The sequence below is a fragment of the Dyella japonica DSM 16301 genome (assembly GCF_001010355.1).
GTDB classification, from domain to species: Bacteria; Pseudomonadota; Gammaproteobacteria; order Xanthomonadales; family Rhodanobacteraceae; genus Dyella; species Dyella japonica.
Window position 1 is genome coordinate 1 of the sequence record NZ_JPLA01000026.1, and the last position, 112472, is coordinate 112472.

At 64.9% G+C, this 112472-nt stretch carries 110 protein-coding genes and 2 tRNA genes (1 of these 112 running past the window's edge); 44 read left to right on the forward strand and 68 right to left on the reverse strand.

From position 1 onward, the window contains the following. Nucleotides 1-52: 52 nt before the first annotated feature. The 3 genes from ileS to murJ form a co-directional block, all read right to left on the reverse strand. Entirely contained in the window at nt 53-2917 is a 2865-nt protein-coding gene (gene ileS / locus Y882_RS10210) for an isoleucine--tRNA ligase (RefSeq protein WP_046971814.1), read from the reverse strand. Nucleotides 2918-3036: 119 nt separating this feature from the next. Further along, a complete protein-coding gene (locus Y882_RS10215; RefSeq protein WP_046971815.1) occupies nt 3037-3990 on the reverse strand; it encodes a bifunctional riboflavin kinase/FAD synthetase in 954 nt (317 codons plus the stop codon). A gap of 48 nt (nt 3991-4038) precedes the next feature. Beyond that, the gene (murJ, locus tag Y882_RS10220) at nt 4039-5646 is read right to left on the reverse strand and encodes a murein biosynthesis integral membrane protein MurJ (protein ID WP_046971816.1); all 1608 of its coding nucleotides are present in this window, start codon (nt 5644-5646) and stop codon (nt 4039-4041) included. Between the two features lie 272 nt (nt 5647-5918). Between murJ and rpsT the strand changes: the two genes are divergently transcribed. After that, nucleotides 5919-6182 carry a 30S ribosomal protein S20 gene (gene rpsT, locus Y882_RS10225; protein ID WP_008213299.1) on the forward strand — a complete coding sequence of 88 codons (264 nt, stop codon included), beginning with the start codon at nt 5919-5921 and terminating at the stop codon, nt 6180-6182. Between the two features lie 449 nt (nt 6183-6631). Here rpsT and cgtA read toward each other — a convergent pair whose 3' ends face one another. From cgtA to Y882_RS19320, 4 genes are all read right to left on the reverse strand, one after another. After that, nucleotides 6632-7699: an Obg family GTPase CgtA gene (gene cgtA, locus Y882_RS10230; protein ID WP_046971817.1), complete on the reverse strand. Its 1068-nt coding sequence runs from the start codon at nt 7697-7699 to the stop codon at nt 6632-6634. A gap of 174 nt (nt 7700-7873) precedes the next feature. Further along, entirely contained in the window at nt 7874-8131 is a 258-nt protein-coding gene (gene rpmA / locus Y882_RS10235) for a 50S ribosomal protein L27 (protein ID WP_046971818.1), read from the reverse strand. 19 nt (nt 8132-8150) lie between these two features. After that, nucleotides 8151-8465 (reverse strand): 50S ribosomal protein L21, encoded by a 315-nt coding sequence (gene rplU, locus Y882_RS10240; protein WP_038616498.1) that lies wholly within the window; start codon nt 8463-8465, stop codon nt 8151-8153. Between the two features lie 96 nt (nt 8466-8561). Further along, entirely contained in the window at nt 8562-9320 is a 759-nt protein-coding gene (locus tag Y882_RS19320; RefSeq protein WP_244466316.1) for a DUF2059 domain-containing protein, read from the reverse strand. Nucleotides 9321-9517: 197 nt separating this feature from the next. Between Y882_RS19320 and uvrA the strand changes: the two genes are divergently transcribed. From uvrA to Y882_RS10265, 4 genes are all read left to right on the forward strand, one after another. After that, nucleotides 9518-12415 (forward strand): excinuclease ABC subunit UvrA, encoded by a 2898-nt coding sequence (uvrA, locus tag Y882_RS10250; RefSeq protein ID WP_046971819.1) that lies wholly within the window; start codon nt 9518-9520, stop codon nt 12413-12415. After that, entirely contained in the window at nt 12412-12909 is a 498-nt protein-coding gene (locus tag Y882_RS10255; protein WP_082121062.1) for an acyl-CoA thioesterase, read from the forward strand. Before uvrA ends, Y882_RS10255 begins: the two co-directional genes overlap by 4 nt. A gap of 104 nt (nt 12910-13013) precedes the next feature. After that, nucleotides 13014-14480, forward strand: a complete 1467-nt coding sequence (locus Y882_RS10260; RefSeq protein ID WP_046971820.1) for a DUF4139 domain-containing protein — start codon at nt 13014-13016, stop codon at nt 14478-14480. A gap of 125 nt (nt 14481-14605) precedes the next feature. Next, on the forward strand, nt 14606-15361 hold the full coding sequence (locus tag Y882_RS10265; protein ID WP_046971821.1) for an enoyl-CoA hydratase/isomerase family protein: 756 nt from the start codon (nt 14606-14608) through the stop codon (nt 15359-15361). Nucleotides 15362-15446: 85 nt separating this feature from the next. Here the strand turns inward: Y882_RS10265 and Y882_RS10270 are convergent, their stop codons facing one another. The 4 genes from Y882_RS10270 to Y882_RS10280 all read right to left on the reverse strand — a co-directional run bounded on the left by Y882_RS10270 (nt 15447) and on the right by Y882_RS10280 (nt 17955). Next, nucleotides 15447-16328, reverse strand: coding sequence for a sulfurtransferase (locus Y882_RS10270; protein ID WP_046971822.1), 882 nt, complete (start codon nt 16326-16328; stop codon nt 15447-15449). Further along, nucleotides 16325-16843 carry a CoA pyrophosphatase gene (locus tag Y882_RS20800; RefSeq protein ID WP_244466317.1) on the reverse strand — a complete coding sequence of 173 codons (519 nt, stop codon included), beginning with the start codon at nt 16841-16843 and terminating at the stop codon, nt 16325-16327. Before Y882_RS20800 ends, Y882_RS10270 begins: the two co-directional genes overlap by 4 nt. Nucleotides 16844-16926: 83 nt before the next feature. Further along, nucleotides 16927-17124 carry a DUF1289 domain-containing protein gene (locus Y882_RS20805; protein ID WP_156171402.1) on the reverse strand — a complete coding sequence of 66 codons (198 nt, stop codon included), beginning with the start codon at nt 17122-17124 and terminating at the stop codon, nt 16927-16929. Between the two features lie 117 nt (nt 17125-17241). Then, nucleotides 17242-17955 (reverse strand): FKBP-type peptidyl-prolyl cis-trans isomerase, encoded by a 714-nt coding sequence (locus tag Y882_RS10280; RefSeq protein WP_046971925.1) that lies wholly within the window; start codon nt 17953-17955, stop codon nt 17242-17244. 153 nt (nt 17956-18108) lie between these two features. On the opposite strand from Y882_RS10280, the gene Y882_RS10285 reads away from it, so the two are divergent. Then, nucleotides 18109-18891 carry an enoyl-CoA hydratase-related protein gene (locus tag Y882_RS10285; RefSeq protein ID WP_046971824.1) on the forward strand — a complete coding sequence of 261 codons (783 nt, stop codon included), beginning with the start codon at nt 18109-18111 and terminating at the stop codon, nt 18889-18891. Between the two features lie 194 nt (nt 18892-19085). On the opposite strand, the gene Y882_RS10290 is transcribed toward Y882_RS10285, so the two are convergent. The 5 genes from Y882_RS10290 to Y882_RS10310 form a co-directional block, all read right to left on the reverse strand. Beyond that, on the reverse strand, nt 19086-19997 hold the full coding sequence (locus Y882_RS10290; RefSeq protein ID WP_046971825.1) for a DUF1684 domain-containing protein: 912 nt from the start codon (nt 19995-19997) through the stop codon (nt 19086-19088). 79 nt (nt 19998-20076) lie between these two features. Then, a complete protein-coding gene (gene mutL, locus Y882_RS10295; protein WP_046971826.1) occupies nt 20077-21921 on the reverse strand; it encodes a DNA mismatch repair endonuclease MutL in 1845 nt (614 codons plus the stop codon). 86 nt (nt 21922-22007) lie between these two features. Then, a complete protein-coding gene (locus Y882_RS10300; RefSeq protein WP_046971827.1) occupies nt 22008-23651 on the reverse strand; it encodes an N-acetylmuramoyl-L-alanine amidase in 1644 nt (547 codons plus the stop codon). Nucleotides 23652-23841: 190 nt separating this feature from the next. Next, nucleotides 23842-24300, reverse strand: coding sequence for a tRNA (adenosine(37)-N6)-threonylcarbamoyltransferase complex ATPase subunit type 1 TsaE (tsaE, locus tag Y882_RS10305; protein ID WP_046971828.1), 459 nt, complete (start codon nt 24298-24300; stop codon nt 23842-23844). Further along, on the reverse strand, nt 24297-25781 hold the full coding sequence (locus tag Y882_RS10310; RefSeq protein WP_046971829.1) for an NAD(P)H-hydrate dehydratase: 1485 nt from the start codon (nt 25779-25781) through the stop codon (nt 24297-24299). The genes tsaE and Y882_RS10310 overlap by 4 nt, the downstream gene beginning before the upstream one ends. 59 nt (nt 25782-25840) lie before the next feature. On the opposite strand from Y882_RS10310, the gene queG reads away from it, so the two are divergent. Further along, the gene (gene queG, locus Y882_RS10315) at nt 25841-26911 is read left to right on the forward strand and encodes a tRNA epoxyqueuosine(34) reductase QueG (protein ID WP_046971830.1); all 1071 of its coding nucleotides are present in this window, start codon (nt 25841-25843) and stop codon (nt 26909-26911) included. 101 nt (nt 26912-27012) lie between these two features. Here the strand turns inward: queG and pgi are convergent, their stop codons facing one another. From pgi to pcnB, 6 genes are all read right to left on the reverse strand, one after another. Then, nucleotides 27013-28653, reverse strand: coding sequence for a glucose-6-phosphate isomerase (gene pgi / locus Y882_RS10320; protein WP_046971831.1), 1641 nt, complete (start codon nt 28651-28653; stop codon nt 27013-27015). A gap of 110 nt (nt 28654-28763) precedes the next feature. Continuing rightward, the gene (gene panD, locus Y882_RS10325; RefSeq protein ID WP_046971832.1) at nt 28764-29150 is read right to left on the reverse strand and encodes an aspartate 1-decarboxylase; all 387 of its coding nucleotides are present in this window, start codon (nt 29148-29150) and stop codon (nt 28764-28766) included. 102 nt (nt 29151-29252) lie between these two features. Next, entirely contained in the window at nt 29253-30098 is an 846-nt protein-coding gene (panC, locus tag Y882_RS10330; RefSeq protein WP_046971833.1) for a pantoate--beta-alanine ligase, read from the reverse strand. A 19-nt stretch (nt 30099-30117) separates the two neighbouring features. Further along, complete coding sequence (panB, locus tag Y882_RS10335) at nt 30118-30948, reverse strand: 3-methyl-2-oxobutanoate hydroxymethyltransferase (protein WP_046971834.1); 831 nt, start codon at nt 30946-30948, stop codon at nt 30118-30120. Nucleotides 30949-31004: 56 nt separating this feature from the next. Further along, complete coding sequence (gene folK, locus Y882_RS10340) at nt 31005-31487, reverse strand: 2-amino-4-hydroxy-6-hydroxymethyldihydropteridine diphosphokinase (protein ID WP_046971835.1); 483 nt, start codon at nt 31485-31487, stop codon at nt 31005-31007. Beyond that, a complete protein-coding gene (pcnB, locus tag Y882_RS10345; RefSeq protein ID WP_046971926.1) occupies nt 31484-32842 on the reverse strand; it encodes a polynucleotide adenylyltransferase PcnB in 1359 nt (452 codons plus the stop codon). Before pcnB ends, folK begins: the two co-directional genes overlap by 4 nt. 185 nt (nt 32843-33027) lie before the next feature. Here pcnB and Y882_RS10350 point away from each other — a divergent pair. Both Y882_RS10350 and fdxA read left to right on the forward strand, forming a co-directional pair. Then, nucleotides 33028-33103: transfer RNA gene (locus Y882_RS10350), tRNA-Glu, on the forward strand. 50 nt (nt 33104-33153) lie between these two features. After that, nucleotides 33154-33477 carry a ferredoxin FdxA gene (gene fdxA, locus Y882_RS10355; protein WP_046971836.1) on the forward strand — a complete coding sequence of 108 codons (324 nt, stop codon included), beginning with the start codon at nt 33154-33156 and terminating at the stop codon, nt 33475-33477. A 102-nt stretch (nt 33478-33579) separates the two neighbouring features. Here the strand turns inward: fdxA and Y882_RS10360 are convergent, their stop codons facing one another. From Y882_RS10360 to Y882_RS10370, 3 genes are all read right to left on the reverse strand, one after another. Further along, nucleotides 33580-34173, reverse strand: a complete 594-nt coding sequence (locus Y882_RS10360) for a hypothetical protein (protein ID WP_046971837.1) — start codon at nt 34171-34173, stop codon at nt 33580-33582. 38 nt (nt 34174-34211) lie between these two features. After that, complete coding sequence (dapA, locus tag Y882_RS10365; RefSeq protein ID WP_046971838.1) at nt 34212-35105, reverse strand: 4-hydroxy-tetrahydrodipicolinate synthase; 894 nt, start codon at nt 35103-35105, stop codon at nt 34212-34214. 148 nt (nt 35106-35253) lie between these two features. Continuing rightward, entirely contained in the window at nt 35254-35760 is a 507-nt protein-coding gene (locus tag Y882_RS10370) for a hypothetical protein (RefSeq protein ID WP_156171404.1), read from the reverse strand. Nucleotides 35761-35867: 107 nt separating this feature from the next. Here Y882_RS10370 and Y882_RS10375 point away from each other — a divergent pair, with 107 nt between their 5' ends. The 7 genes from Y882_RS10375 (at nt 35868) to Y882_RS10405 (ending at nt 42242) form a co-directional block, all read left to right on the forward strand. Beyond that, entirely contained in the window at nt 35868-36497 is a 630-nt protein-coding gene (locus tag Y882_RS10375; protein ID WP_425479443.1) for a glycine cleavage system transcriptional repressor, read from the forward strand. 278 nt (nt 36498-36775) lie between these two features. Beyond that, nucleotides 36776-37237: a peroxiredoxin gene (locus Y882_RS10380; protein WP_046971841.1), complete on the forward strand. Its 462-nt coding sequence runs from the start codon at nt 36776-36778 to the stop codon at nt 37235-37237. A 148-nt stretch (nt 37238-37385) separates the two neighbouring features. Next, nucleotides 37386-38765 (forward strand): PhoH family protein, encoded by a 1380-nt coding sequence (locus tag Y882_RS10385; RefSeq protein WP_046971842.1) that lies wholly within the window; start codon nt 37386-37388, stop codon nt 38763-38765. Nucleotides 38766-38960: 195 nt separating this feature from the next. Then, nucleotides 38961-39746, forward strand: coding sequence for a bifunctional hydroxymethylpyrimidine kinase/phosphomethylpyrimidine kinase (gene thiD / locus Y882_RS10390; protein ID WP_046971843.1), 786 nt, complete (start codon nt 38961-38963; stop codon nt 39744-39746). 94 nt (nt 39747-39840) lie between these two features. Continuing rightward, nucleotides 39841-40785 carry an aspartyl/asparaginyl beta-hydroxylase domain-containing protein gene (locus tag Y882_RS10395; protein WP_046971844.1) on the forward strand — a complete coding sequence of 315 codons (945 nt, stop codon included), beginning with the start codon at nt 39841-39843 and terminating at the stop codon, nt 40783-40785. A gap of 58 nt (nt 40786-40843) precedes the next feature. Then, nucleotides 40844-41743 carry an RNA polymerase sigma factor SigJ gene (sigJ, locus tag Y882_RS10400; protein ID WP_046971845.1) on the forward strand — a complete coding sequence of 300 codons (900 nt, stop codon included), beginning with the start codon at nt 40844-40846 and terminating at the stop codon, nt 41741-41743. 34 nt (nt 41744-41777) lie between these two features. Further along, nucleotides 41778-42242, forward strand: a complete 465-nt coding sequence (locus Y882_RS10405) for a carboxymuconolactone decarboxylase family protein (protein WP_046971846.1) — start codon at nt 41778-41780, stop codon at nt 42240-42242. Nucleotides 42243-42298: 56 nt separating this feature from the next. Here Y882_RS10405 and Y882_RS10410 read toward each other — a convergent pair whose 3' ends face one another. From Y882_RS10410 to grxC, 4 genes are all read right to left on the reverse strand, one after another. Further along, nucleotides 42299-43390 carry an acyltransferase family protein gene (locus Y882_RS10410; protein ID WP_046971847.1) on the reverse strand — a complete coding sequence of 364 codons (1092 nt, stop codon included), beginning with the start codon at nt 43388-43390 and terminating at the stop codon, nt 42299-42301. Between the two features lie 114 nt (nt 43391-43504). Further along, complete coding sequence (locus Y882_RS10415) at nt 43505-44518, reverse strand: isocitrate dehydrogenase (protein ID WP_046971848.1); 1014 nt, start codon at nt 44516-44518, stop codon at nt 43505-43507. A gap of 199 nt (nt 44519-44717) precedes the next feature. Next, nucleotides 44718-45122: a carboxymuconolactone decarboxylase family protein gene (locus Y882_RS10420; RefSeq protein WP_046971849.1), complete on the reverse strand. Its 405-nt coding sequence runs from the start codon at nt 45120-45122 to the stop codon at nt 44718-44720. Continuing rightward, a complete protein-coding gene (grxC, locus tag Y882_RS10425; protein WP_046971850.1) occupies nt 45119-45382 on the reverse strand; it encodes a glutaredoxin 3 in 264 nt (87 codons plus the stop codon). The genes Y882_RS10420 and grxC overlap by 4 nt, the downstream gene beginning before the upstream one ends. 242 nt (nt 45383-45624) lie before the next feature. Here grxC and Y882_RS10430 point away from each other — a divergent pair, with 242 nt between their 5' ends. The 7 genes from Y882_RS10430 to lpxH all read left to right on the forward strand — a co-directional run bounded on the left by Y882_RS10430 (nt 45625) and on the right by lpxH (nt 54772). Then, nucleotides 45625-47307 (forward strand): M48 family metalloprotease, encoded by a 1683-nt coding sequence (locus Y882_RS10430; protein WP_046971851.1) that lies wholly within the window; start codon nt 45625-45627, stop codon nt 47305-47307. Nucleotides 47308-47429: 122 nt separating this feature from the next. Next, nucleotides 47430-48119: a phosphate regulon transcriptional regulator PhoB gene (gene phoB / locus Y882_RS10435; RefSeq protein WP_046971852.1), complete on the forward strand. Its 690-nt coding sequence runs from the start codon at nt 47430-47432 to the stop codon at nt 48117-48119. A 75-nt stretch (nt 48120-48194) separates the two neighbouring features. Next, nucleotides 48195-49463, forward strand: coding sequence for a phosphate regulon sensor histidine kinase PhoR (gene phoR / locus Y882_RS10440; RefSeq protein WP_046971853.1), 1269 nt, complete (start codon nt 48195-48197; stop codon nt 49461-49463). 98 nt (nt 49464-49561) lie between these two features. After that, nucleotides 49562-51664 (forward strand): polyphosphate kinase 1, encoded by a 2103-nt coding sequence (ppk1, locus tag Y882_RS10445; protein WP_046971854.1) that lies wholly within the window; start codon nt 49562-49564, stop codon nt 51662-51664. Between the two features lie 77 nt (nt 51665-51741). Continuing rightward, nucleotides 51742-53259, forward strand: a complete 1518-nt coding sequence (locus Y882_RS10450; protein WP_046971855.1) for a Ppx/GppA phosphatase family protein — start codon at nt 51742-51744, stop codon at nt 53257-53259. Nucleotides 53260-53347: 88 nt separating this feature from the next. Continuing rightward, complete coding sequence (locus Y882_RS10455; RefSeq protein WP_046971856.1) at nt 53348-54037, forward strand: peptidylprolyl isomerase; 690 nt, start codon at nt 53348-53350, stop codon at nt 54035-54037. 6 nt (nt 54038-54043) lie between these two features. After that, nucleotides 54044-54772, forward strand: coding sequence for a UDP-2,3-diacylglucosamine diphosphatase (lpxH, locus tag Y882_RS10460; protein WP_046971857.1), 729 nt, complete (start codon nt 54044-54046; stop codon nt 54770-54772). A gap of 51 nt (nt 54773-54823) precedes the next feature. Here lpxH and Y882_RS10465 read toward each other — a convergent pair whose 3' ends face one another. From Y882_RS10465 to Y882_RS10510, 10 genes are all read right to left on the reverse strand, one after another. Beyond that, a complete protein-coding gene (locus tag Y882_RS10465) occupies nt 54824-55411 on the reverse strand; it encodes a hypothetical protein (protein WP_046971858.1) in 588 nt (195 codons plus the stop codon). Between the two features lie 178 nt (nt 55412-55589). After that, entirely contained in the window at nt 55590-56681 is a 1092-nt protein-coding gene (locus tag Y882_RS18905) for a YXWGXW repeat-containing protein (protein WP_052949894.1), read from the reverse strand. Nucleotides 56682-57144: 463 nt separating this feature from the next. Next, nucleotides 57145-57237, reverse strand: a tRNA-Ser gene (locus tag Y882_RS10475). 74 nt (nt 57238-57311) lie between these two features. After that, nucleotides 57312-57518 (reverse strand): carbon storage regulator CsrA, encoded by a 207-nt coding sequence (csrA, locus tag Y882_RS10480; protein ID WP_046971859.1) that lies wholly within the window; start codon nt 57516-57518, stop codon nt 57312-57314. Nucleotides 57519-57778: 260 nt separating this feature from the next. Continuing rightward, nucleotides 57779-60415 (reverse strand): alanine--tRNA ligase, encoded by a 2637-nt coding sequence (alaS, locus tag Y882_RS10485; RefSeq protein ID WP_046971860.1) that lies wholly within the window; start codon nt 60413-60415, stop codon nt 57779-57781. Nucleotides 60416-60496: 81 nt separating this feature from the next. After that, entirely contained in the window at nt 60497-60982 is a 486-nt protein-coding gene (locus Y882_RS10490) for a regulatory protein RecX (protein WP_046971861.1), read from the reverse strand. A gap of 107 nt (nt 60983-61089) precedes the next feature. Continuing rightward, on the reverse strand, nt 61090-62121 hold the full coding sequence (gene recA, locus Y882_RS10495) for a recombinase RecA (RefSeq protein WP_046971862.1): 1032 nt from the start codon (nt 62119-62121) through the stop codon (nt 61090-61092). A 122-nt stretch (nt 62122-62243) separates the two neighbouring features. Further along, nucleotides 62244-62750 (reverse strand): CinA family protein, encoded by a 507-nt coding sequence (locus tag Y882_RS10500; RefSeq protein WP_046971863.1) that lies wholly within the window; start codon nt 62748-62750, stop codon nt 62244-62246. Between the two features lie 108 nt (nt 62751-62858). Then, nucleotides 62859-64001, reverse strand: a complete 1143-nt coding sequence (locus Y882_RS10505) for a dipeptidase (RefSeq protein WP_211259162.1) — start codon at nt 63999-64001, stop codon at nt 62859-62861. Continuing rightward, entirely contained in the window at nt 63988-65385 is a 1398-nt protein-coding gene (locus Y882_RS10510; RefSeq protein ID WP_046971864.1) for an amidohydrolase family protein, read from the reverse strand. Before Y882_RS10510 ends, Y882_RS10505 begins: the two co-directional genes overlap by 14 nt. A 193-nt stretch (nt 65386-65578) precedes the next feature. Here Y882_RS10510 and mutS point away from each other — a divergent pair, with 193 nt between their 5' ends. Continuing rightward, nucleotides 65579-68158, forward strand: coding sequence for a DNA mismatch repair protein MutS (gene mutS / locus Y882_RS10515; RefSeq protein ID WP_046971865.1), 2580 nt, complete (start codon nt 65579-65581; stop codon nt 68156-68158). 53 nt (nt 68159-68211) lie between these two features. Here the strand turns inward: mutS and Y882_RS10520 are convergent, their stop codons facing one another. Next, complete coding sequence (locus tag Y882_RS10520) at nt 68212-68463, reverse strand: hypothetical protein (RefSeq protein ID WP_052949896.1); 252 nt, start codon at nt 68461-68463, stop codon at nt 68212-68214. Nucleotides 68464-68717: 254 nt separating this feature from the next. On the opposite strand from Y882_RS10520, the gene Y882_RS10525 reads away from it, so the two are divergent. Further along, a complete protein-coding gene (locus Y882_RS10525) occupies nt 68718-70160 on the forward strand; it encodes a catalase (RefSeq protein ID WP_046971866.1) in 1443 nt (480 codons plus the stop codon). A gap of 69 nt (nt 70161-70229) precedes the next feature. Here Y882_RS10525 and Y882_RS10530 read toward each other — a convergent pair whose 3' ends face one another. From Y882_RS10530 to htpX, 6 genes are all read right to left on the reverse strand, one after another. Then, nucleotides 70230-70802, reverse strand: a complete 573-nt coding sequence (locus tag Y882_RS10530) for a response regulator (protein WP_425479444.1) — start codon at nt 70800-70802, stop codon at nt 70230-70232. Nucleotides 70803-70915: 113 nt separating this feature from the next. After that, a complete protein-coding gene (locus tag Y882_RS10535) occupies nt 70916-71314 on the reverse strand; it encodes an RNA-binding S4 domain-containing protein (protein WP_046971868.1) in 399 nt (132 codons plus the stop codon). A 372-nt stretch (nt 71315-71686) separates the two neighbouring features. Further along, complete coding sequence (locus tag Y882_RS10540) at nt 71687-72043, reverse strand: nuclear transport factor 2 family protein (protein WP_046971869.1); 357 nt, start codon at nt 72041-72043, stop codon at nt 71687-71689. A 9-nt stretch (nt 72044-72052) separates the two neighbouring features. After that, nucleotides 72053-72955, reverse strand: coding sequence for an AEC family transporter (locus tag Y882_RS10545; protein ID WP_211259163.1), 903 nt, complete (start codon nt 72953-72955; stop codon nt 72053-72055). Between the two features lie 119 nt (nt 72956-73074). After that, the gene (gene htpG, locus Y882_RS10550; RefSeq protein WP_046971870.1) at nt 73075-74946 is read right to left on the reverse strand and encodes a molecular chaperone HtpG; all 1872 of its coding nucleotides are present in this window, start codon (nt 74944-74946) and stop codon (nt 73075-73077) included. 101 nt (nt 74947-75047) lie between these two features. Next, complete coding sequence (htpX, locus tag Y882_RS10555) at nt 75048-75947, reverse strand: protease HtpX (protein WP_046971871.1); 900 nt, start codon at nt 75945-75947, stop codon at nt 75048-75050. A gap of 195 nt (nt 75948-76142) precedes the next feature. On the opposite strand from htpX, the gene gluQRS reads away from it, so the two are divergent. Continuing rightward, nucleotides 76143-77003, forward strand: coding sequence for a tRNA glutamyl-Q(34) synthetase GluQRS (gene gluQRS / locus Y882_RS10560; protein ID WP_046971872.1), 861 nt, complete (start codon nt 76143-76145; stop codon nt 77001-77003). A 154-nt stretch (nt 77004-77157) separates the two neighbouring features. Then, the gene (gene phbB / locus Y882_RS10565; RefSeq protein ID WP_046971873.1) at nt 77158-77898 is read left to right on the forward strand and encodes an acetoacetyl-CoA reductase; all 741 of its coding nucleotides are present in this window, start codon (nt 77158-77160) and stop codon (nt 77896-77898) included. Between the two features lie 94 nt (nt 77899-77992). Here phbB and Y882_RS10570 read toward each other — a convergent pair whose 3' ends face one another. Continuing rightward, a complete protein-coding gene (locus Y882_RS10570) occupies nt 77993-78841 on the reverse strand; it encodes a tRNA threonylcarbamoyladenosine dehydratase (protein ID WP_046971874.1) in 849 nt (282 codons plus the stop codon). 104 nt (nt 78842-78945) lie between these two features. Between Y882_RS10570 and Y882_RS10575 the strand changes: the two genes are divergently transcribed. Continuing rightward, the gene (locus tag Y882_RS10575) at nt 78946-79335 is read left to right on the forward strand and encodes a cytochrome c (RefSeq protein ID WP_046971875.1); all 390 of its coding nucleotides are present in this window, start codon (nt 78946-78948) and stop codon (nt 79333-79335) included. Nucleotides 79336-79447: 112 nt separating this feature from the next. Here Y882_RS10575 and Y882_RS10580 read toward each other — a convergent pair whose 3' ends face one another. The 6 genes from Y882_RS10580 to Y882_RS10605 all read right to left on the reverse strand — a co-directional run bounded on the left by Y882_RS10580 (nt 79448) and on the right by Y882_RS10605 (nt 83552). After that, nucleotides 79448-79750, reverse strand: a complete 303-nt coding sequence (locus Y882_RS10580) for an Mpo1-like protein (protein WP_046971876.1) — start codon at nt 79748-79750, stop codon at nt 79448-79450. 79 nt (nt 79751-79829) lie between these two features. Next, complete coding sequence (locus Y882_RS10585) at nt 79830-80702, reverse strand: pirin family protein (protein ID WP_046971877.1); 873 nt, start codon at nt 80700-80702, stop codon at nt 79830-79832. A 12-nt stretch (nt 80703-80714) separates the two neighbouring features. Further along, nucleotides 80715-81773 carry an NADH:flavin oxidoreductase/NADH oxidase gene (locus tag Y882_RS10590; protein WP_046971878.1) on the reverse strand — a complete coding sequence of 353 codons (1059 nt, stop codon included), beginning with the start codon at nt 81771-81773 and terminating at the stop codon, nt 80715-80717. A gap of 53 nt (nt 81774-81826) precedes the next feature. Beyond that, complete coding sequence (locus Y882_RS10595) at nt 81827-82711, reverse strand: alpha/beta hydrolase family protein (protein ID WP_046971879.1); 885 nt, start codon at nt 82709-82711, stop codon at nt 81827-81829. Nucleotides 82712-82832: 121 nt separating this feature from the next. Further along, nucleotides 82833-83042, reverse strand: a complete 210-nt coding sequence (locus tag Y882_RS10600; protein ID WP_019465668.1) for a cold-shock protein — start codon at nt 83040-83042, stop codon at nt 82833-82835. Nucleotides 83043-83342: 300 nt separating this feature from the next. Continuing rightward, nucleotides 83343-83552, reverse strand: coding sequence for a cold-shock protein (locus tag Y882_RS10605; RefSeq protein WP_038616297.1), 210 nt, complete (start codon nt 83550-83552; stop codon nt 83343-83345). 343 nt (nt 83553-83895) lie between these two features. Here Y882_RS10605 and Y882_RS10610 point away from each other — a divergent pair, with 343 nt between their 5' ends. Further along, complete coding sequence (locus tag Y882_RS10610) at nt 83896-84375, forward strand: hypothetical protein (RefSeq protein ID WP_244466319.1); 480 nt, start codon at nt 83896-83898, stop codon at nt 84373-84375. Nucleotides 84376-84378: 3 nt separating this feature from the next. Here Y882_RS10610 and Y882_RS10615 read toward each other — a convergent pair whose 3' ends face one another. After that, nucleotides 84379-85653: a winged helix-turn-helix domain-containing protein gene (locus Y882_RS10615; protein WP_280136524.1), complete on the reverse strand. Its 1275-nt coding sequence runs from the start codon at nt 85651-85653 to the stop codon at nt 84379-84381. A 151-nt stretch (nt 85654-85804) separates the two neighbouring features. Here Y882_RS10615 and Y882_RS20030 point away from each other — a divergent pair, with 151 nt between their 5' ends. Together Y882_RS20030 and Y882_RS10625 are read left to right on the forward strand one after the other, a co-directional pair. Next, on the forward strand, nt 85805-86248 hold the full coding sequence (locus Y882_RS20030) for a hypothetical protein (RefSeq protein ID WP_046971880.1): 444 nt from the start codon (nt 85805-85807) through the stop codon (nt 86246-86248). A 135-nt stretch (nt 86249-86383) separates the two neighbouring features. After that, nucleotides 86384-87526, forward strand: coding sequence for a phospholipase A (locus Y882_RS10625; protein ID WP_046971881.1), 1143 nt, complete (start codon nt 86384-86386; stop codon nt 87524-87526). Nucleotides 87527-87529: 3 nt separating this feature from the next. Here the strand turns inward: Y882_RS10625 and Y882_RS10630 are convergent, their stop codons facing one another. Beyond that, on the reverse strand, nt 87530-88708 hold the full coding sequence (locus Y882_RS10630) for an FAD-dependent oxidoreductase (RefSeq protein WP_046971933.1): 1179 nt from the start codon (nt 88706-88708) through the stop codon (nt 87530-87532). A gap of 103 nt (nt 88709-88811) precedes the next feature. Further along, the gene (locus tag Y882_RS10635) at nt 88812-89294 is read right to left on the reverse strand and encodes an FKBP-type peptidyl-prolyl cis-trans isomerase (protein WP_046971882.1); all 483 of its coding nucleotides are present in this window, start codon (nt 89292-89294) and stop codon (nt 88812-88814) included. Between the two features lie 118 nt (nt 89295-89412). On the opposite strand from Y882_RS10635, the gene dacB reads away from it, so the two are divergent. Further along, nucleotides 89413-91026 (forward strand): D-alanyl-D-alanine carboxypeptidase/D-alanyl-D-alanine endopeptidase, encoded by a 1614-nt coding sequence (gene dacB, locus Y882_RS10640; RefSeq protein WP_046971883.1) that lies wholly within the window; start codon nt 89413-89415, stop codon nt 91024-91026. Here dacB and Y882_RS10645 read toward each other — a convergent pair. Next, the gene (locus tag Y882_RS10645) at nt 91011-91496 is read right to left on the reverse strand and encodes a glutathione peroxidase (protein ID WP_046971884.1); all 486 of its coding nucleotides are present in this window, start codon (nt 91494-91496) and stop codon (nt 91011-91013) included. The genes dacB and Y882_RS10645 overlap by 16 nt on opposite strands. A 131-nt stretch (nt 91497-91627) precedes the next feature. Here Y882_RS10645 and Y882_RS10650 point away from each other — a divergent pair, with 131 nt between their 5' ends. From Y882_RS10650 to Y882_RS10660, 3 genes are all read left to right on the forward strand, one after another. Next, complete coding sequence (locus Y882_RS10650) at nt 91628-92656, forward strand: methionine ABC transporter ATP-binding protein (protein WP_046971885.1); 1029 nt, start codon at nt 91628-91630, stop codon at nt 92654-92656. Beyond that, nucleotides 92653-93333, forward strand: coding sequence for a methionine ABC transporter permease (locus Y882_RS10655; RefSeq protein WP_046971886.1), 681 nt, complete (start codon nt 92653-92655; stop codon nt 93331-93333). The genes Y882_RS10650 and Y882_RS10655 overlap by 4 nt, the downstream gene beginning before the upstream one ends. Nucleotides 93334-93409: 76 nt before the next feature. Then, nucleotides 93410-94210, forward strand: coding sequence for a MetQ/NlpA family ABC transporter substrate-binding protein (locus tag Y882_RS10660; protein WP_046971934.1), 801 nt, complete (start codon nt 93410-93412; stop codon nt 94208-94210). 100 nt (nt 94211-94310) lie between these two features. Here the strand turns inward: Y882_RS10660 and pncB are convergent, their stop codons facing one another. Continuing rightward, nucleotides 94311-95507 (reverse strand): nicotinate phosphoribosyltransferase, encoded by a 1197-nt coding sequence (pncB, locus tag Y882_RS10665; RefSeq protein ID WP_046971887.1) that lies wholly within the window; start codon nt 95505-95507, stop codon nt 94311-94313. A gap of 334 nt (nt 95508-95841) precedes the next feature. On the opposite strand from pncB, the gene Y882_RS10670 reads away from it, so the two are divergent. Further along, the gene (locus tag Y882_RS10670; RefSeq protein WP_046971888.1) at nt 95842-96657 is read left to right on the forward strand and encodes a cytochrome c; all 816 of its coding nucleotides are present in this window, start codon (nt 95842-95844) and stop codon (nt 96655-96657) included. Here Y882_RS10670 and Y882_RS10675 read toward each other — a convergent pair. From Y882_RS10675 to Y882_RS10690, 4 genes are all read right to left on the reverse strand, one after another. Continuing rightward, entirely contained in the window at nt 96654-97757 is a 1104-nt protein-coding gene (locus Y882_RS10675; RefSeq protein ID WP_425479445.1) for an aminopeptidase, read from the reverse strand. The genes Y882_RS10670 and Y882_RS10675 overlap by 4 nt on opposite strands. A 20-nt stretch (nt 97758-97777) precedes the next feature. After that, nucleotides 97778-98182, reverse strand: a complete 405-nt coding sequence (locus tag Y882_RS10680) for a hypothetical protein (protein ID WP_046971889.1) — start codon at nt 98180-98182, stop codon at nt 97778-97780. 131 nt (nt 98183-98313) lie between these two features. Next, entirely contained in the window at nt 98314-99087 is a 774-nt protein-coding gene (locus Y882_RS20035) for a histone H1-like repetitive region-containing protein (protein ID WP_156171408.1), read from the reverse strand. Nucleotides 99088-99209: 122 nt separating this feature from the next. Beyond that, complete coding sequence (locus tag Y882_RS10690; RefSeq protein ID WP_046971890.1) at nt 99210-99812, reverse strand: rhomboid family intramembrane serine protease; 603 nt, start codon at nt 99810-99812, stop codon at nt 99210-99212. Between the two features lie 163 nt (nt 99813-99975). On the opposite strand from Y882_RS10690, the gene Y882_RS10695 reads away from it, so the two are divergent. Then, nucleotides 99976-100857 carry a PhzF family phenazine biosynthesis protein gene (locus Y882_RS10695; RefSeq protein WP_046971891.1) on the forward strand — a complete coding sequence of 294 codons (882 nt, stop codon included), beginning with the start codon at nt 99976-99978 and terminating at the stop codon, nt 100855-100857. Then, nucleotides 100854-101321 carry a YaiI/YqxD family protein gene (locus Y882_RS10700; RefSeq protein WP_046971892.1) on the forward strand — a complete coding sequence of 156 codons (468 nt, stop codon included), beginning with the start codon at nt 100854-100856 and terminating at the stop codon, nt 101319-101321. The genes Y882_RS10695 and Y882_RS10700 overlap by 4 nt, the downstream gene beginning before the upstream one ends. A 104-nt stretch (nt 101322-101425) precedes the next feature. Here Y882_RS10700 and Y882_RS10705 read toward each other — a convergent pair whose 3' ends face one another. Then, on the reverse strand, nt 101426-102313 hold the full coding sequence (locus Y882_RS10705; protein WP_046971893.1) for an NAD(P)-dependent oxidoreductase: 888 nt from the start codon (nt 102311-102313) through the stop codon (nt 101426-101428). 64 nt (nt 102314-102377) lie between these two features. Beyond that, nucleotides 102378-103556 (reverse strand): BaiN/RdsA family NAD(P)/FAD-dependent oxidoreductase, encoded by a 1179-nt coding sequence (locus Y882_RS10710; protein ID WP_046971894.1) that lies wholly within the window; start codon nt 103554-103556, stop codon nt 102378-102380. A 102-nt stretch (nt 103557-103658) separates the two neighbouring features. On the opposite strand from Y882_RS10710, the gene Y882_RS10715 reads away from it, so the two are divergent. Beyond that, nucleotides 103659-104141 carry a YajQ family cyclic di-GMP-binding protein gene (locus tag Y882_RS10715; RefSeq protein WP_046971895.1) on the forward strand — a complete coding sequence of 161 codons (483 nt, stop codon included), beginning with the start codon at nt 103659-103661 and terminating at the stop codon, nt 104139-104141. A gap of 96 nt (nt 104142-104237) precedes the next feature. Here the strand turns inward: Y882_RS10715 and Y882_RS10720 are convergent, their stop codons facing one another. Together Y882_RS10720 and Y882_RS10725 are read right to left on the reverse strand one after the other, a co-directional pair. Further along, nucleotides 104238-104927: a DUF1345 domain-containing protein gene (locus tag Y882_RS10720; protein ID WP_046971896.1), complete on the reverse strand. Its 690-nt coding sequence runs from the start codon at nt 104925-104927 to the stop codon at nt 104238-104240. 116 nt (nt 104928-105043) lie between these two features. Then, nucleotides 105044-105319: a GNAT family N-acetyltransferase gene (locus Y882_RS10725; protein WP_046971937.1), complete on the reverse strand. Its 276-nt coding sequence runs from the start codon at nt 105317-105319 to the stop codon at nt 105044-105046. A gap of 151 nt (nt 105320-105470) precedes the next feature. On the opposite strand from Y882_RS10725, the gene Y882_RS10730 reads away from it, so the two are divergent. Further along, a complete protein-coding gene (locus Y882_RS10730) occupies nt 105471-105896 on the forward strand; it encodes an OsmC family protein (RefSeq protein ID WP_046971897.1) in 426 nt (141 codons plus the stop codon). 16 nt (nt 105897-105912) lie between these two features. Here the strand turns inward: Y882_RS10730 and Y882_RS10735 are convergent, their stop codons facing one another. After that, nucleotides 105913-107010: a 3-deoxy-7-phosphoheptulonate synthase gene (locus tag Y882_RS10735; RefSeq protein ID WP_046971898.1), complete on the reverse strand. Its 1098-nt coding sequence runs from the start codon at nt 107008-107010 to the stop codon at nt 105913-105915. A gap of 243 nt (nt 107011-107253) precedes the next feature. Here Y882_RS10735 and Y882_RS10740 point away from each other — a divergent pair, with 243 nt between their 5' ends. Further along, on the forward strand, nt 107254-108177 hold the full coding sequence (locus tag Y882_RS10740) for an oxygenase MpaB family protein (protein WP_046971899.1): 924 nt from the start codon (nt 107254-107256) through the stop codon (nt 108175-108177). A gap of 1 nt (nt 108178) precedes the next feature. On the opposite strand, the gene Y882_RS10745 is transcribed toward Y882_RS10740, so the two are convergent. Next, a complete protein-coding gene (locus Y882_RS10745; RefSeq protein WP_046971900.1) occupies nt 108179-108643 on the reverse strand; it encodes a VOC family protein in 465 nt (154 codons plus the stop codon). 227 nt (nt 108644-108870) lie between these two features. Here Y882_RS10745 and Y882_RS10750 point away from each other — a divergent pair, with 227 nt between their 5' ends. The 3 genes from Y882_RS10750 to Y882_RS10760 all read left to right on the forward strand — a co-directional run. Next, the gene (locus tag Y882_RS10750) at nt 108871-110691 is read left to right on the forward strand and encodes a DEAD/DEAH box helicase (RefSeq protein WP_046971938.1); all 1821 of its coding nucleotides are present in this window, start codon (nt 108871-108873) and stop codon (nt 110689-110691) included. A gap of 43 nt (nt 110692-110734) precedes the next feature. After that, nucleotides 110735-111850: an aromatic ring-hydroxylating oxygenase subunit alpha gene (locus Y882_RS10755; protein WP_244466320.1), complete on the forward strand. Its 1116-nt coding sequence runs from the start codon at nt 110735-110737 to the stop codon at nt 111848-111850. 122 nt (nt 111851-111972) lie between these two features. Then, a protein-coding gene (locus tag Y882_RS10760; RefSeq protein ID WP_046971901.1) for an SH3 domain-containing protein crosses the window boundary here: on the forward strand, nt 111973-112472 show its 5' portion. 301 nt of this gene lie beyond the right edge of the window; only the first 500 of its 801 coding nucleotides appear in the window; the start codon lies at nt 111973-111975; the stop codon falls past the right edge of the window.

Consider the following 112472-nt stretch of genomic DNA (forward strand, 5'->3'; position numbering starts at 1 on the left):
AGCACCCGCCCCTCACCTCGATCCTCTCCCGGAGGGGAGAGGATGAAAAACTTTAGAACCAGCGACGATGCTCGCCCGGCCCTTCCACATTGCTGATGCAGCGATCGCACAGCTCCGGATGCGCCGCATGCGTGCCGACATCATCGCGACGCTGCCAGCAGCGTACGCACTTGGCCGCATCGCTTACCGTCGCCGACACCCACACGTCCGCGCCTTCCAGTTCAGTCAGCACCGCGTCCGCCGGCTGGCCACCGGCCAGATCCAGGCGCACATCGGAGCTGATGAAGAAGAAGCGCAGCTCAGACGCCGCCGGCTGGTAACGCGCAACGACAGCGGCATCGGCATGGATGGCCACCTTGGCCTCCAGCGATGCGCCGATCTGTTCGGCCTTGCGCATGCCCTCGAGCACGCGCGACGCGGTATCGCGGATCGCCAGCAGATCGGACCAATAACGGCGCTGCTCCGGCGAACCCTGCGTAGCGGCCAAACCGTCATACCAGGTTTCGAACAGCACGCTCTCGCTGCGCTGGCCCGGCATGTGCTGCCAGATCTCCTCCGCCGTGAAGGTGAGCACCGGCGCCAGCCAGCGCACCAGCGCCTCGGCGATGCGGTACATCGCGCTCTGCGCGCTGCGGCGACCGTGGCTTTCGGTCGGCATCGTGTAGAGACGATCCTTGGTGATATCCAGGTACAGCGCGCCCAGCTCGTTGGTGCAGAAGTTCTGCACACGCTGGACGATCTCCGGGAAATCATAACGGTCGTACGCCGCCGTCACCGCCTGTTGCACGTCGTACGCCTGCTGCACCACCCACTGGTCGAGCAGCGTGCTCTCTTCCACCGGCACCAGGTGCTTGGCGGGATCGAAGCCGTCGAGGTTGCCGAGCAGGAAGCGCGCGGTGTTGCGGATGCGGCGATACGTATCAGATACGCGCTTCAGGATTTCGTCCGACAGCGACATCTCGTTGCGGTAATCGGTCGAGCAGATCCACAGGCGCAGGATGTCCGCGCCCAGGTTCTTCATGATGTCCTGCGGCTCGATGCCGTTGCCCAGCGACTTGGACATCTTGCGGCCCTGCGCATCCACGGTGAAGCCGTGGGTGAGCACGTCGTTGTACGGCGCCTTGGCGAACATCGCCGACGAGGTCAGCAAGGAGGACTGGAACCAGCCGCGATGCTGGTCCGAGCCTTCCAGGTACATCACCTTGTAGCTCGATGCGTTGCCCTGCTGCAGCTCCGGACGCTGACCTACCACGGTGAAGTGGCTGGCGCCGGAATCGAACCACACGTCGAGCACGTCGAGGACTTTTTCATAGTCCTTCGCCTGATCGCCGAGCAGCTCGGCTGCGTCGAGCGCGTACCACGCGTCGATGCCGCCCTGTTCGATGCGCTTGGCCACCTGTTCCAGCAGCGCGACGGAATCGGGATGCGGTTCCTGCGTGCTCTTGTTGATGAACAACGCAATCGGCACGCCCCACGTACGCTGACGCGAGATACACCAGTCGGGACGATCGCCGACCATGCCGGCGATGCGCTCTTCGCCCCAGCCCGGCACCCAGCGCACCTGCTTGACCGCATCGAGGGCGGTCTTGCGCAGGCCTTCCTTCTCCATGCTGATGAACCACTGCGGCGTGGTGCGGAAGATCACCGGCGACTTGTGGCGCCAGCAATGCGGATAGCTGTGTTCGATCTTGGCAAACGCGAGCAGCACGCCGCGGCGACGCAGCAGCTCGACGATTTCGTCGTTGGCCTTCCACAGATGCTTGCCCGCGATCACCGTGCCATCGAGCGCAGCCGGCGTATCGGCGCGGTACGTGCCACGTGCCTCGGTGTAATTCAGGGTTTCGATGCCGTACTTGCGCGAGACGACGAAGTCTTCCACGCCGTGGTCGGGCGAGGTGTGCACGGCGCCGGTACCGTCTTCAGCGGACACGTGGTCACCGATCAGCACCGGCACTTCGCGCGCATAGAACGGATGCTTGAGCAGCACGCCTTCCAGCGCCTGGCCATCAACATTGCCAAGCACGTTGGGCTCTTCGATGCCGTAGCGATGCGCGGCCTTTTCGACCAGCGCACTGGCGATCACCAGCAGCACGCGCTGGCCCTCGCGCGCCGGACCTTCGATCAGCGCGTATTCGAGTTCGCCACCCAGCGACACCGCCAGGCTTTCCGGCAGCGTCCACGGCGTGGTGGTCCAGATCGGAATGGCGACGATGGCATCGCCCGCATCGACACCGAACTTCTGCGCGAGCGCCTTCGGATCGACCGCGTCATACGCGACGTCAACGGCCGGCGAGACTTTGTCCGCGTATTCGATTTCCGCTTCAGCCAGTGCCGAACCGCAATCGAAGCACCAGTACACCGGCTTGGCGCCGCGCACCACGTGACCGTTGCCGACGATCTTGGCCAGCGCACGCACCATGTCTGCTTCGTACTTGAAGTCCATGGTGCGATACGGGTGTTCCCAATCGCCCAGCACGCCCAGGCGCTTGAAGTCGGTACGCTGCAGGTCGATCTGCTGCTGCGCGTATTCGCGGCACTTCTGGCGGAAGGCGGCGGCGTCGAGCTTGTCGCCTACGCGGCCGAATTTCTTTTCCACTGCCACTTCGATCGGCAGACCGTGGCAATCCCAGCCCGGCACGTAGGGCGCGCGGAATCCGGCCAGCAGGCGCGATTTCACCACCACGTCCTTGAGCACCTTGTTCACCGCGTGACCCAGGTGAATCGCACCGTTGGCGTACGGCGGGCCGTCGTGCAGCACAAACACCTTGTCGCGGCCGGCGGCACGCTCCTGGATCTGCTCGTAGCGGCCCACCTGCTGCCAGTCGGCCAGCCACTTGGGCTCGCGCTTGGGGAGGTCGCCGCGCATCGGGAATTCCGTCTGCGGCAGGTTGATGGTGTTCTTGTAATCCTGGGTCATTGCCTGGGGATGCTCTGATCGTCGGGTTGTTCGGGTGTCGCCTCGGCAGCGCCATGGCCCTGGGGGCCGGCGCTTCAACCATCACGGCGAAAGCGCCAACGTTACCGGATTTGAGGCAGTTACGCCTCGCTGAGACGCGGATTCATGCCCAGCAACTCACGGGCCTGGCGCGCGTCTTTGGCCATCTGGACGGTCAACGCGTCCAGGTTGTCGAATTTCTGCTCATCACGCAGCTTGGCGACGAATTCCACCGCCATGCGCTGGCCGTAGAGATCGCCCTCGAAGTCGAACAAATGCACTTCCAGCAGCGGCTCCGGCACCTCGTTCACGGTGGGCCGAACGCCGAGACTGGCCACGCCGGGCCAGCTGCACTCGCTTTCACCCAGGCCCACGCGTACCGCAAAAATGCCGTGCACCGGGCTGCTGCGGTCGCGCAGATGGATATTGGCGGTGGGATAGCCCAACTGGCGACCCAACTGCTTGCCGTATTCCACCTTGCCTTCGATCACGAACGGGCGACCCAGCAGCGGCGCCGCGCCGGAAAACTCGCCGGCCGCCAGCAACATGCGGACCCGCGTGGCCGACACCCGTGCGCCATCCAGCAGCACCGAGGGCATGGTCCGTGCGGTAAAGCCAAGCTCCGGCCCCACCCGCTCCAGCATCGCCACATCACCGCTGCGCTTGTGGCCAAAGCGGAAATCGGCGCCGACCCACACCTCGCGCGCGTTCAACCGGTCCACCAGCACGCGACGGATAAAATCCTCCGCCGACATGGAAGTGAGGGCGCGATTGAAGCGCAGCAAGAGCACCTGCCCCATGCCGGCTTCGTCGAACCCGCGCAGCTTGTCGCGGACGCTGGACAGCCGGGCCACCGGCTCCGGCGAAAAATAAGCGCGCGGCAACGGTTCGAAGCTCACCACGATAGCCGTAAGCCCAAGCTTGGCGGCGCGTTCGTGCACCTGCGCAAGCAGGGCCTGGTGACCGCGATGCAGGCCGTCGAACGCGCCAACGGCTACCACGCTGCCGCCGGGCGCCAGACTGGGGCCGGCGACATCCCTGGAAAGTCTCATCATCGGGCGAGTATAGCGGCTGAAGCGCCCCGTTTCGGCCCAGATAAAGCGTCAGACGCCACGCAATTCGCGCAAGCGGAACCCCGCCGCAAACAGCGTCACGACGTAGGCGCCGCCGCCTGCCGCCACCAGCACGCCCAGGTGCCACGCGCGGGTCCATTTGCCGGCCTCAGTCCAGTCCGGCCAGATCCACATGCCGACCAAGAGCACCACCACCATCACCGCGCAGGCCAGCACCAGTCGCAGCATGTGACGTGCCCAGCCGGGCTGGCGCTGGTACACGCCGGCGCGACGAAGCCAATGCCACAGCAAGCCCAGGTTGATATAGCTGGCCAGCGCGCTCGCCATGCCCAATGCCATATGCAGGCCAGGCACCGCGGCAATGCCGTCTAGCCAGGGCAACTGGCGCTGTGCCGGCGTGGCCCACAGCACGTAGAGCATCGCCACGAAGATCACGTTGAGCACCATGTTCGCCACCAACGAAGCCACGCCGGCGCGCACCGGCGTGCGGGTGTCCTGGCGCGCATAGAACGCCGGCAGCGCCACTTTCACCAGGGCGAACGCCGGCAGGCCGAAGCTGAGCGCGGTGATCGACAGCGTCGCCATGCGCGTGTCGAACGGCGTGAACTGGCCATGCTGGAACAAGGTGGCCACCAGCGGCTTGGCCAGCAGCATCAGCGCGAACATCGCCGGCACGGCAATCAGCAGCGTGATGCGCAGGCCCCAGTCCAGCGCCTTGGAAAAACCGTCCTTGTCGGTGGTCACGTGATGACGCGACAGCGACGGCAGGATCACCGTACCCAGCGCCACGCCGAACAGGCCCAACGGCAATTCCAGGAAGCGATCGGCCTGCGACAGCCAGCTCTGCGAGCCCGTCATCAGGTACGCCGCGATCACCGTGTCCAGCAGCAGATTGATCTGCGCAATCGACGAGCCGAACAGCGTCGGCACCATCAGGGTGAGGATGCGGCGCACATCCGGATGGCTCCAGCCCCAGCGCGGCAGCGTCAGCAGGTCCAGCCCGCGCAGCGAAGGCAGCTGGAACAGCAGCTGCAGCAGGCCCGCGAGCAGGATCGCCCAACCCATCGCCATGATCGGCGGATGCACGAACTTCGACAGCCACAGCGCGCCGCCGATCATGCACAGGTTGAGGATCACCGGGGTGAGCGCCGGCAAGGCGAACTTGTGGAAACTGTTGAGCGCGCCGCCGCACAGCGCAGTCAGCGACACGAACAGCAGGAACGGAAAGGTCAGACGCAGCAGCTGCGCCGTCAGTGCGAATTTTTCCGGCGTATCGGCCGCGCCCTGCGAAAACAACGCAGCGACCTGGGGTGCGAAAATCACGCCCAGCGCGGTGATCACCAGCAGCACCCCGCCCAGCGTGCCGGACACGCGTGACATCAGCTGCTTCAGGTCCTCATGGCTGCGCTTCTCTTTCACTTCCGTGAAAACGGGCACGAAGGCCGTCGAGAACGAGCCCTCGGCAAACAGGCGGCGCATGAAATTGGGAATGCGGAACGCCACCCAGAATGCGTCGGTGGCCGCGTTGGCGCCGAAGGTGGCATTGATCGACATGTCCCGGACCAGCCCGAGCACGCGCGAAATCATGGTCATGCTGCTGAATGACAGCAGCCCGCGGAACATGCTGGGAGACTTCATGCCTTGAGGTCGTACCTATGCTGGTGAGACGCGCTGCACGCCGGAACCCCTCTGCCCCGGCGGCGAAAGGCGCGTAGTTTGACAGCCCCGAATGGAAAGATGACAGCTCAGACGTGGCATAATCAGGGCCGTTCGTTTCCCTTGGCCGCCATCTTGGTGGCGTGGCGCTCCGCCGAGCGCTTTGAAAAACGGCTAAGCTGTTGACGCAACGGCTCATTAGCCGCATACTTGCCGTCTTTTTCCAACCCAGCAATTCATTTCGGAGTTCTACCTTGGCCAACATCAAGTCCGCGAAGAAGCGCGCGCGCCAGTCCGAGCAGCGCCGCCTGCGCAACGTCAGCGCCCGTTCCATGGTGCGCACCGCCCTCAAGAAGGTCGTCAAGGCCATCGAGGCCAAGGACAAGGCTGCCGCCGTTGAAGCCTTTGCCGCTGCCCAGCCGGTCATGGACCGCTACGCTGCCCGCGGCCTGATCCACAAGAACAAGGCTGCTCGCCATAAGAGCCGCCTCAACGCAAAGATCCACGAGCTGGCGTAAGCCAGCTTCGTGAACTGAATCTTGGGTTGGCGAGAAAGCCGGCGGAAGCCGGCTTTTTTGTGTGCCTGGGGGAAAGTGCCGGCGCAAGCCGGTTTTCTTTTGCCCGTCGCTACCATGCCGCCGTGCCGCTCTTTGTTTGTAGGAGCGCACCCTGTGCGCGAGCACCTGACGGAGCGATGCAGCCATGCGCCGCGGTCGCGCACAAGGTGCGCTCCTACAAGGGTGAGGTAGGCCAGTGGCTCTCGGATCAGGCTAGCCCCCCCCTTTATTTTTGTGGGAGCGCACCCTGTGCGCGACGGCCACGCCGCGGCGTACCGCTCCGTAGGTTTGTCGCGCACAGGGTGCGCTCCCACACGCGAGCCGCCAGTCGAAGCCGAATCGCCCAAACCCGTACAAAAAAAGCGGCCCGAAGGCCGCTTTTTTTCTAGTGCGTGGCGAAGACGATCACCTCACTCCCCGCGCAACCTCACATCCCCCGGCAGCATATCGTCGCGCTCCATCCGCGCCATATGCTCCGCCTCAAGGAAATGCCACACCTGCTGACACACCGGCATGGTGTTCTCACGCGAAATGGCCGACACCAGGAACGACGGCTCCTTCCATGCCAACCGCGCAATGACATCAGCCGCGACCGCCTGACGCTCATCCTCAGGCAACACGTCGGCCTTGTTCATCACCAGCCAACGCGGACGCTCGAGCAATTCAGGATCGAACTTCTCCAGCTCCTGCTCGATCGCACGCACCTGCTCCACCGGATCGGACCCGTCGATCGGCGCGATGTCCACTACGTGCAACAGCAGGCGCGTGCGCGACACATGACGCAGGAACTGGATGCCCAGGCCCGCACCATCGGCCGCACCTTCGATCAGGCCCGGGATATCGGCGATCACGAAACTCTGATCCGTACCGAGACTGACCACGCCCAGGTTCGGATGCAGCGTGGTGAACGGATAATCCGCCACGCGCGGCGTCGCCGCCGAAACGGCGCGAATGAAGGTGGACTTGCCCGCATTGGGGAAACCCAACAGGCCGACATCCGCCAGCAGCTTCAGCTCCAGCTTCAGCGCACGCAGATCACCCGGCGTACCCGGCGTGGACTTGCGCGGCGCACGGTTCACCGAGCTCTTGAAATGGATATTGCCCAGGCCGCCCTTGCCGCCCTGCGCCACCAGCAGGCGTTGGCCGTTCACGGTGAGGTCGCCAATGGTTTCGTCGGTGTCGACGTTGATCACCACCGTGCCCACGGGCACACGGATATAGGTGTCTTCGCCGCCCTTGCCGTACATCTGGCTGCCCATGCCGTTCTGACCGCGCTCGGCCTTGAACGAGCGCTGGTGACGGAAGTCGATCAGGGTATTGAGGCCTTCATCGGCCACCAGCCAGATCGAGCCCCCGCTGCCGCCGTCGCCGCCATCGGGACCGCCGAAGGGGATGAATTTTTCGCGACGGAAGCTGATGCACCCGTTGCCGCCGTCACCGGCTTTGACATTGATGATGGCTTCGTCGACGAATTTCATGGGGTGCCTGGGGGAAGCGAATAGGGGATAGAGATTAGTGAAAGCCGGGTTCTCGGGACCGTGATGAATAGCGAAGCGGCCCTGCCGATCCCCTATTCCCTGTTCCCTATGCCCTGCTCTCAAAAAACAAAAGCCCCGCCGAAGCGGGGCCTTCGCTGCAACGTCGCAGGGGAATTAACCCTTGATGACGTTGACGAAACGGCGGTTGTGCTCGCCGCGCACCTTGAATTCGACGGTGCCGTCGACCAGCGCAAACAACGTGTGGTCGCGACCGAGGCCCACGCCGGTGCCGGCATGGAACTTGGTGCCGCGCTGACGCACGATGATGTTGCCGGCTTCAATAGCCTGGCCGCCGTAGATCTTCACGCCGAGATACTTCGGGTTCGAATCGCGACCGTTGCGGCTGGAACCTACGCCTTTTTTATGTGCCATGACTCAATGCTCCAGTTGCTCAGGCGTTGATGCCCGTGATCTCGACTTCGGTGAAATGCTGACGATGTCCCTGCTGCTTCTTGTGGTGCTTGCGGCGGCGGAACTTGATGATGCGGATCTTGTCGGCACGGCCGTGCTTGCGCACGGTGGCGCTGACGGTGGCACCGGCCACGATGGGCGCACCGACGGTGATCGACTCACCGGCGCCGACCAGGAGGACCTGATCGAAGGTGAAGGCAGCGCCTTCTTCGGCGTTCAACAGCTCCACGCGCAGGACGTCGCCCTGCTGAACGCGGTACTGCTTGCCGCCGGTCTTGATGACTGCATAGCTCATGGGATTATCCCTTCTGTCGTTATTCTCTTGGGTTCACCGGACCCATGGGGCACCGGTGAACTCGGGAGTATAACGAAGCCCGGGCGGCCTGGTCAATTACTGACCAGTCGATCCGCCCGTGGCCGCCGCCGGCTTGGTGTCGGTCTTGGCCGGCGCGGGCTTGGTCTCGGCCTTCGCCGGGGTCTTGGCGGCTGGCTTGGCCGACGCCTTGGCTGGCGTGGCCTTCTTCGGCGCCGGCTTGGTGGTCTTCTTGGGGGCGGCCTTCGAGTGTGACGTGGCCTTGGCGGCCGGCTTGGACTCGGACTGCTCGCCGCCCTCGGTTGCCTGCCTCGGCTTGATCTTTTCGCCGTTCTCCGCCGCCTGGATCGCGGCCGCGCCCTCCAGGGCGGTGCCACCCATCGGCGAGGCAGCCACCTTGCCCGGGCAGCGGCCGGAACCGTCCAGCGTGCCCATCTGCTTGAGCTCGTTGACCATCTGGTCGCTGCGCTCATGGCTCCACTGCTGGCCGGCCTGGTTGGCCTCGGCCATGGTGGTGGGCATCTCGTTGATGACCTTCTGGCCCAGCGGCGAGCGGTAGAACTTCAGCAGGCCCGACATCTCGTCCGCCGTGAAGTGCTTCTGGTAAACGGGCACCAGCCGGCCAATGAACAGCTGGGTCTGGTTGGCGTCCATGTAGTTCTGCCAGAACTCCGGCTGCACGCACGGCATCGACTGCTGCAGCGTGGTCACCGCCTGGGTGTTCATCTGCAGCAGCATCTTGCCGACACCGACGACTTCCATCAGCTGCCGAACCTGATCTTCCGTAGCCGGCGCCGACGACGCCATGGCCTGTCCCATGCCCATTGCAAGCGCCATGGCAACACCCCATCTCTTCAGCTTGCCCATCCGCACTCTCTGTTCGCAGGTCGGCCGGAAACCGGCCAAAGATTCCATTAAGCCATACTCGGCCGAATCTTCTCTTAAGAGTTTGTTGGGTGGCATCGGTCAGTAATAAGCGTACTGACAAGTTTGGTATAGTACAGTTTTCCCCTCCCCCAACGACTCCGGGCGATATGGATACGATCCGCATTCGCGGCGCGCGCACGCACAATCTCAAAAACATCGACCTCGATCTGCCGCGTGACAAGCTGATCGTCATCACCGGCCTGTCAGGGTCGGGCAAGTCGTCGCTGGCCTTCGACACCATCTATGCCGAGGGCCAGCGCCGCTACGTTGAATCGCTGTCGGCCTACGCCCGGCAATTTCTGTCGATGATGGAAAAACCGGACGTCGACCACATCGAGGGTCTGTCGCCGGCCATTTCCATCGAGCAGAAGTCCACCTCGCACAATCCGCGCTCCACCGTGGGCACGATTACCGAGGTCTACGACTACCTGCGCCTGCTGTATGCGCGCGTCGGCACGCCGCGCTGCCCGGACCATGGCATTCCGCTCGAGGCGCAGACCGTCAGCCAGATGGTCGACAGCACGCTCGCGCTGGATGGCGAAAAGCGCTTCATGCTGCTGGCGCCGGTGATCCGCGAGCGCAAGGGCGAGCACGTGCAGGTGTTCGATCAGCTGCGTGCGCAGGGTTTCGTGCGCGCGCGCGTCGACGGCACCGTCTACGACCTCGATGCCGTGCCGCCGCTGACGCTGCGCCAGAAGCACACCATCGAAGTGGTGATCGACCGCTTCCGTCCGCGCGACGACATCAAGCAGCGCCTGGCCGAATCGTTCGAAACCGCGCTGCGCCTGGGCGACGGCATCGCCATCGTGGTCGACATGGACGATGCGAAGGCGCCCGAGCAGTTGCTGTCCTCGCGCTACTCCTGCCCGGTGTGCGATTACTCGCTGCCCGAGCTCGAGCCGCGGCTGTTCTCGTTCAACTCGCCGGTCGGCGCCTGCCCGACCTGCGACGGTCTGGGCGTGACCCAGGTGTTCGATCCGGCCCGCGTGGTGGCGCATCCGGAGCTGTCGCTGGCCGGTGGCGCCGTGCGCGGCTGGGATCGCCGCAACGCGCATTATTTCCAGCTGATCCTGTCGCTGGCCGCGCATTACGGCTTCGACGTGGACACGCCGTGGCGCAAGCTGTCAGCGGACGTCCAGAAGGCCATCCTGTACGGCAGTGGCAAGGACAAGATCGCCTTCAAGTACATCACCGAGCGCGGTGGCCGGGTGACGCGCGAGCACGCGTTCGAAGGCATCATCCCGAACATGGATCGCCGCTATAAGGAAACCGAATCGCCGGCGGTGCGCGAGGAACTGGCCAAGTACATCAGCGACCGTCCCTGCCCCGACTGCGAAGGCCAGCGCCTGAATCGTTCGGCGCGCAACGTGTTCGTCGCCGACCACGCGCTGCCCTCGCTCACCTCGCGCTCAATCGACGACACGCTGGCTTTCTTCGAGAAGCTCACGCTCACCGGCTGGCGCGGCGAGATCGCGGTGAAGATCGTCAAGGAGATCCGCGAGCGCCTGACCTTCCTCAATGACGTGGGCCTCAACTACCTCACGCTGGATCGCCAGGCCGATTCGCTGTCGGGTGGCGAAGCGCAGCGTATTCGTCTCGCTTCGCAGATCGGCGCCGGCCTGGTTGGCGTGATGTACGTGCTCGACGAGCCGTCGATCGGCCTGCACCAGCGCGACAACGAACGCCTGCTGGGCACGCTGACGCGCCTGCGCGACCTGGGCAATACGGTGATCGTGGTCGAGCATGACGAAGACGCCATCCGCATGGCCGATCACGTGCTCGATATCGGTCCCGGCGCCGGCGTGCATGGCGGCGAGATCGTGGCGCAGGGATCGTTCAAGGACATGCTCGCGTCGCCGCGCTCGGTCACCGGCCAGTTCCTGTCCGGCAAGCGCGGCATCCGCGTACCCGAGGAACGCCGCCAGCAGTTGGACGCCGATTCGTGGCTGCACCTCAAGGGCGCCAGCGGCAACAATCTGAAGAACGTCGACCTGGCCATTCCCGCGGGCTTGTTTACCTGCGTCACCGGCGTGTCCGGCTCGGGCAAGTCGACCCTGATCAACGACACCTTGTTCCGCCTCGCCGCCAGCGAGCTCAATGGTTCGGGCGAGCAGGCTGCGCCGTACAAGTCGGTCGAAGGCCTGGAGCTGTTCGACAAGGTGGTGGACATCGACCAGTCGCCGATCGGACGCACGCCGCGTTCGAACCCGGCCACCTATACCGGTCTGTTCACCCCGCTGCGCGAGCTGTTTGCGCAGGTGCCCGAAGCGCGCGCGCGCGGCTATACGCCGGGCCGCTTCAGCTTCAACGTGCGCGGCGGCCGCTGCGAAGCCTGCGAAGGCGACGGCATGATCAAGGTGGAGATGCACTTCCTGCCGGATGTGTACGTACCCTGCGACGTCTGCCATGGCAAGCGCTACAACCGCGAAACGCTGGAAGTGCATTACAAGGGCCACACGATTGCCGACGTGCTTGACATGACGGTGGAAGATGCGTTCAAGCTGTTCGAAAACGTGCCGACCATCGCACGCAAGCTCGAAACGCTGCGCGCGGTGGGCCTGGATTACATCAAGCTCGGCCAGAGCGCGACCACGCTCTCGGGCGGCGAAGCGCAGCGCGTGAAGCTGTCCAAGGAATTGTCCAAGCGCGATACCGGCCGCACGCTGTACATCCTGGACGAGCCCACCACCGGCTTGCACTTCCACGACATCGAGCAGCTGCTCGACGTGCTGCACAAGCTGGTGGACCAGGGCAATACGGTGGTGGTGATCGAGCATAATCTCGATGTGATCAAGACCGCCGACTGGCTGGTCGATCTCGGCCCGGAAGGCGGCGCCGGCGGTGGTCGCATCCTGGTCACCGGCACGCCGGAAACCGTGGCTGCCACAGCGGGCTCGCATACCGGACACTTCCTTGCCCCGCACCTGGACATGAAGCCCGCCAAGACGGCCAAGCTCCAGAGCAACGGCAAGAGCAAACCTGCACTACGGAAGAAGACTGCATGAGTTCCACCCACCCCGTGCCTGAGCAGCGCACGTGCGAGACCAAGACGCAGGAAAGCGCCCCAGTCGTGACGAATGCCCAGGCAAGCGAGGCGACGAACACCCCGCTGTTCGTCGCCCCGATCGGCGTACGCTGGCGTGATCTGGACGCGTTCAATCACGTCAACAACGCCAACTACCTCACCTACCTGGAAGAGGCGCGTCTGCAGTGGCTGCAGCACGTGCCGGGCTGGTTCAACGAGCACTCGATGCCGGTGCTGGCAGCCAGTGAAGTCAACTATCGCCGCCCGATCGAATGGCCCGCGCAGTTGAACGTGCAGCTGTTCTGCGAGCGGCTGGGCAACAGCTCGATCACGCTGGCCCACCGCATCGTCGACGCTGGCGACGATGCGCTCTACAGCGACGGCAAGGTCGTGCTGGTGTGGATGGACCCCACCACCGGCAAGCCGGTACCGCTGCCGCCATCGATCCGCGACGCCGCGCAAGCCGGCGCTTGAACGACCCGGCCGGCATTCGGGGTTAAGCCTACCGGCATCACGGATGCCGCAGCTTCATGCGGCATCCGTACTATCAGCGGCGACCACCCGAAAGGAGTTCGACCGTGATCCCTGTTCCGCTTCGCACCCTCGCCCTTGCCATCCTCGCCAGCACCAGCGCAGGCGCCCTCGCCGCGCCGGCGGCTACCTCGCTGACGCTCTACCGCAGCGATGACAATGCGCTGTACAGCGCGGGCGACAACGGCTCCGTGCCATCGGGCCACGCCGTGGCGCGCGAAACGCGCCAGCTTGAGCTCAAGGCCGGCACACAGGACCTCAGTCTCGACGGTCTGCCGCAATACGTCGACCCAGAATCCATTGCACTGAACGTCGACGGCGACGCCGCCAAGGTGCTGTCGCAACGTCTGCGCCTGGGCCAAGGCCAGTACGCCGCATTGGGCAGCCTGATCGGTCAGCCGGTCGATGTGTACGGCACGAATGGCGACATACAGGCCAGCGGCACACTGCTGCGCGCCGACGCCAGCGGCCTGATGGTGCGCGATACCTCCAGCGCCAACGAACGCATTGCGCTGGTCCACGAATACGGTGCGGTCAAGGCGCGCGGCGTCTTCCAGGTGGGCTCGGGCCTGCAACTGCGCGTGGACGCCAGCCGCGCAGCCAAGGCCAATGCGACGCTGAGTTATTCCACCTCCGGTCTGGGCTGGCGCGCCGCCTATGTCGGCACGCTGGCGCCGGGCGATGGCTGCAAGATGCAGTTCGAATCGCGCGCCAGCATCGCCAACCGCAGCGGTCGCGACTGGAACAACGTGCAGCTGATGCTGGTGGCCGGCGAGCCACAGCTGGCCCAGTCCTCGGGACCGCGTCCCATGATGTTCAACGCGCGCGCCAAGACGGCCGATGCCGCGTTGCCCGAACAATCCACGCTGGCCGACTACCGCACGTACAGCTTGCCCGGCACGGTCGACCTGCCCGATGGCAGCGTGAGCCAGGTACCGCTGTACGACACGCGGACCATCGCCTGCGAACGCACCTCGCTGTTTGAAACGGGGACCGGCTGGGTGCCGCCGCAGCCCATGATCGGCCAGGATGCCTTCACCAGCGGCGGCCCTGAAGGCATTTCCAGCACGCTGCAATTTCGCGCGTTCGACAGCATCCCGGCTGGCAACCTGCGCGTGCTTTCGCTGGACCGCAACGGCACGCCGCAACTGATCGGCAGCGGTCGCGTCAACGACACGCCCAAGGGCAGTGACGCGCATATCACGCTGGGTATGGCGTTCGATCTGCGCGCCAGCCGCGAACGCACCGCCTTCACCGTGGACAAGAACGGCCATCGCCTGGACGAGGCCTTCCGCATCACGCTCACCAATGCCAGCGACACGCCGCGCGTGATCACCGTGCGCGAGCATCCCCAGCGCTGGCGCCAGTGGACGCTCGCCTCCTCCAGCATCAAACCGAGTGCGCAGACCACCGACACACTGGAGTTCAAGGTGCCGGTGCCGGCCAACGGCAAGGCCACGCTCGATTACGCGGTGCGCTATCAGTGGACGGCGGACGATCATCCGCAAGGATGAGGAGTGAGTGGAGAGGAGTGAGAGGCGAGGAGTGAGTGGAGAGGAGTGAGCGGCGGGAGAAGGCAGCGGCGCGCTGTCTTTGCTAATCTCGTCTCTCACTCCTGCCAACTCATCCGGCCACTGCCATGCTCAACCTGATCACGCACGACGCCATCATCGAAATCAACCTGGCGCGTCCGCCGGTGAACGCGCTCAATGTGGACTTGCTGCGCGCGTTACGCGATGCGGTGGACAACGCGGTAGCCAGCGGTGCGCGTGGCATCGTGCTGTCCGGCCAGCCCGGCATGTACTCGGCCGGCGTGGATGTACCTTCGCTGCTGGGGCGCGATCGCGACGGCGTGCGTGATTTCTGGCGCGAGTTTTTCCAGACCGCCTCGACCCTGGCGATGTCGCCGATTCCCATCGTGGCGGCCATCACCGGCCACAGTCCGGCCGGTGGCGCCGTGCTGTCGTTGTTCTGCGATTACCGCGTGATGGCCGAAGGCCCGTTCAAGATCGGCCTCAACGAAGTGCAGGTCGGCCTGGTGGTGCCGGAAAGCATCCAGATGGCGCTGCGTCGCATCGTCGGCGCCTATCGTGCCGAACGCCTGATGGTGGCGGGCGCCATGATCGAATCCGGCGAGGCGCTGGCGGTCGGCCTGGTCGACGAACTCACCAACGTCGAACAAGTGGTGACGCGCGCCGTGGTGTGGATGCAGGGCATGCTCGCGCTGCCTTCCAACGCGATGCTCAAGACGCGTGCGATTGCGCGTGCCGACCTGACCGCCATCTGGGCGCATCCGGAAGCGTTGCCGATGGATGGCTTCCTCGATGCGTATTTCCATCCGGAAACGCAGGCGGTGTTGGAAAAGCTGGTCGCGCGACTGAAGAAGAAAGATTGACCTTGTAGGAGCGCACCCTGTGCGCGACCCGGCGCCCTGCGGCGCCGTTCGCGCGCAGGGTGCGCTCCTACAAAAAAAGAGACGCTCAGCCGGGCTCGGCGCCCTTGGCCACCGGCCGACTCGCATCGCTCACCCAGCCGCTCCACGACGGCGCGTAAAGACGCGAACCGGTGAGTCCTGCATGCTCCATCGCAAGCAGGTTGTGGCATGCCGTGACGCCCGAGCCACACATATGCACCACATCGCTGGGCGCATGCGCGCCGAGCAGTGCCTGGAACTCCGCGCGAAGTTCATCGGCCGGCTTGAAGCGGCCATCTTCCCGCAGATTTTCCGAGAAAGGCCGATTGAGCGCGCCGGGCACATGGCCGCCTACCGGATCGATGGGCTCGACTTCGCCGCGATAACGCGCAGCGGCACGCGCATCGATCAGTACCCGCTGCGCATCGTTGCGCAGCGTGGCGTGATCGACGAGGTATTGCTCAGCATCGAAATAAACGCTTGCCGGCCGCGGCTCGCGAACGACATCACCCGATTCGACCGGCAGGCCTGCGGCCACCCAGGCCTGGAAACCGCCATCGAGCACGGCCACATCGCGGATGCCGGACAGACGCAACAGCCACCACAGCCGGGCGGCAGCCAGCGAACCGTTCGCGGCGTCGTAGCACACGATCTGCATGCCCTCGCGCCAGCCCCAGCGCGACAGGGATTCGGAGAACGCGGTATCGAGTGGCAACGGATGCCGCCCCAAACCCAGCGACTTGCGCGAGAGATCGGACAGATCGCTGTCGAGGCTGGCATAAACCGCGCCAGGGATGTGCCCTTCGCGATAGTCACGCTCGCCCTTGCCGACATCGCGTTCGCCGCTGCCGGGCGCCATCAGGTCGAAACGGCAATCGACGATCAGCACATCGGCCGGAGCGAGCGCCGCCAGTTCCTTGACGTCGATCAAGGTGGTCTTGAGCGTCATACGCGTCCCATCCTCTGCAGGAGGTTGAACACCATGGCGGCGGTGGCACCCCAGATGCGGTGGCCGCCATGCACGAATTCCACCATGTCGCGACGATGGCCGCGGAAATCCATGGTGTAGCGCTTGAGATTGCGCGGTTCAAGAAAGAACGACAGCGGCACTTCGAACACCTCAGCCACTTCCGCCGGCGCGGGATAGAGGCGCGCCTCGCCGTCGATGCGCGCGACCACCGGCGTGACGCTGTAACCGCTGATGGTTTCGAAGCGATCGAGAAAGCCCAGCGGTGTCACCAGGCGGCGTTCGAGGCCAATCTCTTCTTCGCTTTCGCGCAAGGCGGTGGCGATCGCGTCCGCATCGCCCGGGTCGGTACGACCGCCGGGAAACGCCACCTGTCCTGCATGGTCCTGCAGATGATCGGTGCGCACCGTCAACACCAGTCGCGGTTGCACACCCTCGCGTACGCCCACCAATACAGCGGCCGGCCGACGCGGCGTATCGCCGATCAACTGGACCATGTCCGAATGATTCCAACCCCGCCCCGTCGGCGGTGACGACAAAGGCAAGACTGCGTGACTCAGGTCGGTCAGCAGCTCACCCATCACGGTCGTTTCCGGGGAGGCAGCACGTCGCGCATGTAGCGCAGCCGTTCCTGGTCATCCATGGCCCGCCATCCGGCGATTTCCGTGCCCGTGCGCAGGCAGCCGATGCAATAGCCGCGCTCGTCCAGCCGGCAGATGCCGATGCAAGGACTGAGGGGATTGCCGGAAGGACCAGGAGAGCCGTCTGCCGCTGTCATGCTGCGAGGAAGTATCGGCGCGGCACGGAGCGTGCCAGCGAAGCGGCCATTCTATCGCATGGGGCGCAAGCCGTCATTCGAACGCTGCCAAGGGCGGCAGCGTTCAAGCCGATGTCATTACTTGATCTCGAGCAGCTCGATTTCGAACACCAGCGCCTCGTTGGGACCGATGCGCGGCGGATCGCCCTTGATGCCGTACGCCATGGCAGGCGGCACGGTGACCTTCCACAGGTCGCCCACGTGCATGCGCTGGATCACTTCCTGCCAACCCGGGATCACCTTGTTGTTCACCACGAAACTCACTGGCGAACCATGTGCCCATGAGCTGTCGAACTCGGTGCCGTCGATCAGCATGGCGCGGAAATTCACCGTGACCACCGAGCCTTCCGGTACCGGCCTGGTGCCGGTGCCCTGTTTGACCACTTCGTACTGGATGCCCGACGGCAGCTGGATCACGCCCGGCTTGCTGCGGTTGCGCTCCATGTAGTCGGCGCTCTTGCGCGCATTGGTTTCGGCCACGCGCTTGAATTGCGCCAGCGCCTGGCTGTGCATCTGCTCGTCGAGTTCGCGCAGCTGGTCGTGCATGTCGCGCATCGACACGGTGGGATGCTTCTTGGCGTAGGCATCCTGGATCGCGCGCAACAGCGTGGGGATATCCACGTCCGGTTCGCCGTTGGCGAACTGGCTGCCGATCTGGAAACCGATGGCGTAGGACAGCTTGGTCTTGTCCAGCTTGACCTGCGACTGATCCTGCGGGGCGCTACTGACCTGGGCATGCGCCAGACCACCCCAACACAGGATGCCCAGAGCTAGCCAACGCAGTTGTGCCATGCCTTCCTCCATTGCGGCTGCAACCTGGCCATCGTAAGCGGTCCGGGCGAATCGTGCAGCGATGCCGGTCGATCCGGCGTCTGTGCCTTCGAACGCCGGGGGCGGCAAAGGTTCCCGCTGCTACCATGGCGCTTTTTCCGCCGGAGTCGAATCATGGCCTATCGCAACCTGGAAATCGCCAACCGCGGCGCGGTGCGCACCATCACCGTCAATCGCCCGGACAAGCTCAATGCGCTCAACCGGGAGACGCTCAACGAGCTGACGCTGGCCTTCACCCAGGCCGCCCAGGACGATGCGGTGCGGGTGATGGTGTTGGCGGGTGCGGGGGAAAAGGCCTTCGTGGCCGGTGCGGACATTGCCGAGATGAATGGCTATACGCCCGTCCAGGCGCAGGGTTTCTCACGCACCGGGCAGCGCCTGATGAGCCTGGTCGAGCGCCTGGGCAAGCCGGTGATCGCACGCATCCAGGGCTTTGCCCTCGGCGGCGGGATGGAACTAGCCATGTGCTGCCACCTGCGCGTGGCCAGCGAGAAGGCAAAGTTTGGCCAGCCCGAGATCAACCTGGGCCTGATCCCCGGCTTTGGCGGCACCCAGCGCCTGCTGCGCCTGGCCGGCCGTGGCGCCGCGCTGGAGCTGTGCCTGCTGGGCGCCACCATCAACGCCCAGCGCGCCTACGAGCTGGGCGTGGTGACCCGCGTGGTCGCACCCGAGGCGCTGGATGAAACCGTCAATGCGATGGCTGACCAACTGGCCGCCGCCGCGCCTCTGGCCGCCGCCGGCATCCTGGACGCCGTGCTGCAGGGTGGCGAAACGAGTATCGATCAGGGCCTGGAGTTTGAAACGCAGGCGTTCGCGCTGGCGTTTGCTACCGAAGACATGCGCGAAGGCACCACGGCGTTTCTGGAAAAGCGTAAAGCGGAGTTCAAAGGGCGGTGAAGGGCAGAAGTGAGTGAAGAGGAGTGAGAAGTGAGAGAAAGCGCGCTCCGCACCCGCTCTCTCTCACTTCTCACTCCTCCATCTTCACTCCTCGCCCTTAGCAGAGGAGGAGTGAGTGAAGGGGAGTGAGAAGTGAGAGAAGGCGGCGTTTCGCTCTCTCTCACTTCTCACTCCTCCATCTTCACTCCTCGCCCTCAATGGTGGCCGCGGTAATTCTTCTCGCCCGCCGTCACTGCCAGATCCAGTCGATTCTCCGGCGGCGCCAACGGACAGGTCGCATACGGCGTAAACGCGCATGGCGGGTTATAGGCGCGATTGAAGTCGAGCACGACCTTGCCGTCCTTCGGCAGATCGGCATACATGAAACGGGCGGCGCCGTAGGTTTCCTTGCCCGAGGTGCGATCGGCGATCACGAAGAACAGCGAGTCGGGTTCTTCCTGGATCGGCATCAGCTCGTAGGTGTGACCATCGCGATGGAACACGGCCTTGCCCGGCACCTTCTCCTTGTTGACCGTACCCAGCACCGAGCCGATCTCCAGCTCATGCGGCGGATTGAACGGCACCCAGTCGGCCACGATGCGCCACGACGGATCGGGCGTGTAGTAATCCAGCCCGAGGAAGTGCGTACGCGTTTCGGCGTTGCTGTCCTTCACGCGCAACGCCTTGCGGCCGTCGCGCTCGATCACCAGGAAGCTGGCCGATCCGAACGCCACCACGGACGGCGCGCCGTCACCGGCGTGCATATCGTCGACCAGAGCTGCTTCGGGCACGGTCTTGCCGTCCACGGTGGCGGCGCTGTGCGGGTCGAACACGATGTGCGTGCTGCCGTCCTTGGCCAGGGTCACCACACCCAGGTGGGCCGGGCCGGCTTTCAACACGATGTCGTTGTCGGCTGCGCTGCCCACGCGATTGGCGCCTTCCTGCAGCCAGTCCAGGCCGATCAGGCTGAGCCAGCCGGTGGGAGCAGTGAGGCCGGCAAGACGCTTGTTCTGCCAGTTGACGTTCTGCTGGGCGAAGTCGGTCGCCGCAGCGGTGGTGGGGGTCTGAGCTTGCACGGTGGCAACTCCAAGGCTCAAGGCAAAGGCGAGAACGGCGGTACGCAACATGGCAGGCCCCGTCGGAATGAAACAGCAGTATGGCCGTCCATTTACAAACCGGGCAAGCGCGCCTCAGTACAGAAACTCATCAGCGCCCGCGCAGGAACAACTTGTCCAGCTCGGGCAGGCTCAACTGCGTCCAGGTCGGGCGTCCGTGATTGCACTGCCCGGAACGCTCGGTCGCTTCCATTTCGCGCAGCAGTGCATTCATTTCAGGAATGGTGAGGCGGCGACCGGCACGCACCGAGCCATGGCAGGCCATGGTGGACAGCAGTTCGTTCTCCAGCTCCTGCAGGCGACGCGAACTGCCGTGCTGGGCGAGCTCGGAAAGCACGTCGCGACACAGCTGCGCCACGTCGGCGCCTTCCAACAAGGCGGGAATGCGCCGCACCACCACGCCGGACGGACCGCTGCGCGAAAGCTCCATGCCCCACTCCGCCAAGGCTTCGGCGTGCTCCTCGGCCGCGGCTGCCTCTTTGGCACTCACCGCCACATTCATCGGCACCAGCAACATCTGCGAACGCAGGTTGCTGCAGACGCGACCGGCCTTGAGCTTCTCGTAGGTGATGCGCTCATGCGCGGCGTGCATGTCCACCAGGATCAGGCCATGCGCATTTTCCGCCAGGATATAGATGCTCTTGAGCTGCGCGATGGCAAAGCCCAGCGGCGGCGCTTCCTCTTCGGAGGCGTCCGGCATCGGCGCGTTGGCGGCGAACGACAACGGCGTGGACACGGTCGCCGGTTCACCCAATAGCGCGGCGTAGCCGGCGAGCGGCTCGTCCCGCACACCCAGGCTCAGGCGGCTCTGGCTCAAGGCATTGGGCCATGCAGGCGCCGAGCTGGCCGATCCCGACGACGAGGCCATGCTGTAGCTGTACGACGGCGCTGCTGCCGCCACCGGCGACTCGACGGAAGGCAGGCCGACGTTGCCTGCACGCGTCTGCGCCAGCGCTTCATGCAAGGTGCGGAACAGGAAATCGTGCACCAGCCGCTGTTCGCGGAAACGCACTTCACTCTTGGCCGGATGGACATTCACATCCACGCCGACCGGATCGAGTTCCAGATACAACACGAACGCCGGATGACGGCCATGGAACAGCACGTCCGCATACGCCTGACGTACCGCATGCGCCACGATGCGATCGCGCACCAGCCGGCCGTTGACGTAGAAATACTGCGAATCGGCCTGCGAACGCGAGGCCGTCGGCAAGCCCACCCAGCCCGACAGATGCAGGCCGGCGGCGGCGTGATCGATGCGCAGGCTTTGCGCGGGAAAATCCTCGCCGAGCACTTCGGCCACGCGCTGCAAGGCGGCGTTCTCGTCGCGCGCGGCTTTGAGCATGCGCACCGGCTTGCCGTTGTGGCTCAGGCGAAATTCCACCGAGCCGCGCGCCAAGGCGAGCGACTTCAGCAGGTCGTCGATATGCGCGAACTCGGTGCGTTCGGCACGCAGAAATTTTCGGCGCGCAGGCACGTTGTAGAACAGGTCGCGCACCTCCACGCTGCTGCCTTGCGGATGCTGCGCGGGACGCGCCGCCTGCAACTTGCCGCCGTCCACTTCGATGCGGAACGCCGTATCCAGTCCCTGCGCGCGCGAAGTCAGCGCGAAACGGGCCACCGAGGACACCGACGCCAGCGCCTCGCCGCGGAAACCCATGCTGGCCACGTGCTCCAGGTCATCGAAGCTGCCGATCTTGCTGGTGGCGTGCGAAGCCACCGCCAGCGCCAGCTCGTCGGGCACGATGCCGCAGCCGTCGTCGCGCACGCGGATCAGGCGCGACCCGCCCTGCTCGATATCCACTTCGATGCGCGTGGCGCCGGCATCGAGGCTGTTTTCGACCAGTTCCTTCACGACGGAGGAAGGCCGTTCGATCACTTCACCGGCAGCGATCTGATTGATGAGTTCGGGAGGCAGGGGACGAATGACTGGCATCGGCGAAGCTTAGAACCTGACGGCCCCCGGCGAAAGCAGAACGCCGCCCGAAGGCGGCGTCGTTGGTCATTCGTTGAGCAGCCGTTTCAGCCGGCCGGTATGGCCAGCATCATGCCCACGCGCACCGAGCTGTCGCTGTCGAGCTTGTTCGCGCTCTTGATCGCGTTGACGCTGACGCCGTACTGCTTGGCGATGCTGCGCAGGCTCTCGCCCCGCTCAACGCGATGCAGGTCCTGCACGCCATCATCGGCGCGGCTGCCGGCGCTCGGCGTGGAAGCCATCGCCTGTGCCACGGCACGGGTGGCCTTGGCGGCAGTCTCATCGTCACCCTGCGAGCTGGCGACATTGGCCATGCCATTGCGACGCGAGGCCTGCGCGGCAAACCAGCTGCCCGGCGGCGGCGTGGCTTCGAAATAGCCGCGCACACCCGTCATCACCGCCGCAGCGAGGCGCGACTGGTGCGATGGATCGCGCAGCTTGCGCTCCTCGTCCGGATTGCTGATGAAGGCGGTCTCGACCAGGATCGAGGGCACGTCCGGCGAGCGCAGCACCACGAAGTTGGCGCGCTCCACGTAACCGCGATGGGTGGGGCCGAGATTTCCCAGCGCCTTCAGCACGTTGCCCGCCACCGACTCGCTCGCCTGCATGGAATAACCCTGCTGCAGGTCGAGCAGCACGGCGGCCAGGCCATCGTTCTTGTCGTCCAGCGTCACGCCGCCGATCAGGTCGGCCCGGTTCTGGCCATCGGCCAGCCAGCGGGCCGCCATGCTGGTCTTGCCGCGCGGCGACAGCACCCATACGGACGAACCCTTGGCATCGCCGTTGATGAAGGCGTCGGCGTGGATCGAAACGAACAGGTCAGCCGAATTGTTGCGCGCGATCTGATAACGCTGCGCCAGCGGGATGAAGAAGTCGGCGTTGCGGGTGAGCACGGCACGCATGCCGGGCTGTTGGTTGATCTGATCGGCCAGCTGACGCGCCACCGCCAGGGTGACGTTCTTCTCCAACGTGCCGCCGGGACCGTGGGCGCCCGGGTCATCGCCGCCGTGGCCGGCATCGATGGCGATCACCACCTTGCGCTCGCCATTGAGCAGGCTGGCCGCCGCACGGGTCGAGGCCATGCCGCTCTGGGTCGGCTTGAGCGAGGAACGGGTCGAGCTGCGCGATTCGGGCATGGGCGCCGGCGGCATGGCGGCCGGCGGCGGTGCCGCTTCGGGCGCTGCGGCAGCCGAGGTGGAGGCGCTGTCGCCGTCGTCATCCGATGGGGCGGCAGCCGGGATGGGAATATTCGGTACAGGCCGTTTTTCCGGCGACGAGGCCTTAGCCACCGAACCGCTGCCCGGGTAAAGGTCGACCACCAGCCGGTAGCCGTACTCCGCCTGCGGCTTGAGCAGGAAGCTTTTGACGCTGCTTGAGGGATCGACCTTCGCGGTCAGGCGGACATTGCTGCCCTGCCTGGCGCCACTCATGCTCTTGTACAGACCGGTGGCAGCCGGGTAGTTGAAGCCACCAACGACCGAACTGCCGTTGATGTCCACCGTCAGCTCGTCGCCGTCCTGGTTGACCTTGTAGGTGACCGGGCCGGAAACATCGAGCACCACGCGGGTGTATTCGGGGCCTGCCCAGACGCGGGCGGACTTCACATCGGCCGCTCGTGCCACGCAAAAAGGCACCACGGCCAGCATGGCCATGGCACTGAGCAGAGCAGGATGCGTCCTATATCCCTTCATGGAGCGGAATTGAAGCCCACCCGCCCGGGGATTGCAATAGGTTTTCCCTTGAATATCCATAACCTGCGTAAGCTTCGTCAGTCAGCATCCAGCTATCGGCCGCAAGCCACGCAAACTGAAGGCGAATTTCGCCATACCTGCCAGACGAAAAATCTCAACAAGTACCGATACTTAGGTGATTTTGGCGGCCTCAGGCCAGGCGCGAGGTGACCGCTGCACCGCGGGGCGTGCGCACTTCCATGCGGGCATGGCGCCCGGTGCCGGCGTAACTGAGGTGGACCACGAGATCAGGGGCGGGCAACGCACCGGCACCACGCTCGGGCCATTCCACCAGCACCAGAGCCGAGGGATCGGACAACGCGTCCAGCCCCAGCCACTCCAGCTCGCCGGGATCGGCGATGCGGTAAAGATCCAGATGCCAGGCCGGCCGGCCGTTGGCGCGATAGGACTCGACCAGACTGTAGGTCGGGCTCTTGATGCGCTCGCCCACGCCCAGGGCACCCAGCAGCGCACGGGCAAAGCTGGTCTTGCCGGCGCCCAGGTCGCCATGCAGGTAAACCACCAGGCCATCATCGAGCGCACCGGCCAGGCGGGTGGCCAGCGCGGCGGTGGTGGCTTCGTCAGGGAGATTCCAGCTCGATTCCGTCATCGGTCGATTCCGTTGAGCAGCCGGCGCAGCGGCTCCAGCAGGTCGGTGGCGATCAGACCACGCTCACCGCCATGTCGCGCCGCCACGTCGCCCGCGCGAGCATGCAGGGCAACACCCAGCGTCGCGGCATGCCAGGCGTCGCAGCCCTGCGCCAGCAACGCAGCGACGATACCGGTCAGCAGATCGCCCATGCCGCCGCTGGCCATGCCCGGATTGCCCCAGGGGCAAACGGCAACGTCTCCCTTGGGATCGGCCACCAGGCTGCCTGCGCCCTTCAGCACGGCCACGACGCGATAGCGCGTGGCCAGTTCGCGAACAGCCGCAAAGCGGTCAGCTGCAATGGCCTGGGTATCGCATCCGAGCAAACGGGCCGCCTCGCCGGGATGCGGCGTCATCACCACCGGACGGGAGAACTCGCGCGGCTCCAGCGCCAGCAGATTCAAGCCATCCGCGTCGAGCACCAACGGCAGATCGGCATCGAGCGCGGTCAACCACAACGCATGCCCCCACGCGCCCTGCCCCAGTCCAGGTCCCACCGCGAGCACGCTGGCGCGCGGCAGCAAAGCCTCCAACGCCTGCGGCCCGTTCACGTCGTGTGCCATCAGCTCCGGCCGGGCGCTGTTGAGTGCGATCAGATGTTCGCCGCGCGTGGCGACGCTGACCAGTCCGGCGCCACCACGCAGCGCCGCCTCGGCGCACAGGCGGATGGCACCGGCCGTGCCGTGATCGCCGCCAATGGCCAGCACGTGCCCGTTGCTGCCCTTGTGCGCTTGCCTTGGACGCGGCGGCAGCGTCCATGGCTGCATCAGTTCGGCATCCGCCTGTGCGTCCTGCCATAGCGTTTCCGGCAAGCCCAAGGACTCCCACTGCACCGTTCCCACATAGCCCGGCGCCAGCCCCGTGTAGAGGCCGCGCTTGGGCGCGATAAACGTTACGGTGACACTGGCCTGCACCGCCTCACTCGGCACATCGCCGGTATCGGCATTGACGCCCGAGGGCACGTCCAGTGCCAATACCGGCGCACCGGTTGCTTTTATGTGCTGGACCAGTGCAGCGGCTTCCGGTGCCAGCGCGCGCTGCAGGCCGGTGCCGTACAAGGCATCGACATGCACATCGACCGCGGGAAGCTCGACGGCGTCGTTCCACGCGTGCACCGTACCGCCGCCGTGCTCGAATTCGTGTCGCGCACGACCAGCGTCGTCGCCACGGCTTTCGCCCAGCACAAAAACCTCGACATGCAGGCCGGCCTCGCGCGCCAATGCCGCCAGCAGGAAGCCGTCGCCACCGTTGTTGCCAGGACCGCAGTACACCGCGATGCGCCGCGCCTGCGGCCAGTGCTGGCGCAGGCACACCAGCGCCGCAGCCGCGGCACGCTGCATCAGTTCAAATCCGGGAATGCCGAGCTCGTCGATGGCGCGGCGATCGAGCGCTCGCACCTGTTCGACGGTATAGAGCTCGTGACGATGGGCGTGTGAAGTCATGCGGGAATTATAGGCATGCCGGCGCAGGCCTTAGCGCACATACCGCCTACAATAGGCACATGTCCTCCGTTGCCGCCCCACCCGCCGACTACGCTGCGCTAGCGCTCGACATCAAGCGCTGGGCGCTGGAACTCGGCTTTGCCGATTGCGGCATCGCCGGCACCGAGCTGGGCGAGGACGAGGTGCACCTCAAACGCTGGTTGGACGATGGCCATCACGGCGAGATGGATTACATGGCGCGCCACGGCGACAAACGCAGCCGCCCGGCGGAACTGGAACCGGGCACGCTGCGCGTCGTTTCCGTGCGCATGGATTACATTCCGCCGGGCACGCGCAATGCGTGGAATGTCCTGCACGATGCCGACGCCGGTTACGTCGCACGCTATGCGCTGGGCCGCGATTACCACAAGCTGATGCGCAACCGCCTGCAGAAACTGGCCGAGCGCATCCATGGCGCGATCGGCGACTTTGGCTATCGCGCCTTCGTCGATTCGGCGCCGGTGCTCGAAAAAGCACTGGCCAGAAACGCGGGACTGGGCTGGATCGGCAAGCACACCGTGCTGATCAATCGCAGCGCCGGCTCGTATTTTTTCCTCGGCGAGCTCTACACCAATCTGCCGCTGCCGGTGGATGCACCCGCCAGCGCGCACTGCGGCAGCTGCCGCCGCTGTATCGATATCTGCCCCACGCAGGCGATCGTCGCGCCGTACAAGCTCGATGCACGACGCTGCATTTCGTATCTCACCATCGAGTTGCGCGGCAGCATTCCCGAAGAACTGCGCGAGCCGATCGGCAACCGCATTTTCGGCTGCGACGATTGCCAGCTGATCTGCCCCTGGAACAAGTTCGCCCAGGATGCGACGGAGCCGGATTTTGCACCACGCCATCGGCTCGATGGCGCGAAGCTGGTGGAGTTGTTCGGCTGGAGCGAGCAGGAATTTCTGCAGCGCACGGAAGGGATGGCGATCCGTCGCACGGGTTACGAAGGTTGGTTGCGCAATATCGCAGTGGCGTTGGGCAATGCGCCGCATTCGGATGAAGTGCGCAAGGCGCTGCTTGCGCGCAGCGATCATCCGTCGGAGATCGTGCGCGAGCATGTGGCGTGGGCGCTGGCCAAACATCCCGCCTGACGTACACAAATTGCTTAACCTGTGGGAGCGCAACCTGTGCGCAACGGACGCCTCGCGAGGCCCGTCGCGCACAGGGTGCGCTCCCACAGTTTGTACTCTTTTTAGACCTTGCGGCGCGCCTGGATTTCTTCAATCAAAGCCTGCGTGGACGCATCCAGGCCAGCGACGCTCTTGGCCCCACTCGCATCCAGCGCCGGCAAAATCTGCCGCGCAATCGACTTGCCCAACTCCACGCCCCACTGGTCGAACGCGTTAACGCCCCACAGGTGCCCAAGCATGAACACCTTGTGTTCGTAGAGCGCGATAAGCGCGCCGAGGCTTTCCGGCGTGAGCGCATCCAGCAGCATCACCGTGCTGGGTCGATCGCCCGGGAAGGTGCGCTGCGCGGCCAGCACGCGGCGCTCTTCGTCGGTGCCCGACTTCGCTTCGGCGAGCGCTTCGTCGAAGGTCTTGCCCAGCGCCAGCGCGGCCGCCTGCGCCAGCAGGTTCGACAACAGCGCTTCGTGGTTGGCGATGAGATCGTGCGCGGGCTTCACCACGCCGATGAATTCCAGCGGCACCACGTCGGTGCCCTGGTGCAACGACTGGAAATACGCGTGTTGCGCATTCGTGCCCACGCTGCCCCATACCACCGCCGAAGTCGGCTGCGCCACCGGCTGGCCTTGCTTGGTGACCTGCTTGCCCAGGCTCTCCATTTCCAGCTGCTGGAGATAGGAGGTGAGATCTGTCAGCAGGTCCGCGTACGGGATGACCGCACGACTGCCGCGGCCTTGAACGTCGCGGTTCCAGTATTCCACCAGGCTCAGCAGCACCGGCAGGTTTTCCGACCAGACCGCGCTGCGGAAATGATCGTCCACCAGCGCCGCGCCCCGGAGCAGCTCATGGAAGTTGTACGAACCGATGGCCAGTGCGAGCGACAGACCGACGGCGGACCACAGCGAGAAACGGCCGCCGACGAAATCCCACATCGGATAAACCTGCGCCGCCGGGATGCCCCACTTTTCCGCCTCGGCGACATTGGCGCTCACGGCCAGGAAGTGGCGCGACACGGCCGCCTGGTCGCCATCGTAGGCGCGGCTGATCCACTCGCGCATCACGTTGCCATTGAGCAGCGTTTCCTGCGTGGTGAAGGTCTTGGACACCACGATCACCAGCGTGCGCTTCGGATCGAGCTGATGCATCAGCTCGTAGGCAGACTGGCCATCCACATTGGTGAGGAAATGGCTGCGCAGCCCCGGCACGTGATACGGTGCGAGCGCGCGGGCAGCCAGGCGCGGCCCGAGGTCCGAGCCGCCGATGCCAATATTGACGATATCGGTGATGCCGGGCGCCACGCCGTAGGCGCTGGCGTCGCCGAGCTCCACGGCCTTGACCAGCGCATCGATGCGCTTGAGGGTGGCGTCGATTTCCTTGAGCGCGTCGCGCGGTGCGGGCGACGGCAATTGCGAGCCGCCAGCGCGCAGCGCGGTATGCAGCACCGCACGGCCTTCGGAGGTATTGATGGGCTGGCCGGAGAACATCGCATCGCGCGCCGCCTGCCAGCCACTGGCTTCGACGTGCGCGCCCAGCGCATCGAGCGCGGCCTGGTCGAGCTTCTGGCGGCTCAGGTCGAGCAGGATCGGCCCGAGGCGATGTCGCAGGCGCTTGCCGCGCGTGGCGTCCTTCAGCAATTCCCGCAGGTGCGTGCCTGCGAGACGGTCAACATGTGCTGCGAGAAAAGACGGACGGCGCTCGGACGACATAGGATCTACGCTCAGCCAACAGAGACGTCGATCTTACGCAGCTTTCCGCCGCCTGCGCCACCAGATTGTTGCAGCGCACCCAGCACCCCGCCCGAGGGCGGGGCAAGGCATCAGGCAGCGGCCATCTGCTTGGGGATCGAGCGATTGGTGTGCGAGATGGCGTTGTTGGCGTCCACGTACACCAGGGTCGGCTGGAACTGCTCGAGCTCGGCTTCGGACAGCTGGCAGAACGCGGCAATGATGACCAGGTCGCCCGGCTGCGCGCGATGAGCGGCGCTGCCGTTCACCGAGATGATGCCGGAGCCTTCTTCCGCACGCAGGGCGTAGGTGACGAAGCGCTTGCCGTTGTTGATGTTCCACGCATGGATCTGCTCGTACTCGCGAATGCCGGAGGCATCGAGCAACAGGCCGTCGATGGCGATGGAGCCTTCGTAATGGAGCTCGGCATGGGTCACCGTCGCACGGTGGATCTTGGCCTTGAGCATGTTCAGGTTCATGACTTCAGTTTCCGGCAGGAATAGCCCGCGTAGCCCACTATTATCCCGCCGAGACGCGCCGCGTCGCAACATGGGGTCCCGGCAGGCCCTTGATGGGGTCGCTCAGTCGAAAGGCAAGTTGTCGATCAGGCGGGTCGAACCCAGGCGGGCGGCGATCAGCGCCACCAGGCCTTCCGTCTCGCCGTCGACCGGCTCGGCCAGGTCCTCGGAACGCCGGATGGCGCAGTAATCAGGCTCAAAGCCCGCCCGGGCAAGCTTGGAGGCCGCCGCCTGCTCCACCACCGACCAGGCATGCCCCTTGGCGATGAGATCGCGCATCTGCTGCAGGGTGGCGTAGATCTGCGGCGCCAGGGCGCGGTCTTGCGCCGAGAGGTACTGGTTGCGCGAGCTCAGGGCAAGGCCGTCGTCGGCGCGCAGCGTCGGCGCCGCCATGATCATCACCGGCAGGGAGAGATCGCGGACCATCCGCTCGATCACCTTGAGCTGCTGGAAATCCTTCTGGCCAAACACTGCCAGGTCCGGCTGCACCAGGTTGAACAGCTTGCACACTACCGTGGCCACGCCATCGAAATGGCCGGGACGATGGGCGCCCTCCAGCGTCTCGGTGAGCTGCGGCACATGAATGCTCACGCTGTTGGCCGCACCGAACGGATAAAGGATGGACACGTCCGGCGCGAACAGCAGGTCGCAGTCCTGTTCGGCCAGCCCTACCTGATCCTGCACCAGGGTGCGTGGATAACGCTCGAAGTCTTCGTTGGGACCGAACTGGGTGGGATTGACGAACACGCTCGCCACCACCCGATCGGCGCGGGCGCGGGCCAGCTTGATCAACGAATGGTGGCCGGCGTGCAGGTTCCCCATGGTGGGCACGAAGCCCACCGTGAGGCCCTGGCCGCGCCAGCCACGGATGGTGGCGCGGAGCGCCGCGGCATCTTGCACAGTCTGCATGTCTTTGAGCTCTGCTGCCTCAGTCGAAGCAATGTTCCGGTGCCGGGAAGGCGCCACTGCGCACATCCTCGGCATAGGCCGCGATCGCCGCAGCCACAGAGTCGCGTCCTGCGAGGAAATCCTTGCTGAACTTGGGTCGCTTGCCGGGCGTCACCGCCAGCATGTCGTGGATCACCAGCACCTGCCCGTCGCAATGCGGACCGGCGCCGATGCCGATGGTGGGAATGGACACGGCCCGCGTGATGCGCTCGCCCAGCACGGTGGGAATGCCTTCCAGCACGACCAGGTCGGCACCGGCCGCTTCCACCGCCTTGGCGTCTTCGACCAGACGGTCGGCGGCGTCCTGCGCACGGCCCTGGATGCGGAAGCCGCCGAACTTGTGCACCGATTGCGGCGTCAGGCCCAGGTGGGCGCACACGGGAATGGCGCGCTCGACCAGGGCAGTGATCACTTCGAGGATATGCGGCGAGGCGCCCTCGATCTTCACCATCGAGGCGCCGCCTTCGCCGACCAGCTGCGCGCCGGCCTCCAAGGCATGGGCGACATCGCGGTCGGCCATGAACGGGAAGTCGGCGATAAGCAGCGTCGCGTTCAGTCCGCGCGACACGATGCTGGTGTGATAGACCATGTGGTCCAGCGTCACCGGCAGCGTGCTCTTGTGTCCCTGGATCACCATGCCCAGCGAGTCGCCCACCAGCGCCACGTCGACGCCGGCCATTTCCAGTTGCGCCGCGAAACTCGCGTCGTAACAGGTGAGCATCACGATGCGTTGGCCTGCTTCCTTCATCGCGCGCAGCGACGGCACGGTGACCGGCTTGCGCGTGGGGGCATTCGCTTTTTGCGAGTACACGACAATTCCCTAGGACAGAGGCAGGCGCGGATTATCCCGCGTGGGGCGTGAAGGGCTCAAGGCAGACGCTCGCAACCGGTGGTATCCATGGCGGCCAGTAGGTCCGCCACCTTGCCCTGGCCCGGCAAGGCCAGCGCCGGCGCCAGGTCGTTCAGCGGCAACAGCACGAAGGCGCGCTCGGCCATGCGCGGATGAGGCAGGGTCAAACGGTCGTCCGACAGCGCGACGCCATCCATATGCAACACATCGAGATCGAGCGTGCGCGGGCCCCAGCGCTCGCCGTCGCGCACCCGACCGGCCGCGCGCTCCACCTTCAGCAAGGCGTCGAGCAGCTCGTGCGGCGTGAGCGCGGTATCGATCTGCGCCACCGCATTGATGAAAGGCGGCTGCTCGAGCACACCCCAGGGCGGCGTCAGATACAGCGGCGAGCGGGCAAGCAAGCGGGTTTGCGGGAGTGCATCCAACGCTGCGAACGCGCCCAGCACCTGTGCCTGCGCGTCGCCGAGATTGCTGCCCAACGCAATGTACGCAAGCGTCACGCGGGATCCGACTTGTTGCCCGCTTTCGAGCTTGGCTTGCGACGGCGGCGCTTGCGTGGCTTCGCGGCCGGTGCAGCACTTTCGCCTGCGGGACCGGATGCGGTGCCCGACAACGCGGCCGCCAGCGTTTCGTGCGGCAGCTGCTGCGCATGCTGCCACCATGCACCGAGCTCACGCACCGCGGGCGATTCCGCTGCACGCAGCAACAGGAAGTCGAACGCGGCACGGAAACGCGGATGCGTCATCAGGCGGAACACGCGCTTGCGCTGCACCTGCTCGAACCGCGGCTGCATGCCCCAGATTTCTTCCATGGTCAGCGTGAAACGGCGCGGTATCGCCACGCGCTGGCACTGCTCGCCGATCACGTGCGTGGCAGCGCGTTCCCATGCGGCCACCGGCTCCATGCCTTTGGTGATCCAGGTATGCGCCAGATCGCGCACTTCGCCCCACAGCAGCACGGCGAACAGGAAGGCCGGCGTCACCGACTTGCCTTCGGCCACGCGCGCATCGGTATTGGCCAGGCCCTGCTCGATCAGCGCACGCAGCGCCTTGTCGCCGCGCTTGAGCGCGCGTGCCGTGGCCGGGAACATGAACTTCAGCAGGCCGGTCTGCTCGAGCATGTGGAAGCTCTTCAGGCCGTGACCGGACAGGAACAGCTTGAGCGACTCGTCGAACAACCGGGCCGGCGCCGCGTCGGCCAGCAGCGGCCCGAGTTCGTCGAACGGCGCTGCGGCCGCCGCATCGATGCGGAAATTGAGCTTGGCCGCGAGACGCACCGCGCGCAGCATGCGCACCGGATCTTCGCGGTAGCGCGTTTCCGGATCGCCGATCAGGTGCAGCACGCGGTCCTGCACGTCCTGCATGCCGCCGACGTAGTCGCGCACGGAGAAATCGCTGATGTCGTAGTAGAGCGCATTGACGCGGAAGTCGCGCCGGATCGCATCCTCTTCGATCGAGCCCCACACGTTGTCGCGCACGATGCGGCCGTCGACGATGTGGCGATCGCCCTCGCCTTCTTCCTCGCCGGTACCACGGAAGGTGGCCACTTCGATGATTTCCGGCCCGTACACCACGTGGGCCAGGCGGAAGCGGCGACCGATCAGGCGCGAATTGCGAAAGAGCTTCTTGACCTCGTCAGGCGTGGCATTGGTGGCCACGTCGAAGTCCTTGGGATGCCCGCCCAGCAGCAGGTCGCGTACGGCGCCTCCCACCAGATAGGCCTGGTAGCCGGCCTCATTGAGGCGATAGAGCACGCGCAGCGCTGCCTTGCTGATGTTCTTGCGCGAAATCACGTGCTGCTCGCGCGGAATGATGCGCAATGCAGGCGTGGCGTTGGTCCTTGCGTCGTGATTCAAGCGGTCTGGATCCTTGCAGGCGTCAAGCGCCATTCAAAGCGATCAATGCGGCACATCGTTCCGCCGCCTCCACATTCCACCATGCCCCATAGGGCCGGTAGCCGTCCGCCCGGTCGGTCCCTGAGCCCCTGAGGGCATTGCCGGGCGAAGCAATTCCGCTATACTAGCGCGCTCCGGTGCATTTCGCTCCCTTCGTCTAGTGGCCTAGGACACCGCCCTCTCAAGGCGGGAACACGAGTTCGAACCTCGTAGGGAGCGCCACTTCCGGCCTGGCACGGGCCCCGGCTCATTCAAGACAGGCACGAGAGCGTATGACTTTTGTCGTCACCGACAACTGCATCAAGTGCAAATACACCGACTGCGTCGAAGTTTGCCCGGTCGACGCCTTCCACGAAGGTCCCAACTTCCTCGTGATCGATCCGGACGAGTGCATCGACTGCACCTTGTGCGAGCCGGAGTGCCCGATCAACGCGATCTATCCCGAAGACGACGTGCCCGCCGGGCAGGAAAGCTTCACCGCGCTGAACGCGGAGCTGGCCAAGAGCTGGCCAGTGATCACCGAGCGCAAGGACGGCCTGGCCGACGCCAAGGACTGGGAAAACAAGCCCAACAAGCTCGACCTGCTCGAACGCTGAGCCCTGCCCCGGAACGCCGCACCAGCCTGCAAGGCGCACCGGTTCAGGCATAAAAAAACGCCGCCCTCGAGGCGGCGTTTTTATGGGCCAGGAGGCAACGGATCAACCGCCGCCCATGCGACCCTTGAGCGTATCGATCACCTTGGCCACGGCCGCGGCATCGCCCTGCGCGCGCACTTCGCTGGCCTTTTCGCCGCTGGTGCTCACGGTCAGCAGCACCTGGCGCGGCTTGGCGCCCGGGGCGTCGGCCGACTGCTTGGACTTGCCGTTGAACATGCTGCTGAAGAAGCCCTTCTTCTGGGTCGGCTCGTCCGACGCCACCACGCTCAGCGTGTAGCTGTGCGTGTCATCGTCGTGGCCCACCACCTGGCCGATATCGCCGTTCTCCAGGGCCTGGCCCACGCGGCGATAGGTGTTGTCGAGGTTGTCGTTCAGCACAAAGCCGTCGGCGATCTGGCCGTTGCTGTTGCCCACGCGCGCGGTCGCGCCGTTGGAGGTCGGGTTGTTGGCGCCCGCTTCCGGAATGACCAGGGCAGCATTGGTGGACGGCGTATCCAGGCCCGGCGGAATCTCCAGCGGCGACTCCTGTTTGGCCGTCTCCCAGGCCTTCTGCGAACGGAACATGCCGCAGCCGGAGAGCAGCAAGGCAGACAGGGCCAGTACCGGCAGGGCCACGACAAGCGGGGATTTCTTCATGTAAGCAGATTCCGTAGGAGTATCAGTTGCCCGAAATGTCAGGCCGCATTCGCCAAGGATGCCAGACCCGCCAGCGCTTCGCGAAGTCGCGCGCGGTCCGGACCATCCTCCAATTCAACCAAAGGCAGGCGTGGCGCCGCCAACCCCAAGCCCAGCGGCGGCAGCCCGGCCTTCACCGCAATCGGGTTCGGCGCGCAATTGAGCGCCGAAACCAGCGGCGCCAGCACCGCGTCGCAACGCTGTGCTTCGGCCCGGTCGCCCGCCGTGGCGGCATCGCACAACATGCGAAACGCACGAGGCACCAGGTTGGCTACCACCGAGATCGTCCCCGCCGCGCCGGCGAGCATCGCCTTGCAGGCCGTGCCGTCGTCACCGGACAGATAGACGAAATCCGGCCGCGCAAGTTCCGCAATGGCGCGAATCCTTTCATCGGTGCCCAGTGCTTCCTTCAGGCCCACGATGGCCGGATGGCCGCGCAGTTCAGCCACCGTGGCCGGCAGCAGGTCGCAACCCGTGCGCGCCGGCACGTTGTACAGCACCACCGGCAGGCCGCCATGCTCCGCCACTTCGAGGAAATGGCGACGCAGGCCTTCCTGGGTGGGGCGCACGTAATACGGCGCCACCACCAGGGCCGCATCGGCACCCAGCGCTTTCGCGCGGCGGGTGAGCGCCACGGTCTTGGCCGTACCCGCCTCGCCGGTACCCGCCAGCACGGCCATGCGGCCCGCCACCCGCTCCACGGCGAACGCGAGCAGGCGCTCGTATTCGTCGTGCTCGAGCATATGGGCCTCGCCGGTGGAGCCGGCCACGACCACGCCTTCGGTCCCGCCGTCGATCTGGTAGTCCAGCAGCCTGCCAAAAGCCGCAAGATCAAGCGCCCCGTCCGCCGCGAACGGCGTGACCAGCGCACAGATGCTTCCGCGAATGTTCAAGACCGGCTCCGGCTGAAACTCAAACCCGGCATGTTACCGGAAAAGCCTGTTCAGCCAATACGCAACCCCGTGCTGGCCTTGCCGCGCCAGCCCGCGCCGGATTTCACCCACGGAAGCCCCGAAACGGACGCCACCGGCCAAATCGTCCTCAATGGGCGTTCGGGCCGATCAGCAGCGGCTTGGGAATGGTGGTATGCAACATCTCGTCCTTCATCTGCATGGTGGCCGCGCGATCGCGCTCCATGTCGCTGTACTTGCGACAGGTGGTCTTGGGCAGATGAGACCCGGTAGGTTGTTCGTGCACGCACACTTCCTTGTCGCCATCGCGGCGGGTAAGGATCGCGTTGACCTCGGACTGGTCGTTGTAAAGCTGGATCTTGGACTTGTCGTCCATGGCATCCACCTTGGTGAACCGGTCAAACAGCGACTGCATGTCGCCAAGATCCTTGGCAACGGTGTCGCGCTCCTGGGCATTGACGAACTCAAACCGCCCGCCTGCCTGCATCTGTTCACGCACGTGGTCGGCCACGGGAGCGAACGATTCCCTCGTATCGGCTTTGACGTCAGGCGGGGGCGGCTGCTTCGCCGACACCGTAGCCATCGGCGCCACGGCCGCCATGACCGCCACCACCAACCACTTTTGCCCCAATTTCATGATGCTCCCCCAGGTTTCGCAGTCCGTAAGAATTGCTGCCAGCGGGCGATGCTACGCGCCGTCTCACGGCCCAGTCAAAGCCGCGCGCCGGCTTTACTTGCGGCGGCTTGGCGGGCGCAAGTAAGCTCGACCAACTTGCTCTTGACCCGCGCCGTGACGGGCCGCCACAGGTGGACTCCTTGAATCGTTCTTCCGCGCGCACCGGCAGCGACAACCAGCTGCTGATCCAGACCCTGACTCCTTCCACAAGCGCGCCCTTGCTGACGCTGGCCAAGCGTATTGCCGAAGCAGGCTGCAACCTGGCCGATGCGCGAGTGTCGGCGATCGGCGCCGATACCTCGCTGACCCTGCTCGCCACCGGCGCGTGGGATGCCGTGGCCAAGCTCGAGACCGCGCTGGCCAAGACGGCCCGCGACGAAGACTTGCGGCTGTCGTTCTATCGCACCGGCCCGCGCGAGCATCACTCGCACCTGCTGCCGTATCTCATCGAGGTGATCTCGGCCGATCGCCCGGGCATCCTGGTCAAGATCATCGATTTCTTCGACCGCCGCGACATCGTCATCGAGCAGCTGAGCTCACTGCGCTACCAGGCAATGCAGACGGGTGCGGACATGTTCCAGGCGCAGATCACCATCGGCATTCCGGCGGCCACGCATATTGCCGCGCTGCGCGATGATTTCCTGGAGTTCTGCGATGGCCTCAATCTGGACGCCATCATGGATCCGGTGAAATTCTGAGCCGCGGATGTCGCGCGGAAAACCGGAATCGGGCGCCCTCGCCGGGTCCTTGAGCATGCTCTTTGAGGCGGCCTGCCGCAAGGACTGTCATTCGTCATACGGCAAGCGCTAGTCTCTGATCCCAAGGGCAGCACCGGAGTGGCATGCATGCAGCAGGCGGGTTCCATCGCACCAATCGCAGGGCGCGCGCTGACCGTCCTGGCACCCTCCTCCGCTGCCCCGTTCCCCATGTTCAAACACACCCAGCCGGAGCCGGCCACGGCTTCGCAGGAGAACCCATGCCCGAAGTTGGCAAGAAAGTCCCCAAACTCAAAGGCCTCACCGGCGATGGCAGCGAACTGAAGCTCGACAGCCTGAAGGGCCAGTGGGTGGTGGTGTACTTCTACCCGAAGGACAGCACGCCCGGTTGCACCAACGAGGCCAAGGACTTCCGCGACCTCTACCCGAAGTTCAAGAAGCGCCACGCGCAGATCATCGGCGTCTCGCGTGATTCGGTGAAATCCCACGCCAATTTCGCCGCCAAGCAGGAGCTGCCGTTTCCGCTGGTTTCCGACCCCGACGAGACCTGGTGCAGCGCCTTCGACGTGATCCACGAGAAGGTGCTGTATGGAAAACGTCACATGGGTGTCGTACGAAGTAGCTTCCTGATCGATCCCGAAGGCAGGCTGGCCCAGGAATGGCGCAACGTGAAAGTCCCAGGGCACGCCCAGGCCGTGCTCGACGCCATTCCCGCCCAGTGACCCGCGATCGCCTCTTTCGCCATGCCGCTGCCCGTCCCGCCGGGACGACTCCTTATCGTGCATGGCATCCCGGCCCCTTGGCCGACTCCCCGCGGCAAGCCGCATGCCGCGGTTCTTCCACCTCGCACGCTCAAGAGGTTTCTTCCGTATGACCGGAAGCAAGCGCATCTACGCTCTCGACACCAATGTGTTGCTGCACGATCCGACGTCGCTGTTCCGCTTCGAAGAGCACGATGTCTTCATCCCCATGACGGTGTTGGAGGAACTGGACGAAAAGAAAAAGGGCGCCTCCGAGGTTTCGCGCAACGGTCGTCAGGTCAGCCGCTTTCTCAATGAACTGATCGTTCGCGGCAACGGCCATGGCATTAGCAACGGCCTGGAGTTGTCCAACCCCGAGGGAGTCAATCTCAAACGCGGCGGCGCGGTGGGCAGGCTGTATTTCCAGCAGCGCACCACCAACGGCCACGGCAAGGCAGACAACCTGATCCTGTCGGCGGTGATCGAACTGCGCGACCAGAATCCCGAGCGTTCGGTGGTGCTGGTCAGCAAGGACATCAACCTGCGCATCAAGGCCAAGATCTACGGCATCGATGCGGAAGACTATGAAAACGACCGCGCGCTGGACGACTTTGCGCTGCTCTATACCGGCTCCACCGAGCTGGGCGAAGACTTCTGGGACAAGCACCCCGAAGTGCAATCGTGGAACGAACGCGGACGCACCTTCTACAAGCTCGACCGCCGCGAGGACGAAGACTGGTATCCCAACCAGTGCCTGTTCCTGCCCGGCGACAACAGCGTGGAACTGCGCGTGCTGCACGTGGACGACGTCAAGGCCACGCTGGTGCTGCTGGATGATCACAGCCACGCCAATCACGCCGTATGGGGCATCGCAGCGCGCAACCGCGAGCAGAATTTCGCGCTCAACGTGCTGATGGATCCGGACGTCGATTTCGTCACCCTGCTCGGCACGGCCGGTACCGGCAAGACCTTGCTCGCGCTTGCCGCCGGCCTGGCGCAGGTGATGGACCAGCAGCGCTATCGCGAGATCATCATGACGCGTGCCACCGTGTCGGTGGGCGAAGACATCGGCTTCCTGCCCGGCACGGAGGAAGAAAAGATGACGCCGTGGATGGGCGCGCTCACCGACAACCTCGAAGTGCTCGCCAATCCGGAGGAAGGCGGCAGCTGGGGACGCCAGGCCACCAACGACCTGCTCGCCTCGCGCATCAAGATCCGCTCGCTCAACTTCATGCGCGGCCGCACCTTCCTCTCGCGTTATCTGATCATCGACGAGGCGCAGAACCTCACGCCCAAGCAGATGAAGACGCTGATCACGCGTGCAGGTCCGGGTACCAAGATCGTCTGCCTGGGCAATGTCGAGCAGATCGACACGCCCTACCTCACGGAGACCACGTCCGGCCTTACGTACGCGGTGGACCGCTTCAAGCACTGGGAGCATTCGGCGCATATCACCTTGCGTCGCGGTGAGCGCTCGAGGCTGGCGGATTTTGCGTCGGAGGCGTTGTAAGAGAACCTGAGTTGCTCCGACGACCATCGGAGCAACTTTCCTGTGGGAGCGCACCCTGTGCGCGACGGCACGCGGGGCGTCACCGCTCCGTAGGTTTGTCGCGCACAGGGTGCGCTCCCACAAATCCTTCGACACGCTCGTCATTGGGCGCGCTCCAGAATTCGAAGACACCACCATTAGCCGCCCGTAGACACCATGCCCCACACCGCCCCACCCATCGCCCTCACCATCGCCGGCTCCGACTCCGGCGGTGGCGCCGGCATTCAGGCCGATCTGAAGACCTTTCATGCTCGTGAGGTCCACGGCCTCTCAGTGATCGCGGCGATCACCTCGCAGAACACGCAGGGCGTGACGGCGGTGCACACGGTTCCGTTGAAACACATCCGCAGCCAGCTCGACGCCGTATTCGACGACTTCCCCATCGCTGCCGTGAAGACCGGCATGCTGGGCAGCGCCTCGGTGACCAGGCTGGTGGCCAAGGAGATGCGTGCACGCAAACCCTCATGGCTGGTGGTCGACCCGGTGATGATTTCCACCAGCGGCGCGAGACTGCTCGACGAGGATGCCGTCGAGGCGATGGTGGAAGAGCTCATTCCGCTGGCCGACGTGCTCACGCCCAACCTGCCCGAGGCAGAAGCCCTGCTCGGGAAAAAATTGCGCAAGGCGCAGGATTTCGATCGCGCCGGCAAGGCCCTGCTCAAGCTCGGCGCACGCGCCGTGCTGCTCAAAGGCGGCCATTCCGACGAACGCCAGGTGATCGACCGTTTCTACGACGACAGCGGCGTGATGGAGCTGCGGCACCGGCGGCTCCCGATCGAAGGCCATGGCACCGGCTGCACGCTGGCCTCGGCCATCGCGGCGGAACTTGCCAAGGGCCACGCGCCGCGCTCAGCCGTGCGCCGCGCCGTGGCGTACGTGCAGCGCGCGCTTGAACGCAGTTATCGCCCGGGCGGCTGCGAGGTTCACGTACTCGGCCATTGACGCGGCCAATCCGCACAGTGGCTGAATCGGCGTCCGGGCGGACCCTCCCTCAGGGAGTAGAATGGCCGCTTCCGCTTGCCGCCATGACTCGTCCATGATCCTTGCCCCGCGCCTTGTGCTGTTGATCCTGTTCGCACTGTTTGCCCTGTGCGTGCTGCTGGTGCATCTGCGCGGCCGCGCCAGGCTGCGTTTCGATCGCCAGTTGGTGGATCACTCAGCGGTGTTCGCGCCCTACAACCTGCTGATGTACGCGTTCTCGGCGGTGCCGGCCACGCCCATCCTCGATCGCCGCGGCTTTCCCCAGCTCGATTTGTTGCAAGCCAATTGGCAGGCCATCCGCGAGGAAGCGCTGCACCTGTTCGACGAGGGCTTTATCCGCGCGGCGGAAAAGAACAACGACGCGAGCTTCAACAGTTTCTTCAAGCAAGGCTGGAAGCGCTTTTACCTGAAGTGGTACGGCGAGCCGCTGGCCTCGGCCGAGACGCTGTGCCCCAAGACAGTGGCCTTGCTCAATGCCATTCCCAGCGTGAAGGCGGCGATGTTTGCCCTGCTTCCGCCCGGCAGCAAGCTCAATCCGCATCGCGATCCGTTTGCCGGCTCGCTGCGCTATCACCTGGGCCTGATCACACCCAATTCGGAAGACTGCCGCATCTTTGTCGATGGCGAGATGCACAGCTGGGGCGACGGCAAGGACGTGGTGTTCGACGAAACCTATGTGCACTGGGCCGAGAACCGCACCGACCAGACGCGCGTGATCCTGTTCGCCGACGTCGAACGTCCGCTGCGTACGCGCTTCATGAATGCCATCAATCATCGCGTGGGTGCCTTCATGGGCAAGATCACCGCGTCCCCCAATACCGAATCGCCGGAAGAAAAAACCGGCTTCGTCAATCGCATGTTCGCGCTCAACCAGCGCAGCCGCGACCGCAACCGTGCCTTCAAGAAGAAGCATCCCAAGCTGTTCCGCACGGCCAAATACATCGGCATGCTGGTGCTGATCTGGATCATCTTCCTGGCGCCGTGGCCGTTCTTCCGCTGAGCGGTCACGCATCGTGAGACCCGCGCGTCCTTGAAGTGTCTTCCTGTTGGAGAACGTCATGGACCTCGCCACCACCACCTTCCAGCACCACCGCCCGCGCCTGCTGGGCCTGGCCTACCGCATGCTCGGCACCCAGGCCGATGCCGAGGACGTGCTGCACGACGCCTGGCTGCGCTGGCACCAGCAGGACACCACCGCCCTGGATGACGCCGAGGCCTGGCTGGTCACCGTGACCACCCGGCTGGCGCTGGACCGCCTGCGCCGCGCCAAGACCGAACGCCAGCACTACACCGGCCCCTGGCTGCCGGAGCCACTGGTGGACCAGACGCAGCAGCCGGAAGCGGAACTGGAGCGTACCGAAAGCCTTAGCCTGTCCTTCCTCGCCCTGCTCGAACGCCTCAGTCCGGAAGAACGCGCCGCCTTCCTGCTGGTCCAGGTGTTCGACTACAGCCACGGCGAGACCGCGCAGATGCTGCAGATCGGCGAAGACGCCTGCCGCCAGCGCGTCCATCGCGCCCGCCAGCGTCTGCGCGAAGGCCGTCCGCGCTTCACTCATGCGCCCGATGTGCAGCGTCGCCTGCTGGAGAAGTTCCGCGACGCGCTGGAAAGCGCCAGCGTCGAATCCCTGCATGCGCTGTTTGCCGAAGATGCCGTCCACCTGGCCGATGGCGGCGGCAAGGCCCGGGCCACGCTGCGGCCGCTGCATGGCGCCGATCGCGTCGTGCGGCTGTACACCATCATCGCCGAGCGCTATCGCGACTATGCGATCGTGCATCGACTGCAGTGGCTCAACGGCGCGCCGGCGTTGCTAACCTGGGTTAACACGAAGCTCTCGACGGTCGCGTGGATCGAAACGGACGGCGAGCGCATCACCAGCATCCACTCGCTGCGCAACCCGGAAAAACTCGCTCGATTGGAAGCTGTCACGAATCCCCTGGCTGGTACGTCTTTGTCATAAGCGGCCACGGTGGCCGCGTGCCAAGGAACCCGTCATGTCCAAGCGTCTTTCGTTTATGAAGTACCCCAAAGCCCTCAAGCCGCTGCTCGACTTCAGTGCCGCGATGCATGAATGCGGCCTGGAAGCCCCGCTGGTGGAGCTGGTGTTGATGCGCGTGTCGCAGATCAACGGCTGCGCCTATTGCATGGATATGCACAGCAAGGACGCGCGCGCCGCCGGCGAGACCGAGCAGCGTCTGTATGTTCTGGCTGGCTGGCGCGAAGCGTCGTTCTACAGCGAGCGCGAATGCGCGGCCTTCGAATGGGCCGAAGCGGTCACTCGCCTGGGCGAGCATGGCGTCTCCGATGCCGTCTACGACCGCGCCCGTGCCTCCTTCAGCGAAGAAGAACTGCTGAGCCTCACCCTGCTGGTGGGCCTGATCAACACCTGGAACCGCATCAACGTGTCGTTCCAGACGCCGGCTGGCAGCTACAAGCCGGCGGCGAAACAGGCAGCCTGATCTCCAGCCCAGGGAGCGGGAAGCCTTCCCGCTCTTTCTGGTGCCAGATCGAACAACTACGCCTGGCGCGCCATCCAACGAAGACGCCAGCGCGCTGGCCACCTCTTCAGCGCCAACGCCGGCTTCTCGATCAGATGCCATGACAGCACGGCCATCGCACAGGCGAGCGGCCAGGCTAGCAAGGCATTCCATGCGAGGCCCCAGCCGGTTGCATGGCTGGCAACCAGCTGCTGCATGGGGAATCCCCAGAGATAAATGCCGTACGAGTAGTCACCAAGACGGTTGAAGCTGCGCCAGGGCGTGAGATAGGCAAAGGCGAAGACGAACGCGCTCAGGGCCAGCCCCATGGCAAACGGATAGAGCATCGTCTGGCGCACTAGGACCGCCAAGATCGCCAGACCGATCACCCACCACCAGCTGATGCGCAACCATTGTCGGTTCACGTAGCAGAAGACGCCGACCGCGAAATAGCCGGCCAGACGCAAGAACGATTCCAGCGGAACCAGCGGCAAACGATCCGGTGCCAGCATGCCGCAGACCAACAAGGCGGCCAGCAGTACGTTGCACCATCGAGGCCGCGCAAGCAAACCCAGCAGACCGGCGATCAACACCCACAAGTACATGCGCACTTCGGCAGGCAGCGTCCAGATCGAGCCATTGACGAATCCGGGCAAGGGATTGTCCTTGAACACTCCTGGCAGATACCACGCCAGCCCTTTGCCAAGGGCCAGATTCTTGGTCACGTAGTGGACGGTGCCGTGGTCGGCCAAATAGCTGGACACGCTCAGCGAGGTCACCAGCGGTCCGAGCACGAATGCCGACGCCAGCAGGCAGAAAACGTAGGCGGGATAAATGCGCAGCACGCGCGCCCACAGGAATTGGAACGGATCGCGGCGGCGCAAATAGCTTCCCGCAATCATGTATCCGCTGGTGACAAAGAACACGTCGACCGCCAGGTCACCGGAGTACGTGCCCCAGCCGAGCCAGAGGAACAGATCGGGCCACCCCAGGCCGCCGCTGATGGCGGGGCCGTGACCGTAGATCACCAGGCTCGCGGCAAGAAAACGCAGCAGCAGGAAGTTGTCCTGCCCCTGCTCCAGCGCTTCCGCCAACGTCCTTGTACGCAGCACGATTTCCCCTTGCGACATCAGCTCGAGCCATCAAGGCGTCCGCCTTCAGACGCACCCCTGGGTGAGATGCGCCTGATGGTACGAAAACGCCGGTGATACGGCGAGCCGCGAGGGCCTTGGCGGCCCCGATGCTTACGCCTTGACGCGCTTGACGATGGCGTCGCCGAAGCTCGACGTGGTGCCCTTGCCGCCGATGTCCGGCGTCACGCTGTCGCGGTCGTTGGTCATGGTGTCGCGGATGGCGTTGCGCACCTTGTCGCCCTTCTCGACCATGCCCAGGTGATCGAGCATGTCGGCCGCGGCGAGCAGCAGCGCGCACGGATTGGCGATGCCCTTGCCGGCGATGTCCGGTGCCGAACCGTGCACGGCTTCGAAAATCGCCGCTTCGGTGCCGATGTTGTCGCCCGGGGCCAGGCCCAGGCCGCCCACCAGGCCGGCGCACAAATCCGAGAGGATGTCGCCGAACAGGTTGGTGGTGACGATCACGTCGAACTGCTCGGGCTTCATCACCAGCTGCATGCAGGCGTTGTCCACGATCATCTCGTTGAACTCGATCTGCGGGTATTCCTTGGCGATTTCGCGCGCCACGTTGAGGAACAGGCCCGAGGCGGTCTTGATGATGTTTGCCTTGTGCACGGCCGTGACCTTCTTGCGGCCCTTCTTCACGGCCAGTTCGAAGGCGTAGCGCACGATGCGGCTGGAGCCCTTGCGCGTGTTGCGGATCATCGAGATGGCGGTTTCGCCGTCTTCGGAAATCGACTGGCCTTCGGACAGGTACGCACCTTCGGTGTTCTCGCGCACCGTGATGATGTCGATGTTGTCGAAGCGCGCCTTGGTGCCCGGGAAGCTGATCGCCGGTCGCACGTTGGCGTACAGGTCGAAATGGCGGCGCAGGGTGACGTTGATCGAGGTGAAGCCGCCGCCCACCGGAGTGGTCAGCGGGCCCTTCAGGGCCACCTTGTGCTTGGCGATGGCGTCGAGCGTCGGCTGCGGCAGCAGGTCGCCGCTCTTTTCCAGCGCGACCATGCCGGCATCGACGAACTCGTAGGACAGGCCGCAGTCCAGGGCGTCGAGCACGCGCAACGTGGCGTTCATGATCTCGGGGCCGATACCGTCGCCCGGAATCACGGCAATGGTCTTGCTCATGGGGACACTCCTTGGGATATGAATCGAGCAACCCTGTGGCGGGGTACGACAGGGCTATAAAACCCGTCGATTATCCCCGATGCGTCGCCAAGCGGCCAGAGCACAAGCCCTGGCCGCCGTTGCAAATCCTCGTACGCAGCATTGAATAAACTCGCATGCGTCAACGGAGCGGCAAGGAGGGAGCCGCCCCGAGGGTCGTTCAGGCGTGGCTGGCGCAATCCGCCGTTGCGGCGCCCTGGTCCGATTCCAGCTGATCCAGGAAATCCACCGCCCGGCGCAGGTGCGGGATCACGATGGAACCGCCCACCACCAGGCCGACGCTGAAGGTTTCGAAGAATTCTTCGCGGGTGACGCCCGCTTCCTTGCACTGGGCCACGTGGTAGCTGATGCAGTCGTCGCAGCGCAGCACCATGGAGGCCACCAGGCCGAGCAGCTCCTTGGTCTTCACGTCCAGCGCGCCGGGCTTATAGGTCTGCGTATCGAGCGCGAAGAAGCGGCGGACGACCTGGTTGTCTTCCGACAGAATGCGTTCGTTCATGCGCTGGCGAAACGCGGTGAATTCGGCAACGCGGTCCTTGCCGGCCTCGTCCTTGGGATGGCTCATGCGTTGATCTCCAGCAGTTCGGCGAGCTTGCCGCTACGGTCGGCGGCGACCAGATCGTCGAAACCGCCCACGTGGTGGTCGTTGATGAAAATCTGCGGCACGGTGCGACGACCGCCGCTGCGGGCCAGCATGGCGTCACGCTGCGCCGGATCGGTATCGATGCGCACTTCGCTCCACTCCAGCCCCTTGGACTTGAGCAGGTTTTTCGCAGACACGCAATACGGACATACCGCCGTGGAATAGACCTCAATCTTGGGCACAACACACCTCGGAAATCAGGGAACCCTACGGCAGCCCTACATGGGGTCCGCCAGGGGTGTAAACAACAGTGAACTGACACCGTAAGCTGGTGTCACTAATGCTATTGTCGCTGACCTATGCGCATGGCACCACGCCCCGCCCCGGAGACAATCCGTTTCCCTGCCAAACGGGGGCGGAATGCCGCAGGGCGGACTAACGAAAACGGAACAATGACCACGCAAAGCCTGCGGGCGGGACGCCCATGAGCCGCTTCACGCCCACCCGCCTGCTGACTGCCCTGCTCTGCGCCGGCCTGACGCTGAGCGCGGCCGCGCAGGACAAGGACGTACGCCTGCCCGACCTGGGCAGCTCCGCTAACGCCCTGATCTCGCCCCAGGAAGCCCAGGACTACGGCGCCGCCATGCTGCGCCAGATGCGCGCGCTCAACATGGTGCTGGACGACCCCATGCTGGACGACTACATCAACGACCTGGGCTACCGGCTGGTCTCGGGCAGCGAGAAGCCAAAGGAACATTTCCAGTTCTTCATCGCCAGCGACAACGTGATCAATGCGTTTGCCGCGCCGGGCGGCTATATCGCGGTGAACTCGGGCCTGATCATCATCACCAACAGCGAAAGCGAATTGGCTGGGGTAATCGCCCACGAAATCGGCCATATCACGCAAAACCACCTGCAGCGCGCGTTCGAGGCCTCCAAGAAGGACACGCCGCTGATGGCGCTGATCCTGCTGGGCGCCATCGCCGCCGGCGCCGGCGCCGGTGCTGGGGATGCGGCGGGCGCGATCATGATGGGCGGCCAGGGCCTGCTGATGCAGCGCCAGATCAATTTCACCCGCAAGGACGAGATCGAAGCGGACCGCGCCGGCATCCAGACGCTGGCCAATGTCGGCTACGACCCCAACGCCATGGCCTCGTTCTTCGGCCGCATGGAAGACACCTTGCGTGTGGGCTCCGGCGGCGACATCGGCGACGTGCCCGCCCTGCTGCAGGACCACCCGGTCAGCATGGATCGCATCAGCGACGCCAAGGCCCGCGCCGGCGCCCTGATCGCCCAGCAAAAACAGCGGCCCAACGGCTCCACGCTGGACAAGGCCCAGTGGGAAAAGAGCACAGCGCCGATCTCTTTTGTGAAAGACCCCACGAAGATCGCCGCCCGCGACAACAAAGGCGGGCTCGACGTGTACCTGCTGATGCGCGAACGCGTCCGCGTGCTGTCTGGCGACGCCGGCCAGCTGGCCACCTACTACGCCACCAATCTGCAAAACGAGCATGGCTTCGATACGCCGTCCAATCGCTACGGCTATGCCCTGGCGCTGATCCGCAGCAACCGCGGCGCCAAGGCGGTGGACGAACTGCAGCCGGTGCTCAGCGCGCATCCCGACAGCCAGGTCGTCCGCCTGGCCATGGCCGATGCCAAGCTGCAGGCGGGCCGCCGCGCGGAGGCCCTTAGCCTGTATGCCGAGCTCAACCAGCAGTCGCCTCGCAATCGCGCCATCGCCATGGCCTACGCCAAGGCCCTGACCGAGGGCGGATCGCAGGACGAAGCCAAGCAGGCCGCCAGCATGGTGCTGCCGATGCTGGACAACAACGACGAGCCCGAGCTCTACCGCACCTATGCCCGTGCGTCGGAAAAGGCCGGCGACAGCGTGCGTTCCGGCGAGGCTTATGCCGATGCCTCCTACCTGTCCGGGCGCCCCTTCGACGCCATGGAGCAGCTCAAGAACCTGCTCAAGCGCCCCGATCTGGACTATTACGCCCGCGCCCGCATCCAGGCCCGCATCAACGATTTGACGCCCCTGGTGATGGAGCTGCGCAAGCGCCGCGTGCAGACCGACGACAACCCCGATGGCCGCAGCCAGCAGCTGCAAAACAACGAGAATTGCCGGGGCCGGCTGTGCTTTAGCGCGACCAATTCGGTGCGCTGATTTCAGCCAAACCTGAGACGAAGACCACGCCGTGTTGTTGCGACCGCGTGAAATGTCATCCGGGCGTAACATTGGACCGCTGCAATAAATGCGTCACAGCCCCCTCCCAGCGGACCTAAAGCGTGCACAAGCGCATCCTGATTGTCGAAGACGAAGCTTCGATCCGCGACATGGTCGCCTTTGCCCTGCGCAAGGCCGGCATGGACGCCATCCACGCCGCTGACGCGCGTGCGGCCCAACTGGCCATCGCCGAACAGGTACCCGACCTCATCCTGCTCGACTGGATGCTGCCGGGTACCAGCGGCCTCGAACTGGCCCGCCGCCTGCGCAAGGAGGAGCTGAGCCGCGAGGTTCCGATCATCATGCTCACCGCGCGCGGCGAAGAAATGGACCGCGTGAACGGACTGGAGGCCGGCGTCGACGATTACGTCGTCAAACCCTTCTCCACCCGCGAGCTGGTGGCGCGCATCAAGGCGGTACTGCGCCGCAGCCAGGGCGACGACGGTTCGGGCATGGTGGAACTGGGCGGCCTGCGCATCGACGGTCCGGCCCACCGCGTGTTTGCCGGCGATGAGCCGGTGACCATCGGACCCACCGAATACCGTTTGCTGTACTTCTTCATGACGCACCCCGAACGCGTGTACTCGCGCGCACAGCTGCTCGACCATGTGTGGGGCGGCAGCGTGTATGTCGAAGAGCGCACCGTGGACGTCCATATCCGCCGCCTGCGCAAGACGCTCGAACCATGGAAGCTCGATGACATGGTGCAGACCGTGCGCGGTGCGGGTTATCGATTCTCCGCCAGCGTCTGACGTTCCTATTGCGGGATCGCAGGCTTTTGCCGATGCTGGCGCACCGCCAGCCCCGGCACGACTGACAACTCCCCTATGCCAACAACCTTCGACCGACCCTGGAAGCTGCCGGCCGCACTGAGCGCCGGACTGCTGCTGGGCGCTGGCGCCGGCTGGCTTGCGGGAGGCCACGTAGCCACGGGTTTGGCGCTGGTCGCCGTCGTGGAAATCGTCTTTTTAGTGACCCGAATCCGTCATCAAGCGCAGCTCATGATGACGCAAGATCCTAGGCTGACCTCTCTCCAGCATGACCGTTTCATGACGCGCTCCCGCCGAATCGCTTCCAGTTTGCGCGACCTGCGCAGTGCCGCCGGCAGTCTGCCCGATGCGGTGGTCCTGCTCGACAACGAGCAGCACGTGCGCTGGTTCAACCATGCTGCCGAAGACCTGCTCGGCCTGCGCCGTCCGCAGGATCGTGGCGCGCATCTGGACGAACGCCTGAGCACCACCGAACTTGCCACGTGGTTGAAGGAAGGCGCACGCGAGCCACTCAACGATGTCGCCGCACCGGGCCATCCCAATCGCCACATCAACGTGACGCTGCTGCCGTTCGGGCGTCGCCAGCGCTTGCTGTTGGCGCGCGACATCAGCCATCTCACGCGCCTGGAACAGATCCGCCGCGATTTCGTCGCCAACGTCTCGCACGAATTGCGCACGCCGCTCACCGTGATCCATGGTTATCTTGAACTGATCGATCCGGAAGACGTGCCCGAGCTCGCGCCGGTGCTCAACGAAATGCGTGCGCAATCCAAGCGCATGGGCCAGATCGTGGAAGACCTGCTGACGCTCTCGCGCCTGGAAACCCAGGAACACGTGCAGGACGAGCGCGTGCAGATGACGCCGCTGCTCGCCACCATCCGCAAGGAAGCCGAGGCGCTGAGCCAGGGCCGCCACCAGATCACCATGGAATCCACCGCCGAAGCCGATCTGCTTGGTTCGGTGAAGGATCTGCACAGCGCGTTCTCCAACCTGGTGAGCAACGCCGTGCGCTACACACCCACCGGCGGGCGCATCACCATCCGCTGGCGTCGCATCGCCGAGGGCGCGGTCTACTCCGTCACCGATACCGGGTACGGCATTCCGGCCTCGCATCTGGCGCGTCTCACCGAGCGCTTCTACCGCGTGTCCTCCAGCCGTTCGCGCGAAAGCGGCGGCACGGGCCTGGGCCTGTCCATCGTCAAGCACGTGCTGAACCTGCATCAGGCGCGCCTGGACATCCAGAGCGAACCGGGCCAGGGCTCCACCTTTGCCTGCTGGTTCAGCGCCGAGCGCCTGCTCGCGCCGGGCGTGGGCGATCCTGAATAAACCGCATCCGCAGGCGCCCCGGCGCCTCAGCTGAACGGCCGTCACACTACGCGGCACTGCGCCATGTAACAAAGTGCGGGATCGGCCAGAATGCACGAATGCGTCGCAAGCCTGCCACCCCTCCTCCCGTCATCGACCGCGCTGCTCCCGAGCTGTTTCTCAGCCGCGAGCTGGCTGCGCTCGAGTTCAATTTCCGTGTACTGGCGCAGGCGCGCGACGGGCGCATTCCGCTGCTGGAGCGACTGCGTTTCCTGAGCATCGTGGCCAACAACCTCGACGAGTTCTTCGAGGTGCGCGTGGCCATGCTCAAGCACCACCACATGTTTGGCTCGGCCGCGCCGGGACCTGACGGCATTTCGTCCGGCGAGCTGCTCACCTGCATCCGCAAGCGCGTGTTGGATCTGGTCGACCTGCAGTACGAGACCTGGCAGGCCGAACTGCGCCCGGCGCTGGACGCCGAAAACATCCACTTCCTCACGCGCGACAGCTGGACGCCGCGCCAGCGATTGTGGCTGCAGGGCTACTTCGAAAACGAAGTGATGCCGGTACTGTCGCCGCTGGGCCTGGACCCGGCGCATCCGTTCCCGCGCATCCTCAACAAGACGCTCAACATCGCCGTGGTGCTGAAGGGGCGCGACGCGTTCGGCCGCGAAGGCCATATGGCGCTGGTGCGCGCGCCGCGCTCACTGCCGCGCATCATCCGCCTGCCCAGCGAAGTGTGCGATGGCGGCGAGCACTACATCTTCCTGGCCGAACTGCTGCAGGGCTTCGTCGACCTGATGTTCCCCGGCTTCAAGGTGGCCGGCTCGTATCAATTCCGCGTCACCCGCAACAGCGAACTGATGGTGGAAGAGGCCGAGGTGGAAAACCTCGCCCGCGCGCTGAGCGAAGAATTGATCGGCCGCGGCTATGCGCGACCCGTGCGACTGGAGATCGGCAACGACTGCCCCAAGGCGATCGTGGCCATGCTGATCGCCAACTTCGAACTGGAAGAAACCGACGTCTATCGCTGCGACGGTCCGGTCAACATCATCCGCGCCGGCACCATCTATGACGGGCTGGATCGGCCGGATCTGAAATTCCCGCGCTTCATCCCGCAGCTGCCGGCCGCCTTCAACGGCAGCCGCTGCAAGTTCGAAGTGCTGCGCCAGCGCGATGTGCTGCTGCATCACCCTTACGAATCGTTCGCCACCGTGGTCGACCTGCTGCGCCAGGCGTCGCAGGATCCCGCGGTGCTGGCCATCAAGCAGACGCTTTATCGCGCCGGCGCCGACACGCCGCTGGTGGACCTGCTGGTGGAAGCGGCGCGCAACGGCAAAGACGTGACGGTGGTGATCGAGCTGCGCGCGCGCTTCGATGAAGAGGCCAATATCCGCCTCGCCACGCGCCTGCAGGAAGCCGGCGTGCAGGTGGTCTACGGCGTGGTGGGCTACAAGACCCACGCCAAGATGCTGCTGATCGTGCGTCGTGAAGATGACGTGCTGCGCCGCTATGTGCATCTGTCCACCGGCAACTATCACCAGGGCAACAGCCGCAGCTATACCGATATCGGTTTGATGACTTCGCATCCGGGCATTGGTGAGGATCTGCACAAGGTCTTCCAGCAGCTCTCGGGCCTGGGCCCGATGATCGAGCTCAAGCACCTGCTGCATTCGCCCTTCACGCTGTACCGCTGCGTGCTGGCCAAGATCGAGCGCGAGACGGCACACGCGGAGGCCGGCCGGCCGGCGCGCATCGTGGCCAAGCTCAACGCGCTCAACGAAGCCCATGTCATTTCGGCGCTCTATCGCGCCTCGCAGGCGGGCGTGGAAATCGACCTGATCGTGCGCGGCGCGTGCACCTTGCGGCCAGGCATTCCCGGTGTGTCCGAACGCATTCGCGTGCGCTCGATCGTCGGCCGCTTCCTCGAACACAGCCGCGTGTACTGGTTCGGCAACGATGGTGCGCCGGAGATCTATTGCGCCAGCGCCGACTGGATGGAACGCAACCTCAAGCGCCGCATCGAAGTGGCCTTCCCCATCCTCGACCCTGCACATGCCGCACGCGTCTACGACGAAACCCTGGCCAACTACCTCGCCGACAACACCGAGGCTTGGCTGCTCGATGGCGACGGCCGCTACACCCGCGCGCAGCCCGGCGACCAGCCGCCGCACAGCGCGCAGCAGTCGCTGCTGGAGAAACTGACGCCCGGCACGGTGTAGCGCAGCGGCAACAAGCGCTACTCGCCCCGGTTTGTACGTGAGAGAATTCACACTCTGCAGCCCGGAACGAGCCCCGCATGAGTCAAGGCGATCAGATCCAGATCAAGGACGGCGAACTGATCGCTGCCGTCGACATGGGCTCCAACAGCTACCACATGGTGGTGGCGCGCGTGGAACACGGCGAGCCCCGTGTGATCGATCGCCTGCGTGAAACCGTGCGCATGGCCGCCGGCCTGCGCGCCGACGGCACCCTGGATGCCGAGCATCGCGCACGTGCGCTCAACTGCCTGGCGCGCTTCGGCCAGCGCATTGCCGGCGTGCCCTCCAGCCGCGTGCGCGCGGTGGCCACCAATACCGTGCGCCGGCTGGCCTCGCCGCAGACCTTCCTCACCGCCGCCGAAGCCTCGCTGGGTCACCCGGTGGAAATCGTCTCCGGCCGCGAAGAAGGCCGCCTGATCTTTCTGGGCGCCTCGCACGACCTGCCCGCATCGCGCGAGAGCCGCCTGGTGATCGACGTGGGCGGCGGCAGTACCGAATTCATCATCGGCCGCGGCTTCGCGCCGATGCACACGGAAAGCGTGCAGGCCGGCTGTATTGCCTCGACGCTACGCTTCTTCCCCGGCGGCAAGCTCAACCGCAAGCGCTGGCAGCGCGCCAACAACGAAATCGGCGTGTTGCTGCAGCAGTTTGCCGAGGATTATCGCGAGTCCGGCTGGGTCGAAGCGTTCGGCTCATCGGGCACCGCCAAGGCGATCGGTTCGGTGGTGCAGACCATGCGCTTCTCCGACGATGGCATCACGCCGGCGTCGCTGGCCCAGTTGCGCGACGCCCTGCTCGCCCAGGGCCAGATCGAAACGCTGAAATTGCCGGGTCTGGCGGATGATCGCGCACCCGTGATCGCCGGCGGCGTGGTGATTTTCGAAGCGGCGTTCGAAGCCCTGGGCATCGAGCGTCTGCGCGTGTGCGAGAGCTCGATGCGCGAAGGCTTGCTGTGGGATCTGCTCGGCCGCGCCGGCGGCAGCGATCCGCGCACCGCGAGCATCGATGCCTTGGCCAGTCGCTACGGCGTCGATCGCGCGCAGGCACGCCGCGTGGAATCGACGGCGCTGATGTTCTTCGACCAGATCGCGCGCATCTGGAAGCTCGACGCCGAAGCGCGCGAGTGGCTGTCCTGGGCGGCGCGCGTGCACGAAATCGGCCTGGCCATCGCGCACAGCCAGCATCATCATCACGGCGCCTATATCCTGCGCAACGCCGATCTGGCCGGCTTCTCGCGACAGGAACAGCAACTCCTTGCGGCCATCGTGGAGTCCCATCGCCGCAAGCCGGACAAGGCCACGTTCTCGGCCTTGCCGCAGCGCTATCGCCAGTTGGGGCGCTACATCACCGCCCTGCTCCGCCTGGGCGTGCTGTTCCGTCGTGCCCGCCGCGCCGAGTCGCTGCCGCAGATGCAGCTGGCGGCCACTACCCAACGCCTGCGCCTGACCGTGCCGGCCGCCTGGATCGACCAGCATCCGCTCAGCGAGGCCGACCTGGAGCAGGAGCAGGCTCCGTTGAACGAGCTGGGCCTGCTGCTGGAAGTCCATCCATCCTGAGCTTTGCCGGTACGGGCCGCGGCTGGCGCGGCCATGGAACCCCTTCGCCGCGTATGATGTGTGGATGCCACACGCCGCCCGACCTGCCATGACCCGACTCCTGCTCGCCGCGCTCCTGCTGCTGCCCTCGTCCCTGCTGCTGGCCCAGGCCAACAAGCCTGCCGCAGCGCCCCCTGCCGTCGCGCATCCGCAAGTGGTGCTGCACACCTCGCAGGGCGACATCACGCTGGAGCTCTATCCCGACAAGTCGCCCAAGAGCGTGGCGAACTTCCTGCAGTACGTGCACGACGGTTTCTACAGCGGCACCGTGTTCCACCGCGCGATCCCCGGCTACCTGGTGCAGGGCGGCCTGTACACGCGCGACCTGCAGGCCAAGCGCACCCATTCGGCCATCCCCAGCGAAGCGGACAACGGTTTGTCCAATGTGCGCGGCACCGTGGCGGTGGCGCGCGGCGCGGATCCCAATTCGGGCACGGCGCAGTTCTTCTTCAACCTGGTCGACAATCGCCGTCTCGATTTCGTCGGCAACCAGAGCGGCCTGACCTGGGGCTATGCCGTGTTCGGCAAGGTCATCAAGGGCATGGAGGTGGTCGACAAGATGGCCGCGCTGCCGACCCGCGGGCTCGGCCCGTTCGCCGGCGACGTGCCCAATCCGCTGGTGGTGATCGACAGCGCGAACGTGGTCGGCGAAGAGCCTGCCGCCGCTCCGGCCACCCCGCCCAAGCCTGCCACGCCCGCCGCCGAGCCGGCCAAGAAGCCGAACGGCAAGAAGAGCTGACGCAGCATGGCAACACTGTTTATCGCGGACCTGCATCTGGACGATAGCCGTCCGCAGATCACGCGCCTATTCGAAGACTTTCTCGCCAGCGACGAGGCGCGCTCCGCCGACGCCGTCTACATCCTCGGCGACCTGGTCGAAGCATGGATCGGCGACGATGACGACGCCGAACTCCCCAGCCGCATCGCGCGCGCCACCAAGGCGCTGAGCGACAGCGGCGTGCCCGTCTATTTCATGGTGGGCAATCGCGACTTCCTGCTCGGCCAGGTGTTCGCTGAGCGCGCCGGCATGACGCTGCTCGAAGACGGCACCGTTCACGAGCTCTACGGCCGCCCCACCCTGCTGATGCATGGCGACGTGCTGTGCACCGACGATGTCGCCTACCAGGCGGTACGCAAGCAAGTTCGCACGCCGCAGTGGCAGGCACAGATCCTGGCGATGCCGCTGGATGCCCGCCGCGCGTTTGCGGCCAAGGCACGTGCCGACAGCAAGGCGCATACGGGCGCGACCATGGAAACCATCATGGACGTCAACGCCGATGCGACAGCGGACACCATGCGCAAGGCCGGCGTATCGCGGCTGATCCACGGACATACGCATCGCCCCGCCATCCATCGCTTTGATCTGGACGGCCAAACGGCGGAACGCATCGTGCTGGGCGACTGGTACGAACACGGCTCCGTGCTTCGCATCGCGCCAGACGAGGTGGAGTTGCGGGGTCTCGCACTCCCCTGATGCAGGACGATCATCCGTCGCACGCGACGAATGATCGTCCCTTGCCAGCCATCAGGGCGCCAGCATCGCGCTCCGGAAACCCTGGCTGTTGAGCATGCTGTTGCTCAGCTTGAGCACGGCATTGGACAAGGTCTCGTAGTAATTGTCCGCCTTGTACGAACGACCAAAGTTGTTCGCGCCGCCACCCGCCACACCCTGCCACAGCACCTTGCCTGCCTGGTTGGTCATGGTGACGTAGACGGTGACGTTGCCCACGTACTGGTCGGTTTCGTTGACGAAAAAGTCGCGGATTTCGCCCGACACGATCACATCGCCGCCGCTGTCGACCACGTTGATGCCGGCCTTGCTGAAAGTGTCCTTCACATGGTCGGTAACGTAGGCAGCCACGTTGTCCTTCGTGGTGACCTGACGCGCCGGTTCCTTCTCATGGTTTTCGGCAATCAGCGCCGGATTCTTGCGCACGTCGGTGAAGCCGTTGAACTGCACCTTCACCTTGCCGATGCCGTTCAAGTCCACCGCGCCAAATTCCGCGAAGCTCTGCGTGGGCGACCACACCAGCGGAATATTGCTCAGATCCTTCGACGCCATGGCACTGCCTGAGGTCACCAGCAGCGCTGCAAATACGATACGTTTGAACATCGAGTCCCCTCTCCTTGTTTCGATGGTTTGATGGAACGGTTACTTCCGTATCCGTTCGCGGCCCTGAAGAACCGCACGCCATTCTAGGGGAGGACGCCATCATTCCTCGCTGCTTGCGCTGTAGGGCGCCGGCTACAGCAGGTAGCGGGCGTATTCAGTTGGCCCTGCAAGCGAGAGGTCAGCGATGTTCCGCGCCGCCATGGGGCGCCCCTGCCGGCGCATGCGACTGGGCATGCGGTGCAGCGACCGGACGAGCGGCCTGCGGGTGGTAGGCCGGCATCGGCGACGCATGTGCCTGATACATCGGCTGGGGACGGCTGCCGGCGTGATAGCCCGCGGCGGGATTGGAAGGCCCACGCGTATAGGCTGCATGGTTGGTCGCCGCCGCTGACGGATGGTAGGCAGGCGCACTGCCTGCTGCCGAGGTGCCCCGATTGCCGTGTGGCGCAAAGCCTGCCGAGTGCAGTGCCATGGCGTTGTTCGACGCAGGCGTTGGCGCAGCAGCACGCGCAGCCTGACCCGTCGCAGGATGAGCTGCTGCACTCGCCGCGTTGACGGCGCCGGCCCGTGGCGTGGCCGCCACCGCGGGCGCGCCGTGATTGAACGAGGCGCGCATGCCCTGGTTCTGGCTCGCGAACGTCCGCTGCTGCTCTTGCGCGGCAACCGGCGCCACATGCGCCTCACGTGCGTAGCCCAACTCCCGCGGCGAGGGACGCGTTGCGATGCCGCCGTGGCCACCGTTGAAGCTGGCCCGATTGACGTTGTTGTTCACCACCGCGCGGTTGTAGACGTTGGTGATGTGCACGTTGTCGATGTGGTTCACCGAGCGGTTGTAGTAGAACGCGCGGCCTCGCCAATAGCCGCCGGCGTAGCCGACACCTGTGTAGCCGTAGCCATAGTTGATGCCGCCGTAGAAGCCCACGTGCGGGCCCCAGTAACCGCGGTGGAATACATACACGCCGCCGCCCCAGCCCCAGTAACCCGGGGTCCATAGCGCGCCGACGTAGGGTGGGTAAACCCAGGTGCCTGGCACCCAGTAATAGCCGTCGCCATCCCATGCCCAATAGCCCGGCACCCAGATGTAACCGGCTGCGGGAATGGCTGGCTGCACGTAGATCGGCAGGGGTGGTGGCGCGATGCCGACGGAGACGCCGACGGAGACTTCGGCGTTTGCGTTCAGGGGGAGAGCGGCAGCGGTGGCGAGTGCCAGGGCGGCGAGGAATAGGCAGCGTTGCGACGCTACGCGTCGGCGGGGTTTGAGCCACTCCATAACGCCACTCCCAGTTCGTGGAACCTGCTCACCTTAACGCGTGAGATTGGGCGGGGTTATACGGCGTGGTGAGGCAAGGGTTCGGTGGGGTTCAGATGGTGAGATGGGAGATGAATGGGGATTTGGGTGAGCGCATCGATCGGTGCGGCCTAATAGCCGAAAAGCTCTGCCTTCCCTGTGCGGTGCGGTCGCGCGGAGGGGGGGATTGGTCGTGGGTTCGTCCACAACTCTCTCTCCGCCAGATACGCAAAAAGCCCCTTGCCTTCGTTGCAGAGCGCGATCACGTGGAGGGTGGGATTGTTCGGCCCATCCATGGGCCTCACCCCTTCGCGCTTACGCGCTACGGGGCCAGCCTGCGGCTGTCCAAATTTGTTCCTGACAAATTTGTCGAACCGGTGGGTTCGTCCACAACTCTCTCTCCGCCAGATACGCAAAAAGCCCCTTGCGGGGCTTTTTGCGTATCTGGCGGAGAGAGAGGGATTCGAACCCTCGATAAGGCTTTTGACCCTATACTCCCTTAGCAGGGGAGCCCCTTCGGCCTCTCGGGCATCTCTCCGTTTTTTGTCCGCATCTCTGCGGAGCCGGCAAGGATACTAACCGGCGCGCTCGAGGTAAAGCGTTTCTTGCCTGTCAGTGTTCGCCAGTACCGCCGGAGGCAGTGCCGTCCGGCTCGTGCTCGTTCTTGATCCGCTGATAGATCTCTTCGCGATGCACGGCAACGTTCTTCGGCGCATTAATACCAATGCGCACCTGGTTGCCCTTGACGCCGAGAACGGTAACGGTCACCTCGTCACCGATCATCAAGGTTTCACCGACCCTGCGGGTCAGAATCAACATGTTTGCCACTCCATGAATACTTTGGTCACAGGCCAACAGACGGTTATGCCTCACCCCTGAGCTTCACCATCTGGACATTTCGACGATGCTACCGCCGAAGGCCCTACCGCCTTCCCGGTTACACAGACGAGGCATCCCCTGTGATGCCATGTCAAGCGACACCGGCGCAACCATCGGTGTCAGCAGTATTTGGATACTAGCCGAGCGTCCAATGGCAGCGCAATGCGTAAACGGCAACGGACCGGCGACGGTTGACCTGCTCAGCCCGCCAGTCGCTGACCGATCCAGTCGGCCAAGCCCTCCAAAATGCCGGGCAATTCGGAAGTGTCGCTACCACCGCCCTGGGCCATGTCGGGACGACCGCCGCCCTTGCCGTCGATCTGGCTGGCCACATGAGCGACCACGTCGCCGGCCTTGACCCGACCCAGCGCCTTGCCGCCGACACCGGCGACCAGGGAAACACGGCCGTCCGCGGCACCGGCGAGCAGCACCACGCAATCGCCCAGCTGCTGCTTGAGCTGGTCCATGCTGTCGCGCAGCGCCTTGGCGTCCAGCCCTTCCAGGCGGGCAGCGATGACCTTGATGCCGGCCACGTCCTTCGCGCTGGAGGCAAGGTCGGCCGTCGCCGAGCCGGCAGCCTTGGCACGCAGCGATTCGAGTTCTCGCTCGAGCTTTTTCTGCTTATCGAACAGCTGCCGCAGCTTCTCCACGGCCTCGTCACCATTCGAAGACAACAGCTGCGCGAACTCGCCCAGGCGACGTTCCTCGTCGGCCACATAGGCCAACGCGCCCGCACCTGTAACAGCTTCGATACGGCGCACGCCCGAGGCCACGCCCGCTTCGCTGACGATCTTGAACAGGCCGATGTCGCCGGTGCGGCCGACATGCGTACCGCCGCACAGCTCGGTGGAAAACTCACCCATCCTGAGCACGCGCACTTCGTCGCCGTACTTCTCGCCGAACAGCGCCATCGCGCCGAATTCGATCGCCTCGTTGTAGCCCATGTGATGCACTTCGGCGGCCGCGTTGCGGCGCACTTCGGCATTCACCAGCATCTCGATCTGGCGCAGTTCGTCCGCGCTCATCGGCTTGAAATGCGAGAAGTCGAAACGCAGGCGCTCCGGCGCCACCAGCGAACCCTTCTGCGTCACGTGCTCGCCCAGCACCTTGCGCAGCGCAGCGTGCAGCAAATGCGTGGCCGAGTGATTGAGCACGATGGCCTGGCGGCGCGTGCCGTCGACATTGGCATCGACCACGTCGCCGACGCGCAGTGCCTGCTTGCCGCTCCAACGACCGGCGTGACCGAAGAACACGCCGCCCATCTTGAGCGTATCGGCCACCGCGAACGAGCCCGTGGTATTGACCAGCACGCCGGTATCGCCCACCTGGCCGCCGGATTCGGCGTAGAACGGCGTGCGGTCGAGCATAACCAGGGCTTCTTCGCCCTCGCCCAGCTGGTCGTACTGCTTGCCGCCGCGCACGATGCCAACCACCTTGCTGCCCTGGCTCATTAGCGCGTCGTAGCCCAGGAAGGCGGTCGGCTGCAGCTGGCTGGCCAGCTCGGCCGGCATCTGGCCCTTGGCTTCAAACTTGCCGCCTTCGCGGCTGCGTTCCTGCTGTTCCTTCATGGACTGCTCGAAGCCGTCCATGTCCACCGTGAGGCCGCGCTCGCGCGCGATGTCGGCGGTTAGATCGACCGGGAAGCCGTAGGTGTCGTACAGGCGGAACGCGTCGGCGCCAGGAATACTGCCGTTCGATTTCGCCGCGACCGCATCGAACAGACGCATGCCGTTTTCCAGCGTTTCGCCGAAGCGACGCTCTTCGGTGCGCAGCGCCTCTTCCACGAAGGCCTGCTTCTGCGCCAGCTCGGGATAGGCCTCGCCCATTTCCTCAACCAGCGGCTGCACCATCTTCCAGAAGAAATCGCCGCGCACGCCGAGCATCCAGCCGTGGCGCAGCGCGCGACGGATGATGCGGCGTAGCACGTATCCGCGGCCTTCGTTGGACGGCAGCACGCCGTCGACGATCAGGAACGAGCACGCGCGGATGTGATCGGCGATCACGCGCAGCGACTTGTTGGCCAGGTCCTTGGTGTGGGTCAGCTGCGCCGCGACCTTGATCAGGTGCTCGAACAGGTCGATCTCGTAGTTGGAATGCACGTGCTGCAGCACGGCCGCCAGACGCTCCAGGCCCATGCCGGTGTCGACGCAGGGCGCCGGCAGCGGCGACAGCGTGCCGTCGGGCGCGCGGTCGAACTGCATGAACACCAGGTTCCAGATTTCGATGTAGCGGTCGCCATCTTCGTCGGGCGAGCCCGGCGGGCCACCGGCGATCTCTTCGCCGTGGTCGAAGAAGATCTCGGTGCACGGACCGCAGGGACCAGTGTCGGCCATCTGCCAGAAATTATCCGAAGCGTACGGCGCGCCCTTGTTGTCGCCGATGCGCACGATGCGCTCGGCCGGCACGCCCACTTCCTTGTTCCAGATGTCGAAGGCTTCGTCATCGGTGTGATAGACGGTGACCCACAGCTTGTCCTTGGGCAGCTTGAGGACGTCGGTCAGCAGCTCCCACGCATAGGCAATGGCGTCGCGCTTGAAGTAGTCGCCGAACGACCAGTTGCCCAGCATCTCGAAGAAGGTGTGGTGACGCGCGGTATAGCCCACCGAATCAAGATCGTTGTGCTTGCCGCCCGCACGCAGGCAGCGCTGCACGTCGGCGGCGCGCACGTACGGCAGCTTTTCGCTGCCCAGGAACACGTTCTTGAACTGCACCATGCCCGAGTTGGTGAACAGCAGCGTCGGATCGCTGGCCGGCACCAGCGAGCTGGACGGCACGATGGTGTGCCCTTTCGAACGGAAATAGTCGAGGAAGGTCGAGCGGATTTCGGCGGTTTTCATGCGGCTGGGGAGGACCTGGCGGATGGGTCACGCCGTGAAGCACCGCCGAAGCGACACTCTCCCGCCCCAGCAGTGGGGAGGTCAGGCGTCGTCGGCTGCGTCGTCCACGTCGGCGTGGGTAACACTCCGTACTGTGGCGGCGGGAAAGCCCCGGCGCAAGAGGAATTGCGCCCGGCGGGCCTTTTCCTCGCGATCTGGCGCCGATCCGCCGCCAAAACGACGCCGCAACTGCGCCAGCGCGCTGGCATCCCAGTCCACCCCGGCCTCGTCCAGCACGGCCCGGATGCGGGCATCGGACAGGCCATGGCTTCTCAGCTCGGCCTGCACGCGCATCGGGCCATAGCCCTGCGCCACCCGGCTGCGAACCAGCGAGTGGGCGAATCGTTCGTCGTCCTGGTAATGCTGCTCGCCGAGGCGGTCGATGGCATCGCCGGCTTCGTCGCCCTCGTAGCCCTTCTGCCGCAGCTTGAGCTTCAGCTCACGCCGGGAGTGTTCACGGCGGGCAAGCAAGCCCAACGCCCGGTCGTAGGCTGAGGTTTTGGGTTTGTCACCGGGTTCTCGCGGCATGCCTGACCTATGGTCTTGCCATCAGAAGGGCGACGAATACGCCGCCCTTCCTGCTGATCTGCAACGACACCCGCCGGACCGCGCCCGGCAGGTGCCTATGGCCTGGATCAGGCTTCCTCGGTTTCCACCGCCGGCAGCGGCGAATTGCCGTTGGACACCAGCAGGCGGGCGCGCAGTTCGGCGTCGACTTCGTTGGCGATGGCCGGATTGTCGCGCAGGAACTGGCGCACGTTCTCCTTGCCCTGGCCGATGCGGTCGCCCTTGTAGCTGTACCAGGCGCCGGACTTGTCGATCAGGTTCTGCGCCACGCCCAGCTCGATGATCTCGCCTTCGCGCGAGGTGCCCTCGCCATAGAGGATTTCGAATTCGGCCTGGCGGAACGGCGGCGCCACCTTGTTCTTGACCACCTTGACGCGGGTTTCAGAGCCGATCACCTCTTCGCCCTTCTTCACCGCGCCGATGCGGCGGATATCCAGGCGCACCGAGGCGTAGAACTTCAGCGCGTTGCCGCCGGTGGTGGTTTCCGGGCTGCCGAACATCACGCCGATCTTCATGCGGATCTGGTTGATGAAGATCACCAGGCAGTTGGACTTCTTGATGTTGGCGGTGAGCTTGCGCAGCGCCTGGCTCATCAGACGAGCGTGCAGGCCGACGTGGGAGTCGCCCATTTCGCCTTCGATTTCAGCCTTGGGCGTGAGCGCGGCGACCGAGTCGACCACCACCACGTCCACCGCGCCGGAGCGCACCAGCATGTCGGCGATTTCCAGCGCCTGTTCGCCGGTGTCGGGCTGGGAGACCAGCAGGTCTTCCACGTTGACGCCCAGCTTGGCGGCATAGGTGGGATCGAGCGCGTGCTCGGCGTCGACGAACGCAGCGGTGCCGCCGTTCTTCTGGCAGTTGGCGATGACCTGCAGGGTCAGCGTGGTCTTGCCCGAGGATTCCGGACCGTAGATCTCGACGACGCGGCCGCGCGGCAGACCACCGATGCCCAGCGCGATATCCAGGCCCAGCGAGCCGGTAGACACGGTGTCGATGGCGTCGTCGACGCGATCGCCCAGGCGCATGACGGCGCCCTTGCCAAATTGCTTCTCGATCTGGCCGAGGGCGGAAGTGAGCGCCTTGCGCTTGTTGTCATCCATCGTCTTGAATCCCGGAGTGGCAGTGAATGAGGAGATGATGCCCGCGGCTTGTCTCACGGGCTGCGATCTGTGACGGACGAGTATCCCACACCGGTCAAGCGACCCAGTGGCCGGCTTTCGACTCAGTCCGTCAGCGCCTTGATGACGCCGTTGAGCGCCGCGGCCACGGTCTGACGGCGCACCGCCTCGCGGTCGCCGGCGAACTGGAAGAGGCTGGCGTGGGCGTAACCGCCGCGCCGTTTCCAGCTGATCCAGACGGTGCCAACCGGCTTCTCCGGCGTACCTCCCGTAGGTCCGGCAATACCGGTGACAGCCACGGCCATGCCGGCGCCAAAGCGCGCCAGTGCGCCGGACACCATCTCCAGCGCGGTCTCCTCGCTGACGGCGCCGGTGCGCTCCAGCGTGCGTGGATTGACGCCTAGCAAGGCCTCTTTCGCCCCGTAGCTATAAGTGACCACGCCGGCGTCGAACCAGGCGGAGCTGCCCGACAGGTCGGTGAGTGCCTTGGCGATCCAGCCGCCCGTACAGGACTCGGCGGTGACCAGCATCAGGCGCCGCTGCAGGGCCGCAGCGGCCACCTGCTCGGCCAGGGCATACAGTTCGGCGTCGGTGGGGACGGACAAGCTCATGGAAATTCCGGTGGGGACGGACGGAGGTGGACTCTTCTACCGCGATGGGGGCTGCGCGCCAAGCTTCCAAGGATCGATGCGCTGCCCCGTCCGCCCGGCGGAAGCTGCTCAGCTGCCCCAGACCAGCACGGCGTAGCGCAGGAAATTCAGGCCCAGGATCTTCTCGATGCGCCCCGTCGAATAGCCCTTCTGGGCAAGCAGCTGCGCCAGTTTGTGGAACTGCTGCGGCCCGCGCAGATCGACCACGAACGGATAGGTATCAGGCCGCTCGCCCGCCGCGCTGATGCCGGCCGCCTGACGCTGCGCGATTTCCTTGGCTAGCGTCGCCTGATAGGCGTGCAGGTCGTCGATCTGGGTGACCGAACCATCGGTGCCGATGCCCACATGATCTTCGCCGCAGACATTCACCGCATGATCGATATGGGCGACCACGTCCTCGGCCTTCGCATGGCCGCTGGCGTTGACGAAGGGCATGAAGTAGATACCGATGAAGCCGCCGCGCTCCGCCACCAGCTTCAATTCGGCGTCGGTCTTGTTGCGCGGCAGGTCGGTCACCGCGCGGCAACCGGTGTGATTGATCGAGATGGGCGCGGTGGACACGCGCGCCGCCTCAAGACAAGTCTGCTCGCCGCTGTGCGAAAGATCGACCATCACACGACGCGCATTGAGCCGCGCCACCACCTCGCGGCCGAACGGCGTCAGCCCGCGGTTTTCCTTGGCCATCGAGCCGTCGCCCAGCTGGTTGGCCGGGTTGTAGGTGAGCTGGAACACGCGCACGCCGAGATCGGCAAAAATATCGACGCGCGTGGCGTCCTTGCCCATCATGGCACCGTTCTGGAAGCCGTAGATCAGGCCGATCTTCTTATCTGCCTTGGCGCGGCGAATATCGGCCGCGGTGAGGATCTTCGTGAGGTCCTGCTCGTGCTTGCGCACCAGCGCATCGGTGGCGGCGATATCGCGCACGCTGGCCTCGAACGGATCGTCGGGGCCGGACACATAGCCCAGCGTGATATTCACCGCGGTCAGGCCCGACGCATGCGCCTCGGCCAGCACGCGCGGCGTGAACTCGGGCACCAGTGCATCCGACCCGCGATTGGGATCGTCCAGACCGCCCAGCGCGTTGATGATGATGCCGCCATCGGCCGCAGCCGCACCCGGAGCCTCGGCGCCGCGCGCTTCCCAGGGCAGCATGGTAGCGGCAGCGGCCCAGGTCGCGCCGGTGAGGAAGGTTCGCCGATCAATCGTCGTCATTGCCCATTTCTTCCTTGGTCACCGGTCGATAATCGGCACGCGGATAGACGTGGCCGCGTTTCACCGTCATGCGGATGCTGCGGAGGTTGCCGATGTCCTTCAGCGGATCGGCGGACAGCACGGCGAAGTTCGCCAGCTTGCCGGGTTCGATCGAACCCATGTCTTTCTGCTGACCCGCCGCTTCGGCTCCGATCAACGTCGCCGAGCGAATGGCCTGCAGCGGCGGTATGCCCACGTCGTGGGTGAGGAAAGCGATCTCGTCGTAAACGGACGGCCAAACGTCCTTGAAACCAGGATCGCTATCGGTGCCCGTCGAGATCGGCACACCCGCCTGCCAGGCCTGGCGGACCAGGCGGATGGTGGTCGGCCCCGTGCAGCGCAGCGGCTTGCGCTCGGGATGCGCCTTGCGTTCGGCGTCATAGCGCGCGAACAGGCTGCCGGTGGCATCGAGGATGGTGCCGTGCTTGAGCATGTCGCGGTAAAGACCGGCCATCACGGGATCGTCGCCGTCCTTCGCGAGCAGGTTTTCGTGGAATGGCGTGTGATCCTCGTAGGCTTTGAGCATCACCGGCTCGAGCTGATACGCCTGGTAGCAGGCATGGCTGACCACGTCGGCGCCGGCGTCGATCACATCGGCAGGACGGGTGGGAAACACGGCGCTGTGCGCCCACACCATCATGTGCTGGCGATGCGCCTCGGCGGTGATCGCCTTGACCAGATCGGGCGGCAGATCGGCATAGACCTTGATGGCCGTCGCCGAGGTACCGCGTGCCAACGTCACCGCCTCACGCAGATCGGTCTTCTCGTCGATGGCCTGCATCCATGGACTCTTGCCCGGCGTGACGCCATAGCTGGCCGCCGCCACACGCGGATCGGCGAAGAACGCCGGGCCGGCCATCACCGCGGCGTAGTAGATGTCGGGCGAAGGAATCTCGCCGGTGCGCGCCTGGCGGGCCAGCTCGCCGACCGAACGCAGATCGTCCGCCATGTCGCGCACGGCGGTGACGCCGCCATAGAGATTGCGCCGCAGGATCGCCTGCGCACGCTTTGCATCGGGTGGCGTGGCCAAGTGCACGTGGCTGTCGACCAGGCCCGGGATCACATAGCGGCCGTGCAGGTCGACGATTTTCACCGCGGTGTCCTTCGCCTCCGCCAGCGAACCATGCGGCCCCACCGCCACGATGCGTTCGCCGCGCACCAGGATGTCCTGATCGGGACGCGGCGCCGCTCCGGTGCCATCGATGACGGTGGCGCCGGCGTAGAGCGTCAGCGCGTCGGCAGGCGACGGCTTGGCCGGCTGGTTAGCGGCAAAGGCGGTGGAGGCACACAGCGCGACCAGCAGCGCTGTGACCAGTGAGGTCGCGGAACGTGGGCGTCTATGCATAGCGGTCGATCCTACACAGCCGATTCCGCCCATCACAAGGATGCCTGCGGCAAAGGCAAAGCCTGCGGGACGCCCGGGGTTCGCGGGATACATGCCGGGCCAATTCGGTTATCTTGGCGAGCATTTTTCGTTGGCGCGCAGCGCCTTCCCGCCACGGCCGGTTTCAGCATAAGGCCCGACAGAACAGCACGTTATGGTCGCCCAGGATTTCGAAAGCCACACCCCCTTCATGCGCCAGTACCTGGGCGCCAAGGCCGCGCACCCGGATGTGCTGCTGTTCTTTCGCATGGGCGATTTCTACGAGCTGTTCTATGACGACGCGCGCAAGGCCGCGCGGCTGCTGGATATCACGCTGACCCAGCGCGGCCAGTCCGGCGGCCAACCGATCCCCATGGCCGGCGTGCCCTATCACGCGGCCGAGAACTATCTGGCGCGGCTGGTGCGGCTGGGCGAGTCGGTGGCGATCTGCGAACAGATCGGCGACCCGGCCACCTCCAAGGGCCCGGTGGAACGCAAGGTGGTGCGCATCGTCACGCCGGGTACGGTGACCGACGCAGCGCTGCTGGAAGAACGCCGTGACAACCTGCTGATGTCCATCGCTGCCGGCGCGCACGGCGCTTATGGCCTGGCCTGGGTGGATCTGGCCAGTGGCCGTTTCCTGCTCAGCGAACTGCCCAGCGCCGAAGCGCTCGCCGCCGAGCTGGCGCGCCTGCAGCCGGCGGAAACCCTGGTGGGCGAAGATGTGGCGTGGCCCAAATTGGTCAGCGCACTGCCCGGCCTGCGCAAGCGTCCGCCGTGGCACTTCGATCCCGATGCGGCCAGGCGCGAACTCAACCGCTTCTTCGGCACGCGCGATCTGGGCGGTTTCGGCGTCGATCGCCTGCCGCTTGCGATTGCCGCCGCCGGCTGCCTGCTGGGCTATGTGGAAGAAACGCAGAAGAGCGCGCTGCCGCATATCTCCGGCATGTCGGTGGAAAGCGCCAGCGACACCATTGCGCTGGACGCCGCCACGCGCCGCAACCTGGAACTGGACACGCATCCGAGCGGACGCACCGAGCACACCTTGCTCGGCGTACTCGACGAGACCGTCACGCCGATGGGTGCGCGTCTGATGCGCCGCTGGCTCAACCGCCCGCTGCGTTCGCGCGAGCTGTTGCGTGCACGCCATCAGGCCATTGGCAGCCTGATTGATCAGCGCCAGCACGAGACCTTGCGCGAGCAGCTGCGCGGCATCGGCGATCTGGAACGTATCCTGGCGCGCGTCGCGTTGCGTTCGGCGCGTCCACGCGATCTGTCCACGCTGCGCGACGGGCTTGCTGCGGCACCGTTGCTGCGCGGCTTGATCGCGCCGCTGGATAGTCCACTGCTGCATGCGCTGGTCGAGCGCATCGGCGATCACGCCGACGCCGCGGCGCTGCTCGGCCGGGCCGTGGTGGAACAGCCACCTGTCCTGCAGCGCGACGGCGGCGTCATCGCCGATGGCTACGACGCCGAACTTGACGAACTGCGCCGCCTCGCCACGCATGCCGACCAATACCTGGTGGAGCTGGAGGATCGCGAGAAAGCCGCCAGCGGCATCAGCACGCTGAAGGTGGGCTACAACCGCGTCCACGGCTACTACATCGAGATCAGCAAGGGCCAGTCCGACAAGGCGCCCACGCATTACACGCGCCGCCAGACCACCAAGAACGCCGAGCGCTACATCACCGAAGAACTGAAGAACTTCGAAGACAAGGTGCTCTCGGCCAAGGAGCGCTCGCTGATGCGCGAGCGCGCACTCTACGAAGCGCTGCTCGACACGCTGATCGCGCAACTGGAGCCGCTCAAGAGCGCCGCCTCCGCCATGGCCGAACTGGACGTGGTGGCCACGCTCGCCGAGCGCGCCATGGCGCTGGACTGGAGTGCGCCCGAACTCACCGACGAGCCCGGCATCGCGATCGAGCGCGGTCGTCATCCGGTGGTGGAAAAAGTCCGCGAGGAACCGTTCGAGCCGAACGACCTGATGCTGGACGACAGCCGCCGCATGCTGGTGATCACCGGTCCGAACATGGGCGGTAAATCCACGTACATGCGCCAGAACGCGCTGATCGTGCTGCTGGCGCATATCGGCAGCTACGTGCCGGCGTCGCGCGCGGTGATCGGCCCGATCGATCGCGTGTTCACGCGCATCGGCGCGGGCGACGACCTGTCGCGCGGCCAGTCCACCTTCATGGTGGAGATGAGCGAAACCGCCAACATCCTGCACAACGCCACCGAGCACAGCCTGGTGCTGATGGATGAAGTCGGCCGCGGCACCAGCACCTATGACGGCCTCGCGCTGGCGCGTGCAGCAGCCGTGCATCTGGCGGCGAGCAGCCGCTCGTATACGTTGTTCGCCACGCACTATTTCGAGCTGACCGAGCTGGCCAACGAATACGCCACCATCGCCAACGTGCATCTGGACGCGGTCGAATACGGCGAACAACTGGTGTTCATGCACGCGGTGAAGGAAGGCCCGGCCAATCGCAGCTTCGGCCTGCAGGTGGCCGCCCTCGCCGGCCTGCCCAAGTCGGTGATCGCCGATGCGCGGCGCACGCTGGCCGAGCTTGAACGCGGCATGTATCAACACGCCTCGGCGACGGATACCAAGGCGCCCGCGCAGGAATCGCCGCAGATGGGCTTGTTCGCTGCCGCGCCGTCGGTGGTGGAGCGTGCGCTGGAAGGCATCGATCCCGATGCCATGACGCCGCGCGAGGCGCTGGAAGCGCTTTATCGGCTCAAGTCGCTGGCCTGAACGGCTGCACACATCGGCTCGCCGGTGAGCGAGCCGATGTCATACAGCACGATCTAGTGCGGATATTCCGACTTGCGCGCATTGCCGATCGCTTCGAGCACCGGCGTCGGCAGGTGATCGAGATCGAGCACGACCTTGCCTGAATGCACGGCGCGCACGGCGCTCACCGGGATCTCGAAGTCGCCGCCGTTCTCGATATAGACCAGCAGCGCATGGCCGCCGTCCAGCAGCCGGCGCACCGAGCCGATGCCATCCTCGCCGTCGGCCACGAAAACCATGTCGCCTTCCTGGATGTGCTCTGCCACGACGACTCTCCGCTGGGATCAAGAGGCAGGCATCGTCAGCCACGCATGGTGGTGTGTGCGTGAAAGCCGCGCCCGGATGTCATCCCATTCGTAGCTCGCCACTTTTTGGCCGCAACGCCCGCGCACGCGCTGCCAGCGCCTCATCTGATAGACCACAGCTATCGGCAACATCAAAACAATCGAATTCCACAAATGGGACCAGCTACCTAGAGTCGAGTGCATGCCAGCCATCCCCCAAGTGCAAGGAGCCACGCATGACTGACCATCGCAAGACCCTCACCACCTCGTCCGGTGCATCCGTCCCCGATAACCAGAACGCCCTGACCGCCGGCCCCCGCGGCCCCCTGTTGGTACAGGACCATCAGCTGTTCGAGAAGCACGCCCACTTCAACCGCGAGCGCATCCCCGAGCGCGTCGTCCACGCCGTGGGCTCCGCGGCGCATGGCACGCTGACCATCACGCACGACATCACCAGGTATTCGCGCGCAAAGATATTCAAGCCCGGTACGAAGACGCCGCTGTTCCTGCGTTTCTCCACCGTGGCAGGCGAACGCGGCGCGGCGGATGCGGAGCGCGACGTGCGCGGCTTCGCCATCAAGTTCTACACCGAAGAGGGCAACTGGGATCTGGTCGGCAACAACACGCCGATCTTCTTCGTGCGCGATCCGTACAAGTTCCCTGATTTCATCCACACCCAGAAACGCGACCCGCGCACCAACCTGCGCAACCCCACCGCCATGTGGGATTTCTGGTCGCTGTCACCCGAATCGCTGCATCAGGTGACCATCCTGATGAGTGATCGCGGCCTGCCGGCCACGCTGCGCCACATGCATGGCTTCGGCAGTCATGCTTTCAGCTTCTGGAACGAGCTGGGCGAGCGCTACTGGGTGAAGTTCCACTTCAAGACCCAGCAAGGGATCGAGAACTGGACCAACGAGAAAGCGGCCGGCGTGATCGGACGGGATCGCGAGTCGCACCAGCGCGACCTTTACGAAGCGATCGAACGCAAGGACTTTCCGAAATGGACGATGTTCGTGCAGGTCATGCCGGAAGACGAAGCGCAGAACACGCCGTACAACCCGTTCGACCTCACCAAGGTGTGGCCGCACAAGGATTACCCATTGATTGAAGTGGGCGTGCTGGAGCTCAATCGCAATCCGGACAACTACTTCGCCGAAGTGGAGCAGTCGAGCTTCTCGCCGGCCAACGTCATCCCAGGCATTGGCTTCAGCCCGGACAAGATGCTGCAGTTTCGCATCTTCTCCTACGCGGATACGGCGCGTCATCGCCTGGGCGTCAACCACGAGTCGCTGGAGATCAATCGACCACGCCGCCCGGTGCACAACTACTACCGCGACGGCCAGATGCGCTTCGGGGGCAACGGCGGCGGCAGCGTGAATTACGAGCCGAACTCGTTCAATGGCCCGGTCGAAGACAAGTCAGTGCAGGAGCCGCCGCTGACGATCTCCGGCGATGCTGATCGCTACAGCCATCGCGAGGGGAATGACGACTATACGCAGCCGGGCGATCTGTTCCGCCTGATGAGTGCGGAGCAGAAGCAGCAGCTCTTCAACAATATTGCCGCGGCGATGCAGGGCGTGCCGGAAGCGATCATCCGTCGCCAGATTGCGCACTTCAGCAAGGCCGACCCGGCGTATGGCGCCGGCGTCGCCAAGGCGGTGGGCATTACGCTTTAACGGTGATGCAAAAAGCGAAGGCGGCGTCTCGTAAGAGCGCCGCCCTCCTTTTCCTGATGAAACGAGCGGTCAGGCCGCCATTTCGGGAACGGTGACCAGGGCCGGTTCGTCCGAGGCGTTGGCCAGCAGGGCCGGGATGGTTTCCACCGGCACCGACACCGGCAGGGACACCACCTTGGCTGCTTCGCGCGCGGACAGGCGCCCGAAACCCACCAGGCGATCGATGCTGCGCGCGACTTCCGCCTGCCCGAACGGCTTGCTGATGAAATCGTCGGCGCCAAAGCGCTGCACGTAGAACTGCTCGGTCGCCTGCTGGTTGCCGCTGATCATCACGATCGGCACATGCTGCGTGGCCGGATCGTGGCGCAGCGCGCGCAAAACGGCAAAACCGTTCATGCCCGGCAGCACGATGTCCAGAAAGATCATCGCCGGCGGCTCGGCGCGCGCCATTTCCAGCGCACTTTCGCCGTCGGCCGCGCGCTCTACTTCGTAACCGTCCACTTCCAGCATGCGGCCGAGCACGGCGCGGATGGTCGCCGAGTCGTCCACCACCAGTATCCGTGCACCATGCGTGGTCTTACGCCACGTCTGCTCGACCTGCCCCGGCGTCGCGCTCGAAAGCAGTCGCTTCAGGAATCCCATGCCCGCCATTGTCGCCCTCCCACCTCAAAACCTGAGGGAAAACCACGCGCCCGCGCGGCTTTCCTTGGAGGACATGCTTACCCAGAACGGCGCTGCGTTCTGAGATGGGTGACTCACATGGAATCCTTAAGGCGTCGCAATTCTCGACGTGCCTGCTTGTCCGGACGCCCTGGAGGAGCCATGGCGCCCAATAACTTACGCTGAGCCTTCGCCGCGTCCCTTGCCGCGATGCTGGCCTCGCTTTCGCGATACAGCGCCTGCGCAGCCAGTGCCGGGCCGCGCTTTTCGGAGAGCGCCAGCACCTCTACCTCCAGCCGCTCCTCGCCCCGGTTGATGCGGAATGCGTCGCCCACATGGACCGCTTTGGCCGGTTTGCAGGTGCCGTCGTTGAGGTCGATCCGGCCGCCTTCGATGGCCTGCTTGGCCAGGCTGCGGGTCTTGTAGAAGCGCGCCGCCCAGAGCCACACATCGGCGCGTACGGGAGTCGCAGGAGAAGATTCGGGCCGTGACATGCCCCAATTATCGCCCACTCACGCCCTTTGTATTCGCCCCCACCCTCAGCCGCCCCCCTTGTGCGCGACAGCCTTTCGCGAGGACGTCAAGGACTGGGGCAAACCGAAGCGCTGCGGTCGCGCACAGGGTGCGCTCCTACAATCAATAACCCACGCCCTTCCTGTGGGAGCGCACCCTGTGCGCGACAGCCTTTCGCGAGGACCTCAAGGACTGGGGTAAACCGAAGCGCCGCGGTCGCGCACAAGGTGCGCTCCTACAATCAATAACCCACGCCCTTCCTCTGGGAGCGCACCCTGTGTGCGACAGCCTTTCGCGAGGACCTCAAGGACTGAGGTAAACCGCAGCGCCGCGGTCGCGCACAAGGTGCGCTCCTACAAGGGGGTGCCCTGGTGGAACAGCATCTGCCACTGGCCATCGCGCAGGCGCCAGATCGAGCTGCGCAGCGAATCAGACGCTGGACGCTGCGGCGTGGCGACGCGATGCCCGCGATAGGTCACCAGCGCCACATCGTCGGCCAGCATCGTCAACCGAAAATCGCCGACCTCACGCGGCGAAAACGATTCGCCACGCAAGGCCTCCACGACCGCATCGCGCGTCCACACCGTGCCGGAGACGCCAAACTCGAAGAAGTCGTCGGCGATCAGTCGCCGCAGCGCCGCCTCATCGGCACGCACGTCCTGCCGGTGCAGTTGCGTTTCGAGATCCAGCAGATGCGCGGCGAGATCCATGCTCGTTCCTCAGCTGCCCAGCAGCAGATTGCCCAGCGGTATGGTGATCAGCGACAACACGATGCCCACCCCCAACAGCGTATTCGCGAGCGACGGCTCCAGCTTGTACTCATCGGCCAGGATCGCCGCGGAAATCATTGGCGCCATGCCCGCCTGCAATACGCCCACCGTCAGCGTTAGGCCGCCGACTCTCGCCGTCACGCCCAGCAACAAGGCCGCGAGGGGGGCGAGCAGCAGCTTCCATCCCAGACCCAGCAGCAAGGGCGGCAGCTGGCGTTCGCCGAGGTGGAACTTGATCTGCAGACCCACCGAGAACAGCGCCAGCGGCGTCAGCGTGGCGCCGATGGGCAGCAGGACCTCGTCGACGATCGGTGGCCAGCCTCCCAGCGCGCCGACGATCGCGGCGAGCACCAGGGCCAGGAAGGACGGGAAGGTCAGGATGCGGCGCGCAATCACGCCCGGCTGCGGCGACTGCCCCGCGTACAGCGATGCCACCGCCACCCCGACCGAGGCCAGCAAGGGAAAACAGCCCAGCTGATCGGCCACCACCGCAAGCGTCAGGCCCTCCTTGCCATGCAGGGCCTGCATCATTGGATAGCCCATGAACGAGGTGTTGCCCAAGCCGCAGACCAGCGTGAGGGCGCCGATGCGCTGACGCGACCAGCCCAGCATTCTTCCGAGCAAGGCGAACAGCAGCCACGCGCCGAAGAAGGTCACCCACATCGCCGCCACGGGAAACCACAGCTGCGTGTCCACCTTCACCTTGGGCACCAGCGCAAGGACCAGCGCAGGCAGCGCAATATTGATCACCCACCAGTTGATGCCATGGACAAGGCCGGCCGGCGTCCTGGCGAATCGAGCGACCAGTACGCCGAGCAGAAGGCAAGTGAACAACAGCAGCAAGGCGCCCATGGGCTTCCTGGAAAACGAAACGGCCGCAGTATAGCGGCCGTTTGTTGGGGGGCTTGGTGAAGTCGAACTACGTCAGGCCACCCCTTCGTCATTCCGGCCTGCGCCGGAATGACGAGCACTCACCCTGCGATCAAGCGATTCAAACGCTGCACGAACGCGGCCGGATCCGGCAATTGCGCCCCCGCCGCAATCTCGGCCTGATCAAGCAGCAGGTTGGCCAGATCGGCGGACTTGGCCGGATCGTTTTCGTTCTCCACGCGCTTGAGCAAGGGATGCTGCGGATTCACTTCCAGCGTCGGCCTGGCCTGCGGCACGTCGTGACCGGCCTCGCGCAGCAGGCGAGCCAGGTGCGGCGCCATCTCGTAATCGGACAAGGCCAGACACGACGGCGAATCGGTGAGGCGTGCCGACACGCGCACATCGCCGACGCGATCGCCCAGCAGTTCCTTGAGCTTGTGCACCAGCGGCTCGGCGGCCTTGCTTGCCTCTTCCTGCTGCTTCTTGTCCGCCTCGTCCAGCGGCAGCTCGCCCTTGGCCACGTTGCGCAGCTTCTTGCCGCTGTAGTCGGTGAGGCTGTTGAGCATCCACTCGTCGATGCGGTCGGACATCAGCAGCACTTCGATGCCCTTGGCCTTGAACGCTTCCAGCTGCGGACTGCCGACAGCGGCCGTGTAGCTGTCGGCGGTGATGTACCAGATGGTGTCCTGACCGATCGCCATGCGGCCGATGTAATCATCCAGCGACACCGTCTGCGCCGCGCCATCGCCCTTGGTGGAGGCAAAGCGCAGCAACTTGGCGATGCGTTCGCGATTGGCCGGATCTTCGGCAATGCCTTCCTTCAGCGTGTTGCCGAAGGCCTTGTAGAAGGTGGAGAACTTCTCCGGCTCGTCGCGCGAGAGCTTTTCCAGCAGGTCGAGCACGCGCTTCACGCAGGCCGCGCGGATCCGCTCCAGCTGGCGGTTGTGCTGGAGGATTTCGCGGCTCACGTTGAGCGGCAGGTCGTCCGCGTCCACCACGCCGCGCACAAAGCGCAGGTAGTTGGGCAGCAGCTCCTCGGCCGCATCCATGATGAAGACGCGCTTGATGTAGAGCTTGAGGCCCTTGCGCTCGTCGCGACCGCCCATCATCAGATCAAACGGCGGTTGCGCGGGGATGTACAGCAAGGTGGTGAAGCTTTGGCTGCCCTCGACGCGGTTATGCGTCCAGGCCAGCGCATCGTTGAAATCGTGACCGAGCGACTTGTAGAAGCTCTGGTAATCCTCGTCGGAAATCTCGTTGCGCGGCTTGGCCCACAGCGCCGAGGCATCGTTGACGGTTTCCCATTCGTCGCCCGGCTTGCCGTCCTCGTCCTTGGGACAACGGATGGGGAAGGCGACGTGGTCGGAATACTTGCGGATCAGCGAACGCAGCTCCCAGCCCTTGAGGAACTCGTCTTCGTCGGCCTTCAGATGCAGGATCACACCGGTGCCGCGCTCGGGCAGGTCGACCTGGGCCAGGCTGTATTCGCCCTTGCCGTCGCTTTCCCACTTCACGCCCTCGCTCGCCGGCAGGTCGGCGCGACGGCTGAGCACGGTGACGCGATCGGCGACCACAAAGGAGGAGTAGAAGCCCACGCCGAACTGGCCGATCAGGCGGGCATCGGTTTTCTGCTCGGCGCTCATCGCCTCCAGGAAACGTCGCGTGCCCGAGCTGGCGATGGTGCCGATATTGGCCACCACTTCCTCGCGGCTCATGCCCACGCCGTTGTCGCGCACGGTGACGGTGCGCGCCTGCGGATCCCAGCTCACGTGGATCTGCAGCTCGCCGTCGCCGCTAAGCAGGTCGGGGTTGGCGATCGATTCGAAGCGCAGCTTGTCGCAGGCATCGGAGGCGTTGGAGATCAGTTCGCGCAGGAAGATCTCCTTGTGCGAATAGAGCGAATGCGTGACCAGGTGCAGCACCTGGGCCACTTCGGCTTCGAATTTGCGGGTTTCGGGCGCGGTAGTCGTCATGCGGAAAGACTCGTGCAAAGGTCAGTCGAAGGAGTGACAAGCAAAGGGGCCGACGAATCGGCCCCTCATGATGCCCGCTTCCGGTGGGAAAGCGGGTGAATTCAGGCGTTGGCCGAGGCGTTCTGCAAGGCGGCGATACGCTCGTCCAGCGGCGGGTGGGTCATGAACAGGCGCTTGAAGCCGTCTGCCAGGGGGCCCGAGATGCCGAATGCGGCGATCGTCTGCGGCAAGGTGCTCTCGCCGTGCTGCACCTGCAGGCGCTGCAAGGCGGAGATCATCGCGCCGCGGCCGGCGAACTTGGCGCCGGCGGCGTCGGCACGGAACTCGCGCCAGCGCGAGAAGGCCGCCACGATCATCGAGGCGAACAGGCCGAACACCAGCTGCAGCACCATCACCGTGACGAAGTAGCCGATGCCGCCGCCACCTTCACGGTCGCGACCACCGGACAGCCAGCTGTCGATCAGACGACCGACCACGCGGGCCGCCACGATCACCAGGGTGTTCACCACGCCCTGGATCAGGGTCAGCGTGACCATGTCGCCATTGGCGACGTGGCCGATCTCGTGACCGAGCACGGCAGAGACCTGCTCGCGATCCATCTGCTGCAGCAGGCCGGTACTGACCGCCACCAGCGAGCTGTTCTTGGTCATGCCGGTGGCGAACGCGTTCATTTCGGGCGCGTCGTAGATCGCCACTTCGGGCATGCCGATGCCCGCTGCCTGGGCGTGACGGCGCACGGTGTCCAGCAGCCAGCGCTCGGCTTCGTTCTGCGGCTGCTCGATCACGCGGGCGCCGGTGGACATCTTGGCCATCCACTTGGACATGGCCAGCGAGATGAAGGCGCCGCCCATGCCGAACACCGCGGCATAAATCAGCAATCCGCCCATGCCGCCATAACCCTTGGCGGCGGCCCACTGATCGACGCCAAACAGATGGCAGACGATGCTCAGCAGGAACAGGACGGCGATATTGGTAAGCAGGAACAATGCGATGCGACGCATGGCTGTCTCTCGGGCAGTCATGAAAGGGGATGCGACTTTCGCCGCTGTGAAAGGATCGTGGCGAATTCTTGCGGTTTCAAGGGCTATGAGCCGTGAATCTTCGTACCGGGCGGCGGGCTTTCAACTGCGCGTCAGCTAACACGCTGTGTGCAGCGGTGTTTCCTGCATCCAACCGCCCGCCCCTAAAATGGTCCGATGAACTACCGCGGACGTTTCGCCCCTTCTCCGACCGGCCACCTGCATTTCGGTTCCCTTGTGGCCGCCGTGGGCAGCTGGTTGTGCGCGCGCCATGCGGGTGGCGCGTGGCTGCTGCGGGTGGAAGACATCGATCCGCCGCGGGAATTGCCCGGTTCGGCGGAAAGCATCCTGGCCGCCCTGCCCGCCTTCGGGCTGGTGGCCGATGCGCCCGCCTTGTTCCAGTCCCAGCGCCAGGCCGCTTATGACGCGGCCTTCGAGCAGCTCAAGGCGGCCGATCGGGTGTTCCCGTGCTGGTGCAGCCGCAACGACCTCGCGGGCGGCCTGCACCTGGATGGTCACTGCCTGGCGCAGCCTGTGGCGGGACGTACGCCGGCCTGGCGCCTGCGCGTGCCGGATATCGAGCTCGGGTTCGTGGACGCCTTGCAGGGCCCGCAGAGCCAGAATTTGCGCCTGGCCGCCGGGGATTTCGTGATACGCCGGGTCGAGGGCTACTACGCCTACCAGCTCGCCTGCGTAGTCGACGACGCTCACCAGGGCATCACCCAGGTGGTGCGCGGCAACGATCTGCTGGACTCGACGGCGCGGCAGATCTTCCTGCAGCGTTGCCTCGACCTGCCTACGCCCGGCTACCTGCACCTGCCGCTGGCGCTGGATGACGACGGCCGCAAGCTGTCCAAGTCCGAGCGCGCCCATCCGGTGGACCCCACCGATCCGCTGCCGGCACTGCGCCGCGCGCTGGCTTTTCTCGACCTGCCGGTGGCGCCGGCCGCGCGCGAGCCCTCGGCCCTGCTAGCGCACGCCCTCGCCCACTTCACGCCGGATCGACTACCGCACTGCAGCGAACGCGCGGCGGCTTAAACCGCCATCGACGCGTTCATGCTCCGGCTGTCACAGCCGGCCGTAGTCGGCGTACCCTGCGTAGACGTTTTGCCATGGTTGACGTGGTAGACATGGCAGCGCCCCGGTTGCACGATCGGGGTTGATTGGTCACTCGCATCTTTGGAGAACAGGCATGACGCAACGCACGGCATTGGTCACTGGCGGCACGGGCGGTATCGGCACGGCCATCATTCGTTACCTTGGGCGCCAGGGGCATCGGGTTGCCACCAATTACCGTGACCAGGCCAAAGCCGAAGCCATGAAGGAAATGATGGCGAAGGAAGGCATCGAAGTGCTGCTGGTGCCGGGCGACGTGAAAGATCCCGATTCCTGCGAAGCGATGGTGCGCATCATCGAGACCGCCATGGGCCCGGTCGAGATCCTGGTCAACAATGCCGGCATCACGCGCGACACGACGTTCCACAAGATGACCTATCCGCAGTGGATGGAAGTGGTCAACACCAACCTCAACGCCTGCTTCAACGTCACCCGCCCGGTGATCGAAAGCATGCGCCAGCACAAGTGGGGCCGCATCGTGCAGATCAGCTCCATCAACGGCCAGAAGGGCCAGTACGGCCAGGCCAACTACGCCGCCGCCAAGGCCGGCATGCACGGCTTCACCATTTCGCTGGCGCAGGAAAACGCCAAGTTCGGCATCACCGTGAACACCGTCTCGCCGGGCTACGTCGGCACCGACATGGTGATGGCGGTGCCGGAAGACGTGCGCGAGAAGATCGTTGCGCAGATCCCCGTCGGCCGCCTCGGCAAGCCCGAGGAAATCGCCCATGCGGTGGCCTTTCTGACCGGCGAAGAAGCGGCCTGGATAACCGGCGCCAATCTGTCGATCAATGGTGGGCATTACATGGGTTGGTGACGGCACCTTGTGGGAGCGCACCCTGTGCGCGACCGGCCATCGCGCGGCGCATCCGCTCCGGCCGGTCGCGCACAGGGTGCGCTCCCACAAAACCTTAGGTTCCCAACAATCTCTCCATCACCCTGCCCACCGCCGCAAAGGCGAATGCGCCAGTGACATGCGTGGCAGCACCCAGTCCGCCACCACACGCCAGATTCAACGCCTCCGTGCCATCGACCACCGGTGGACGCGTCCCGCACACCGTGCCATCCGGCTGCGGGTACTGCACGTTCTGCAGCGAATACACCGCCGACACGCCGAAATAGCGATCCGGGTTCTTCGGGAAGTTGAAATCCTGCCGGAGCTTCTTGCGGATCAGGCTGAACATCGCATCGTGCTCGGTACGCGACAGATCGCGTACGCGGATCTGCGTGGGGTCGGTGCGCCCGCCCGCCGAACCCACCGTCACCATCGGCAGCTTGCGGCGGCGACACCAGGCAATCGCCTCCAGCTTCACGCGGAAGGCGTCGCAGGCATCGAGCACGACGTCGTAGCCGCGATCGAGCAATTCGTCCAGCGTGGAGGTGGTGAGGAAGCGCTCGATCGCATCGATCTTGATCGCCGGATTGATCGCGCGCAGACGCTCCTCGATCACCTTCACCTTCGACTTGCCGAATTGGCCGTCCAGCGCATGCAGCTGGCGATTGGTGTTGGAGACACAGATCTCATCCGCGTCGATCAGCGTGAGATGGCCCACGCCCGTGCGTGCCAGCGCCTCGGCGGCCCACGAGCCCACGCCGCCGATGCCGATCACACAGACGTGGCTCTGCATCAGCCGGTCGAGGCTGCCCACGCCGTACAGGCGCTCCACGCCGGCAAAGCGTTCGCGCGGAAAAACCACGCCCGTCTCTTCGGCAGGCAGGGTGACGGGGTCCGCCACCGTAGCGGCGTTTTCGATTTGCATGGTTGAAGCCATAACAACACCTTGAGGTGACGCATTTTATCGGGAACTGTCCGCCGCTGCAGGGCTGCCGTTATGCTGGCGGCTTCACCACAGGGACCCACTCCATGCGCTCTGCTCTCCTGATCGTGCTCGGCCTGGTCATCGGCATCGTCGGCACCGTGTTCGCCATGAACGCGCTGCATGAGCGCGAGCCGTTCTCGCACACCGTGATGACCCTGATGTCCCACCACGCCGGGGCGCTCAGCGCGGCCGTGAAAACGCAGAAGTGCGACGCCGCGCAGGCGCAGCGGCACCTTTCCCGCCTGCTGGAAACCCAGGCCGACCTGGATGAGGCCTTCCCGGGCGTCGATCAACCCTTCAAGGACGAGGAAGCCAAGCTGCGCGACAAGACCCAGGCGGCCCTGCAGGCGGCGCCGGCCGATTGCGCGGCGCTGGCGAAGGCGATCAAGCCGATTGGTGAAACCTGCCAGTCCTGTCACCAGCAATACCGCTGACGACGACCTTATCTGTGGGAGCGCACCCTGTGCGCGACTGGGGCTCGCCGATCGCTTGCGTCCTAGTCGCGCACAGGGTGCGCTCCCACAACAGCAAGACGAACCGGTGCGGTCAGATCTTCACTTTGCCCCGCAGGATCTGCCAATACATCACCCAGTCGCCGAGCAGGCTGTACAGTGGATGGGTGAAGGTGGCCGGGCGGTTCTTCTCGAACACGTAATGGCCGATCCAGGCAAAGCCATAACCGGCCACCGGCGCCAGCAGCAGCCACCACGCATGGCCGGTGACGATGGCTGTCATGATCACCGCGAGTACCAGCGTGCTGCCGACGAAATGCATGCGCCGGCACTGCACATCGCTGTGCTCGTTGAGATAGAACGGATAGAACTCGCGAAAGCTGCGGTAGCCGGCCATGCGGATCGCCCTGGATGGTTCGCGCCCAGCGTAAACCGGCGTGCCGGCCATTGCATGCGCGCATGCAGCATGCGACCACTTACGCCGGCAGCGGGATGTACTCCTCTTCGTCGCCCACCACCTTGCCCATGCGCTGCGCCGCCCAATCGGCCTTGGCCTGCTCGATGCGCTCGCGCGTGCTGGCCACGAAGTTCCACCACAGGTGGCGTTCGCCATCCAGCGGCGCGCCGCCGAACAGCATCACGCGGCTCTTGGTACGTGCGCGCAGTGGCGGCGAATCCAGGCCGGTCTGCACAGCGGCGTGCATGGGCACCACGTTGACGCCATCCCATTCCACTTCACCGTCGACCACGCACACGCCGCGCTCCACATGCTGTTCCGGCCAGGGCAGTTCGGCGCCCGCTTCCAGCGTCGCCTCGATGAAGAACATCGGCGCGAACACCTTGACGGGCGACTCCTTGCCATAACCGGTGCCGGCGATCAGCACCAGTTCGACACCTGGCAACGCAATGCGGGGCAGTTCATCCGCGCCGTGGTGATGGAATTCCGGCTCGACCTCGGCGTCCTTCTGCGGCAGCGCCACCCAGACCTGGATGCCGTGCGTGCGGAAACCGCCGCCGCGCGCTTCCGGCGGCGTGCGCTCGGAATGCACGATGCCGCGGCCGGAAGTCATCCAGTTCACTTCACCTGGGCGGATATCGGCAATGCTGCCGAGGCTGTCGCGGTGGCGGATCACGCCATCGAACAACCACGTCACAGTGGCCAGCCCGATATGCGGATGCGGCCGCACATCCATGCCCTTGTCGTCGAGAAAGGTCACCGGACCCATGTAGTCGAAGAACACGAACGGGCCCACGTGGCGCGCCTGCAGGACCGGCAGCAGGCGACGCACGTTGAAGCCGTCGCCCAGGTCGTGCACGCGTCCTTCGATCAAGATCGGTTGCTGTTCCATCGTGTCTCCTGTTTACCAGGCGCGCTGGTATTGTTCCGGCGCGCTGATCGTCACGCCCAGTTCCTGTGCGGCACGACGCGGGAAATACGGATCGCGCAGGCTTTCGCGCGCGATCAGCACCACGTCGGCCGATCCTTCCTCGATGATGCGCGCCGCGTGTGTGGATTCGGTGATGAGGCCCACGGCGCCCGTCGCGATGCCCGCATCGTGACGCACGCGCGCCGCAAACGGTACCTGGTAGCCGGGCGAGAGCGGAATCTTCACGTGCGGAACCAGACCGCCGCTGGAGACGTCGATCAGGTCCACGCCCATCGACTTCACGTCACGGGCAAGCTGCACGGTCTGCTCGACATCCCAGCCGCCATCGCTCCAGTCGGTGGCGGAAACGCGCAGCCACAGCGGCAGGTGCTCGGGCCACACTTCGCGCACCGCCGTGATCACCTCGCGCACCAGGCGCGTGCGGTTCTCGAAGCTACCGCCGTATTCGTCGGTGCGCTGATTGCTCAGCGGCGAAAGAAATTGATGCAGCAGATAGCCATGCGCACCGTGCAGCTCGATCAGCTGGAAGCCGGCGGCGAGCGCTCGCTCGGCGGCGGCGCGGAAGTCGGCAATCACCTGCGCAATGCCGGCACGATCGAGCGCCAGCGGCACATGCCAATGATGATCAAACGGTATGGCCGATGGCGCCACGGTCTGCCATGCACCCGCGTCGGCGGACAGCGGACCGCCGCCCTCCCAGGGACGCATCGAGCTGGCCTTGCGCCCCGCATGGGCCAGCTGCACGCCGGCGACGGCGCCCTGCGCCTTGATGAAGGCGATGATCGGCTGCCACGCCTGCTGCTGCGCTTCGTTCCAGATGCCCACATCGCCGGCGGAAATGCGGCCTTCGGGTGAAATCGCGGTGGCTTCGGTGATCAGCAGACCGGCGCCGCCCACCGCGCGGCTGCCCAGATGCACGAAATGCCAGTCGTTGGGCAGGCCATCGGTGGCGGAGTATTCGCACATCGGCGCAATGACGAGGCGGTTGCGCAGCGTCACGCTACGCTGGGTGAACGGGGTGAAGAGTTTCATCGGCCGGCTCTGGGAGAGGGATCTGCCACACATGCCGGCATTCGACGCCCGGTTCAAGGTCCCGACGCCTGAAGCCACTGTGCCACGCGCACCGCGACGGCCTCGGGTGTCTTCATCCAGCCGAAGTGATCGGCTTTGTCGTTACCGAGTTCGTCCGCCGTGATTACTTGCTGCGCGTTCGGGCTGCGCGGCATTTTCCCGAGCAACCATGACAACGATGCCGGCGGCACCAGCCAGTCGTCGTGCATGCGCAATCCGAGTATCGGCAATTCAAGCCGGCCCAGCAGCACTTCGAAATCGACCGGCATGCCTGCAGCGGCATAGCGGCCGGTGCGGCCCGAGCGCGCCCAATCATCGATCAACTGCCGCGCCTCGTTGCCGCCGAAGCCGATCCGCCTTCCCGGCAAGTGGCCGACCACGCGCGCCAACCACGGCGCCAGCGCATAGGCCAGCCACAGCAGGGGCGCCAGGGGAAACTGGCGCCAATACGGCGCCCCGCTCGCCACCACCAGCAGGCCAGCGGCGTCCTGCGGATGCAGGCTGGCGTAGAGCGCGGCCATCTGCCCACCCAGGCTGTGCCCGCCCAGCGTGAGGCGCCCCCGGGGCAGCAAGGCGCGCAGTGCAACGCCACCGGCCGGCAGATCGTCTTCCAGCAGTTGGCGATAGCCCCAGTCCTCGCGTCGATCGGCCCGCTTGTTGCTCGAACCGATCCCGCGCCATTCGTGGATGGCCACCGCCACCCCGCGTTCCGCCAGCGCCTGCGCCAAGGGCAGGTAATGCTTGGCGGCCACTCCCAGGGCGGGCAGCCAATAAACCACTTGCGTGGCCTCGCCAACGGGACGCTGCACCAGCAGTTCCGCTCGCGCACCGTCCGCCGAGATCACGGGCAATACGTCGTGGGGAGGCAGCGAGCCGCGAACGAAAGAAGTAGCGGACATTCTCGGCACAGGTCGCAGGGTAGCGATGGAGGCTACCCAATTCGCGCGCCACTAAAAAGCCGCGCAAAGAAAAGGCCGGCAAGTGCCGGCCTTCTCTTCATGCAGTAATGCTTTGATGAACTCAGGCGGGCGCCACTTCATCGGCTTGCAGACCTTTCTGCCCCTGCACCACCTTGAAGCTCACCTTTTGCCCCTCTTTCAGGCTACGGAAACCCGAACCGCTGATCGCCCGAAAATGCACGAAGACATCCGGGCCGCTTTCACGGCTGATGAAACCAAAGCCCTTGGCGTCGTTGAACCATTTCACAGTGCCAACTTCACGATCCGACATGACTCACTCCGATCAACTCGATGCTGAGACAAGTCAGCCTCCCCTTTGGCCGACGGCTTACTGCGCATGCAGGGATCGGGGTGTAGCGATGTGGACTCTTGCGAGTCGCGCATCGGGCACGCACGTGACCGAGCAACCACAGTGAATCCAGCATAACGGATTTCTTTAATGCAAGTGAATGGCTTTAATCAATGCTTTGATTTTCACATTTCAACGACATTTGCGAATAAAACAAAAAAGCCAGGCATTGCTGCCTGGCTTTTTCTTTGGCGTTTAAAACCGCCTATAACCGCAAGGCTATTACTGCGGGATCACTTCGTCGGCCTGCAGGCCCTTCTGACCCTGCACGACCTTGAAGGAGACCTTCTGGCCTTCCTGCAGGCTCTTGAAGCCATTGCCCTGGATCGCGCGGAAATGCACGAAGACGTCCGGGCCGTTGTCACGGCTGATGAAGCCGAAGCCCTTGGCGTCGTTGAACCACTTGACGGTACCGATCTGACGATCAGACATGTAAATCACTCCGTAGGATTTGAACAGACTCAGCCCGCACGACATGTGCAGGCCGGCTTACTGGTGTGCAAGGAAACCCTAGGGGTGAGGCGATGAGGCTAGATCGAGATCAGCGGCATCGGGTCACAAAACTCTGGTGACCCCAGCAAACACAGTGAGTGCATCATAACCGCTCCCAGGGCGTAATGCGACTGGTTTCAGGCCTCAAAACCTGAATGAATAACCGTTAGGTCTTACAAAACGACGTATGATTTTCACGCCATCTTCGCATTTCATCTCGTCCCTTGGATGGGTCGCGAACGACGCCCCGCTCAACCCGCAACCCTCGTGCAGGAGTAGCTCCATGATGTTTCGTCACCACCGCCTCGCCCTGCTCGCCCTTGTCGCTGGCGGCGTGATACTCGGCGGCTGTTCCGATAAGCCCCAGACGCGCCCCACCACGACCGCCCACACCACGACGGCCCAACCGGCTACCCATACGGCGGGAACCGCCGGCACGACGACGGGTACGGCCAAGCCCCGTACCGGTACCGTGACCACCTCGGGCGGCAAGCCGCTGCCGAACAGCACGGGTATTCCGGCCTGCGACGACTACCTGGCCAGCTACGTTTCCTGCCATGCCGTCGCCGGCGTCTATACGCCCGACCAGCTGCAGTCGCGTTATCAGGACATGCGCACCAGCCTGCTGCAGGATTCGGTGGACCCCACTACGCGTCCGCAACTGGGCGCTCGCTGCACCGCGCTTGCCAAGCAGCTGCGCGAGACCCTGCAAGGGAAATCGTGCGCACCAGTGTCGCCGGCCGCCAGCAGCAGCGCGCACTGAGTTTCAGCGCAGTAGCGCGCGCAGTGCAGCGGCCACCGACGCAGGCCGGCTGCGCGCGAGTTTCACCTTGGGTGTGTCGTGCCATTGCGCCGTGGCACGAATGGCGTCGGCCACCTCTTCTAGCAATCGCGGCGTCGCCTCGACATCGGGTTCAAGGAAAAGCGCCTTGACCTCGAACATGCCCTCGCGACGATGTGCCTTCGCATCCAGCCTGCCGATCAATTGGCCACGATGAAGAATGGGCAGCACGTAGTAGCCATACTTGCGCTTCGGCGCCGGCACGTAGCATTCGATGGTGTATTCGAAACCGAACAAGGCTTCGGCGCGTGCACGGTCCCACACCACCGGATCGAATGGCGACAGCAAGGTCGTGTGCGTGGCGCGCAGCTGACCTGCCGCCGCCTGCGCGAGCACGCCGGCATGGTCGCGATGGACATAGGCGGGCACTTTCCAATCGGCCACCTGCACCTGCAGCAACTCGCCCTCGGCGACCAGCAGTGCAAGCTCCTTGTCGGTCACCGCCGGTTTCAGGCGGTAGTAGTCGGCGATCCAGCGCGCCTGCGTCACGCCCAGCGCGCGCACGCTGTCGAGGATGAAGCGACGACGCAAGGCTTCATGATCGAGCACAAGCAGTGCGCGATCCAGCGGCGGATCGAGTTTTTCCAGCACGCGCTGCTCAAGATCGTAGACGCGCTGGAAGCGCTCGCGTCGCGTCACCATCAGGTCGCCCAGCGCAAACCATGCTTCCAGCCAGCGCTTTTCGGGCTTCCACGACCACCAGCCACCAGCGCTCTTGGTCTCGCTGTCGAAATCCGCTGCGCGCGCGGCGCCGTTGTCGCGTATGCGTGCCAGCAGCGCGTCCATGCCTTCGCGATGTTCGCGATGCATGCGATCGGCGTGCTTGTATGCCCAATGCATCGCACGCTGCCTGCGCCAGGCCTGGTGTAGCGCGAGGTCCGCCGACGGCACGAAGCACGCTTCGTGTGCCCAGCATTCGGCAATGCGTCCGGCATCGAGCGCATCCTCGAGCCATTGCGGATCGTAGTGGCCCAGGCGCGAATGCAGCACCAGATAGGGACTGCGCGCGACCACGTGAATGCTGTCGATCTGCAGCAGACGCATGCGCGTGATCGCATCGACCACATGCATCGGTTTGGCGCGCGCCTTGGGCTTGCTGAGCAGGCCCTGCGCCGCCAGATGAAGACGCCTTGCCTGCGCCAGATTCAACGCCGTGTGTGGGACGGATGAAGGAACCGACAACGGTAACGATGACTTCACGTGATCACGATGCCTGTGTTGAGGCGGCATTTAGCCGTGCTTTGTTAGTTTGTGTGCAGCGCGAAGGACTGCAGCGCGACATTGCATTCCATCACTGCCCCATCGCGCGCATCCGTTCACGAGCCACGCATTCTGGCATGGAGTCACGACGATGAAATCCCGCACACCTCTGATCGCTCTTGTTACCGCCGGTTCGCTGATGCTGGCGGGCACGGTGTTGGCGCAAGACCAGACCATGCCGACGCCGCCTCCTCCCCCGCCGCCGCCGGCGCAATCGATGCCTGCGCAACCGACGCCTCCGCCGCCGACGCAAGTCATGCCGGCCACGCAGCCGACGCCTCCGCCCCCGCCGGGCGGTACGCAGGCACAGACGGCCAGCGGCAGGCAGCCGGTAACCATCAACTCAAGCGTACCGCCGGTCAACGCAGGACCCGCGCCAAGCTTCGAGCAGTTGGCCAATGGCAAGAAGTACATTTCCGAAAGCGATGCTTCGGCCTATCCGCTGCTGGCCAATGACTGGGCCTATGTGGACAAGGCCAAGTCCGGCCGCGTGAGCAAGGCGCAGTACGAGGCCTGGTTAAGCAACAACCGGTAAGATGCGGCACTTCGGACGCGGGTCGTCGGCAACGGCGGCCCGCGTCGTCATATGCGATACAGGAAGCGGCTGCTATCCAGGCAATCCCCGGCGCTGCGCTCCCGATCGCGTGCCCGCCCAGGATGGAGCCTCACCATGCGACTCACTTCCCTGGCAGCTGTCTCGCTCACGCTTGGCCTGCCTTCCCTCGCTGCGCATGCGCAGAACCCCAGTCCGATGGACATCCGCGCCTGTACCGCCATCGAGACGGATGCACAGCGACTGGCTTGCTACGACCGCGCCACAGGACGCGACAATCTGCCGGCCGCGCAGAAGAAGAGCGATGCTGCAGCACAAGCACCGGCGCCGGCCACGTCGACGAGCCCCTCGAGCAATGCTTTCGGCCACGAAGCATCGCGGGTGGCAAGCGCAAATACCCAGGCGACAGGCACCGAGAGCGAGCAGGCCACGTCGGATGTGAAACCGCTCTCGCTGCTCGACAGCCGCTGGGAGCTTTCGCCCGAAAGCAAGCTGGGCACCTTCAATCTGCGCGGCTACAAGCCCATCGTGGTGCTGCCCTTCTTCGCCAGCAGCAACCAGAACCGGCAACCCGACAGTCCCAACCCGCTCAACACGGTCACCGAGCCGCAGCAGGTGGACAATATCGAGAGCAAATTCCAGCTCAGCCTGAAGACCAAGATCTGGCAAGGCGTGTTCGGCGACCAGGGCGATGTATGGGCCGCCTTTACCCAGTCCTCGCGCTGGCAGGTCTACAACGAGAAGGAATCGCGCCCCTTCCGCGAGACCGATTACGAGCCCGAAGTCATGCTGATGTTCAACACCAATTATCAGCTCGGCGGGTGGAACGGCCGGCTGCTCGGCGTCGGCCTCGATCACCAATCCAACGGACAATCCGATCCGCTCTCGCGCAGCTGGAATCGCGTGATGGGCTATGCCGGTTTCGAGCGGCCCGGCTGGACCATCATGTTCCGTCCATGGTGGCGTATCCCCGAAGGCGGTCCGGACGACAACAATCCGGATATCGACAATTACATGGGTCGCGCCGACATGCAGATCATCCACGAATGGCAAGGCCAGGAATTCGGCCTGATGCTGCGCCATTCCCTGCGCGCAGGCAGCGAGAGTCATGGCGCGGCGCAGTTCACCTGGTCCTTCCCGGTGGCCGGCAATCTGCGCGGCTACATGGAGCTGTTCAAGGGTTATGGCGAAAGCCTGATCGACTACAACCACAACGCCACCTACCTCGGCATCGGCGTGTCGCTGCTGGACTGGTACTGATCGCTACCACCAGGTTTGCTTGGTGCCGGTGAGGATGCGCAGCATCTGACCGCGCGCCACCGGCATGCGACCCAAGGGGCCGAACATCCGATCACGCAGTGCGGCCAGCGCCTGCCGATCGGACTGGAACAGCGGCGTCATCCATCGGCTCAGGCGCTGATAGATGCCCACGTGCCTGCGGCGTGCTTTTCGATAGGCATTCAAGGCAGGGGCGAGTTCGTCATGTGCCGCCAGGGCGTCGGCCAGCGCCAGCGCATCGAGCAGCGCCATGTTGACGCCCTGCCCCAGCTGCGGGCTCATGGCATGGGCGGCGTCGCCGATGAACACGGCGTTGTCGCTCACCGTGCTGCGCAGTACCACATCCCGGTAACGCGCCCGGTGCAATTGCGTCGCGGATCGCAGGTTGTCCAGCAGGTACGACGCTTCCGGCCACAGCGTGGTCACGCGTTGGCGCAGGCGTTCCAGCGCTGCATCGTCGAAAGCGTCGACCTGTGCGCCGGGCAGGCTGTAGTAGAAGGTGAGCCAGCGTTGATCGCTGTCGTCGCGTCGCCCCACCGGCAGCAGGCCGACCATTTCCCGCGTCCCGGCATAGCGCTGCTGCAACACATCGGCATGCGGCCAATCAGCGGCAGGCAGCAGGCACCACATCGCGCCCCAGGGATAAAGCTGGTCGCGATGATGGACGTCCGCATCGCGACGCAGCAGCGAGTGCGCACCATCGGCGGCGATCACCAGGTCGAACGGGCCGTGCTGTTGCCCGGTGGCGTCGAGAAGATACTTGCCGTCTTGCGACCGTCGCTCAATGCGTGTGCCGGTGCGGATGGCATCGTGGTCGGCGTAGGCCCGATGCAGCAGCGAGAACAGCGCGCCCCGCGTCATGCCCAGGCCAAAGCAGTCGGGCGCGTGATCGCGATAGCGCATGTCCATCACCATGCGACCGGCCAGGTTGCATCCGTACAGTTGCTCGATGCGCTGGCCGCTCGCCAGCGCCTGATCGTGCAGGCCCAGGCGAGCGAGCACGGAAAGACCGGTGGGTTGCAGCAGGAAACCGGCGCCCACGGGACCGGGAGCAGCCGCTTGTTCGAATACCGTGAGGGAATGCCCGGCTGCCGACAGCAACAGGCAGCTTGCCTGCCCGGCCACGCCGTAACCCACGACGGCGATGCGTAGAGTCCCCTGCATGACTGCTCCCTGTCGGTTCGCGCCAGTGTGCACGAACCATGCGACGGCTTCATGCCTCGCCAGAGGCGGCGTCGACGCTCGCGCCGACGCCGCGCGTCACCCCTTAGTGGTGGTGGCCGCCTTCACCATGCACGTGGCCGTGCGAGAGCTCTTCCTCGCTGGCGGCGCGCACGTCGGTCACTTCCACGTCGAAGTGCAGCGTCTGTCCGGCGAGCGGATGGTTGCCGTCGATGTGCACCTTGTCGTTCTCGACCTTGGTCACGGTGACGTTGATGGCGCCCTGCGGGCCGCGGCCCTGGAACTGCATGCCCGGCTGGATATCGTCCACGCCCTGGAAGGCCTCGCGCGGCACTTCCTGCACGAGCTCGGCATGGTGCACGCCGTAGCCTTCTTCCGGCACCACGTCGACCTTGAACTGATCGCCGACCTGACGGCCTTCCATCGCCTTTTCCAGGCCCGGGACGATCTGGCCCACGCCCTGGAGGTACACGAGCGGCTCGCGACCCTGCGAGCTGTCGAGGACCTGGCCGTTGTCGTCGGTCAGCGTGTAATGGAAGGAAACGACGGAGTTGTTGGCGATCTGCATGATGTTCTCTGAGTGGGGAGTGGCGCCGGCAGAGACCGGCACGAAACTGCAAGATTAACAGACCCCTTGTGACGATGCTGGCTAGGCGCGGGGCCATCGGATTGGCGATACTCCCTCCATGGGTTCTCAGAAATACGCAGCAGCCCGCCGTTGGCCTGTCCTGTTGGGGCTGGCACTGGCGGCCTTGTCGCTGGGCACGCCGGTGGTCGCCGCAGCTCAAAACCAGGCTATTCCCGCGCCGCCGGCCACCGTCCAGCCCACGCTCGCCGAGCAGATCGACAGTCTGATCAGCCAGCCGCGCTTTGCCGGCGCCGACTGGGGCATCGCGGTAATTTCGCTCAGCAACGGACGCAGCGTTTACAGCCATCACGCGGACCAACTGTTCCAGCCCGCCTCGACCGCCAAGCTGTTCACGGCGGCGGTGACGCTGAGCCAGCTGGGGCCCGACTACCGCATTCCTACCCGCGTGGTCAGCGGCGGCGAGATCCGCAACGGAAAGCTGGACGGGCCGTTGATTCTCTACGGCATGGGCGACCCCACGCTTGGCGTCGACCCCGCCACGCTGCGCTGGGCCGATCAGCTCGCCGAACAACTGGCAGCGCAGGGTCTGCGCCACGTCCACGGCGATCTGATCGCCGATACGACGTATTTCGCCAGCCCCATGATGGGCAGCGGCTGGGAAGCGATCGACCTGCAAAGCTGGTTCGCCGTGCCGGCCACGGCGCTGAGTGTGGGCGAGAATCAGGTGGATCTCACGGTGACCGCGGGCGTCGGCGCCGGTGCGCCGGCCGAGTTGCGCTTCGATCCTGCCAACGCGATACCCAGCGTGGCCAACGAGGTGATCACCAGCGCCCAGCGCACCCACAACGACGTGAACCTGTATCGGGCGCCCGGCGATGGCGTGCTGTACGCGTTCGGCAATATCGCGGCGAAATCGCCCGCGCAGAATTACAAGCTCGCCCTGCCCGACCCGGCCCAATTCGCGGGCCGGCTGCTTCAGGAGGCGCTGGTGCGCCGTGGCATCCAGCTCGACGGCAAACTGCTCACGGTGCACTGGCCGCGCCGCGATACGTTCCTGCCCGCGCAACCGCGCACGCTGGCCGAAGTGCTGTCGCCGCCCATCAGCGAAATACTGGAGCGCGGCCTGAAGCGCTCACAGAATCTCTACCTGCAAAACCTGCTGCTGCTCGCCGGCGTCAAGGCGCAGGCCGATACGGAGCAGCGCGAGGGCAGCATGGGTTTCGTCACCAGTGAACGCTGGGGCATACGCGCGATGCATCAGCTGCTGGAGCAGATTGGCATCACGCCCGCGGCGAGCCTGATTGAGGAAGGCACGGGGCTCTCCCGCCGCAACCTGGCCACGCCGAACGCGATGGCGTATCTGCTCGCCTTCCTCGCCAAGCAACCGTATGGGCCGGCGCTGGTGGAAGCGCTGCCGATCGCCGGCGTGGACGGCACCTTGCAATGGCGCATGCGCAACACCCCGGCCGAAAACAACGTGCACGCGAAAACCGGCAGCATGAGCTTCGTGCATTGCCTGGCCGGCTACGTCACCAGCGGCGATGGCGAACGGCTGGCGTTCGCCATCATGCTCAACAACTACGATCCGCCGGCGGGCGCACCCAGCGCCACCCGCGATATCGACCAGATTGCCGTGCTGCTGGCCGGCTCGCGCCATGCGCCCAGCAGCGCCAGCTCAGCACCGGCGGTGGCGACTCATCCCGCCAACTGACGCTCGAGATCCTTGCCGATCTTCTCCGGCGTATCGGTGGGGGCGTAGCGCTTGACCACCTGGCCGTTGCTGTCGACCAGGAACTTGGTGAAGTTCCACTTGATCGATTCGCTGCCCAGGATGCCCTTGCCCTCGCTCTTGAGCCACTTGTACAGCGGATGCGCGCCGTCGCCGTTGACCTCGACCTTGGCGAACAGCGGGAAGCTGACGTCGTAGCTGGTGGAGCAGAAATTGCGGATCTCGGCCTCGTCGCCCGGCTCCTGATGGCCGAACTGGTCGCAAGGAAAGCCCAGCACCACCAGGCCCCGCTCGCGATCGGTGCGCCACAAGGCTTCCAGCCCGGTGTATTGCGGGGTGAATCCGCATTTGGACGCCACGTTGACGATCAACAGCGTCTTGCCGCGGTAGTCGCCGAGCGAACGCTCGTTGCCGTCGATATCGCGGGCGGAGAAGTCATAGACAGAGGTCATGGCTGCCATTCCTCGTTGAAAGGACGCCAGTCTAGCCCCATGCAGCGTCACGGTGTCTTATGCTTGCCACCGCCGGCACCCCCGGCAGCTGCCCCAGGCGCCAGCCTCCCCGGTTTCCCCGAAGGTATTCCGTGATCAGATTTCTGGATGTCCATAAGTCCTACCGTGTCGACGGACGGGACGTTCCCGCGCTGCAACCCTTCAGCCTCGACATCGCCGATGGCGAAGTGTTCGGCATCATCGGCCATTCCGGTGCGGGCAAATCGACGCTTATACGTCTGATCAACCTGCTGGAACGGCCCAGCGGCGGCCGCATCCAGATCGGCGATACCGATATGACCGCGTTGACGGAATCGCAGCTGCGCCAGCAGAGGCAGCGCATCGGCATGATCTTCCAGCACTTCAACCTGCTGTCGTCGCAGACCGTGGCCGAAAACGTGGCCTTCCCGCTGCGCCTGGCCGGCGAGCACGACAGCGCATCCATTGCCCAGCGCGTGGACGAGCTGCTGGCGCGCGTGGGCCTGACCACACATGCCGACAAGTATCCCTCCCAGCTTTCCGGCGGCCAGAAGCAGCGCGTAGGCATTGCGCGCGCGCTGGCCAACCGGCCGTCCATCCTGTTGTGCGACGAAGCCACCAGCGCGCTCGATCCGCAGACCACGGCTTCCGTGCTCGAGCTGCTGGCGGAGATCAACCGCGAGCTCAAGCTCACCATCGTGCTGATCACGCACGAGATGGACGTGGTGCGCCGCGTGTGCGACCGCGTGGCCGTGCTCGATGCCGGGCGCATCGTGGAGAGCGGCGCCGTCGCCGATGTCTTCCTGCATCCGAAACATGCCACGACGCGCCGTTTCGTCAACGAGGCGTTGCCGGAAGAAGCGGCCGGCGAGCAGATGCCGTTCGCTCATGTGCCTGGCCGCATCCTGCGCCTGTCGTTTCGCGGCGAGGCCACCTGGACGCCGGCACTGGGGCGCGTCGCACGCGAGACCGGCGTCGATTTCAATATCCTCGCCGGGCGTATCGACCGTATCAAAGACCTTCCCTATGGGCAGCTCACGCTGGCCATGCAGGGCGAACGGGTCGACGACGCGCTGACCATACTTCGCGAGTCGGGCATCGAGATCGAAGAAATCACCTCATCGCTGGAGAATCGCGCATGAGCGCTCCGCTGCAGAATCTCTTTCCGAATATCGATGACTGGAGCGAGATCGGCCACGCCTGCATCGACACGCTGCTGATGCTCGGCGGCTCGCTGCTGCTGACCATCGTGGTTGGATTGCCGCTGGGCGTGCTGCTGTATCTCACTGGCAAGGGCCAGCTGCGCGCGATGCCCAAGCTCTACGCGGTGTTGTCGCTGCTGGTGAATATCCTGCGTTCGATCCCCTTCATCATCCTGATGATCGTGCTGATGCCGCTCACCTATGTACTGGTGGGCACCAAGCTCGGCATACGCGGTGCGATCCCGCCGCTGGTGATCCGCGCGGCGCCGTTCTTCGCGCGCCTGGTGGAAACAGCGCTGCGCGAAGTGCAGCGTGGCGTGATCGAAGCGAGCCAGGCGATGGGCGCCACCACCTGGCAGATCGTGCGCCACGTGTTGCTGCCCGAGGCGCGCGGCGGACTGATCGCCGGCATCACCGTGACGGCGATTGCGCTGGTCGGCTACACGGCCATGGGCGGCGCCATCGGTGCGGGCGGCCTGGGCGACCTGGCCTATCGCTACGGCTATCTCAGCTACAAGTCCGATTACATGGTGGTCACCGTCGTGCTGCTGATCGTGCTGGTCCAGCTGTTGCAGATGGCCGGCGACCGTATCGTGGCGCGCTATACGCGGCATTGATCAGGCGCTTTTGCATTCGGCGGTATGGACGGCTATGGTGTTGCACCGCATCACGCGTTTTCGCCATATAACGAAGATGAATAAGCTCATAGCCATCCTTTCCGCCTTGCTCCTGCTGGCGGGTTGTTCGTCATCCAACAGCGGCGGCGACGCCAACAGCCAGAAGCTGGTGGTAGCCGCCACCGCCGTGCCGCACGCCGAGATCCTCAAGCAGGTCAAGCCGATCTTGGCCAAGCAGGGCATCGAGCTGGAAATCAAGGTGTTTGCCGACTACGTCCAGCCCAATACGCAGGTGCTGGAAAAGTCGGTCGATGCGAATTATTTCCAGACCAAGCCCTACCTCGACGCGTTCAACCGCGAACGCGGCACCAACCTCACCATCGTGACGGGCGTGCATATCGAGCCGTTCGGCGCCTATTCGCGCAAGCTCAAGTCGATCGACCAGCTGCCGGATGGCGCCTCGGTCACCCTGCCCAACGATCCCAGCAACAACAGCCGCGCGCTGCTGCTGCTCGCCAAGCATGGGCTGATCACGCTGAAGGATCCGAGCAACGAGCTGTCCACGCAGAAGGACATCACGGCTAATCCCAAGCACCTGAAGTTCCGCGAGCTGGAGGCAGCGATGCTGCCGCGCACGCTGGACGAGGTGGACCTCGCCCTGATCAACACCAATTACGCGCTCGCCGCGGGCCTCAACCCGACCAAGGACGCGCTGCTGATCGAGGACAAGGACTCGCCGTACGTGAACTACCTGGTGGCCCGTCCGGACAACAAGGACGATCCGCGCGTGCAGGCGCTGGCCAAGGCACTCACCAGCCCCGAGATCAAGGCGTTTATTGAGCAGAAGTACCAGGGCGCGGTGTTGCCTGCGTTCTGAAGAGCTCCCCTGTGGGAGCGCACCCTGTGCGCGACTGGCCTCGCCCGAACAGCGGTGGCGGCAGTCGCGCACAGGGTGCGCTCCCACAATACGGAAAGCCTTAGCAGGTCACCGCTTCCGGATCAGCCGGAATCTCAAACACCCTGCGCAGATACGCCACGTAGGCGCTGTCCTCGCACATATTTTTTCCGGGCGTATCGCTGAGCTTCGCCACCGGCTGGCCGTTGCAGCGGATCATCTTGATCACGATCTGCAGCGGCTCGGGTCCCACATCGTTGGTCAGGTTGGTGCCCACGCCAAAGGCCAGCTGGCAGCGGCCGTGGAAGTGTTCGTACAGCTGCATCACCTTGGGAATATCCAGGCCGTCGCTGAAGACCAGCACCTTGGTGCGCGGATCGACGCGATTGGCGCGGTAATGCGCCAGCACACGCTCACCCCACGCAAACGGATCGCCCGAGTCATGGCGCGTGCCGTCGAACAGCTTGCAGAAATACATGTCGAAGTCGCGCAGGAAAGCGCTCAGTCCGTACACGTCGGACAGCGCGATGCCCAGGTCGCCGCGATATTCCCTCGCCCAGGTTTCCAGCGCCGCCACCTGCGAGTCGCGCAGCCGTGGTCCGAGCGCCTGATGCGCCTGCAGGTACTCATGCGCCAGCGTACCCAGCGGGGTGAGACCGAGTTTCCAGGCCAGCCACACATTGCTGGTGCCGGTGAGCTGGCGGCCCAGTCCGTCGCGCAAGGTGGTGACGACTTCCTCCTGCCAGGCACGAGAGAAACGGCGGCGCGTGCCGTAATCGGCGATGCGGCATTCCTGGAAGCCTTCGGTGTCGCGCAGCAGTGCGATCTTTTCGCGCAGGCGGCGACGTCCTTCATCCAGCGAAAGACCGGGCTGGGTATGGCGGAAATACACCTCGTTGACGATCGCCAGCAGCGGCACTTCGAACAGGATGGTGTGCAGCCACGGGCCGCGGATATGGATCTCGATCTCGCCGGGGCCGTCCTGCGCGGGAACGATCTCAACGTACTTGGCGTTGAGCTGGAACAGGCCCAGGAAGTCGACAAAATCGCTCTTGATGAAGCGCCAGGTGCGCAGGTAATCCAGTTCAGCCGGCGTGAAGCGCAGCGAACACAGCGCCTCCAGCTCCTGGCGGATCTCGTCGATATACGGCGTGAGATCGATGCCGGGGTTGCGGCATTTGAACTTGTATTCGACTTGCGCCGCAGGATAGTGATGCAGCACGACCTGCATCATGGAGAACTTGTACAGATCGGTGTCAAGCAGGGAGGAAACGATCATCAGTCGCTCACGCGGCGCGGGGAGCCTTGATTATCCTCGCCCGGCGGTGGTCGCGGCGAGTCGGCGGCGAACCCCAGGCAAATAAAAACCCCGGTAGCCAGGGGAGGGGCTACCGAGGTTTTGTCAGGCCGGTCTCATAACAAAGAGGGGAAAAGGACCGACCCCTCAGTGGCACGATGGTGCTGTACCACTTCTTGTCGCCGTCACGGCGATACGTATGCTTAGTGTGGCCGGCCTGGCGCTAGTTCAAGCGCCCCGTCAGTTTCGTTCAGCTTTTGGCAAGCTGGGCACTCCCGCCTGGCATCGGCGGCTTATTCCAAGGAAACGTCGCCCGATGGTTCGCCTGCTACAACGCCTGTGCCTGCTCGCCCTGGCCGCCACCCTGCCCCTGCATGCCGCCGATCTCACGGTCGACCTGGGCCACGGCAGCAAGACCTACAACACCGCCCAGCTGCTGGCGCGCAGCGATGCCCGCGACGTGACGATTCCAGCCGATGTCGCCTTCAAGCGCCCCATGCGTTACCGCGCCGTGCCCCTGAAGGCGTTGCTGGAGGGCGTATCGCCCGACGACACCCTGCAATTCACCGCCTCCGACGGTTTCGCTGCGCAGATCTCAGCGGCCCTGATCGTGCGCGCGCACGGCTCGGAAGCCTGGCTCGCCGTGGAGGATCCCGCCCAGCCCTGGCCGACGCTGGCCGAGATCAAGGGCGATGCGGGCCCCTTCTACGTCGTGTGGACCCAGCCGGAGGCAATGAAGATCGGGCCGGAGCAGTGGCCATTCCAGCTGGCCTCCATCCGCCGCCAGGCGCCCGTGGCCGAACGCTTCCCCGCCATCGTGCCCGATCCCGCCCTCAAGGCCGGCAGCCCCGTGCAGCGCGGCTTCGTGGTGTTCCAGCACACCTGCTTCGCGTGCCACACGCTCAATGGTCAGGGTGACGCCAAGCTGGGCCCGGACCTCAATATTCCCCACAGTCCGACGGAATATCTGCGCGAGGATTTGTTCCGCGCGTATCTCCGCGATCCGCAGTCGCTGCGTCACTGGCCGCAGGCGCGCATGCCCGGCTTTGATCGCAAGGCGCTGTCCGATCAGGACCTGGATGATCTGCTGGCCTATCTGCGGCACATGGCCGGCCGCAAGGCGCAGCCCTAGGGAGACGGCGCGATCGACGGCTGCCCGGTCGAATCCAGCCACTGCTGCAGCGAACGTTGCCGCTGCGTGTACGGTTGCCGCGCAAACTCGCGCACGCTGGCGTAGAACGCGGGCCACTGCCCTTCCGCGTGACGGAACAGGGCGAGGAACACCGGCGTCCAGCGATCGTAAATGCCGAACGGCAGCAGCCGCGCGTTGTTGATCGGACCATTGACCCAGGCGTCGTAGCGATGGTCGCCCGGCCAGTCCAGGTCGCGCCACTGCACGTAGCGCACGCGGAAGTCGTCGATGGCCTGCTGCTTGGCCTTGGCCATGGCCGGTTCGTCCACGCCGCTGGCGTAGAGCGTCTTCAGGCGGTCGCGCAGATCCATCACCAACCAGGTGAAGCCATCGTCCATGGTCTTCTCCCGATCGTTCTGCGCCGGCAGTCCACGCGACTGGCGCCATTGGCGCAGGCCCTCCTCCTGCACGAAGCTGGCGAAGGACTCGTTGAATGAACTGTCGTCCTTCACGTAGATCAGCTGGTGCGCGAGCTCGTGGAAGATGGTGGCGGCCAGCTCGTCGTCGTCCCAGCGCATCATGCTGCTGAGGATGGGATCGGCGAACCAGCCCAGGGTGGAATACGCCGGCACGCCGCCGACGTAGACGTCATCGCCCTGCGCCTCCAGCCGCAACGACTCGGCCTTGGCCTTGTCCTTGGAAAAATAGCCGCGATAGGCCACGCAACCGGCGAAGGGAAAGCAGTGCTGGATCGGCGCGATGGAAAAACGTGGCGTCGCGAACACATTCCACACCACGTAGGAACGGTCGAGCTTCACGTAGCTGGTGTAGCTGCGGTTATCCGGCAGATCCAGGCGATCGGTCGCGAACCGGCGCGCCTGCTGGGCCAGTTCCAGGCGCTTGCGGATTTCGGCATCGGTGGACGGATCGCGCAGCACCTCGCTCACGTCGCGGCGGTTCATCACCAGCTCGCTCTGGCCCTTGGCCACGTGAGCGTAGTAATCGACGGTGCTGCACGCACCAAGCAACAAGCCCATCGTCACGGTGACGATGGGCCTGAGGATGGCGGGGATGGTCGGCACGAAGCGTGGCAACGTCATGCCGCGATTGTGCCGCGATTTCAGTGGCCGTGGCCGCCGTTCCAGCCGCCGTGACCGCCATTGCCGTGGCCACCGCTCCAGCTGCCGTGGCCACCGCGGTAATAGCCGCCACCGCCGTGGTAATAGCCGCCGCCGCGATAGTAGCCACCACCGTGGTAATAGCCGCCGCGGTAGCCGCCGCCGTACCAGCCGCCAATGCCGATGCTTACGGCCGGGCCATAACAGCAGCCGTAACCGTAGTAGCCATAGCTCGGGTAGTAGTAGCCGGGGTAGTAGCCGTTGCTATAGGTGACGCCGGTACCGTAGTAGGCGTCGCCGCCACCGGTAGCGACCGGACGCACGTAGCTGTAGCCCGGATCGTAGTAACAGCCGGATAGCGCCGCGGTGGCAACCGCCAGAGCGAGACCGGCAAGCACGCGTTTCATGACGTAAGGCCTTCAGGGGGGAAGACAGCCTCACTTTGAACCTGTGCTGGTAAGTGCGCACTGAACGCTACCGACATGACTGGCGGGTATTTACCTGCCAGCCATGCCGGGACCGACGTGGCGTCGTCGGTTCAGTTATTGCCGCTGCGCTCGGGTGGCTGGCGGATATGCCCGTAGACCGCCTCGCTGGAAACACCACCGTTGCTGGTGCCCGTATCCAGGTGACCGTTGTTGCCGCCGGGGTGTTCATCGGCGCCGGGCCAGGTGGGTCCTTGGCGTACCCGCTCCTGCTTGGCCTCAAGCAGCGCCTGGATATGCTCGGCGGCCTCCTGCGGGGTCAGGTGCTGGCGTGCCGGGCGGCGTGGCCGTGCGCTGGGCGCGGCTCGACTGCGTCCTGCCGCAGGCGCGGCCTTGGCGGCTGTCTTGCTCGGCGCGGCGGCGGCCTTGCGAGGTGCGGCGCGCTTGGTCGCCGCCTTGCGTGTGGCGGTTTTCTTGGCCGCCTTCTTGGCAGTGGCGCGTTTGCGGGTGGTCTTTTTGGCCGCGGCCTTCTTCACCGCGGTCTTGCGCGGTGCGGCCTTCTTGGTTGCGGTCTTGCGCGTCGATTTGCGTGCGGCGGCCTTGCGCGTCGCGGTCTTGCGTGCGGGTGCTTTGCGCGTCGCCTTCTTGGCTGCCGTCTTGCGGGTTGCCTTCTTGACGGCGGTTTTGCGCGTTGCTTTTTTCGCTACGGTCTTGCGCGTTGCCTTCTTGGCGGCGGTCTTGCGTGTCGCCTTCTTGGCTGCCGTCTTGCGGACGGCCCGTTTGACGGTAGCGCGTTTGCGAGCGGTGGTTTTCTTGGCAGTGGATTTGCGGGTGGCTGCTTTCTTGGCCGAGGATTTCTTCGCGGCCGGCTTGCGCTTCGTTGCCATGCGTCTTCACTCCTGCGGTAGTCGAGAATGCCCGACGCCCCATCACGCCGGACTAACCGACAAGTAACACCAACAACATGTATCAGGGGTGAGCAAAACCGCCATTGGAAGTCATGCCGTGATCAAAATCTCGGCTGCGAGAGTGCCGCCAGGAAATGCGAGATCACTTCCGGTCGAACCACCACGGTGAAGGCCACGCCAAACGCGGCGCCCCACAGGTGCGCGCTGTGGTTGACGTTGCCCTGCCCGCGCCGGTCCATGTAGATGGAATAGCCCACGTAGAGCAAGGCGTAGACGATCGCCGGCAGCGGTATCACGAACACGATAATGCGCGACCACGGCGCCAGCAGGATGTACGAGAACAGCACGGCCGACACCGCGCCGGAAGCGCCCAGGCTGCGGTAATTAGGGTTGTTCTTGTTGCTCAGATATGTGGGCAGGATCGAGACCACCAGCGCCAGGATGTAGAACAGCGCGAATCCCAGCATACCCAGCGACGCGGTGAAAAACCCTTCCATGCTGCGGCCGAAAAAGTACAGCGTGATCATGTTGAACAGCAGGTGGCCGAAATCGGCATGCACCACCCCGTAGGTCACCAGCCGGTGGTACTCGCGGCTGCGGGTGATGGCGGGCGGCCACAGGATCAGATCATTCATCAGGCGGGCGTTGTTGAACGCCATGAAGGACACGATGGAGGTGATGGCGATGATGATCAGGGTGATCATGCGGACTTCCGTGACAGGCGGGAGGCGGTGACAAAGAATCCGCATCTTGGCGGCGCGGCGGGCGCTTGTCGACTCCGCACGCAGCGGAAAGCCCAAGCGCAGAGCCGCATTCCGCACTATCATGCCCGGCTTCAAGCGTTTCCCCACGCCCCAGGCACTCCCCATGTCGATCCGTTACCTGCATCTGGACGTCTTTGCCGCCGCTCCCGGCGGCGGCAACCACCTGGGCGTCGTCACCGACGCCACCGGCTGGAGCGATGCCCGCATGCAAGCCTTCGCCCGCTGGACCAATCTGGTCGAAACCACCTTCCTGCTGCCGCCCAGCCAACCCGGCGCCAGCTATCGCGTGCGCATTTTCACGCCGCACAAGGAAATTCCGTTTGCCGGCCATCCCAGCATCGGCAGCGCGCACGCTGTCCTGCTGTGCGGACTGGCCAAACCGGTGGACGGCGTGCTGTGGCAGGAATGCGGTGCCGGCGTCTTGCCGATCCGCGTCGAAGGCAGCGACGGCTCGCGCCAGTTGCTGCTGAAATCGCCGCCGTCCACGGTCGAGAAAACCGGCCGCGACGCCCATCCGCTGCTCGATGCCGCACTGGCCGGCATCGGCCTGGGCACGCTGCCGCCGGCCTTTGTGTCAGGTGGCCGCCACTGGTGGCTGGCCGAATGCGCCGACGAGGCCTCGCTGCGCCAATGGAAGCCCGACCATAGCGCCATCGGCGCGCTGGCCAAGGCCACCGACAGCATGGGCCTGTGCGTGTTTGCGCGCAGCTCGCATCCGGACTACCAGCTGGTGGTGCGCGCGCTGCCGGCCGGCGTCGGCCTGGTGGAAGACCCGGCCTCCGGCGCCGCCAACGGCCTGATTGCCGCCTATATCGCGCATGCCGAACCCGACGGCCCGCTCGCACGCGGTTACATGGTGAGCCAGGGTCGTGAGATCGGCCACGACGCCAGCCTTTGCGTGCGCATCGACGGCAACACCGTATGGATCGGTGGACGCACCAACACCATCATTGACGGCACGCTGCACTGGAACGGCCAGCCGTGAGCACGCGGCCGCAGATCTGGGTCGATGCCGACGCCTGCCCTGCGCCGATCAAAGAGGTGCTGTTCCGCGCGGCGGAACGCGAGCAGGTGCAGGTGACCCTGGTGGCCAACCAATGGCTGCGCACGCCGCCCTCGCGTTTCGTGCGCGCCATCCAGGTGCCCGGCGGTTTCGACGTGGCCGATGCCGAGATCGTGGAACGCGTGAATGCAGGCGACCTGGTGGTGACGCAGGATATTCCGCTGGCGGCCCTGGTGATCGAAAAAGGCGCGCTTGCCGTGCATCCGCGCGGCGAGCTGTATACGCCGGACACGATTGCGCAGAGGCTCTCCATGCGCAATTTCATGGATGAATTGCGCGGCTCGGGCGTCGACACCGGCGGTCCGGCGGCGTTTCATGCGCGCGACAAGCAGGCGTTTGCCAATCAGCTGGATCGTTGGCTGGTGCAGTTTCGCAAGACGCGCTGAGCGCTACCTCCCCCTTGTAGGAGCGCACCCTGTGCGCGACGGGTACGACGTAGCGTGACGGTCGCGCACAGGGTGCGCTCCTACAAGGTAATTGGCAGTGTTCTTTAGAGCTTGCGCTCATCCAGATGCGCACGACGTGCAGCCACCTGCGCCATGATGGCCCAGTCGACATCTTCGTCGCCGGTGGACAAGGCCTCGAGCAGGCTGTCGCGCAACACGCCTGCCAGCGGCAAGGGCACGCGCGTTGCGTCCGCGGCTGCCAGCGCGAGGCCGATGTCCTTGTAGCCCAGCGGCAGGGCGAAGCCGGCCGGCGTATAGCGCGCTTCGGCGATGAGTCTGGCGTAGCCCTGGTAAGCGGGCGTGGCGAACAGCGAGTTGGTCATCACGTCGAGGAAATCCGCCGCGCTCACGCCATGCGCCCGCGTCAACGCCGATGCTTCGGCCATGCTCTCGATGGCAGCGCCGATCATGAAATTGCCGGCGATCTTCACCACGTTCGCCCGCTCCGGCGCCTCGCCCAGCGGCCAGATGCGGCTGCCCATGACCTCGAGCAGCGAACGCACGCGCTCGACCACGTGCGGCTTGCCGGCCACCAGGATGTTGAGCTTGCCCGCCGCCGCCACATCAGGGCGACCGAACACGGGGGCGGCCAGGTAATCCAGGCCTCGTTGCGCGTGCTCCTGCGCCATCTCACGCGCCAGGGCCACGGAAATGGTCGCGTGGTTCACATGCACCGTGCCCTGGTCCATGCCGTCGAGCAGGCGGCCGTCGACAAACACGCTGCGCACGGCCTGGTCGTTGGCCAGCATGCTGAAAAGCACCTCGCCCTGCGCCGCGCGGTCGGCCGTCTTCACCACCTTGGCGCCCAGCGACGCCAGAGGCTCGGTGGGTCCCGGCGAGCGATTCCACACGGTGACCTCATGCCCGGCCTTGATGAGGTTGCTCGCCATGGCACTGCCCATGGCACCGAGGCCGATAAAACCCACTTTCATGCGTTGGTCTCCACACTGAACTATCCGCGCAGTGGATCACGCCGCATGTTCACCTTGTGCGAAATCAGACCACTTCGCCCGCCGCGTGCGCCGACGCCCATGCCCACTGAAAATTGTAGCCACCGAGCCAGCCGGTGACATCGACGACCTCGCCGATGAAATACAGGCCCGGCACGAGTTTCGATTGCATGGTGGTGGAGGAAAGGCCATCGGTATCCACGCCGCCCAGCGTGACTTCGGCGGTGCGGTAACCTTCGGTGCCGCTGGCCACGATGGGCCAGTCGTGCAGTTGTTCGCCGATCTTGTGCAGCTCCGCTTCGCGGTATTGGCGCATCGGACGGCTCTCGAACCACAGTTCGCACAGGCGTTGCGCGAGGCGGCGAGGCAGCACGTCGCCCAGTACGTTTTTCAGTTCCGCCGCGGGACGCGCAACGCGTTGTTCCTGCAGCCACTGCCCGAGATCGAGCTCCGGCAACAGGTTGATGCGCAGGTCGTCACCGGGCTGCCAATACGAGGAGATCTGCAGGATCGATGGTCCACTGATGCCACGGTGCGTAAACAACAGGCCGGCGCGGAATGAACGCTTGCCCACGCTTGCATCCACCGCAGGCAAAGCCACACCCGCCAGATCCTGATAGCGCTCCTGATGCTTGCCGCTCAGCGTGAGCGGCACCAGGCCGGCGCGGGTGGGCAACACCGCATGGCCGAACTGCCGCGCCAGTTCGTAGCCAAAACCGCTGGCGCCCATGCTCGGAATCGACAGGCCGCCAGAAGCAACCACCAACGATTGCGCATGTACTTCGCCATGCGCCGTGACCACGTTGAAACCCTCGTCGGTCTTGCGCACGCGCTGCACGCCGCAGCTGGTTTCGATGCGCACGCCGGCTTGCGCGCACTCGTCCAGCAGCATGCGCACGATCAGCTTGGACGAGTCATCGCAGAACAGCTGGCCCAGCTCCTTCTCGTGGTAGGCGATGCGATGTTTCTCCACCATCGCGATGAAGTCCCACGGCGTATAGCGGGCCAGGGCCGATTTGGGAAAGTGCGGATTGGCGGACAGATAGGCGTTCGGCGTCACGCCCAGGTTGGTGAAATTGCAGCGCCCGCCGCCGGACATGAGGATCTTCTTGCCGACCTTGTTGGCATGGTCCACCACCAGCACGCTGCGCCCGCGCTGGCCGGCAACGATGGCGCACATCAGTCCGGCGGCGCCGCCACCGATGACCAGCACATCCACTTTCACGCGCGCACCGCCATGCCCTGCTCCTGTTCAATGACCGTGCATTATCCGACAGGATGCGCCAGATCGCTTAAACTCGGCTTTTCCCCGGACCGGACCGCCACCATGCCTTCTTTTGACGTCGTTTCCGAAGTCGACAAGCACGAACTGACCAATGCCGTGGACCAGGCCAACCGCGAGCTGGCCAGCCGCTTCGACTTCAAGGGCACCGATGCGAAGTTCGAGCTGGACCAGTTCGTCATCACCCAGTCCGCCCCCAGCGAATTCCAGCTGGAGCAGATGCTGGACATCCTGCGTGGCCGCCTTACCTCACGCAAAATCGACATCCGCGCGCTGGATGTGGGCGACGCCGAAACCAACCTGGGCGGCTCGCGTCAGAAGGTCACGGTGAAGCAAGGCATCGAGCAGGCGATCGCCAAGAAGCTGGTGGCCACGCTCAAGGCGGCCAAGCTCAAGGTCGAGGCGCAGATCAACGGCGACAAGCTGCGCGTGACGGGCAAGAAGCGCGACGACCTGCAGGAGGCCATGGCCGTGTTGCGCAAAGCCGATGTGGAACTGCCGCTGCAGTTTGACAATTTCCGCGATTGAGTTGGCGCCCTCGCCGAGCGAGGCGAATTCACCCTTGTAGGAGCGCACCCTGTGCGCGACCGCCGTTCGCCAGGTCGCACACAAGGTGCCGCTGCATCAACCCGCCAATCCCGCCGCCATATTCACGCTGATCGCAATGATGAACACGTTGAAGAAGAACGCGATCACGCTGTGTAGCAAGGCCACGCGGCGCAGATAGCGGCTGCTGATCTGCACATCGGAGACCTGGAAGGTCATGCCGATGACGATGGCGAAATACATGAAGTCCCAGTAATCGGGTTCCTCCGTGCCGGGGAAATCCAGCCCTTCATGCTTCTTGCCGAAATCGCCGTAGAAGCCGTGCGCGTAGTGCATGCCGAACATCACGTTGAAGAACAGCCAGGACAGCACGATGCTCGCCGCGGCGACCATCAGCGCCTTCGCGTCGCCACCTTTGGCGCCGCCCGTTTCGGTGGTCAGCGCCAGCGACACGAAGCCGGTGAGGATCAGCGAGGTCCACAACACGCCCCAGCGGCCGGTGTCCTGCTTGCGCGCCTGCCCGCGCATGAGGTCGGGCGAGGTCGTGCGGCAGAACAGGATGGTCAGCGCCGTCAGGTAAACCGCGACGCCCAGATCGAAGCCGAGCAGCAGCGCCTCGGCAGGCGTCAGCCGCAAGCAGTACCACAGCGCCAGGCCGACGATGAGCGCGACAGCGCCGGAGATCATCAGGCGCGGACGGGCGCGCAGGATGCGGAAAGGGACGAAACCATTCTTGCGGGGACGGGGCTTCCCGGACGCGGTGCTCATGCGCACGTTCCTGCGCTCAGCCAGCTCTTCATCGCAAACGCTCTCTCCATGACCCGGTAGCGGGCATGGCGCATCTTAGAGCCTGTGCAGCGCGTTCTCGTAGCCCCGCTTGCGGTTCAGACGTGCAGGTCCTGATACTCCGGATGGCGGGTCATCCAGATCTCCGAATACGAACAGGCTGGATCCACCCGCCAGTGTTCTTCCCGCGCCATGTCCAGCGCCGTGCGCACCAGATGGGACGCGATGCCGCGACCGCCCACCGCCGACGGAACGATGGTGTGGGTGATGGTCATCACACCATTTTCCAGCGTGTAGTCGAGCACGCAGGGCACGCCGTCCACTTTTGTTTCGAAGCGGTGCGTCCTGGCGTTGTGGTTGATCTCGGCGTACATGAAACGCGCCCTCGTCGGGGTGACCGGCGCGGAGATTAAAGCAAGTGGCAGCGAACCACGCGTGAAGACCTTGCGCGATCGCGTTCGCATTTCGTGCATGACTCTTTCGGCAAGCTTCCGCGACACCATCGCCTGCTCCAGGGAGCTGAACATGAAACGAAACGCATCCGCCGTCTGGTCGGGCGGGCTCAAGGAAGGTTCCGGCACCATCTCCACCGCCTCAGGCGTGCTGCACGAAGCGCGCTACGGCTTCCAGTCGCGGTTTGCCGACGGACCGGGCACCAATCCCGAAGAATTGCTTGGTGCGGCTCATGCGGGCTGCTACACGATGGCGCTCGCGCTGGGCCTCGAACAGGCCGGCCATGCCGCCACGCATATCGAGACCAAGGCGGTGGTGACGCTGGACAAGGATGGCGACGGCTTTTCCATCACCACGGTCGATCTCACCTGCCGCGCGAAAGTGGATGGCGTCGATGCCGCCACCTTCGACAAGATCGCCAAGGCCACCAAGGAAGGCTGCCCCGTGTCGAAGGTGCTCAAGGCGACGATCAACCTCGACGCCCAACTCGCCAGCTGAAGTTCCGCCGCGCACATCAACCAGCGCAACCTGCGCGCACTGGCCGCGGTGCCGCCGCCAGTGCAGCGCGTCGCGCACGTACGGCCTCGGCCAGGCGATCGAGCACCTGCAGCGAGTCCTCCCAGTCGATGCAACCGTCGGTGATGCTCTGGCCATAACGCAGCGGCTGGCCGTCGAGCAGATCCTGGCGACCACCGACCAAGTGGCTTTCCACCATCACGCCGACGATGCGCTGCTCGCCCGCCGACAGTTGCGCCGCGATATCGTCGATCACGCGCGGCTGGTTCTCCGGCAGCTTGAGGCTGTTGGCATGGCTGGCGTCGACCATCACGCGGGCCTGTTGTCCGCCCTTGACGATCGCGGCGCACGCCGCTTCAACGCTGGCCGCGTCGTAGTTGGGCATCTTGCCGCCGCGCAGGATCACGTGGCAGTCCTCATTGCCAGTGGTGGCCGCGATGGCGGTGTGGCCGTCCTTGGTCACGGCCATGAAATGGTGCGGCTGCGAGGCGGCGCTCACCGCGTCCACCGCGATCTTCACATTGCCGTCGGTGCCGTTCTTGAAACCCACCGGGCAGGACAGACCCGAGGCCAGCTCGCGATGCACCTGGCTCTCGGTGGTGCGCGCACCGATGGCGCCCCATGCCACCAGGTCGGCGATGTATTGCGGCGTGATCATGTCGAGAAATTCACAGCCGGCCGGCACGCCGAGTTCGTTGATGTCGCGCAAGAGGCCGCGCGCCAGTCGCAGGCCCTTGTCGATGCGGAAGCTGCCGTCCAGATCGGGATCGTTGATCAGCCCCTTCCAGCCCACCGTGGTGCGCGGCTTTTCGAAGTACACGCGCATCACGATTTCCAGCTCGCCCGCATGGCGTTTGCGTTGCTGGGCAAGCCGCCCGGCGTATTCCAGTGCAGCCTTGGTGTCGTGGATCGAACATGGGCCGATCACCACGGCCAGTCGGTCATCCTCGCCAGCCAGGATGCGGTGCAGCGCCTGGCGCGTGGCGCTCACGGTATGCGCGGCGTGCACGCTGGCGGCGCAATCGCGCATCACTTCGGCCGGCGCGGTGAGCGGCGTGATGGCGCGGATGCGTAAATCGTCGGTGGAAGGGTTCACGGGGATCTCCTGGGAGGTTCCACTCGCGACCATAAAAAAGGCCGCCAGTGGTGGCTGGCGGCCTTTTTTCGGAATGGTGTCTTGTCGTTACGACAGTCGAGACCAACCCTCCGCCAGCGGCATCGGATAGCCGTAATACCAAAAATACTGGCGGGCGGTGTGGGAGGTCATGGTCGTTAGAGATAACACAGGATTTTCGAGTGTGCAAAGGATGCATCTGAAACCAAGCGCTAAACTTGAGCCATGTCGTCACCGTGGAATCTCCTCACCCGCCCTGCCCGCGAACCCATCCGACGCTGGGTGCTGAGTGCGTTTCCACGCGGTGGTGGCGGCCATGTGGACTACGATCATCCGATAGGCGATCCCGGCTTGTTCGGCCCCGACAGCGCCACCTGGCGTGTGCATTCAGATTTTCCAGGCATGCTCGCCGGCGGCCTGGCGGCGCTGATGCTGCAGACCCTGCATCCACTGGCGCTCGCCGGCGTGTGGGACCACTCGAACTTCCGCGACGACCTGATTGGCCGCCTGCGTCGAACGACGTCATTCGTCAGCGGCACGACGTATGCGCCGGCCGAACAGGCGCAAGCCTTGATCGAACGCGTCAAGCACATCCACGCGCAAGTTCAAGGCACGGCAGAGGATGGACGTCCTTATGCGGCCGATGATCCGCATCTGCTGACCTGGGTCCATGTCACCGAAGCCTATAGTTTTCTACAGGGCTATCGACGCTATAGCCATATCGCGATGCCCGCCGGTGCTGCCGATCGCTACTACGATGAGGTGCGTCGCATCGCCGAGGCGCTGGGTGCGCGCGACGTGCCCGCGTCCGAGGCGCAGATCACCGCCTATTTCCGTCGCGTACGCCCCGACCTGCGCTTCACCGAGCGCTCGCGCGCGGTGCTCGATGTGTTGTATCGCGTGCGCCTGCCGGTGCCGGTGGCGGGTTTGTCGCGCGATGTGTTCCTTCAGGCGGGCGCAGCGCTGCTGCCGCCATGGGCCGATACCTTGCTGGAACGCACCCCGCTGCAGCGCGCGCAATCGCGACTGGCCGCACGGGCGCTATGGTCGGTGGCGCCGGTTTTCCGCATGGCGCTGCACGACGGCATCGGCAGCCATGCGTGCATGCGTGTCGGCGTGCCCACCGACACGCTGCAGCATTGGCGCTGATTCAGCCTTGTTCCATCGCAGCGTCGTAGCGCCGCTGCATTTCTTCCGGGCTCACCTGCTCGATCTCATGCCCGACCAGCCATTCGTGACCAAACGGATCGCGCACGGTGCCGCCGCGTTCGCCGTAGAAGAAATCGGTGGCCGGCCTGACCAGATATCCGCCCTTTTCAACGGCGCGCGCCAGCACGGCGTCGGCATTGTCCACATGCAGATGGATCGAGACGCTGGTCCCGCCGATGCTCTGCGGGCCGACGATGCCATGCTCGGGATATTCATCGGACAGCATCAGCACCGAAGGTCCCATCGCCAGTTCGGCATGCCCGATGCGGCCGGTACCGGGCTCGTCCAGGCGCATTTTTAGGGTCGCGCCGAATACTTCCTGGTAGTACGCCAGCGCAGCCTCGGCGTTGCGTACGCGCAGATAGGGAAACATTTCCTTGATGAGGGGGGGCTTGAACGTGTTCATCGGGGCTCCCAGGGCAGGACAGGCAGCGCCGACACTATGCCCGCGGCGCGTCGTGGTCTTGGTGAAAATCGAAGCCCGGCAGGGCGTCGCCGGCCCGGCGAGATTGACACGCCCCGCCGATCCGCTAACGTCGCCGGACCTGAACGCATGGCGCGTACGAAGGCACGGCACGAGGCAGGCTCTCATTGGCGACGCTCATCCCCTCCCGCAACAGCAGCCTGCCGCAGATGACCAGCGGCGAAAAGCGCTTCTCCGAACGCCTGGAGCAGAAGCTCGAGGACGACTACCTGCTGTGGTACGACGTGGCCATCGGCCCCCGCCAGCGTCGCCCCGACTTCATCGTGTTTCATCCGCGCCGCGGCCTGCTCGTGCTCGAAGTGAAGGACTGGAAGCCGGGCACCATCCAGCAGGCCGACCGCACGCTGTTCACCCTGATCACCGGCAGCAGCAGCGTGAAGGAACACAACCCGCTGATGCAGGCACGCGACGGCGCCACTGAAATCCACAAGGTGCTGGCGCAGGACCCGGCGCTACGCCATCCGCCCGGTCACATCTACGAAGGCAAGTTGCTGATGCCGTGGGGCTACGGCGTGGTGCTGGCCAATATCAGCCGCAAGCAGTTCGAGGCGGGACAACTGGAGGCGGTGATTCCCGCCCATCTGGTGATCTGCCAGGACGAGATGTACGAATCGGTGGAATCGGAAGCCTTCCAGGAACGCCTGTGGGCGATGTTTCCGCAGATCTTCCCCACCGCGCTCACCCTGCCGCAGATCGATCGCGTGCGCTGGCATCTGTTTCCTGAAATCCGCGTGGAGCCCGGCGAGGGCCAGTTTGGCCTGTTCGCCTCGGCCAGGAGCACGAACAAGGTAGCGATTCCCGACCTCATCAAGGTGATGGACGCGCAGCAGGAACTGCTGGCCCGCTCGCTGGGCGACGAACACCGCATCATTCACGGCGTAGCCGGCTCGGGCAAGACCATGATCCTGGGCTTTCGCGCGATGGAACTGGCGCGCGCGCTGTCCAAGCCGATCCTGGTGCTGTGCTACAACAAGACGCTGGCCGAGCGCCTTGAACAGCTGATGGGCGAACGTGGCCTCAGCGACAAGGTGCAGGTGTACAACTTCCACAAGTGGTGCCGCAGCATGCTCACGGCCTACCACGTGCCCTTGCCCGAGGACGGCCCGCATTTCGCCGAAGAATTGCCGCCGGCGGTGATCGCAGGCGTGGACAGCGGGCAGATCCCGCGCTTCCAGTACGGCGCGGTGCTGATCGACGAAGGCCACGATTTCGAGCCCGAGTGGTACAAGCTGATCGTGCAGATGATCGATCCCAACACCAACTCGCTGCTGGTGTTGTACGACGACGCGCAGAACATCTACGGCCAGGCCAATCGCAAGAAGCTCAGCTGGAAAAGCCTGGGCGTGCAGGCGCAGGGCCGCACCACCATCCTCAAGCTCAACTACCGCAACACCCTGGAAATCCTCTCGGTGGCGCGCGGTTTCGCCAACGAGCTGCTGCTCGGCCGCAGCGACGATGACGACGGCGTACCGCTGATTTCGCCGGAAAGCGCCGGACGCCGCGGCGCCCTGCCCGAGCTGATCCGCGTGGAACGCCAGGAAGATCAGCTGCCGGCGATCATCCAGCGTCTGCGCGATGAGCTGGCTGCGGGCCGTCCGCTATCGGACATGGCGGTGATCTTCCGCAACAGCTGGGAAGGCGAGAAGCTGCAGGAAGCGCTGCAGCGCGCCGGCATCGCCAGCCAGCTCGCCGAGGGCAACGGCAAGAGCTCGCTGTTCGTGGTGGACGACACCGTGAAGCTGGTGACCATGCATTCGAGCAAGGGCCTGGAGTTTCCGCTGGTGATCATTCCGGGCCTGGGCTCGCTGCCCAAGCCCGGCAAGAACGAGGCCGAGGAAGCACGCCTGCTCTATGTGGCGATGACGCGCGCCACCGAGCGACTGGTGCTGATCCACCACGAGGATTCGATCTTCAGCCAGCGCATCCGCAACTCCATCAACGACGTGCAGCAGCAGTTGGCCAGCGCCTGAAGGGGGCTCCCCCTTCCCCGTAGCCGTGCCGAGGCCGATACTCGTGCAAACCGCTGCCGAAGTGATGTCCATGCGCGATCTGCTCGACGAGTCCGTTTTGGCGCCGCAACCGCTCGAAGTGGCGCTGACGCTGCCGGCCCGCTTCTACACCGACCCGCGCATGCAGGCGCTGGATGCACGCGCGATCTTTGCGCGCAGCTGGCAGCTGGTTTGCCATCGATCCCAGGTGCCCGATGTCGGCGATCACGTGGTCACCGAGATCGCCGGACTGCCGCTGATCGTGGTGCGCGCCCACGACGGCGTCATCCGCGCCTTCCACAATGTATGCCGCCATCGTGCGGGCCCCATCGCCAGTTGCGATGGCAAGGGCGCCAAAGCGCTGCGTTGCCGCTATCACGGCTGGACCTACGGGCTCGACGGCGTGCTGCGCGGCGCGCCGGAGATGGGCCGCACGCAGGACTTCAATCCCTCGGATATCCGCCTGCCCGAAGTGCGCGTTGAGGTATGGCAGGGCCTGGTGTTTGTCGCCCTTGGCGAGGCGCCTCCGTTTGCGGAGCTGGTCGCCGGTATCGACGAACGATTGGGGCCGGAGCGTTCGCTGGACGACTACGTATTTCATCACCGAGCCAGCTACGAGGTCGCATGCAACTGGAAGGTGTACGTGGACAACTACCTCGAGGGTTACCACGTACCGCACATCCATCCCGGCCTCAACAGCCTGCTCGACTATCGCAGCTACATCACGGAAACGGCGCCGTGGTATTCGTTCCAGTACAGCCCGCTGGAAAGTGGCGGCGACCTGTACGGCAGTGGCGAAGCGCTGTACTACTTCATCCATCCCAACACCATGCTCAACATCCTGCCCTCGCGCCTGCAGACCAATCGCGTGCTGCCCCTGGGCGTGGATCGCTGCCGGGTGGAGTTTGATTTCTACTATCCGCCCGATGACAGCGCTGCAGCGCAAGCGCGCCGTGCGCGCGATGTCGAGTTCAGCGACGAAGTGCAGGATGAGGATGTGACGATCTGCGCGGACGTGCAGCGCGGACTCGCATCGGGCTCCTATGAAGCGGGCCGGCTCAATCCGCTGAGGGAAAACGCCGTGCATCATTTCCACGAAATGGTGCGCCGCGCTTATCGCCAATCGCTCACCGCGGCATAAGCAACGCTGCACCGCACCGGGCGCTGAACGTACGAACTCACGATCAGCAAAGCTGACGCATCGTTGACACGACCTTCGCAGAGTACACAGTCTCATCAGGCCGTATATCAGGAGAGGCACTCATGAAGCGGCTAGTCTGGTCCGTGCTGTTGCTGTTCGGCTTGACCATCCCTGCCGCGTTTGCGCAGGGCTTGAACGGCGTGGTGACGACGTACGCCGACCTCTATGCGGGCCCTGACGCCGGTTATCCCACCATCGCACAGCTTCCTCCGGGCACGGCGGTCGCCATCCAGGGATGCACGCAAGGCTGGGGCTGGTGCGATGTGATCACGGCGGGTTTGCGCGGCTGGGTGCCCGCGACCTTCGTGCAGTACACCTATCAGAGCCAGCCGGTCTATGTGGCCGACTACGGTGCGCGCATCGGCATTCCCATCGTCGCGTTTTCCATTGGTGCGTATTGGGGCTCGTACTACACCAACCGACCGTTCTATCGGAATCGCGATTACTGGTATAGCCGTCCATACGCACCGCGTCCGCCGCCGCGCCCGCCAGGCTGGCATCCGGGTGCGCGTCCGCCGGCCCATGGTTATCGGCCTCCCAATGGTGGTTATCGTCCCCCGGC

Bases quoted from the DNA above. Each gene is read 5' to 3' on its own strand.
- ileS (WP_046971814.1), bottom strand. From the start codon at position 2,917: ATGACCCAGGATTACAAGAACACCATCAACCTGCCGCAGACGGAATTC.
- Y882_RS10215 (WP_046971815.1), bottom strand. From the start codon at position 3,990: ATGATGAGACTTTCCAGGGATGTCGCCGGCCCCAGTCTGGCGCCCGGC.
- murJ (WP_046971816.1), bottom strand. From the start codon at position 5,646: ATGAAGTCTCCCAGCATGTTCCGCGGGCTGCTGTCATTCAGCAGCATG.
- cgtA (WP_046971817.1), bottom strand. From the start codon at position 7,699: ATGAAATTCGTCGACGAAGCCATCATCAATGTCAAAGCCGGTGACGGC.
- rpmA (WP_046971818.1), bottom strand. From the start codon at position 8,131: ATGGCACATAAAAAAGGCGTAGGTTCCAGCCGCAACGGTCGCGATTCG.
- rplU (WP_038616498.1), bottom strand. From the start codon at position 8,465: ATGAGCTATGCAGTCATCAAGACCGGCGGCAAGCAGTACCGCGTTCAG.
- Y882_RS19320 (WP_244466316.1), bottom strand. From the start codon at position 9,320: ATGGCGCTTGCAATGGGCATGGGACAGGCCATGGCGTCGTCGGCGCCG.
- uvrA (WP_046971819.1), top strand. From the start codon at position 9,518: ATGGATACGATCCGCATTCGCGGCGCGCGCACGCACAATCTCAAAAAC.
- Y882_RS10255 (WP_082121062.1), top strand. From the start codon at position 12,412: ATGAGTTCCACCCACCCCGTGCCTGAGCAGCGCACGTGCGAGACCAAG.
- Y882_RS10265 (WP_046971821.1), top strand. From the start codon at position 14,606: ATGCTCAACCTGATCACGCACGACGCCATCATCGAAATCAACCTGGCG.
- Y882_RS10270 (WP_046971822.1), bottom strand. From the start codon at position 16,328: ATGACGCTCAAGACCACCTTGATCGACGTCAAGGAACTGGCGGCGCTC.
- Y882_RS20800 (WP_244466317.1), bottom strand. From the start codon at position 16,843: ATGGTCCAGTTGATCGGCGATACGCCGCGTCGGCCGGCCGCTGTATTG.
- Y882_RS20805 (WP_156171402.1), bottom strand. From the start codon at position 17,124: ATGACAGCGGCAGACGGCTCTCCTGGTCCTTCCGGCAATCCCCTCAGT.
- Y882_RS10280 (WP_046971925.1), bottom strand. From the start codon at position 17,955: ATGGCACAACTGCGTTGGCTAGCTCTGGGCATCCTGTGTTGGGGTGGT.
- Y882_RS10285 (WP_046971824.1), top strand. From the start codon at position 18,109: ATGGCCTATCGCAACCTGGAAATCGCCAACCGCGGCGCGGTGCGCACC.
- Y882_RS10290 (WP_046971825.1), bottom strand. From the start codon at position 19,997: ATGTTGCGTACCGCCGTTCTCGCCTTTGCCTTGAGCCTTGGAGTTGCC.
- mutL (WP_046971826.1), bottom strand. From the start codon at position 21,921: ATGCCAGTCATTCGTCCCCTGCCTCCCGAACTCATCAATCAGATCGCT.
- Y882_RS10300 (WP_046971827.1), bottom strand. From the start codon at position 23,651: ATGAAGGGATATAGGACGCATCCTGCTCTGCTCAGTGCCATGGCCATG.
- tsaE (WP_046971828.1), bottom strand. From the start codon at position 24,300: ATGACGGAATCGAGCTGGAATCTCCCTGACGAAGCCACCACCGCCGCG.
- Y882_RS10310 (WP_046971829.1), bottom strand. From the start codon at position 25,781: ATGACTTCACACGCCCATCGTCACGAGCTCTATACCGTCGAACAGGTG.
- queG (WP_046971830.1), top strand. From the start codon at position 25,841: ATGTCCTCCGTTGCCGCCCCACCCGCCGACTACGCTGCGCTAGCGCTC.
- pgi (WP_046971831.1), bottom strand. From the start codon at position 28,653: ATGTCGTCCGAGCGCCGTCCGTCTTTTCTCGCAGCACATGTTGACCGT.
- panD (WP_046971832.1), bottom strand. From the start codon at position 29,150: ATGAACCTGAACATGCTCAAGGCCAAGATCCACCGTGCGACGGTGACC.
- panC (WP_046971833.1), bottom strand. From the start codon at position 30,098: ATGCAGACTGTGCAAGATGCCGCGGCGCTCCGCGCCACCATCCGTGGC.
- fdxA (WP_046971836.1), top strand. From the start codon at position 33,154: ATGACTTTTGTCGTCACCGACAACTGCATCAAGTGCAAATACACCGAC.
- Y882_RS10360 (WP_046971837.1), bottom strand. From the start codon at position 34,173: ATGAAGAAATCCCCGCTTGTCGTGGCCCTGCCGGTACTGGCCCTGTCT.
- Y882_RS10370 (WP_156171404.1), bottom strand. From the start codon at position 35,760: ATGAAATTGGGGCAAAAGTGGTTGGTGGTGGCGGTCATGGCGGCCGTG.
- Y882_RS10380 (WP_046971841.1), top strand. From the start codon at position 36,776: ATGCCCGAAGTTGGCAAGAAAGTCCCCAAACTCAAAGGCCTCACCGGC.
- Y882_RS10385 (WP_046971842.1), top strand. From the start codon at position 37,386: ATGACCGGAAGCAAGCGCATCTACGCTCTCGACACCAATGTGTTGCTG.
- thiD (WP_046971843.1), top strand. From the start codon at position 38,961: ATGCCCCACACCGCCCCACCCATCGCCCTCACCATCGCCGGCTCCGAC.
- Y882_RS10395 (WP_046971844.1), top strand. From the start codon at position 39,841: ATGATCCTTGCCCCGCGCCTTGTGCTGTTGATCCTGTTCGCACTGTTT.
- sigJ (WP_046971845.1), top strand. From the start codon at position 40,844: ATGGACCTCGCCACCACCACCTTCCAGCACCACCGCCCGCGCCTGCTG.
- Y882_RS10405 (WP_046971846.1), top strand. From the start codon at position 41,778: ATGTCCAAGCGTCTTTCGTTTATGAAGTACCCCAAAGCCCTCAAGCCG.
- Y882_RS10410 (WP_046971847.1), bottom strand. From the start codon at position 43,390: ATGTCGCAAGGGGAAATCGTGCTGCGTACAAGGACGTTGGCGGAAGCG.
- Y882_RS10415 (WP_046971848.1), bottom strand. From the start codon at position 44,518: ATGAGCAAGACCATTGCCGTGATTCCGGGCGACGGTATCGGCCCCGAG.
- Y882_RS10420 (WP_046971849.1), bottom strand. From the start codon at position 45,122: ATGAGCCATCCCAAGGACGAGGCCGGCAAGGACCGCGTTGCCGAATTC.
- Y882_RS10430 (WP_046971851.1), top strand. From the start codon at position 45,625: ATGAGCCGCTTCACGCCCACCCGCCTGCTGACTGCCCTGCTCTGCGCC.
- phoR (WP_046971853.1), top strand. From the start codon at position 48,195: ATGCCAACAACCTTCGACCGACCCTGGAAGCTGCCGGCCGCACTGAGC.
- ppk1 (WP_046971854.1), top strand. From the start codon at position 49,562: ATGCGTCGCAAGCCTGCCACCCCTCCTCCCGTCATCGACCGCGCTGCT.
- Y882_RS10450 (WP_046971855.1), top strand. From the start codon at position 51,742: ATGAGTCAAGGCGATCAGATCCAGATCAAGGACGGCGAACTGATCGCT.
- Y882_RS10455 (WP_046971856.1), top strand. From the start codon at position 53,348: ATGACCCGACTCCTGCTCGCCGCGCTCCTGCTGCTGCCCTCGTCCCTG.
- lpxH (WP_046971857.1), top strand. From the start codon at position 54,044: ATGGCAACACTGTTTATCGCGGACCTGCATCTGGACGATAGCCGTCCG.
- Y882_RS10465 (WP_046971858.1), bottom strand. From the start codon at position 55,411: ATGTTCAAACGTATCGTATTTGCAGCGCTGCTGGTGACCTCAGGCAGT.
- Y882_RS18905 (WP_052949894.1), bottom strand. From the start codon at position 56,681: ATGGAGTGGCTCAAACCCCGCCGACGCGTAGCGTCGCAACGCTGCCTA.
- csrA (WP_046971859.1), bottom strand. From the start codon at position 57,518: ATGTTGATTCTGACCCGCAGGGTCGGTGAAACCTTGATGATCGGTGAC.
- alaS (WP_046971860.1), bottom strand. From the start codon at position 60,415: ATGAAAACCGCCGAAATCCGCTCGACCTTCCTCGACTATTTCCGTTCG.
- Y882_RS10490 (WP_046971861.1), bottom strand. From the start codon at position 60,982: ATGCCGCGAGAACCCGGTGACAAACCCAAAACCTCAGCCTACGACCGG.
- recA (WP_046971862.1), bottom strand. From the start codon at position 62,121: ATGGATGACAACAAGCGCAAGGCGCTCACTTCCGCCCTCGGCCAGATC.
- Y882_RS10500 (WP_046971863.1), bottom strand. From the start codon at position 62,750: ATGAGCTTGTCCGTCCCCACCGACGCCGAACTGTATGCCCTGGCCGAG.
- Y882_RS10505 (WP_211259162.1), bottom strand. From the start codon at position 64,001: ATGACGACGATTGATCGGCGAACCTTCCTCACCGGCGCGACCTGGGCC.
- Y882_RS10510 (WP_046971864.1), bottom strand. From the start codon at position 65,385: ATGCATAGACGCCCACGTTCCGCGACCTCACTGGTCACAGCGCTGCTG.
- mutS (WP_046971865.1), top strand. From the start codon at position 65,579: ATGGTCGCCCAGGATTTCGAAAGCCACACCCCCTTCATGCGCCAGTAC.
- Y882_RS10525 (WP_046971866.1), top strand. From the start codon at position 68,718: ATGACTGACCATCGCAAGACCCTCACCACCTCGTCCGGTGCATCCGTC.
- Y882_RS10530 (WP_425479444.1), bottom strand. From the start codon at position 70,802: ATGGGATTCCTGAAGCGACTGCTTTCGAGCGCGACGCCGGGGCAGGTC.
- Y882_RS10535 (WP_046971868.1), bottom strand. From the start codon at position 71,314: ATGTCACGGCCCGAATCTTCTCCTGCGACTCCCGTACGCGCCGATGTG.
- Y882_RS10540 (WP_046971869.1), bottom strand. From the start codon at position 72,043: ATGGATCTCGCCGCGCATCTGCTGGATCTCGAAACGCAACTGCACCGG.
- Y882_RS10545 (WP_211259163.1), bottom strand. From the start codon at position 72,955: ATGGGCGCCTTGCTGCTGTTGTTCACTTGCCTTCTGCTCGGCGTACTG.
- htpG (WP_046971870.1), bottom strand. From the start codon at position 74,946: ATGACGACTACCGCGCCCGAAACCCGCAAATTCGAAGCCGAAGTGGCC.
- htpX (WP_046971871.1), bottom strand. From the start codon at position 75,947: ATGCGTCGCATCGCATTGTTCCTGCTTACCAATATCGCCGTCCTGTTC.
- gluQRS (WP_046971872.1), top strand. From the start codon at position 76,143: ATGAACTACCGCGGACGTTTCGCCCCTTCTCCGACCGGCCACCTGCAT.
- phbB (WP_046971873.1), top strand. From the start codon at position 77,158: ATGACGCAACGCACGGCATTGGTCACTGGCGGCACGGGCGGTATCGGC.
- Y882_RS10570 (WP_046971874.1), bottom strand. From the start codon at position 78,841: ATGCAAATCGAAAACGCCGCTACGGTGGCGGACCCCGTCACCCTGCCT.
- Y882_RS10575 (WP_046971875.1), top strand. From the start codon at position 78,946: ATGCGCTCTGCTCTCCTGATCGTGCTCGGCCTGGTCATCGGCATCGTC.
- Y882_RS10580 (WP_046971876.1), bottom strand. From the start codon at position 79,750: ATGGCCGGCTACCGCAGCTTTCGCGAGTTCTATCCGTTCTATCTCAAC.
- Y882_RS10585 (WP_046971877.1), bottom strand. From the start codon at position 80,702: ATGGAACAGCAACCGATCTTGATCGAAGGACGCGTGCACGACCTGGGC.
- Y882_RS10590 (WP_046971878.1), bottom strand. From the start codon at position 81,773: ATGAAACTCTTCACCCCGTTCACCCAGCGTAGCGTGACGCTGCGCAAC.
- Y882_RS10595 (WP_046971879.1), bottom strand. From the start codon at position 82,711: ATGTCCGCTACTTCTTTCGTTCGCGGCTCGCTGCCTCCCCACGACGTA.
- Y882_RS10600 (WP_019465668.1), bottom strand. From the start codon at position 83,042: ATGTCGGATCGTGAAGTTGGCACTGTGAAATGGTTCAACGACGCCAAG.
- Y882_RS10605 (WP_038616297.1), bottom strand. From the start codon at position 83,552: ATGTCTGATCGTCAGATCGGTACCGTCAAGTGGTTCAACGACGCCAAG.
- Y882_RS10610 (WP_244466319.1), top strand. From the start codon at position 83,896: ATGATGTTTCGTCACCACCGCCTCGCCCTGCTCGCCCTTGTCGCTGGC.
- Y882_RS20030 (WP_046971880.1), top strand. From the start codon at position 85,805: ATGAAATCCCGCACACCTCTGATCGCTCTTGTTACCGCCGGTTCGCTG.
- Y882_RS10625 (WP_046971881.1), top strand. From the start codon at position 86,384: ATGCGACTCACTTCCCTGGCAGCTGTCTCGCTCACGCTTGGCCTGCCT.
- Y882_RS10630 (WP_046971933.1), bottom strand. From the start codon at position 88,708: ATGCAGGGGACTCTACGCATCGCCGTCGTGGGTTACGGCGTGGCCGGG.
- Y882_RS10635 (WP_046971882.1), bottom strand. From the start codon at position 89,294: ATGCAGATCGCCAACAACTCCGTCGTTTCCTTCCATTACACGCTGACC.
- dacB (WP_046971883.1), top strand. From the start codon at position 89,413: ATGGGTTCTCAGAAATACGCAGCAGCCCGCCGTTGGCCTGTCCTGTTG.
- Y882_RS10645 (WP_046971884.1), bottom strand. From the start codon at position 91,496: ATGACCTCTGTCTATGACTTCTCCGCCCGCGATATCGACGGCAACGAG.
- Y882_RS10655 (WP_046971886.1), top strand. From the start codon at position 92,653: ATGAGCGCTCCGCTGCAGAATCTCTTTCCGAATATCGATGACTGGAGC.
- Y882_RS10660 (WP_046971934.1), top strand. From the start codon at position 93,410: ATGAATAAGCTCATAGCCATCCTTTCCGCCTTGCTCCTGCTGGCGGGT.
- pncB (WP_046971887.1), bottom strand. From the start codon at position 95,507: ATGATCGTTTCCTCCCTGCTTGACACCGATCTGTACAAGTTCTCCATG.
- Y882_RS10670 (WP_046971888.1), top strand. From the start codon at position 95,842: ATGGTTCGCCTGCTACAACGCCTGTGCCTGCTCGCCCTGGCCGCCACC.
- Y882_RS10675 (WP_425479445.1), bottom strand. From the start codon at position 97,757: ATGACGTTGCCACGCTTCGTGCCGACCATCCCCGCCATCCTCAGGCCC.
- Y882_RS10680 (WP_046971889.1), bottom strand. From the start codon at position 98,182: ATGAAACGCGTGCTTGCCGGTCTCGCTCTGGCGGTTGCCACCGCGGCG.
- Y882_RS20035 (WP_156171408.1), bottom strand. From the start codon at position 99,087: ATGGCAACGAAGCGCAAGCCGGCCGCGAAGAAATCCTCGGCCAAGAAA.
- Y882_RS10690 (WP_046971890.1), bottom strand. From the start codon at position 99,812: ATGATCACCCTGATCATCATCGCCATCACCTCCATCGTGTCCTTCATG.
- Y882_RS10695 (WP_046971891.1), top strand. From the start codon at position 99,976: ATGTCGATCCGTTACCTGCATCTGGACGTCTTTGCCGCCGCTCCCGGC.
- Y882_RS10705 (WP_046971893.1), bottom strand. From the start codon at position 102,313: ATGAAAGTGGGTTTTATCGGCCTCGGTGCCATGGGCAGTGCCATGGCG.
- Y882_RS10715 (WP_046971895.1), top strand. From the start codon at position 103,659: ATGCCTTCTTTTGACGTCGTTTCCGAAGTCGACAAGCACGAACTGACC.
- Y882_RS10720 (WP_046971896.1), bottom strand. From the start codon at position 104,927: ATGAGCACCGCGTCCGGGAAGCCCCGTCCCCGCAAGAATGGTTTCGTC.
- Y882_RS10725 (WP_046971937.1), bottom strand. From the start codon at position 105,319: ATGTACGCCGAGATCAACCACAACGCCAGGACGCACCGCTTCGAAACA.
- Y882_RS10730 (WP_046971897.1), top strand. From the start codon at position 105,471: ATGAAACGAAACGCATCCGCCGTCTGGTCGGGCGGGCTCAAGGAAGGT.
- Y882_RS10740 (WP_046971899.1), top strand. From the start codon at position 107,254: ATGTCGTCACCGTGGAATCTCCTCACCCGCCCTGCCCGCGAACCCATC.
- Y882_RS10745 (WP_046971900.1), bottom strand. From the start codon at position 108,643: ATGAACACGTTCAAGCCCCCCCTCATCAAGGAAATGTTTCCCTATCTG.
- Y882_RS10750 (WP_046971938.1), top strand. From the start codon at position 108,871: ATGACCAGCGGCGAAAAGCGCTTCTCCGAACGCCTGGAGCAGAAGCTC.